Genomic DNA, 115,343 nt, shown 5'->3' on the forward strand with positions numbered 1-115,343 from the left:
GGTACGGTATTTCAACGTGAGCAGTAATGCTACTACCAACAACTTACTCAGCGGCACTATGCAGCTCAGTTACGGCTCTGATGATCAAGTAGATAATGCAGAAAAATTACGCATCGTCAAATCTTCGTTGGATAATCAGAGCTGGGAGAATATTGGTGGAACGGGTAGTACGACACCTTCTGGCAGCATCACTTCAACAATTCCATTCACTAGCCTTGGTACTTTTGCACTGGCTAGCACAGAACTGAGTTCTGCCTCAGGCAATAATCCATTGCCCGTTGAGCTTATCTCGTTTTCAGCCGAACGTCGTGCGCAAGGCGTGCTGGTGCAGTGGGTTACTGCTAGCGAAAAGAACAATGCTGGCTTTGAAGTAGAACGTAGCTCTGAAGGCCGCTTCTTTAAGACCATGTCCAGAGTTAAAGGAGAAGGGCATAGCACACAAAAGCAAGCGTACAATATCCTAGATACTACACCCTTTACCAGCCCCACAGCTTATTACCGCTTACGCCAGCTGGATTTCGATGGTACAGCTACTTATTCGAACGTTGTAGTCGTGAAAGCAGAGAGTAAGGAGGAGCTATTTCCTAATCCTGCTCACGATCAACTCACTTTTCGTTTGCCATATACTGGCGCGGCCAAGTACCGTGTTCTAGCTTCTAGTGGCCAGACCTTGCAAAAAGGGCAATCAGCCAATGGTTCAACAACGCTTGACATATCAGGGCTGCCCGCTGGATTCTATTATCTGGAAATAGAAGCTGCGAATGGACGGATGGTACGTAAGTTTATCAAGCAGGCAGATTGACTATGAGTTCAGAATCTATAATCACAAAAAAGCCCCCCAGACAAATTCTGGGGGGCTTTTTTATAAGTAGATAAATCTATACAGAGAAGCTCTCGCCGCAGCCGCAGGTGCGGGAAGCGTTGGGGTTATCAAAGTAGAAACCTTTACCGTTGAGACCGTCAGAAAAGTCGAGTTCTGTGCCGGCCAGATAAAGAAAGCTCTTCATATCGACGACTACACGTACACCTTTGTCCTCAAACTCTTGGTCCATAGGCTTGACTTCGTTATCAAAATCAAGCTTGTAGGAAAGACCCGAACACCCCCCACCTGCCACGGAGGCGCGCAGACGATAGGATTCGTCGAGCTGCGCGTCGCGCATCAAATGGGTTACTTTTTCCTTTGCTTTATCAGATACGGTAATCATGGGAATTGCCAGTTACGAGTTGTAAGTTGTCAATTAGAAAGAGCCCACCTTTAGCGAAAAGTAGGCTCTTTCTAGTAACAGTCGCAACAGATTAATGGTGCGATTTAGCTTCTTCCAGAGCTGGTAAGCCGTTCTTTACGCGGTAATCGTTGATGGCCGATTTGATGGCATCCTCAGCCAATACCGAGCAGTGAATCTTCACGGGAGGAAGAGCAAGCTCTTCAACGATTTCCATGTTATCGATGCTCAATGCTTCGTCGACCGTTTTGCCTTTCAGCCACTCAGTAGCTAATGACGAAGAGGCAATGGCTGAGCCGCAACCGAAGGTCTTGAATTTGGCGTCGGTGATGGTATTGGTGGCTTCGTCCACTTCGATCTGCAGGCGCATTACGTCGCCGCACTCAGGAGCGCCTACTAGGCCGGTACCTACGTTCTTCTTGCTTTTGTCCAGCGTGCCCACGTTGCGGGGGTTGCTGTAATGATCGATTACTTTATCGGAGTAAGCCATTATAATAGAAATGAGAGGTTAGAAGTGAGAGGTGAGACTAAAAACAACAACAGACAAAAGAGTCTCACTTCTCATGTCTCAGTACTCAGGTCTAAATCAATGTTCAGCCCACTCAATTTTGCTGAGGTCAACGCCTTCTTTGAACATCTCCCACAGCGGCGACATCTCGCGAAGCTTCGTTACGGCCTCTTTCACATGATTGATAGCGTAGTTGATCTGCTCGTCGGTGGTGAAGCGGCTCAACCCAAAACGAAGGGAAGAATGGGCTAAGTCGTCGCTCAAGCCTAACGCCTTCAATACGTAAGAAGGCTCCAAAGAGGCTGAAGTACAGGCTGAACCGGATGAAACGGCCAAATCTTTCACGCCCATCATCAGGCCTTCACCTTCTACATAGGTGAAAGAAATATTCGTTACGTGTGGCAAGCGGTGCTCGCGGGAGCCGTTCACGTAGCTTTCTTCCAGTTCTAGTAGAGAGCTTTCAAGCCGGTCGCGCATTTTGCTCAGGCGCTCGGTATCGGTAGCCATTTCGAGGCGGGCCAACTCGCAGGCTTTGCCTAAACCCACGATGCCAGGAACGTTGAGAGTACCCGAACGCATACCGCGCTCATGCCCGCCACCGTCCATCTGGGCAGTTACTTTTACCCGAGGGTTCTTACGACGCACATACAAAGCACCTACGCCTTTCGGACCGTACATCTTGTGGGCAGTGAATGCCATGATGTCGATGCCATCGGCCTGAACGTCGACCGGGATTTTGCCCACTGCCTGGGTGCCGTCGGTCATGAAGAGCGCACCATGCTTGTGGGCAATCGCGGCGATTTCACGAATTGGCTGAATAGTGCCGGTTTCGTTGTTGCCGTACATGATGGTCACCAGAATAGTCTGGGGAGTCATGGCGGCTTCCAGGTCGGTCAGGCTAATGAGGCCTTCGCGGTTTACCGGGAGATACGTCACTTTGCCCCCCAGCTTCTCAATATGCTTGCAGGTATCGAGCACGGCTTTGTGCTCAGTGGTAGCGGTGATGATGTGATTGCCCTTTTGGGAATACATCTCAAACACACCTTTAATACCTAAGTTGTCTGATTCGGTAGCGCCCGAGGTGAAAATAATCTCCTTGGGGTCGCAGCTAATGAGTTGGCCAATCTGCTCACGGGCGTAGTCCACGGCCTCTTCCGCTGCCCAACCGAAGGGGTGGTTACGGGAGGCCGCATTACCGAATACCTCCGTGAGGTAAGGCATCATGGCTTCCAGCACACGCGGGTCGAGGGGCGTGGTGGCGTTGTTATCGAGGTAAATAGGTAGCTTGAGCATGGCTCGAATTTCAGTAAGTCAGCGGAAAACCAATGAAAGTCCAAAGGTAACTCAGTGGAGAATCATTCGCATCTAGAACAGCAAAACAAACAAACTGGTTTTACTTTGCGCCCACAAAAGTAGAGATATTCTAAGTAAGCCTCTTCACCCGTATCGTTTGCCCGCTATGTTTACAAATCTGGAACACCTCGGCCTAGCCGTACACGACCTGGAGGCCGCAACGGCTTTGTATAGTGCATTGCTAAACCAAGAACCCTACAAGCAGGAACATGTGGCCAGCGAAGGTGTAGATACGGTTTTTTTTCGGGTGGGTGGCTCTAAGATTGAGTTGCTGGCCGGCACTACGCCTGATAGCGCCATCACCCGCTACCTGACCAAAAAAGGGGAGGGCATTCACCATGTGGCGTTTGAAGTAGCCGACATTCGGGCGACGATGGCGCGGCTGAAGGAGCAGGGCTTCACGCTCCTGAATGAGGAGCCCAAGCGTGGGGCTGACAATAAGCTGGTGTGTTTCGTGCATCCGAAAAGCGCGGCTGGCGTATTGGTAGAGCTGTGCCAGGAGATTGTTCAGTAGGAAGCAAATAAAACAGGCGGTCATGCTGAGCAGCGCGAAGCATCTCGCGTGCTGATACCGGAGTACTAAGCAAACGAAGCGAGCGAGATGCTTCGCGCTGCTCAGCATAACGTTCTTAATTACCTTATTTCACCTTTATCTACTAGCTCCGTGGCTAATTTTCAGCAAGAAGTAGAAGCGGCCGTTGAGGCGTTGTTGTTTCAGCAAATCATACTGTATCCTACCGATACAGTATGGGGCGTAGGTTGCGATGCTGAAGTGCCCCGCGCCGTGGAGCGACTCTACAAGCTAAAGGAGCGCCCCGAAGGCAAGCCCAGCATCGTGCTGGTCGCCGATCTGGATATGCTGCGCCGCTACGTTGCCGAAGTACCTGATGGGTTGGAGCAAGCGTTGGTGGAGCAAACCCGCCCCACTACCTATATTCTGTCAGCTAACCACCGGCTGGCCCCGCAGCTCTTAGCTCCTGATGGAACTGTGGGTTTGCGCATTCCGCAGGATGAGTTTTGCCATAAACTGGTACGCCGCCTCGGCCATGGCGTGGTTTCTACCTCAGCTAACCGCGCCGGGGAGCCTACGCCGGCTACGTATGTCGCCGTTGACCCTAAGCTTGTGCGCGCCGTTGATCATGTGGTAGGCTGGCGGCAGGAGGACGTAGCCAGCGTCGCGCCCTCGCGGGTGGTGCGTTTTGGGGCCGATGGGCAGCTGGAAGTGGTGCGTGAGTAAAAGCTCAGGCCACGAATTTGCCCCCCAGCCAAAGTGGGAGTGCTACCTTTGCGGGATAAAATGCCCCCCAGTGTTCTTATGAAGTCTCCCCAGCTACCTGATCTGCCTATTTTCCGGGTTATTGCCGATGCCGCCGGCGAGCTGAATTTCCCGGCCTACGTGATTGGCGGCTACGTGCGCGATTTGGCCCTGAATCGGCTCAGCAAGGATATCGATGTAGTATGTGTGGGCGACGGAATTCAATTAGCGCAGGCCGTCGGCAGAAAGCTGCCCGGCCGGCCCCGCGTGACGGTGTTCAAGAACTTCGGCACCGCCATGCTGCCGACGCCAGAGGTAGAAATCGAATTTGTGGGTGCCCGGAAGGAGAGCTACCGCAGCGAATCGCGCAAACCGGAAGTGGCAGCGGGCACGTTGGAAGAGGATTTGGCGCGACGTGACTTCACCATCAACGCCTTGGGCTTAAGCCTGAACCCGGATGATTTTGGAACACTGGTAGACCGCTACGACGGTATAGGCGACCTCCAGCGCAAAACCATTCGCACGCCCCTCGACCCGGATATTACGTTTTCTGACGACCCATTACGCATGATGCGCGCCGTGCGCTTCGCTACGCAGCTCGACTTTGATATTGAGCCGGATACTTACGATGCTATTGCCCGCAATAAGGAGCGCATTAAGATTGTGTCGCAGGAGCGCATTACGGACGAGCTGAACAAGATCATATTAGCCCCCCAGCCCAGCTACGGCTTTAAGCTGATGTTTCAAACGGGCTTGTTACAGCTGATTTTTCCAAAAATGGCTTTGCTACAGGGCGTAGAGAAAGTAGGCCAGCACGCGCACAAAGATAATTTTTACCATACCCTACAAGTGCTCGATAATGTAGTAGTAGCCGGCGGCGACCTGTGGCTGCGCTGGGCCGCTATTCTGCACGACATTGCCAAGCCCGCTACCAAGCGCTTCGATCCCAAAATAGGCTGGACCTTTCATGGCCACGAAGACCGCGGTGCACGCTGGGTACCCCAGATTTTTACGGAGTTGAAGCTGCCGCAGGGAGAGGAAATGCGCCAGGTGCAAAAGCTGGTGAAGCTGCATCTGCGGCCTATTGCATTGGTCAAGGAAACCGTGACTGACTCGGCCGTGCGCCGTCTGTTATTCGAGGCCGGCGACGACATCGACCGCCTCATGCTGCTTTGCCGGGCCGATATTACGAGCAAAGACCACCAGCGCAAGGAACGCTACCTGCGCAACTTTGGCCTGGTGGAGCAGAAGCTGAAAGAGGTAGAAGAAAAGGACCACTTGCGCAACTTCAGGCCGGTTATTACGGGTGAGGTCATCATGGAGACTTTCAATCTGAAGCCCTCCCGCGAGGTTGGCGAGCTGAAAGAAGCCGTGCTGGAGGCTATTCTGGATGGGAAGGTGCGGAATGAGTTGGAGGAGGCGTATGCGCTTTTGCTGGAGTTGGGCAAGGAGAAGGGGCTGGCTCCGGTGCAGCCCTCAGCTCACCGATAGTAGCCTAAACTACCGCCAGGCGTATGCCCTCAGCATAAGGGGTAGCCGCGAAGAACTGCTTGTCAAACTTCGAACTATCGAAGAAATAGGGCCGGTCGTATTGGTATAACATCTCCACTGATTCGCGCACTGGCTCTACAAACAATCCCACGGCACGCATCAGCCATTTCGGTAAGCCGCTGATCTTAGGGGCAACGCCGTAGTGGACTGCGGCTAACGAAGCAAATTGCCGAGTGGTAATGGCGGGCGCAGCGGTAGGTAAATGCCAGGTTTGGCCGTAGGCACTGGGGGTGATGCCGAGTACAGCTGTGGCGCGGCCCGCATCTGGGGTGAAGATGTAGGAATGGGGCTCGTCAACGCTGCCGGGCCATTGTGCAGCTTTACCCTTTTTGAAATTGTCGAAAATAAGCGCGTTCGGAAGAGAGTTATTTATACCGGGGCCGTAAAAATCGGGGGCTCGGGCAATGAGCGACTCTACCCGCCCAGACTTTATTGCCTCCAGCAACTGGCGAGCAATGCGGGCACGAACCTCACCTTTCTTGCTTACGGGGTTGAAGGGTGTTTCTTCGGTCATTTTGCCCCCCACCAGCCCGTACATATACACGTTGTCGAAGAACACCAATTTACTTCCGTGATGCTCGCAGGCATTAAGCACGTTGGTCATGATGCGGGGCCAGTCGCGCTGCCAGGTTTTGGTATTATAACGCAGGCCCGCTACCAGATATGCTACCGACGAGCCAGCTACAGCCTGCTTGGTTTGGGTAGCATCAGTAAGGTCGGCGGGATGCAGCTCATCAGCCGCATTAACTTTCTGTGGCCGACGACTAACCAGACGCAGCGGCTCGTCTGTGAGCGTAGGTAAATGGTGCGCCACTTCTCGGGTAATAGTGCCACCAGCGCCTAAGATGGTTTGCATAACAGAAGCCGTTAACAATGAGGAGAAGCCGGACGGACAGTGCTATCAGCTCAGCTTAGTGCGCTGATGCTAAGGCAATAATGTATATATAGATACTCTATAAAACAAATGTGAGGAAGCCTCTACCCCCAGTTGCAGCTCGGTTAGGTAGAAAGACTTCCTCAGGGTCCACCTTTCACTCACTTTAGACCCTATAATTTGTTCACCGCAACTATAGATGTGGAGTATGAGCATAAGGTTGCCCAATCATCACGTTTTTGTTTAGTAAGAGCTGCACTCTGCATATCTAAGTAATAAGTCAACCCTCAAAAAAGCGCTGGGGGGCTTTTTTACTCGTTAATCCGGGTGATACGCGAGGCACCTACGTCGCTCACTTTCACGCTGCCGGGGTTGCCACTGTACTCTATCACGCTGGCACCTACGGCATCAGCACGAAGAGATTCCTCAACCCGAAGGCGAGCCTTGCTCATACCAGCCAGATCGACATCGGCGGCGCGGGCGGTAAAGCGGGCTGCCGCAAGCTCGCAGGCTCCGGCTCCGTCCACTTCCAGCCTATCGGCGCGTCCTTGCAACGTTGTCCGACAGGCACCAGCTAAGTCCAAATTCAAGCTTCGATAATCGCCGTTTAACCGCAGGTGACTGGCACCGGCCTGATCCACTTCCAGGGTCGATTGATTCGTAAAGCCTGATACATCGGCGCGCACGGCCCCGGCCAAATCCAGTTTGTCCAGGGCAGGCATCTCAATGGTAATCAGAACCTTGTCTCGGTCCTGATTACGGCCCCAATTACCGCTAAAGAGGGAGCGGTTGCGGGAACGTACCATCAACTCATCGCCGTCGCGGTCTATTTTCAGGTCGCGTAACTCCCGCGCTGGACCAGCGGCCGTCACCCGAAAGGTGTCGCCCGACCGGATAACTGTCCGGTATGATCCCAGCACGGTCACTTCGCGGAACCCCTCTACATTGTAACTCTCACGGCCTGAGCCATAATCATCGGCGTTGGTAGAGAAGCTGGGGGCGCCGCCGTAGTCCAGCGACACGTTCACGTCGCCATCTTCTTCGTCCTCATCAATGTCGATGTTGACTTCACCATCCTCATCTTCGTTCTCATCCGTGGTGTTGTGCAAATCGTCTGGCGTGCAGTCTACGCACTCTAGCCGGTTGCCTGTCAGGCGGTAGAGGTGTTGCTCCACGTTTTTGGGCATATCATTGTCGACGAAGTTGTCGCTGCCGAGCCAGTGCGCGGCCCCCTGACTTAAACGAACGGTCCGGTTGCGGGGCAATTTGAGCGTCACGTTCACTTCTTGGTCGCGGTAGCGGGCGCTTGGGCGGAAGGTGAAGTGGTCATCGAAGCGCAGGGTGGTGTCGTTCACCTGGCGTACGGTGTATGCCACGCTAGTAGCGGCCGTCTGGCGAGCTTGCTCCTCGGTTGCGCCCTCGGCCCGGTACGTTTTGTCGACCGAAACGACCTGATTGCTATCTACGGCCGCTATCCGCGCGTTCACCCATTGATCATGGCTCTGGTCGGTGCCCCGAATATCCAAGTAGATGCTGGAGGCTCGCAGCGTTGGGAAGGACTGGTTCTGGGTTACATCGGCCTCTTCCTGGAAATCATGGCTGATGCGGGTGGCACCTATTGAGGTACCCACTACACCTAGCAGCCACAAGCCAAGCAACGTCAAGCCCACCGTGCGGGTAAGGATGGAGCGGCGGAGCAATAAACTCAAGCCAGCCAGCAGCAGCGCCAGGAAAGGAATGGCAGCGGTCAGGTAGAAGGCGAACATTGCCCAGATAGGAACGCCGTTGAGGAAGATGTGAGCCGGAATATCACCAGTCATGAAGCTATTCGTTGCTGGAATCATGCCCAGGCCGATACCCAGTGCTATAGTGAGGCCCAGCAGCATGGAGAAGCCAATAATAACGAGCAGGACACCAGCAAACACCCGAATCAGGGAGCCGAGGAAGTTAACCAGCGGGCGCAGATTGCGGGCCAGCTCTTCCAAAAATGTTCCTACCTGGCGGCCGCTCCCTGTCATGCCGCCAGCTTCAAAAGCGTTGTTGCGCAGGCTATTGTCGATGCCGGAGAGGGTTACCGCGTCGCCGCGCATCCGCATCTTTTCCGATACGGTGCGAGCTTCGGGTAGCACTACCCACAGCAACAAGTAGAGCAACAGGCCAAAGCCGGTAAATAGGCTCAGCACAAACAGGATGCGGATTAGGGTGACATCGGCCTTGAAGTAAGCAGCCAGGCCAGACGATATGCCGCCGATTTTTCCGGTGTCCGTGTCGCGGAAGAGCTTCCGCTCGCCGGTAGCCTCACCGATACCTACTGGGTCGGGCAGGTCGTTGCGCTTAGGCAGCACGGCCCACAGAATAACGTAGGCCAAAATGGTAAAGGCCGGCAGCGCACCCACAAAGTCGCCGATGACAATGGAGAACAGGGAGGCGAGAGCTATCAGCCGAACCCACACGGCATTGATGCCGAAGTAGTGGGCCAGGCCAGCGCACACGCCCGCAATCTTCTTGTTGGCCACATCGCGGAAAAGACGACGGGGTTCGGCGGCAGTAGCGGACGCTGCGCCGGCGCCAGCGCCAGTGGTATTGTAGGCATACTCGGGGCGAGCGTAGGTGCCGGCTGCCGTGCCGCTATTTACGGCGGAGGCGAGCAGCTCCTCGTCGTCCTCGGCATCGTCGGCGGCTTGGAAATCGCGTACCCGGCCCATTTTAGCGGTCATAGCCTCCACATCTTCCAGCGAAATAATCTGCTTGGTAGGGGAGAGGCGAGCCACGAATAGCTCGGCAATGCGGCTCTCAATGTCGGCCACGATTTCCTCGTGTCCGCGGTAGCCGCTGAAGTGGGCTTTTACCTCGGCCAGGTAGCGGCTGAGTACGTCGTAGCCATCTTCCTCGATGTGAAAGATGATGCCCTGGAGGTTGATACTGATGTTCTTTTTCATCTCAGTGCTGCAAGTCAGGAAAACGTCGAAAGAAAGGTGGAGGCGGCGCTACTGCTGCGCCGGAGCAGTGCCGTTCACATGCGGCTTTTGGCGAATGATGCGGATAGAGTCGGCTACCTCTTCCCAGGTCAGGCGCAGCTGGTGCAAAAACTCCGTGCCCACTGCCGTGAGCGTGTAGTATTTGCGCGGCGGCCCGCTCGTGGATTCCTTCCAGGTATAGTCGAGCAGACCGGCATTTTTGAGGCGCGTCAGGAGCGGGTACAGCGTGCCTTCCACGACGATCATGCGAGCGGAAGTTAGCTCTTCCAGCATATCGGAGGCGTAGACCTCGCCGCGGGCGATAATTTCCAGAATGCAGAATTCCAGGATGCCCTTCCGCATCTGCACTTGGGTGTTCTCTACTTTCATGGGCTTGAGGCAGATATCGGTGAAGAATGAGTTAAAGATAACAAAAGGTACTATGTAACGCAAGGTACTTGTTAAAATAATTTTCGCGCCTCAATCTTATGGAGCGTTTTACAGATATAGAAAGGGGATTAAAGAAAATTAAAAAGCCTAATAGAGCGACTGGGGGGCTTTTTTAGGTCTCAATAATTTCTTGTCGGTACTTCTAATAAAAGATAAGTCGCTCCTAGCATCGAGCAAGAATTAGGATACCTGATCAATTCAACTGGCAGCGCTGGTCCCACTGTGGCAGCCAGTGCTTCGAAGCGGAGGAATGAAAATTTGCCCCCCGACATTTCTGGTTCCCCCAAAAGCCCCCCGGCTACTGCCCGGCCCGATTTATGCGGTCTCTAAAGGCACTATCGGTCCCGTTAATTCAGCAGACGCGCTAGAAATAAGTAACTTGCGCTGCTGCTGCACTTATCCGTTTCCCCCTACTTTATTCTATGCTGCACTTCTCCAAAGTGGTTCCTGTGTTGGTTGGCTTGGGGCTGAGCTTAGGCACTGCACCCGCCGCGTGGGCCCAGTCAAACGATGCCACGCCCAAGTACAGCAATGAGTTTCTAAATATCGGGGTGGGCGGTCGGGCCCTGGGCATGGGCAACACCCAGGTCAGTATCGTGCAGGATGCTACCGCTGGCTACTGGAACCCAGCCGGTTTGCTCGACCTGAAAACCAAATACGACGGTGTGCTCATGCACTCCGAGCTGTTTTCAGGCATCGTAAAAAATGACTACGCGGCCTTCGCTATGCCGCTCGATGAGAACAGCGCCATCGGCGCCAGCCTGATCCGCCTAGGCGTGGATGACATTGCTGATACCCGTGATTTGGTAAACGAGTATGGCTATATCCAGTACGACCGGATCCGCTATTTCTCTGTTGCCGATTATGCTTTGTTGCTGTCGTATGCCCGGCGCATCGGCGCTATTGAAGGCTTAAAATTGGGCGTTAACGCCAAGATTATCTACCGCAACGTCGGTAAATTCGCCAACGCCTACGGGTTTGGGGTGGATGCGGGCTTACAATACGAGCGGCGTGGTTGGCGCTTGGGCCTAATGGCCCGCGATATCACGACCACCTTTAATGTTTGGTCTATCAACGCTGATGAGTTTAAACGCTCGGCCAGCACCGCCGAAGCCATTCCCACGAACAGCTCGGAGGTAACCCTGCCTCGCTTGGTATTAGGTGTAGGCCGCAGCATCAAGCTGCCGGGCCAGTTTACGGCCCTCGTAGCCACCGATCTGGAAATGACCACCGACGGGCAGCGCAACACGCCTATTTCTACGGGCTTAATAAGTATCGATCCGCACGCTGGTTTGGAAATCGGCTACAACAACATCGTGTTTCTGCGCGGTGGAGTCAGCAATTTTCAGAAGATACAGACCTTTAGTGGCAAGGAGGAGTGGAAAGCCCAGCCGAGCCTTGGCGTGGGTGTGGCTACTAGCGGTCTGCGTTTGGATCTGGCGCTGTCGCGGCTGGCTGTGGAGAAGCTGGGGCAGCGCTCCCAAACCAACTCCATTATCGTCTCGCTGGGCTACGGTTTTAAATAAGAAAGTGAATGAGTACGTGGCTATGGGTTAATCATTCGGCCATTAGATTATTCAGCCATACAATTAGCATGAAACAAAATTACACGCTACGCTACCTGCTGGGGGGCTTTTTGGGACTACTACTGCTTTTAAGCAGCCTCCAAGCCGTCGCACAGTCGGGGCCTTACGGTAACGAGTGGATAGTGCCGGGCCAGTCTTACTATAAAATCCGGATAACACAGGATGGGATTCACCGCCTCGACAACCAATACCTAACCAGAGCCGGCCTCAGCAACGGCACCGATCCGCACCGCCTCCAGCTCTGGCGGCGGGGCCAGGAAGTAGCCATCTATGTTGGCGGCAACCAAACCAGCCTCGACCCCAGTACATTCATCGAGTTCTACGGCCAGCGCAACGATGGTCGCCTGGACCGCGGCATGTATAAGAAGGCCGCTGATCAGCCGCAGCCCCTATACAGCCTCTTCACAGATACGGCGTCTTACTTTCTGACGGTAGCCCCCACGACCAATGGGCGCCGCATGACGGAGCCAACCGTAGCCACTACTGCCAGCGGCCAGCCGTATCACTTGCTGCACCGGCAGCGTATTTTCTTTGAAAACTATGCTGATATAACGGAAGGCCCCCTCGCTTATATGCCGTGGGCTAGCGCGGGAGAAGGCTTTTTGTCGGGGCCGTTTGGGCGCAACGCCGCCAACCCTGTTGATTTTGAAGTAGATTCTCTGCAAAGCCTAGCCAGCAATGGTGGTATGCCGCGCGTAATAGTCGGGCTGGCGGGTACTAGCTTATCTGAACATATCACGCAGGTATCGGTGGTGCAGCCGAATGGCACAGTACGGCTGCTGGGTACCGTAGCCAACTACGACAGCTTCGATAGAGTGAAGGCGCAGTTTCCGCTTTTGCGTTCGGACCTCAGCTCGGAGGGGAAGGTGAAATTACGGTTTGAAAACACGGGCCCGAATGACAGTCGTTTCCCGCGCGACCGGTCGCGGCTCGCCTATATTACTGTTCTGGCCCCCCGCGAGAATCGCGTATTCAGCGAGAGACGCAGTACCTCTTTTAGTAATGATTCCACTTTACTGGGTCCGGCTACGTACGTCCTCGACAATGTGCCCGCTACCCTGCGTGGCTACGATGTGACGGATGCCGCTGCCGTTCAGCGAATAGAGGGGAATAGCGCCGGCGGTACCCAGCGTAGCTATGTATTTCCGGCGGCTACGGGCCGCACGCGCCACCTGTTGTTAGTCGATGCCGCCCGCCCCAGGGTGCCGCTGCCGGCCCGCCTGGTTCGGTTTCGCACGCTTGTGCCCGCCGCTTACAGTTTCCTGATCGTTAGCCATCGTTCTTTGATGCGGCCCGCCGGCAACGTCGCCAATCCCGTGCGGGCCTACGCCAGCTACCGCGCCTCCGCGGCCGGCGGCCGCCACGATACTCTTGTGGTCACGACGCAGCAGCTTTACGACCAGTTTCACTACGGCGAGAAATCACCCTTGGCTATTCGTCAGTTTGCCCAATGGATGCTGACCAGCAACCGCGAGAAGTATTTGTTGCTTTTGGGTAAAGGTTTGGCCACGGCAGAAGGTGTACGCACCGCGGCCGGCGCGTTTTATCATCGTCAGGTATCGGATAGCGAGTCGCCGGTACCGGATTTAATACCAACCAGTACCCGTGCCGGATCAGATATATTTTTTACGGCTGACTGGCAGCGTAACCAGTATGTTTCTCGCATTCCCACCGGACGGATATCGGCTCAAACGCCGCAACAAGCCCTCAACTACCTGAATAAGCTGCGCGAACACGAGGCTCTGGGCCCCGAGCCCTGGCGCAAGAACCTGCTGCACATGGCCGGGGGAGGCAATGAAAGCGAATTTGCCCAGTTTCAGAGCTATGTCAACGGCTATAAGGAGCGGGCCGAGAAACCTTGCTTTGGTGGCACCGTCGTAAAAACCTACACGCGCGACACGCCGGGTGATTACCAACGCTTCCCGATAACCATCAATATCGCGCCCGAACTGAATGCTGGTTTAAGCTTGATAACGTACTTCGGCCACGGTTCGCCCTTGGTATTCGACTTAAACCTGGGTGATATCAATGACCCGAGCAACAACTATAACAATCGGGGCAAATACCCGGTCTTTATAGTAAATGGGTGCGCTGGAGGCTTTGCCTATGGCTCGTTTATATCAATTGGCGAATCCTGGACTCTGGCCGCTGATAAGGGTGCTGTCGGATTTCTGGCTGACTCCGACTTTGGCTACGATGGCCAGTTGGACGCTTTCAGTGACCGGATGTATCAGCTGCTCTTCAATGACCCGAATTGGTACGGTAAGCCGATTGCCGTGATTCAGGCGGAAGCATCCCGGCGCTTACAAGCAGTATTTGGTAATAACCCGAATGGTGTTTCGCTGCTGATGAACACTACTTGGCAGGGCGACCCCGCGCTAAAGCTTTATGCTCCCGACAAGCCCGACTTCGCCACAGCTGATTCGCGTTTGCAAATTGCCCCCCAGGCACCCGAAACCACCGTTCAGGCCTCCTCCTCCCGGTTCCAGTTGCGGGTGGGTGTCAGTAATGCCGGTAGCCTGTGCTCCGGCAGCACCAGCCTGGGTATTTCCATAACACGTCGCTATCCGGTTACTGCCGCAAGGCCCGCCGAGGTCCTGCGTTTCGACGTTCCGCAGCCCCGCCGCGATACTACTTACGTTTTCAATTTGCCGAACACGGGCAATGTGTTTGGGGAAAATGAGTTTACGGTCGTGTTGGATGAAGGCAATAAGATAGCCGAGCTAAGCGAGACCAATAATCAAGCTACCATTAAGTTCAACTTCCTGCAAGGCGGCGTTACGGCCCTCAGCCCCCCCGAGTTTGCAATTGTATCCAGCCCAGCCGTGCGGCTCATCGGGCAAAATAATGACCCCAAGGGCCAACTGCGCTTCTATGAAATGGAGCTGGACACGGTACCGACGTTTAACAGCCCATTAGTGCGCCGCACCGCCGTGCAGGCCGCTGTTGCTCCGGAGTGGAAGCCAACTTTGCCCCCCACGGCCGGCCGCGACAGTGTAGTATGGTACTGGCGGTTGCGGTTTCAGAATGGGCAGCCTGGCGAAAACCAGGAATGGGCGACCAGCTCTTTCCGCCTGATAAATGGTAGCCCCGGCGGCTGGTCGCAGAGCCATCATGGGCAGTTTCGCCGCGACAGGCGTACCAGCGTGGATGTGGCTGCCTCTTCGGGCAAGTGGGACTTTAGCGACCAAAGCATTGGCGTGAAGCTTTCTACCCGTGGAGGCAGCACCGGGGCCGCGCCTACCTTTCTGACTTCTTATGGTATAGCGCCCGAGGGCACCAGCCCGTACGTTATCAACTGTGCGCCCTCAACTCCCAATATGTTGGCGGCGGTGTTTGATGGACTGACCCTTAAATCTGTGCGCAACGTGCCGGGCGCATACGATTCCTGCGGTCTGAACCCCAATATGTATTATCACTTTGCCCGCGAAGGCACAGCTGATAACCTGAACACCCCCGCCCGCCAGGCGCAGCTTCTGGCTTTGCTGACCAACTTGAAACCCGGTCAGTACGTGGCGCTGGTATCGATGAACCGGGTTAACTTTTCTTCCTTCTCACCCGAGTTAAAGACTGCCCTGAAGACGCTTGGCTCGCAGCTTATTGACCAGCTGCAAGATGGTGACCCATTCGTGTTCCTGGGACAGAAGGGCCCCGGCGCTCGTCCGGCTCAGGAACGGACGTTCGACGCGGCCAGCACCGTGGCTCGCGCCGAGCAGGTCATAACGCTGGACGGTTTCCTGCGCACCCGAGCCGCCCGAGGTACCATTACCTCTACGCTTATCGGCCCGGCCAAACAGTGGGGCACGCTCTTCCATACCGTGCGCACGGAGCCTTCTGATAGCTACACGCTGCGGCTGGTGGGTATTGATAAGGACGGTAATCAGAGGCAGTTGAACGCCGATGTGAAGAACCGGCAGCTAGCCTTGGCTGGGGTATCGGCGCAGGACTATCCTTATCTGCAGCTGGTTCTACAACTGCGCGACACACTCAATCGGACGGCGCCGCAGCTCAAGCAATGGCTGGTAACCTACGAGGGCTTGCCGGAAGGAATTGTGCGTCGCGACTTAGCGGAAGCGAAAGACGCCAAAGTGTACGACGCCGCTACGCTAGCCCAGCAGGCCATGAGCCGTGGCGAATTGGCTTTCCCTGTCTACTTTCAAAACGTGTCGTCCATAAATTTTGGTCAGCCCCTTATCGCTGAAATTACCGTGCGCGATGCCAGTAATAATGTGCGTACGGCCAAGATTCAATCGCTCCGCCCACTCAAAGCCGACTCGACGGCTACGTTCAATATCCGCCTTGATGTACGCGGTTTGTTGGGGGCCATTACGGGGCAGGTAAACGTAAATCCGCGCCTGCTGCCGGAGCAGTTCTACTTTAATAATGAGCTGATCCTGCCGCCTTTCACCATAGAAGACCGTAATACGCCCCCCGTGCTTGATGTGGCCTTCGATGGGCAGCATATTCTGGATGGAGATATCGTGTCGCCGATGCCCGTTATCATGGTGCAGCTCAATGATGAGGATAAGCTCAACGCCATTCGCGACCCCGGCAACTTTGATTTGTTCCTAACCAAACCCGGCGAATCAATCCCAATTAAAGTGCCCATGACGGGCTCAGATGTGCTCTTCACGACCGAAGTGGAGAAGGGCATCGCACGTGTGGAGTATCAGCCCGGTAAGCAGACGCCCTTGCCGAATGGCATTTATAAGCTGGAAGTGCAGGGCCGCGACGCGACCAACCTGGCTGCCAGTATGCAGCGCTACTCCATTCGTTTTGAGGTGATTAAAGAGTCTACTATCACCAATTTCTACCCGTATCCTAACCCCATCACCAGCAAAGCCAAGTTTGTGTTCACGCTCACGGGTGCTGAGCTACCCCGCGACCTGAAGATTCAGGTGATGACGCTGACGGGCAAGGTAGTCCGTGAAATAATGATGGCTGAACTGGGCCCGCTGCACATCGGCAACAACATCACCGACTACGCCTGGGACGGCACCGACGAGTTTGGCGACCAGCTGGCCAATGGCACCTACCTCTACCGCGTGGTGCTGGATAACCCCGGCCAGTTTGAGCGCCGCCGCACCGCCGGCGACCAAGCCTTCAAAAAGGATTGGGGTAAGCTGGTGCTTCTGCGTTAGCCTTACATATTCAAGCACGAAAAAGCCCCCCGGAACCACTCCGGGGGGCTTTTTTAGTGCTATGCACCTTTGTGATTAACGTCGGCGCAGGGTTACAAAGCTGAAGGGGTAAGCGTGTTTCTCATCGGGCTCGTGGCGTACCCGGGTTTCCTCGCGCCATTCCGTATGGTTGAGGTCGGGGAAGGTAGCGTCGCCCTCAAAGTCGTGGTGGATTTCGGTCAGATAAATGGTGTCAGCCGCTGACAGCGACTGACGGTAGATTTCGGCACCTCCAATAATGAAGATGTTTTCGTCGTGGGTTTGCGCCAGCTCTAATGCTTCGGGTACAGAGTAGGTCGTTTCCGTGCCATCAGCCTTCCACTCAGGTTGGCGCGTGACTACGATGTTCTGGCGTCCTGGTAATGGTCTTCCGATTGCCTCAAACGTGCGCCGGCCCATAATAATTGGGTGGCCAAGGGTCAGGTTTTTGAAATGCTTCAAGTCCTTCGGCAAATGCCAGATAAGCTGATTATCTCGACCAATAATACCGTTTTGAGCTACTGCTACTACTAAAGCAATCATATAATTCTTTCGATTAACGAGGAGTAATTCTTGTCTGACAGTTGGTTCTGTCATCTTATTAAAATGATTTAAAAGCCCGTCATGCTTCGCTCCGCTCTGCATGACGTTTTATTAGCATATCCCGCTAAAGTTGAGGTACCAGGACGTAAAAATCACTTCGTCAGGGCCGACTGATTAAAGCCGCGCAAAAATTCCAGAATAGGCATCCGCTTTTTGCCTTCCAGCTGTACATCCAGCAGATCCAGGAGGCCATTGGTAGTTTGTACGCGCAAATAGGTGCGACCGTCGGAAAACCAGGTGCCCGGATACATGGTGCTCGGCCCGGTGGAGTCCTCATCGTCCAGGGCCTGGGCGCGGAATACCTTGAGGGTGCGGCCGTCGGGGAGGGTAGTGAAGGCGGTAGGAATGGGGGAGAGGCCGCGCACCAGATTTACCAGCTGGGGGGCATTTTGCTTGAAATCAAGGCGACCGGTTTCCTTCTGAATCTTGGGCGCGGCGCGTAGCTCACTGCTTTCCACTTGGGGCAGGCTGGGCGCGGTGCCGGCCGCAATGGCTTGCACCGTGTGCAGAGCCAGGGCCGCACCGGCCATTTTCAGCTTTTCATACAGGGTGCCAAAGTCATCCTCATCCGCAATCGGCACGACATCCTGAAAAACAAGGTCGCCGGTATCAATCTCGTGGCGCAGAAAAAAAGACGTAACGCCCGTTTGCGTTTCTCCCTGAATCAGAGCCCAATTGATAGGCGCTGCCCCCCGATACTGCGGTAGCAGAGAGGCGTGAATGTTAATGGAGCCCATGGGAGGCATACTCCACACCGCCTGCGGCAACATCCGAAAAGCTACGACCACCTGTATATCAGCCTCAAGGTCCTTCAGCGCGGCCTGAAACTCCGGGTCTTTCAGATTTGTGGGTTGCAGCACAGGCAGGTTGTGTGCCTGCGCGGCTTGCTTCACTGCCGACTCGGCTAGCTGGCGCCCACGCCCGGCGGGCTTGTCGGGAGCCGTAATGACCGCTGCCACCACGCACCCAGGCCAGGAAAGCAAAGCTTCCAGCGTAGGTACGGCGAATTCGGGCGTACCCATGAAGACGATGCGCAGGGGTTGGAGCATAGTACTATCTCGCGGTGTATAGCAGTGGTAAAATTCAGGAATCCGCAGTGGTCAGGCAGCTTTTAAATGATAACATGCCGCACTAACACCGCGGAAAGTTACGCTTCAGGATACAGCAAATACTTCTTGCGCATGGCCTTATACTGACCCAACTCTGGCTCCCAGGTCTTGCGAATTTCGGCTTCCGACTTACCTGCTATAATTTGCTGGCGCAGGGCTGCCGTGCCAACAAGACGTTCGAATCCTTTATTAAAAAAGTTTGCCTTATCAGTGCTTTGCTGGTAGAAGTCGAGCAGGTATTTCAGCGTGAAACCGATGTCGCCGTTGGTTTGACGCAGGTCGAGGCCGTAGCAAAGCTTGCCTTTTTGGGGTGGCGCGGTAGAGGCAGGATTGGGAGTGGGCGTGAAGCTGAACGGGCGCGTAGCAGGTTGGGTTGGCGCGCCAACTACTTCGAAAGGCATGGCCGTACCGCGGCCCACGCTCACGTCGGTGCCCTCAAACAAACACAGCGTCGCGTACAGGTCTACCGAGTGGGCGGTGGGTAGGTTGGGCGAAGGACGCACGGGCAATTGGTAGCGCGTAGCGTGGGTGTAGCCCTCCACCGGTATTACGGTCAGTTGGGCTTTTTTGCCTCCTGCTAGCCAGCCTTCGCCATTTATCATTTGGGCCAGTTCACCCATTGTCAGCCCATGAACCACTGGAATGGGGTTCAGCCCGACGAATGTTTTAAACTGCGGCTCCAGCACGGGGCCATCGACGTAGTGACCGTTGGGGTTGGGGCGGTCCAGCACTATCACCGTTTTGCCCTGCTCGGCGGCGGCTTCCATCACGTAGTGCAGCGTGCTGCTAAACGTATAGAACCGAGCGCCAACGTCCTGAATATCAAATACCAATACGTCCAGATCCTTCAGCATTTCGGGTGTGGGCTTGCGGGTAGCACCGTAGAGGGAGCGCACGGGCAGACCGCTACGGGCATCGCGCCCATCCTTAATAGTCGCTCCATCGGCCTCTTCGCCCCGAAAGCCATGCTCTGGCGCAAAAATAGTCTTGACCTGAATGCCTTGCCGAAGCAAGGTGTCCACCAGATGAGAGCGGCCTACCAGCGAAGTCTGATTTACGACTAGCCCCACACGCTTACCCTTAAGTAAAGGTAGATAGCGGTTACCCAGCTCAGCGCCCATGCGCGGCTCCTCCACAATTTGCTGCGGCGCCGACTGCACTGCTACTGGCGCAACTGCCGTACTGGCTTCGGTGGTCGCGCTGGGGGGCAAAGTTGGCGTAGTTTGGGCTGTGGAGCAGTTGGCCATCAATACACTCAAACTTAGCAGACCGGGGAGGAAGGAGGAATACATGCGGAAATGGGGCTAGAAAACTGGATGGGTTAGAGTAGCTTTACGGCAGTGAATATATCGCGCTACATCTCCAGTAAGATTGACGGAGCCGACTCCGGGTCGTTTACCTCGTCGGTGACAAAAATAGCCATTATCAGCATTGCCCTCGGGCTGGCTGTTATGATTGTGTCATTTTCCATCCTTGAGGGCTTCCGCAACGAGATACAAAGCAAGATTTTTTCCTTCGGCGCGCACCTGCAAATCAGCAAGTACGACACCAACAACTCCCTGAATGCCGAGCCTATCAGCGGGCCGCGCCTTATTAAGACCCTACGCCGCTCGCCGCAGGTAGATGTTATTCAGCCCTTTGCCCGCAAAACGGCTATCATCAAAACCAAGGATGAGGTGCTGGGCATCGTGCTCAAAGGTATCGATGAGAAGACGAGCCGCTCGCCCATGCGCCAGAATCTGGTGGCCGGTCAATTCCTGACCTTTCCCGATTCCAGCGCCAGCAACGATGTGTTGCTTTCCCGCAAAGTGGCCGATAAGCTGCGCCTGAAAGTAGGCGACGAGGCGCTGTTTTATTTCATCCAAAACCCACCCCGCGTGCGCAAATTCCAGGTGCGCGGCATTTATCAAACCGGCCTCGACGAGTTTGACGAAGTGTACATCATCGGTGATATTCGGCAGATTCGGGAGCTGAACGCCTGGCCCGACTCATTGGTGGGCGGCCTGGAGGTGACGTTGCGCGACTTTCAGCGCCTCGACCCCGTGTCAGACAATTTGTACGAAACCCTGCCCTATGACCTGAAGCTGGATAAGATAACCGACCAGTATGCCCAGCTTTTTGATTGGCTAAAGCTGCTAAACAAGAATGTCGTCATCTTTCTGATCCTCATCATCTTCGTGGCTACATTTAATATGGTAGCCACCATATTTATCATGATTCTGGAGCGCACCAATATGATTGGCGTGCTCAAGGCCATCGGCGCCACCGACAACCAGATTCGGAGCATGTTCTTCTTTCGGGGCCTGAGTCTGACCCTGCGGGGCATGCTCATCGGCAACCTGATTGGGCTGGGATTCTGCGCTTTGCAATACTACACGCACCTCATTCCGCTCGACCCCGAGAACTACTATATGGACCGCGTACCGATTCACTGGGACCTCACCATTATCATCGTCCTGAATGTGGCTACTTTCCTGACTTCGCTCCTGGCCGTACTTATTCCGACGTATTTGATTTCGCGCATTATGCCCGTAGCCGCTATCAAATTCGACTAAACCAAATAAGAATAATATATAAAAAGCCCCCCAACAAACTGCTGGGGGGCTTTTTTATTAGAGAAATGCTTGGTCCTAATTCCTGAATTAATCGAGGTGTTGGCTTTGCAGAATCAGGTTAGGATTAGGACACAAAGCGGCCCACTTCTCGCGCTCCGCCGGAAGCGCTACGCCCGGAAAATCGCCTTTCAGCCCTTGCATATCAGCTATTACCTGAAAATGGAGGTGGGGCGGCCAGTCGCCATTCTCGGGGTGCGGACCAACTTCGGCAAAAGTGACGCCGGGCTCTACCAGCATTCCCGGCCGCAGCAACGCCACTTCGCGCCGGCCTAAGTGCCCGTAGAGGGTATAAAAAGTGGTGCCTTCCAACTCATGCTCCAGAATGACGGTTGGGCCATAGTCGCCGAAATTATCATTGTCGGCCAGGCTGTGCACGGTGGCGGGCAAGGGCGACCAAACGGGCGTGCCGGCCCGCACCCACACATCGACGCCCAGGTGCAAAGAGCGCGCTGGTACGGCCGGGTCGCCAAACAAACCAGGGCTGCGGCGGTAGATAATACGATTCTCCAAATAGCCACCAACCCCAATCAGTGCTTCCTGAGCTGCCAGCAGCTCAGCTACCAATACTTCGAAAGCATCGGTATCGCGCAAGTCAGCTGCCACTACCCGCGGATTGTGAGCCGTGAAGTCCAGCCGACATACCTCCGGGCTGTTCAGGTCGATGGGCAGCACCGGACCGAATTGTGCCTGATGCTGTTGTAAGAGTTGAGAAAGTTCAGTCATATAGATTTCGCCAGAAAACGATCATTCAGCAGGCGTTCGGAAATAAAGAAAGCTTATAACCGCGCTGGCCTTACCACGTAAAGTCGGGCGCAAGCTAAGGTCTGAGCAGCATTAATCCCGTACTTTTGCCCCCTAGGTTTCCAAGTCCCTAAGTCCCAGTCCTCCATTCAGAATGAGCAGTCCTTACCTCACCCTCCACGTTGTTGAGCTCACCCACGAAACGCCCGACGCCGTTACCATTCACCTTGAGCTACCCACCCGCCAGCCTATTGCCTGCCAGCCCGGCCAGTTTCTAACCCTGATTCTGCCTTGCGGTCCGGGGGGCAAAAAAGAGCGTCGCGCCTACTCCCTGAGCAGCACGCCGCACGAAGCCCCGCGCCTGTCCGTCACGGTGAAGCGGGTACCCGGTGGTTTGGTAAGCAATTATCTGCTTGATACTGTGCGTGTAGGCCAGCAAATAGAAGCTATGGCGCCGCTCGGCAACTTTACTATAAAGCCCAGCCCCAAATCGGCCCGCTCCCTAGTGCTGGTTGGCGCTGGCAGCGGTATTACGCCCCTCATGAGCATTCTGAAAGCCGTGTTGCGCGAGGAGCCTCAGAGTCATATTCTGCTCGTGTATGGCAACCGCAACGAGGAATCAGTAATATTCCGGCAACAGCTGGCCACCTTGGAGCAGGAGTCGGGGGGGCGTTTGCAGGTCGAGCATGTGTACAGCCAGCCCACCAATCCGGAAGCCACGCAGCATAAGGGTCGTCTGAACCGTACGATGCTATTACGCATTCTGGAGCAGCGCCACCAGTTCCCGGCCGAGCAAGCCGAATACTACCTCTGCGGCCCCGATGGCCTAATGCAGGAAGCCCGTTCCGCTCTTGAATTGCTGGGTGTTCCTGCGCCCCGTATCCACCGCGAAAGCTTCGTGGCTGCTGCCGACACTACCGAAGCTGCCGCTGCTCAGCCTAACGGTCACGGCGACGTATCATCGGCCGACGATGACGGTAAAATCGTGACCCGCACGGTCACGATTAACTACGAAGGCAGCGAATACGAGTTGGTGGTGGAGCCCAACCAAACGATCCTCGAAGCCGCCCTCGATCAGGACATCGACCTGCCCTATTCCTGCCAGGCAGGCTTGTGCACGGCTTGCCGCGGCAAGTGCCTGTCGGGTAAAGTCCATTTGGATGAGCGTGAAGGCTTGTCTGATTCTGAGATGAAGCAAGGCTACGTACTTACCTGCGTCGGCCACCCGCTCACGGCTGATGTTGTTATTGAGATAGGATAAAGAGACGGCGGCATAAATTTTTCGTAAACGTCTCTCATTGAGATTCATTAGTACTAAGTCGATAAGGAATTTGCCTCAACTATCGATAAATTAAATCGCTGGCTTATCTTGTACTACCTATGCTACACGCCGCCCCCGACATTCAACTCGCCTCGGCCACGGATACCCAGCGCCCAGCGCGTCGCTACCTGCCCGAAGATTTCATCGTAACGGATTGGTCCGCACTTGAATCCTACTTTGTTGAGCTTCGCGACCGAGGGATAAATACCCCCCAGGAGTTGGAAGAGTGGCTGCTCGATCGGAGTGAGCTGGAAAGCGCGTTGAGCGAAAATCTGGCGTGGCGCTACATCCGTATGACCTGCGATACGCAGGATGGGGAGCGGGCCGAAGCTTTTCAATATTTCGTGAGCGAGATAGAGCCCAACGCAGCGCCCTACGACCATGCGCTGAACGAAAAGCTCATGCAGTCGGAATACGTTGGGAACCTGAGTCCGCAGCGCTACCGCGTCTTTATTCGCTCCGTGCGGCAGGCCCTGGAAATTTATCGGGCCGAGAATATTCCCCTCAAAACCGACATCAGCACCAAGCAGCAGCAGTACGCCGCCACCGTGGGGGCCATGACCGTCACGATAAACGGGGAGGAAATGACGCTGCCGCGGGCCGCCGACTTTCTGAAAAACCCTGACCGTGCCGTGCGCGAACAGGCTTACGTAGCCGTTCAAGAGCGCCGCTTACAGGATAACGAATCGCTTGATAAGCTGTTCACGCAGCTAGTGCGGCTACGCCACCAGATGGCGCTGAACGCGGGCTTTAAAAACTTCCGCGACTACATGTTTGCCGCCTTGGGCCGCTTCGACTACACGCCCCAGGACTGCTTCAACTTCCACCGTGCTATCCGCGAAACGGTGGTGCCGCTCATCGACGACCTCGACCTGGAGCGCCGTCAGGATCTGAATCTGCCGGAGCTACGGCCCTGGGACCTGGATGTAGACGTGAGCGGCAAAGCGCCCTTGCGCCCTTTCGATACTGGTGCGGAGCTGCTCGAGAAAACCATTACCGTTTTCCAGCATCTTGATCCTTATCTGGGGGAATGCCTGCGCACGATGCGCCATATGGGCCACCTCGATTTGGAGTCGCGCAAGGGTAAAGCGCCCGGCGGCTACAACTACCCACTGGATGAGACGGGCGTACCCTTTATCTTCATGAACGCCACGTCGTCTTTGCGCGACGTGGTGACCATGCTGCATGAGGGCGGCCACGCCGTGCATTCCTTCCTGACCCGCGCCCTGCCCCTGTCGGCCGATAAGCACCCGCCGAGCGAGGTGGCCGAGCTGGCCTCCATGAGCATGGAGCTGATGAGCATGGACCACTGGGACGAGTTCTTTCCTGATGCCGATGAGCTGCGCCGGGCCAAGAAAACGCATTTGGAAAGCGTGCTCGAAACCTTTCCCTGGGTAGCTACCATCGACAAGTTTCAGCACTGGATTTATGAAAATCCTGAGCACACCACCGAGCAGCGCCATGCCCGCTGGGTTCAAACATTCGATGAGTTCAACCAGCGCACGGTAAGTTGGAAGGGTCTGGAGAAGTACAAGCCGTACTTGTGGCAGAAGCAGTTGCATCTCTACGAGGTGCCGTTCTACTACATCGAGTACGCCATGGCCCAGCTCGGGGCCATTGCCGTGTGGCGCAACTACCGTGAAAACCCTCAGCAGGGTCTGGAAGCCTACAAGCGTGCTCTGGCGCTTGGCTATACGGCTCCCATTGGTGAAATCTACGCCGCGGCTGGCATCCGCTTCGACTTCAGCACCGAGTATCTGCGCTCCCTGGCCGACTTCGTGCGTGAGGAGATGGCACAGCTGTAAGAGCAGCTGCATAACGGTATTATCATAAAAAAGCCCCCAGATTATTTCTGGGGGGCTTTTTGCTTTTGTTCTTGCTCTTTATTGCTGCAGTTCAAATAGCGGCAACGGCTGTAGCTGCTTGTATTTAGCTCCCGCTTTAGAGATTTCGGGTTCGTGCACTTTGAGATAGTTATTGAACTGCTTCGCGGCCTGATCATAGCGGACGCGATAGCCAACTACTTGGTTATCGGCGGCTTGAATGCTTTCGGTGAGCGACTGAACGGTTTCGTTGGCCGGGCCGCTGGCGGGCAAAGCTACTGCGTACACGGCCCGTAAAACCGAATCCTGCGCGGCATCATACGCATCGATACGCTCGGAAGCGGTCATTGTTCGTTGAGTATACCGAAGGGTTTTGAGGCGGTCGTTGGCGCGGGTGAGCTGCCGCACCTGAGTGGTATTCGCATTAGGTTGCTTTTGCAATTCGCGCAGCACCTGCTTCGTGTCACGCATTTTAGCGTCGTCGCTGGCTATCATCTGGTTCCAGCGCACCTCTATCGTGTCTCTGAATACATCAAGCTGCGCTTTGGCGGCGGCCGGCGACACCGGGTCTACGACGGCAGTTTTGTTGGCTCGATCGGTTTTGCAGGCGGTGAAGGTGGCCACAAAGAGAAGGAAGGCCAGCGGAAATAGCTTTTTCATAGGGGCAATAACGCCGAAGTTCGGCGAAGAAACATATTCTAGATATTAAACGGGCTTAAATTGCTCGAATAGCTGTCGGCAGTTGTTGCAATAGTGCATGGAGCGGCACAAAGTGGCCCCAAAAGGCGTCCGCAGCTCTGTATCGTGACTATTGCAATGTGGGCATTGGGCGTATTCCAGAATATCAAGATCCAGAATCCCCTGGTACGCGGGCGGCGGCGCGAGGCCAAAGTTCTTCAACGCCTCGCGACCTTTCTCCGAAACCATATTTGTGTCCCAAGGTTCCTCAAAGCTCATTTCTGTTGTCACATCGGCTATGCCGTGCGCTTGCAGGGTTTGCACCACGTCGCGCTGCATGTAGTCCATGGCCGGGCAGCCCGAAAACGTGGGCGTCATCTTCACCGTCACGCGGCCGGTTTCGCTGATCACCACGTCGCGGATAACGCCCAGGTCTACCAGCGAAAGCACGGGTATCTCGGGGTCTTTTACCGCTTCGAGCCAGGTAAGAATGGTGGCTTTGTCCATGATACAGAAGGATGGAGTGATGGGATGAGTGGCGCGGAGTGCCACTCCGCGCTACCGTACCGCTACCATTCCGCCGTCGGGTCGACGCGGAATACTTCGGCCATCTCGTCGAGCAAGGGTTGCAGGTGCTCGGTGTGTTCGCCCGTCCGGCCGCCGTACACGGGCGTAAGGGTGGCCGCATCAGGTAATTCCAGCGCCGTCTGGCGCAGTATTTTGGTGATGTTCTCCTGCCAGCGAGTCTTTATTTCGTCTTCGCCCACGAAGATGCCGGCGGCGATAATCTCGTCCTCAGCCGCCGTTTTTTCAAACAGGCCCAGGGCGTAGGGCAAGGTGTAATTCAACGAGTTTTGCAGACGCTCAATGGCTTCCTCCGTCGAGCTGCCGAGCTGCTTGATCCAAGTATTGGCGTGCAGAATGTGGTACTTCAGTTCACCTTTCAGCTTGCGCGCCACCTGCGCCAGGGGCTCATAGTGGCTGTGGCTGAGCGCCTCAAACCGCAGTATCTCGGCGTGGTCGAACAGGAAGTGCCGAATTAGGCTGAAATCGTATTCACCGATGGGCAGCTCCACTAGCTGGGTGCAATGGAACTGGGGGGCATTTCGGGTGAAAGCTACCGTATCGGGCTCTGCTTCACCCAGCTGGTGGAGAAGCGTATAGAGCTGGAGGCTGTGGCCCAATTTATCCTGGGCCATGGAGGAGAAGGCAATATCCTCTTCCAGAATAGGCCCCAAGCCGTTCCATTCAGAGTTGCGGTGGCCCAGGATAAGCTGGTCGTCAGCCAGGCGGTAGAGCAGGTCTTTCAGCGCTTCGGTATTCATGCCTGGGGGGTATTTTCTGAATTTTCTGCTTTAAATCGCTCGATTTTGTCCTGCACCTTGTAGGCTAGCGCCTCGCGGTATTTCTTCTCGGGTGTAGTCGACCAGATGTCGCGGTCGTCTTCGTCGGAGCGCAGGATATCGGCCGAGCGAATCACCCACACATTCACCACTGGTCTTTGCTCGCCAAACACCGCTTTAGCCTGCTGTAAAGCCATTGCGGGCGAGCTGGCGCGCACTTTGCCAACGTGTGCATGCGCTTTACCGCGCTTCTTCAGGTGAAAAATATCGTAGTCTTCTTCACCAGCCGCGTACGCCGCTTGCTCCTCCGCTGATTCGGAAAGTGGCGCTTCCGTGGGCTCAATTTGCCCCCCAGGCAATGTGTCGTATATCGAGCCGGCGTCGTCGCCGTAGGCTGTGACTTGCACGGCGCTGGTCGGCGTTACCCACAGACCGGTGCAGGCAAAACGGCGGCTATATTGCTCTTTACCAAACAGAAAGGCCACATCTAAAGAAGGTGCATGTACTGGCCCCACGTAGGCGTAGGCGGTGCCTTCCTTTTTCTGGTGAAACACTTCGTACGTCTCAAACTGATCTAATTCGGGCTTATCCGGTGGGGGCGGGGGCGAATCGGGCAGCGCGAGGCGGGCAATGCGCGGGTCAAGGGAGGAGAGGGACATTGGGAGAAATGTGTGTCGATCTAATAGAACGTCATGCTTCGCTACCGCTCTGCATGACGTTCTTGTTTATTTCAACTTGCTTAAGCCAGCGGCTTCACGTATTTCGCCTTGGGCGAAAGCAAGGCACGGCGCACCCAGGCACCATTCTCTTCCGCGGCGCGGCGCACGGCCAGGCGCTCGGCATTGCAGGGCCCGTCGCCGTTGATGACGCGCTTGAAATCTTCCCAGTCGGGCTCGGTGAATTCCCACACGCCGTCCTCATTTTTGCGCAGCTTAGCGTCGGGCACAGTCAGGCCCAGCTCCCAGATTTTGGGCACGTACATATCCAGAAATTGCTGGCGGCAATGATCGTTGGAGGCCATTTTTACTTTCCAGCGCATCAGAATCTCGGTGTGCACGCTCATCTTATCCGAAGGGCCGAAGAAGGTCATAATTGGGGGCCACCAACGGTTCAGCGCCTCCTGAATCATGCGGCGCTGGGTGGGTGTGCCGGTAGCCAGGTGCACCACGGCATCATGGCCATATTTCAAGTGGAAGCTTTCCTCAGCGCAAATCCGCTCCAGGGCGCGGCAATACGGACCGTAGCTGCCCTTAGCATTAGCCATCTGATTGACGATAGCCCCGGCATCAATCAGCCAAGAAATAACGTTGGAGTCGGCCCAGGTGAGGGCGGGGTAATTGAAGACGTTGGAGTATTTGCTCTTGCCGTTAATCAGGTCCGAGAGCATCTGCTCGCGGGTTTTGCCCAGCGTTTCAGCCGCCGAATACAGCAGCTGCGCATGGCCTACTTCGTCCTGCACTTTGGCCATTTGGGCCATTTTGCGGCGGAAGCCGGGCGCCCGCGTAATCCAGGTGCCTTCGGGCAAGGAGCCGATGATTTCGGAGTGCGCGTGCTGCTCAATCATGCGAATGAGTTGCTTGCGGTACAAAGCCGGCATCCAGTCGCGGGGCTCGATTTTTTCGCCGCGGGCAATGCGCGCCTCAAACTCGGCCAGCAGAATCGGGTCTTCGTTTTCGAGGCCGGTAGCGGCACTGGCCGGAATATCGTGGGTGCTTGCGGAGCCGTACATATTTTTAGAAGTGAGAGGTGAGATATAAGAAATGAGAGCTTAGAGGGGAGAAGTAAGACAGGAGACAGGAGCTGTAGGAACAGATTCCAAACGCTCACTTCTAAACCCTCAACCCGGACAACAGCTGCTCGGCCAGGCGGTGGGCAATGTCACTGGGGGGCATTTTTCCTTCCGGCTTATACCAAGTAGGCAGCCAGTTTAAGCTGGCCAATAACGTGAGCGTGGCAAACGCCGCGTCGGGAGTACGCAGGTCGTTTTGCTCCACACCGCGCTGAATCAAAAGCCGAAAGCCGACTTCGTACCGCTCGCGCAAGGCCAGGAATTCGGTGCGGGCTGGCTCGCTCAGGTGGCGCCACTCGTGCAAAAACACAGCAGAAGCGGCCACATCCTGGGTTAGTACCCACACATGACTTTCAATAGCGTACCGCAGCTGTGTAGCCGCCGATTCGTCGGCAGCCTGGGTAGCGGCGGCAAAACCGGCAAAAAAATCATCGGCCAAACGGAAGCAGATACGGTGCAGCAGCTCCTGCTTCGACTTGATATGGGAATACAGGCTGCCCGCCTCCAGGCCCAACGCCTCCGCCAGCTCCCGCATGCTGGTAGCCGCGAAGCCCCGCGTCCGAAACAGGGCCGTAGCCGTCTGGTCGATCTGGGCTTTACGCGAGAGGGGTGGGGCAGTAGCTTCCATAGTTTGCTCAACAAAGCTAAGGTTCCTAACGTTCGTTAGCAAGCCTGGGTTGCGTTTAAAACCAAGAAGGATTGCCCGAACAACCTCCGCGCTCCTCTGCGGGAACCCGACGCCAGAACACCAGCCCAAAACCCCGCGTACCTTTGCGTCTATGAGCGACATCACTCCTTTAGATAAAGTCGGCGAGTTCGGCCTGATCCGCCGCATCCAAGAAACCATCACCCTGCGCCAGCCCAGCACCACGCTCGGCATCGGCGACGACGCCGCCATCCTGACGCCTGCAGCCCAACACGATATCGTGGTGAGTACCGACCTGCTGGTGGAAGGCGTCCACTTCGACCTTACTTTTTGCCCCCTGAAGCACGTGGGCTACAAAGCCGTGGCCGTCAACGTGTCGGATATTGCCGCCATGAACGCCCTGCCCACGCAAATCGTGGTGGGGCTGGCCATCGGTAGTCGCTACTCCGTGGAGGCAATTGAGGAACTGTACGAAGGGATGCGCATGGCCTGCGAAGCCTACAACGTGGACCTAGTGGGCGGCGACACCTCCGCCAGCCGCGGCGGCCTTACCATCAGCATCACGGCTCTGGGCCAGGTAGAAACCGGCCGCGCTGTGCGCCGTAGCGGAGCCCAGCCCAACGACCTGATCTGCGTAACTGGCGACCTTGGGGGGGCTTTTTTGGGCCTGCAAGTACTCGAACGCGAAAAAGCCGCCTTCCTCGCTGACCCCGACATGCAGCCCGAACTAGCCAACTACACCTACGTGCTCCAGCGCCAGCTACGCCCCGAAGCCCGCATGGACGTTATCCATGAGCTGCGCGACCTAGGCCTGACTCCGACCAGCATGATTGATATTTCCGACGGTCTGGCCTCCGAAATCCTGCACATCTGCACGGCTTCCGGTACGGGAGCCCGCATTTTCTCCGAGAATCTGCCCGCCGCTAATCCTATGCTGGAAGTCGCCAACGAGTTTAACCTCGACCCAATTATGTGCATGCTCAACGGCGGTGAGGACTACGAGCTGCTCTTCACCCTGCCCTTAGCGGACCACACCAAAATCAAAAACCACCCCGATATCACCATCCTCGGTCACATCACCGAGAAAAGCGACGGCGTAAACCTCATCACCAAAGCCGGCCAGCCCGTGCCCATTACCGCGCAAGGGTTCCAGCATTTCTAGATCACAGATTGCCGCTGATTTTGCGCGGATTACACTGATTCAGACGCGAGTAACAGAGTAATTGTAAACTAACACAAACACAAGAAGGACCAGTACTACTGGTCCTTCTTGTGTTTGTAAGCTGACGTCTGAATCAGTGTAATCCGCGCAAAATCAGCGGCAATCTGTGATCTAGTCCTCAGGATACGGCACGTACACGAAGTTCGTGAACTCGTCGTCCAGTACAAATAAGCAACAATACTCTTCCGGGTCTTTATAGGTCTGCTCAAAGGCTTCAATGCCTTCCGGGCTGATGACGCGTTGCTGCACGAATACATCCAGATACGAAGCGAAGACGTGCCACTCCAGGTTTAGCTCGTCGGCATTCACCAAAAGGCCCCCCAGCGGCACTTCCTGGCGGGCAAACACGAAGATGGGATACTTCGAAATCTCCCGCTTCCGAATTTGATAAGAAGCTTCTTTCAGTGTATCCGATACGGTAGCGAAATCCTTGGTGATGGTGCCAAGGTATTTGCCGTTCAGTTCGGGGTCGTTTGAATAATCCATGTAAGATGGCTGTCGTTGTTAACATTGTCATCCTGACGAAGGAAGGACCTTATCGCCGATGCACTTTAATACCGTCAAGACTGCAAAAAAAGCCACTCAGGGTTCTCTGAAGCAATCAGCGCTTCCTTTTTTGCCCGCGTCCAGCCTTTCAATTCATTTTCGCGGGCAATGGCTGTTTTACTGTCCATGTGCTCTTCAAAATACACCAGATTATAGCAGAAGTAACGACCAGCAAAAGTCTGGTTAGTGCCACGATTATCGTAATGCTGCGCCATGCGCTGGGGAAGGCTGTTCGTAATACCGATGTATAAAACCGTTTTGGCTGGGTTTGTCGTGATGTACACGTAGTACGGCATAGCTGAATAAACAGAAATGGTATTGCAACGACTTGTTCTGTTGTGATAAGGTCCTTCGCAAGCTCAGGAGGACAGACGATTATCAGATGAACCTACCTAAGCTCCAGCGCCACCACGTTCTCCACATGATGCGTGTGTGGAAACATATCCACCGGCTGCACGCGCGTCACGCGGTACGCAGAATCTAGCAGCTCCAAATCCCGGGCTTGAGTAGCCGGGTTGCAGCTGACGTACACGATGCGGGGGGCGCGCATTTCGAGCAGGCGCTGCACGACGTCGGGGTGCATGCCGGCGCGGGGCGGGTCGGTGATGATGACGTCGGGGCGGCCGTGCTGGGCGGTGAAGTCGGCGGTGAGCACGTCCTTCATGTCGCCGGCAAAAAAAGCCGTATTCGTGATATTATTGATTTCCGAGTTTACGTAGGCGTCCTGCACAGCCTGCTCCACGTATTCCACCCCAATTACCTGGCGAGCCTGGCGGGCCACAAAGTTGGCGATGGTGCCAGCGCCCGTATATAGGTCGTACACCAGCTCATTGCCGGTCAGCTGGGCGAAATCGCGGGCTATTTTGTAGAGATTATAGGCGCCCTCCGAGTTCGTTTGGTAGAAAGACTTGGGCCCCACACGGAAGCGCAGCCCCTCCATTTCCTCGTGAATGTGGGGCTCACCCTTGTAGCACACCACCTCCAGATCGTGGAAAGTCTCGTTGCCCTTATTGTTGAGCACGTAGTTGAGGGAGGTGATTTGGGGAAACTTCGCGTGCAGATAATCCAGCAGGGGCACCAGGGCATCGTGGTCGTAGTAGCACTGCAGAATCACCATCAAATCGCCGGTATTGGCGGTGCGGATGATAAGGTTGCGCAGGAAGCCCTCCTGCGTCACCAGGTTATTGAAGGGCAATTCGTGCTCGTGGGCGTAGTTGCGCACGGCCAGCCGAATTTCGTTCGAGGGCTCGGGCTGCAGCCAGCAGTGCTGCACGTCGATGATCTTGTCGAAGCGGGCCGGAGTATGGAAGCCCAGCACCCGGCGCTCAATCTCCGCGCCCGACTGAATTTGCTCGTTGGTAAGCCAGCCGTTGTGGCTGAAGGTATATTCGAGCTTGTTGCGGTAATACGTGCGGGCCGGTGAATGCTGAATCGGGGCCACGGGGGGTATTTCTACCTTGCCAATGCGCTGCAACGTGTCCTCCACCTGCTGCTGCTTGTAGTGCAGTTGGGTATCATAGCCCAAGTGCTGCCACTTGCAGCCCCCGCAGGTGCCGAAGTGCTGGCAGAAAGGCTTCACGCGCAGGTCGGAGTACTTATGGAAACGCGTGGGCACGGCCTCCAGGAAGCTTTTCTTGGCTTTGGTAATGCGCAGATCCACCACATCGCCGGGCGCTACGCCGGTCACGAAAATGACCAGGTTATCATGGCGCACGAGGCATTTGCCCTCGGCTACCATGGTCGTAATTTCAATTTCGCGGAGTCCCTCCGTCTTGAGTTTTTTAGCTGTCGTAGTCACAAGTGCAAAGGTAGGGGAAAGGTGAAATGGTGAGTGGTGAAGTTGTGAATGATCATAAGCCTCATTTTCCATTCACCATTTCACCACTCACTATTTCACAATTCTACAACTTCACCTTTCGCCTAACTTTGCCCCCCAGTGGGCCGCAGAGTTGTGGGTCTGTTTCTGCTTGTACAACTGCATATGAAAGATAAAGTAGTGCTCATCACCGGCGGTACCTCGGGCATCGGCCGGGCCTGCGCCGTGGCATTCGGGCAAGCCGGCGCCCGCGTCGTCGTCACGGGCCGCGACGAAGCCAAGCTCGCCGAAACCGGCCAGCAGCTTACCCAACTCGGCATTCAGCACCGCACCGTGCGCGCCGATGTCGGCGACGAAGCCGACTCAGCTCGCGTCATCGAGGAAACGGTAGGCGCTTTCGGCCGGCTGGATGTGCTGGTTAATAATGCCGGTATTTCCATGCGGGCCTTGTTTCAGGACGCTGATCTGGAAGTGATTAAGTGCCTAATGCAGACCAACTTCTTCGGGACCGTTTTCACCACTAAGTTCGCCTTGCCGCATATTATAGCTGCCAAAGGCTCTATCGTGGGCATTTCCAGCATCGCCGGCTACCGCGGCTTGCCGGGACGCACGGGCTATTCGGCCTCCAAATTCGCTATGCAAGGCTTCCTGGAGGCCCTGCGCACCGAATTGCTGCCCCAGGGCGTGCATGTGCTGGTAGCCTGCCCCGGCTTTACCTCCTCCAACATCCGTCAAACCGCCCTGGCCGCCGATGGCTCAGCCCAGGGCGAATCGCCCCGCGACGAGGGCCAGATGATGAGCAGCGAGGAAGTGGCCCGCCACCTGCTACGCGCCGTGCGGCAGCGCCGCCGCGACCTGGTGCTCACCGCCCAGGGCAAGCTGACAGTTTTCCTGAATAAATGGCTACCCGCTCTCACCGATAAGCTTGTGCTCAATCACTTCCGTAAAGAAGAAGGCTCACCGGTGAAATAAAAGGTTAGACGCTAGTTGGTTTGACAAAACGTAAAAGGCAAAGCTTGTTTCACTAGGAGCAGGCTTTGCTTTTTAGTCACAGGTAATAATTCCTTGCTTAAAATCAATCTTTGACACCTTAGGGTCTTATCTACTATAAATGATTTCTATGCAGTCGCCTATTACTGGTGATAACCCTTCCTCTGCCTTTTGATTTCCTTCGATTTTCTGCCCATCAACGACGAATTGATAGGTAATGAAGGATACGAGTGACACTCTTATTCCTTTAGAATTACGCAGATAAGTAACTTTTGCTTTAGCATAACTTGCATCCTTCAAGGCTTTTTGCTTGTAAAGCCAGCTATTCACACCCCCAGACTATTACTACAGTATAGAAAAGAGTCGTGCTAATTCTATGACCTTAGGGCTTACGCAGTTGAAATAAAAAATATTGAAAATCAAGCAGTTAGTGTAGTCACAAAAGCGACGGGGGCAACCTGAAAAAAGCCCCCCAGGGGCAGTAGAGGCGATTTCGCACAGGCAACTGCGTAAGTCCTAAACCTCTATTCCTACTATTCGAAATAAGGGTTTCTTGCTGGTGAAATCGGCTTTGGGGAGCTTTTTTCTCATCGCACAAGCATCAAATCGTGGTGCCGAATGTAGGCTGACTGTCCGCGCCACTGCACCTCGTACCAAATGTCACGCTGGCCTACTACCACCAATCGGTCGCCGGCGGCGGCGGTGGTGAGCCAGGTAGCCCCGGGGCTGGGCGCTGCCATCAGTGCCGCGGCAGACCTGGATACGATGCCCACCTTCTCCGGCCCGAATATGTTTAGGTACACAACCGTCAGCCCTACATAGGCGGCGTAGACCGCCCACCAGCCAGCGCCTGTCTGGCGGTGCCGCACCAAAAGCAGGGTGCCGCCTATGACCGCACCCACCAATAATACCTGTAGGACGCGGTAATAGTAGCGTCGAACGGTGATGAACAGTTGTTGTTGCCAGGTGTTCGTATAACCAGTAAGGCGATAATTCTGAGCCAGCTCCGTCATTTTAAGCCAGGTCGCCGCCCGAGGCTGACGCGCCTGGGCAAGGCTTAGATAGTAAAGCGCAGCTGGATAATGCTCCAAGCCTTCCTGGATATAAGCCATGCGCAGCAGCAGGCGTGTCGAGACCAATTGTTCCTGCCGCAATACCTGTCGATATAATGGATATGCTCGCTCGTAAGCCTTGGTTTCAAACAGAGAATCTGCTTTAGCAAGAGCTGAGCTATTCTTTTGGCCCAGAACAGGTTGGCTGAAAAATGCCAAAAAAGAAAAAAAGATACAGCTTTTTTAGCAAAACGTTTGGTGGTTAAGGAGCGCCCCTCTACTTTTGTACCCGCAATCAAGGAAGGCGTTTCCTGGTTGCAAATAAACGATTCTGTAGCTCAGCTGGTAGAGCAATACACTTTTAATGTATGGGTCCTGGGTTCGAATCCCAGCGGGATCACAAAAGCCTCAACGAAAGTTGAGGCTTTTTCTTTGTTTAGCTGAGTCGTTACGATTCGAAAAGCTGTATTCTCAGTTTAAAGCTATAAAGGGCGTATGAAAGCGGGTTGGGCATTGTCCTGTTGGCTCTTTCGAAGCGTGATAATTCCCTAACCTGCTCTGAGAAAAGGTTAATTGGGTTAATAGAGGACAACCTACGGTGCGCATACTTCGTGCTAACACCGAAAAACTGGCTTCCAGGCATGGGTAAAAAAATCTCCCCGTTGTACGTCTGGCCTTAGCCGAGGCGTTTTATTACTTTTTCCAGCAAGGCTTTGGTTTTCCGAATGCCTTCCTCCTCGCCTAATACCTCGCCTTCGTATTCAATACCGACGTAGCCCTTGAAGCCTGAGTCGCGGATGATTTTGAACATTTTGTCATAATCCGTTTCGATGCAGTTGCCCTTTGCGTCAAAGGCAAGCGTTTTGGCGCTTACCCCCTTGGCTACCGGCATCCATTCTTTTACAGCTTTGTACTTATCGTATTCTTCCACGCACTTCCCACGGTATAGCTCGGCCGTGTCGCGCCGAACGCAAAAGTTGCCGAAGTCGGGCAGGATGCCCACGTTGCTCCGTCCGACTTTTTTGATGGTGCCCAGCAGCCATTGGCCGTTGGAGGAATAGCTGCCGTGGTTTTCCACGATGATATTGAGACGGGCCTGCTGCGCGTATTCGCCCAATCGGCTTAGCCCCTCGGCGGCAGCCTGCTGCACCTCCTGCGCCGGGCCTTTGCCAAACGCGTTTACCCGGATACTCGCGCAGCCCAGGTAGTGAGCGGCATCTATCCACTTATAGTGATTCTCAATAGTTTTTGTTCTTTCCGCCTGATCAGGCGCACCCAAGTCACCTTCGCCGTCAATCATGATCAGGTGATTCTTAACGCCATGGTCGCGGCACCGCTGTAGCAGTTCCTTCAGGTATGTCTGGTCCTGGGCTTTATCTTTGAAAAACTGGTTCACGTACTCCACGGTGCTAATACCAAATTTCTGTCTGGCAGCGACCGGAAAATCCAGATTGCTCATCTGCTTGCTAAAGAGCGTTTTGTGCAGCGACCACTCGGCCAGGGAGATTTCCAGCGCTGGTTTAGGAGCCAGCTTCTCAGCCACTAACTGCGGCGCGAAGCTGATGGCGGCTGTAAAGGCGGCGGTGCTTTTTAGAAACTGACGACGGGTGGTGGTCATAAAAAGGACAGAGTAAAGAATAATTGATTAAAAATCTGCTACCGCCATCTGGCGGGTATCATCGTGGCTGCCTCCCGCACTATAAATTGTCAGTTAGGAAATCAAGGGCAGAATCCAGTCGAGCAGGAGCACGCCCAGCAGCCCCACCACCGACACGATGGTTTCCATGGCCGACCAGGAGCGCAAGGTATCGCGCACTGACAAGTTAAAGTATTCTTTGAATAACCAGAAGCCGCTGTCGTTGACGTGCGAGAATAGCAGGCTGCCCGCCCCGATGGCCAATACCATTAGGTTTGGATTTACGGATGTTTGAGCCATAGTAGGCAAAATGACCCCGGCCGCCGTGAGGCCCGCTACCGTGGCTGAGCCCAGGCAAACCCGAATAAGGCCCGCGATCAGCCAGCCCAGTACCAACGGTGGCAGCCCGGTGCCTTGCATGCCCACCCCAATAGCGGAGCCGGCTCCGCTGGCCAGCATCACTTCTTTCAGGGCTCCGGCTCCGCCGATGATGAGCAGCAACAGGGCCACGTCCTGAACAGCCGCACCGTAAGTTTCCATTACCATTCGCATACTTTTACCCTGGCGCAGGCCCAGGCTGACCGTAGCTACGCCCACCGACAGCAGCATGACTATGCCTGGGTCGGCTAAAAGCGCCAGGGTTGGGGCTAGTGCACCATCTGTGGGCAAAGCGCCCTGTAAACTAAGCACGGGTGCCAGTATCAGTACCGGCAGCAGGGAGGAGAGAAAGCTGTTCCACCGACCCGGCAGCTCGGCGCCTGGTCGTGGCTCGCGCACAAAACCCGTCAGGGGCCGCGATACCAGGCCCCGCAACGTGCGGCTGTACAAAGGGCCGGCAATAATAACGGCTGGCACCGCTACCAGCAGACCATACCCGAACGTTGTACTTACCTTGGCCTGAAAAAGCACTACCAACGCCGTAGGAGCCGGGTGCGGGGGGAGAAAGCCGTGCAGAACGGAGAGCGCGGCGAGCATAGGCAGACCCACAAATACGGCCGGCAGCCGGTACTGATAGACTACGGAGAAGATCAGTGGTATCACCAGCAGAAAGCCTACGTTATAAAACAGAGGAATACCGATGATAAAGCCCGTAGTCATCATCGTCCACTGGATATTTTTGGGCCCAAACATGCCGACTAGGACAGCGGCAATCTGCTGGGCCGCGCCACTTTCCGCTACCAGCTTGCCGAGCATGGCACCCAGCACCACCACCAAGGCCACCGAGCCCAGCGTATCGCCTAGGCCCTTCTGCACGGCGGCCAGTACCTGTCCGGGGGGGAGCCCCAGAGCCAGGCCTGCTGGAATAGTAACCAGCAGAAAGGCCAGAAACGCATTCACCTTACCCCAGGTAGTAAGGGCAATAAGCGCAAGCACTGCCAGCAGAATGATAAGCAAGGTCATGGAGCGATCAGCAAGGAGAAGGCTAATGTAGAACTAACGCGGCTGTGGCTATGCAATTACTCGGAAAGCGCCTGGGGGGCTTTTTTTGCTTCTTTAGCCGTTGTTGCCACTTTATTAAATAATTGGTTTCAAGATGCTTATTGTCAAGCTAATAAGTCCTGAAATGTATTTGTGAAGAGCAGGAAGAGGAAAATGCTCCTCAAAATTCGCTGAATCTGCGCTGGCCGCCGTGCGACGCAGCCCCATCAGGGAAGCGCCTCTGCTCTGGTACGGCGGGCCTACTTTCTGCTTGCTTCCCCGGTAGAGGCGGCCGGTGCAAAGCGCAGCCCGCCCAGCTGACTTACCGGCGATTCTATGAGCAGGCGCAGCGTATGCGACCCAGCTGGCAACACGGGTGTAGGCAGCGTGATGGTGGTCCAGGCAGTACCGGCCGGGACGGTAACCGTGCCTACTGGCTGAGTGTCTAGCTCCAGCCGGAGGCGGCCGGGCGTAGTGCCCGGTTGCAGACGCAACTCGGCGGTATAGGGTCCGCCTGCGGCTACTTTTACGGTATATGTCAGCCACTCGCCCGGTTCCAACTGGCTCACGGCAAAGCCGTTGGCCGCGTCGGGACTGGGGCTGATATCCACGCCGTCGTTGCGGTAGGCCTGGCCTTGGTTGGGGGGCGTATGGTCGCGGTAGTCGGTGCGGGCCGAGAAGCTGTCGTGGTAGGCCACGCCGTCGCGGCCCAGGTCGTAATCGGTGGCGGGAATGGTGCCGGGAATAGTGTGGGGGGCAAAAGGTGCGCGCGTGCCGGCCGTCTGGGTGAGAGCCGCCAGTACATCCCGGTTTATCTGGCAATTGGCAAACTGCACGTTGCGCAGCAGCGCCGTCCGTCCCTGGGGCGTGAGCAGACTACCGTAGGGCGCCACGCGCAGCAAGCCCGCCCCGGAGTCCACGCGCTTGATATTCCAGTGGCACCAACCAATGTTCTGAGCATTCAGGCCCTGCACGGCGGCGGCAAACCACTCATTGGAGTTCTCGCCGGTTTCGCCCACCCACACCGGCACCTGCCACCGGTCGCGGAAAGCCACCAGGTTACGGATTAGGTTAACTTGATTCGGGTTTGGGTCAGTTGCCTCGGGTGCGTTGGTGCACCAGTAACGGTGGGCGTTATAAACAAGGTTGGTACGGTCGCGGACGCCCAGCTTGTCGGGGGTGAGGTTGGTGTAATCGTTGCCGTAGCCGTTGCCTTCCAGCAGGATTAAATGCTGGTCGTTCTGGGCGCGCACGACCGTAATCAAGCGGGCGTAGAGGGCGCGCAGCTCCTGATTATCAGCCGATAACCCATTGGCCGCATTCAGATTATGGGGCTCGTTGATGAGGTCGTACATGGCAATGCGCGAGTCCTGCTTATAGCGGGCTGCCAGCTTCTCCCACAGGCGCACGGTCACATCCTGATAAATGAGCCGACCCTTTTTGTCGCGCCGCTTCCACAGGTCCAGGGGGCGGAAATTATCGTTGATGTTGCGGTCGGTGCCCTGGCCGCCGGGGGCCGCGTGCAAGTCCAGAATGACATACATCTTATTAGCCGCGCACCAATTCACGACGTCATCAATGAAGCGAAACCCCTCCAGGTTTTCATCGGTGAACAGCTGATTCTGGTCGTGCCAGGTGCCGAGCTGCTCCACGTAGGCCGATAATTGCGCCTCACTGCGCGGGTTGCGGAGTACGGCCGTGCGGGCACGGCGTTGGGCCGGCGTCAGAAACAAATCGTAGTGAAAAGGCAGCCGGACGGCGTTAAACCCCTGCTTGCCCAGAAAATCAATGTCGGCCTTAGTAATGAAGTTCTTACGGTATTGCCGGTAAAACTCTTCTACTTCCGCCTCGGGCATGGTACGGAGCAGACCCTGCTGAATACGCCACTGACTATTGAGCGTATCGGTGCCCAGCATATAGCTTTCCTGGAGCAGCCAGCCGCCCACGTTGTAGCCCCGCAGCACTACCTCACGGCCGGACGCGTCTACCAGGCGCGGGCCGGCCGCGTGCAGAGGGCTGAGTGTTTGGCCCAGGCAAAAAAGCCCCCCACTCATTAAGTAACAGATGAGCAGGCCCAGGTAACGGCCGGAAATGAGAAGCAGGCGGGAAGTTTGGGGTAAGTGAGTAGTCATGATGCGGGACTTAAATCGCTTCCCCACTTCGGCCATACAGCCGCCTGCCGCGGGCGATGATCAAAACGTTTTAGGAAGGAAGCAGAGAGGAAAAAGAGGCGCTTTCGTGAGCGGCCACTTCAAGATCGGTCCGATAAGGTATAAGGCTTTTGCGAAAGAAAAGCCCTCCCATTTCAACCAAAAAAGCCTCCCAGTCGCTTGCCTGACGCTTAAGGCACACGCTTACCCAACTCGTCAAATGCTTGTCTGGAGCGCCTGGGTGAGCTTGCGGGCCGGCGCGTCCTGTTGGCTTTGGCGCTTAAAAAACAATGCCGTCCCGGAAAAATATGCCCTTGTCCTGGTCTGGGTTCGTGGGTGTACCTCGGTTTTGAGGAAGTTTATGGGCCTGGCCGCCGTTAGTCCTGGCGCGCGTTTGCAAAGCAGCGCTACATAAGGCTGGCATAATTGGCAAAAAGCCCCCCATAAGAGGAGCTGCTGCATTTTACTTAAATTTCTACAGGCTATGTATGTGAGGCTCGCGAACGAAGAGAAAAAACTCGCATGGCCTCAGCTTACCTCGCCCCGCAGTACTTCCAGCGGCGGGCGAGTGAGCACATCACGGCTGTTGAGCAGGCCAATTATGGCCGTAAGAGCTGTTGTCAGAATGGCCAGCAGAAGCAGCGGGCCGATTTGGGGCACGAAGGCCACTTCAAATACGAACGCGCCCAGGGCCCAGGCGGCCATGACCGCTAACCCCAGCCCCGCTACTGCCGCCAGGAGTCCCAGCAGTGCGTATTCGACCAGGGTAATACGCAAAATTTGCCCCCTGCTCGCGCCCAGGGTGCGCAGGAGCACGCTTTCCCGCACCCGCTGGTAGCGGCTCACCACCACCGAGCTGACCAGTACGAGCAGGCCGGTGGCCATACTGAACAGGGCCATAAAGCGGATGACAAAGGAGATTTTGGTGAGAATCTCGTCCAACGTTTGCAGAATCAGCCCCAGATCAATGGCCGACACGTTGGGGAAATTCGTGACCAGCTCGCGTTGCACGGCGGCCAGCGTGGCATTGTCGGGTACGCGGGTGAGCAGGACGTGGAACTGCGGGGCCGGCTCCAGCACACCGTTGGGAAAAACGACCAGGAAGTTGGTTTGCACCCGGCTCCAGTCGACGGTGCGGGTGCCGCCCACGATGGTGACCAGCGGCGCACCCTGCACGTTGAAGGTTAGCGTATCGCCAATTTTAATCTTTAAACGTTCTGTAAAGCCGTCATCGAAGGACACGCGCGGGATGCCATCGGAGCCCAGGAAGGGCGGGCGGCCGGCTTCCAGCGTTTCGGAGCTGATAAGCGAGTCGCGGTAAGTCACGCGGTACTCCCGGCCCAGCGCGCCTTTGGAAACGCCGCTGGCCGTGTCCTTTTTCAGCTCCGCCGCCGAGCGCCCATTGATGGCCGATAAGCGCATGGTCACGACGGGCACTTCCTGCAATACGGGCAGGCCGTTGCGTTTCACGAGTTGCGTGACGCCTTCCCGCTGGGCTGACTGGATATCAAACAACACTAGATTCGGCTGCCCGCCCGTGGACGATATTTCCACCTGGCTCAGAAGCAGACCCTGCAATAAATACAGCGTGGCCAGCAGAAACACGCCCAGGCCAATGGAAACCGTTAGCAGTAAGGTCTGATTATTAGGCCGGTACAGATTGGCTAGGCCCTGCCGCCACACGTAGCTCCAGGAGCTGGGAAAGTAGCGCCGCACCAGCCGCCGCAAGCCTTCGCCCACGCCGGCCAGCACCCCAAACGTGAGCAATAAGCCCCCCGCGAAGCCTAAGGCCAGCTTCCAGTCGCGGGTTTGGAGGTAGGCGAAGCCGGTGATGAACAGGAGTATCAGCCCGTACACCACACCCCGCAGCGGATCGGGGCCGGCGGTGTCTTCTTCCAGCGAGGCCCGCAACGTGCGCAGGGGCGACACCCGCCGAATGCTCAATAGGGGCAATAAGGCAAACAATACGGCCACGAACACGCCCGTAACGATGCCCTCGGCCACCGCCGACCACGAAATGGCCACGCTCACCGTGACGGGCAGAAAGCCTTCTACCACCTTCGGCAGCAATAGCTGTATGCCCGTACCCAGCGCCGCGCCCAAAATGGCCCCCAGCAGCCCCATAAGTGCCGTTTGCAGCAAATAAATCAGGACGGCCTGCCAGCCGCTAGCCCCCAGGCAGCGCAGCACGGCCACGGCAGCCACCTTCTCGCGCACGTACAAGCTCACGGCGCTGGCCACGCCCACGCAGCCCAGCAGCAACGCCACGAAAGCCACCAGATTCAGAAAGCGGGTGACGTTGGTAAAGGAGCGGCCCGTCTGCCGCTTGCGCTCGGCCACGGTGTCGCTGTCGATGTTGGCCTGGTCGAGGCGGGCAGTCAGGGGCTGGATAAGCTGGTCGACGTTGGTGCCCGGCGCGAACTGATAGTAGGTACGGTACTGCACCCGACTGCCGCGCTGCAACAGGCCGGTTTGCTCCACCAATTCGCGGGGAATAAACACCGTGGGCGCTACGGAGGCGCTAAATCCGGATTGGCCCGGCGTCTTGCGTACCCTTCCCACGATGCGAAACGTCAGCTCGCCTACCTTAATCGAGTCGCCGGGGCGGGCGGCAAACTGGGCCAGCAGGGCATCATCGACCAACGCCACGCGCTGACCGGCGGGGCCGGCTTCGCGAAACGCGGCCACGGCGCTGCCGGGCTCCGTAAGCCATTCGCCGTAGTAAGGAAAGCCCCCTGTGAGGGCCCGCACCTGCGCCAGACGCACGCCCTGGCCCTTGGGGAACTGCACCAAAGAAGCAAACGCTACCTCCTGGCTGCGACGCTCGCCGAGCCGGCGCAGCGTGGTTTGCAGGGTAGAATCAAACGGCTGACTGGCCGAAAGTACCAGATCGGCTCCCACCAGCTCGCGGGCCTGCTCGTCGATGCTGCGAGCCAGGTTATCGCCGAAGCCATTAATGCCCACCAGCGCCGCGATGCCCAGCACGATGGCCGAAGTGAAGAGCAGCAGGCGGGAGCGACTGCGGCGGCTGTCGCGCCACGCCATGCGCCAGATAAAGAGGAAGTTGGACATTGGAGTCTTGGGGGCTTGGGGCTTAGTTAATCGTCTGTCATCCTTGATCTGGCGTCCGCTTGCGAAGGACCTTATCACATTCAAAACGATGCGTCTAATAACGACTTGTGCTGATGTGATAAGGTCCTTCGCAAGCGGACGCCAGATCAGGATGACAGGCGGGCTATTTCCGCGCTTTCCTGGTTTACCGTGTCTGACACCACGCTGCCGCCCTTGATACGCACGATGCGCTGCGTTCTGGCCGCCAATTCTAGATCATGAGTGACCAAAACTAGCGTGGTGCCAGCTTCGCGGTTCAGCTCAAACAATAGCTCCACCACCGTGGCGCTGGTGTCGGCGTCGAGGTTGCCGGTGGGCTCATCGGCGAACAGGATTTTGGGCCGGTTAGCGAAGGCGCGGGCCAAAGACACGCGCTGCTGCTCGCCGCCGGAAAGCTGGGTAGGGTAGTGGTGGCCGCGCCCGCCCAGCCCCACGCGCTCCAGCAGCTCCTGAGCCGTGCGGGTGCCGCCGCGCACGCCCCGCAGCTCCAAAGGCACCAGCACATTTTCGAGGGCCGTGAGCGAGGGCAGGAGTTGAAAATTCTGGAAAATAAAGCCCACATGCTCGTTGCGCACGGCGGCGCGCTGGTCTTCGCTGAGGTCGTCGAGCTGGATGCCATTGAGCCAGACGCTGCCCGCGCTGGCGCGGTCGAGGCCGGCGCAGAGACCGAGCAACGTGGTCTTACCACTGCCTGAGGGGCCTACAATAGCAAACGTGTCCTGGGCTTGTAATTCAAAGCTGACAGCTTCCAGCACCGTGAGGTCGCGGCCGCCGCTGGCGTATGACTTGGTGAGGTTTTCTACTTTAAGCACGAAGGATGGGCGTATGTGTTGTTAAAAAGAACGATAACGGAGGGAGTGGCTGCACTTTAAACGACGTTTTAATCTTTGTAATACTTTTTATCGTTACGCTTATATCTCAAAAATGCCCCCTACGCATGAAAACCCTATTATCCGTATTTAGTTGCTGCCTGCTGCTCACGCTAACCAACTGCGGCTCCGATTCGCAAACCACTACATCCGTTGCTACCCCACCGGCTGCTGATAAAAAGCCCGCTACGGCGCGCTCCCGCACCATTCTGTTCTTCGGCAACAGCCTGACGGCCGGGCTCGGCGTAGAGCCGGAAGAAGCATTTCCGGCGCTGGTAGGCCAAAAGATTGACTCCGCCGGCCTGGGCTACACCGTGATAAATGCCGGCCTGAGCGGCGAGACAACCGCCGGCGGCCGCAGCCGCGTGGGTTGGGTACTACGCCAGCCCGTAGAGGTGTTCGTGCTGGAACTGGGCGGCAATGACGGCCTGCGCGGCCTGCCACTCACCGACACCCGCCGCAACCTGCAAGCTATCATCGACACCGTGCGCCGCATCAGCCCCCAAACCCAAATCGTGCTGGCCGGCATGCAGATCCCGCCCAACTTAGGCGCTGATTATGCCACCCAGTTTAAGCAAACCTATATCGAGTTGGCCCGCGAAAACAAGCTCGTGCTCATTCCTTTCCTGCTCGAAGGCGTGGGCGGAGTAGTCAAGCTCAATCAGCCCGACGGCATTCATCCCACGCCCGCTGGCCACCGGCTTATTGCCCGCACCGTGTGGGATATTTTGCTGCCACTGCTAAAGCAACCAGTGGCAGCGGCGCGGCCCTCGTGACCTCACCCCCGGCCCCTCTCCTCAGGGAGAGGGGTGCGTTCTGGAAAAATGGTTGTCGTAGTCGTCGGCTGGCTCCCCTCTCCCCGAGGAGAGGGGCCGGGGGTGAGGTCACGCGCCAGGTTCTGACACTCGCTTCCCCGCCAGCTTCTCAGCTCGAAACAAATCATCGCTGGCCTGCAGAATCTTCGCTTTCAGCTTCGGATTATAGTCTGGATGCTGGGTTAGAAAAGCGCGAACGGTGCGGGCCGCGGTCGGCGTCTGGTAGCTGCCGAAAGAGGCTTGCAGCCAGGAATACGGGAAGAAAATATCCCCCGTCTGCTGAATCTCAGCTAACAGATTCAGGCTTTCCGGCAAATATTTCTCCGAAGTTTCAGCGCGCAATGGATGGTGCAAATACCCGAGCGCCGCGACCACCCAGGCCTCTTTGCTGCGGTTCTTTTCGTCCTTGAGCGAAGCAAAAAATGCGTCTCTGGTTTTCACATCCGCCGACAGCGCGGACAGCAAAAATCCCATGCGTTTTTTGCGGTCTTCGTTCTTGATTCTTGCTAGCTGCTTCCGCAAAATTTCACCGTCGGAAGCGTGGTTACGCACGGCTAGCGCCAGCGCCAGGGAAGTGTAGTCATCTTCCGTTAATTTAACGCCATCCGGGGCCTTTTCCGCAGCCCATACATCATACAATCTGGCCTGCGCGGCGGGGGTCAAGGCCACCGACTGGTACGCTTTAAATAGCTGCTTTTTAGCGTTGCTGGTGGGGTTTTGCTGCATCGCCTGCCAGATCTCATTTTCCAGGGCAGCAGCAAGCTCCGGGCGTTTTGCGGGGGACAAAAATTTCCAGAAAATATCGCTTAGTTGATTGGTCAACAGCTTCAGATTCAGCTCCTCTTCTTCCTCGCTGAGGCCCCGCCGATTTAGCGCCAATAGCTCCAATGGCGTCACCACGCGTCCATCGAGCATATTCTCGTACAAATTCACGTATGCCGCTGCCCGCGCCACCGGATTTTGCAGGGCAAACACGTTGGCGGGCATTTTCTTATCCACCGGAAACAGGCCGTAGCCCAGACCCGTCGAATTAAAGAGAATATACGTGGGCACCGGCTCACCTTTCAACGTATTGAGCGTTACTTGGCGCTGGTTCATGTTTATCGTAACCTCTTTGTTACCAGTGGGATATACTAAAAGTATCTCGAATAGCTGCGGCCAGATCCGGTCCGACTTGTCTTCCGCTTTCTGGGTCAGGGTCAGCTTCGTTATTTTGCCCCCCAGCGTCTGCAAATCGTACGCAAATACGGGCCGGCCAGGCTCATTTACCCACACCTGATTCCAGGCCTGCAAATCGGCCGGCGTACGTGCGTCGAGCAGGCTGATCAGGTCAGGCCAGGTGGCGTTGCCGAAGGCGTATTTGCGGAGATATTCCTGCAAGCCTTGCTGAAATTTTTCAGGTCCCATCAGCCGCTCCAATTGCCGCATCATAATGGGCGCTTTGTGGTAAATAATATTGCCATACAGTGAACCGGCGTCCTGCAGATTCTCCAACGGCTGCCGAATCGGATTCGCACCTTCCGTGCGGTCGATGCCGTAGGCGGCGGGGAAATGATCCAGCACGAATTTGAGGTCGTAATTGGAGTTCTTGACGGCAATCTGGGTGATTTTATCGGCCATGAAATTGGCAAATACCTCCTTCATCCACACGTCATTAAACCACTGCATCGTCACCAGATCACCGAACCACATGTGGGCGGTTTCGTGGGCAATGAGGCTGGAGCGCGCAAGCTTCTGATCCTGCGTGGCGCCTTCATCCAAGAACAGCGTAGCCGCCTTATAATCGATGGCGCCCACATGCTCCATGCCGCCGTACTGAAAGTCGGGCAGGGCCACGAAATCAAACTTCTGGAATGGGTAGGGAATGCCCGTATAGCTCTGCATAAACGCCAGCGCGTCGCTGTGAATCTGGAATATCGGGTCCAGACTCAGCTTCAACTTGCTCTGGTCGGTTTCGCGGTGCAGAAAGTGCATGACGCGGCCCTTTTCCTGGCGTGAAATTCGCTGAAATTCACCGGCCGCGAACGAGAACAAATACGTGCTGATTGTATCGGAGGGCGCGAACCGATACGTCTTGTTGGTGGCGGTAACTACCGAGTCCTGCAGGGGCCCGTTGGCCAGGGCCTGCCACGCTTTTGGCAGGGTCAGGGTGAGTTGAAACGTCGCTTTCAGGCTAGGCTGCTCGAAGACCGGGAACACCGTGCGGGCGCGGTCGGGCACCAGCAGCGTGTACAGAAAATCGTCGCTCCGATTCAGCGATAAATTACCGGCCACAAACTCAATATCGATCCGGTTTTTGCCCACCTGCAAACTTGCCGTTGGGATAATAATATGCTCATCGCGGTGGTCAATAGCAACGGGCTTCTGGTTGACCACGAGGCGCTTGAGATGGTCGGTATTTTCTTTGAAATCGAGTTGTAGGGGGCTTTTATTTTCCTTTAGCAGAAAGGAGATAGATTCGGTAGCCGGAATCGGCTGTTCTTTGGCGGCCGGAATGGTGAAGTGCAGTGCATACGCCAGCTCCGACACTACCTGGCTGCGGTAGGTGGCCAGCTCTTGCGAAACGCCTTTTTCTACGGCTATGTCGTTTGTTTCCGTTGCTTGGCTGCAACAAGCCAGCACGGCCACGGCGAAGCAGAATAAACCAAACTGTACGAACTCACTGAACCTGTTTTTCATAAAGGGAAAGCAGCGGGAGAAAGCCACAAGATTAACCTAAATCAGCGGATGCATGACCAAAATAAGTGGTTGATCCTCCATTGGCTAGGCTTTCGCAGGCAGATAAGACAAAAAGCCCTATTGAAGTGACAACGCGTGCCACCCCAATAGGGCCTTTCTTAGCTTGCCTGCGACTAGCTCTGCTTTTCTACCAGTCGCTTCAGCTTGTCATACGTTTGCTGCGACTGTGTGTGCTGACGCTCTACTTCCTGGCGCAACGCGCCAGTCAGCGTACGGTCGCTGAGCGCTTCTTTGTAGGCTTTCAGCGCCCACATCTCCCCATGAATGTTGGTGGCCAGAATCGTTTTTTCGCTGTGGCCGGTCACGGCAGCTGTCGCTTCCATGAAGCGACGGTAGATCTTGCCTTTAATTGTAGTGCCCTCTTCCCGCTCGCCGCCCTGCTGACGCAGGTGGTCGTTAAGCTCGCCCGCGAAGCGCTGGCTCTGACTTACCAGCTGCTTGTAGTAGCTGGTAAGCTCCGTGTCCTGGCTTTCGTCTACGGCCTTTTTGTAGCCTTCAATCCGGTCATTGACGAAGAGCAGCAGCTCTTGCAAGGTGTCGGCTTTTTTGTCGGTGCTCTTGCCTTTGGTGAGCAGATAGCCTACGCCCAGCGCAATGGCCGCGCCGCCAACTACCTTTTGGGTAGTGCTGAGCTTATTGTAGCCGGTGGTGGCTTTCGTGCCTATTTTTTTAACCGACTCGGGTAGCTGGCCGAGCAAATCGGGTACGCTACCTTCGTTGAGCCAGTTCTTGGCTTGGTCGAGCAGCTGGCCGGAGCCTTCCGACTGCTTTGACTTGCTATTTTGCGGAGATGATTGCTGTGGTTGGTTCATGACGTAATAAGTGATATTAATAGCAAGGCTTACGTTGGTCTGGGGTAAGTGGTTAAGTCCAGCTTACCAAATCAGCGAGCCGCCTGCACGCCGACCCGGTATTTTTTAGCAATTTCCACCGGCGATTTCTTTAGTCGGTATCTCAGAAAGACGCCTGCCAGGCGGTGAAACCTGCTAAGTGGCGCGCTATGCGAAACCTGGAAGCGGATAGGCAAAGCACTGGTCGTAGCAAAAAAATCTATCGGAAAAAAGAACCGAACTAACGTAAGCAGCACATGCAAAACCAGTCCGGGGGGCAAATTCAACGGCCGCAACCCCATATGTACCCCTTGGGCGATTCGGGTATCGTGCTGCACTTCAGCGACGTGTTTGATGCGCCCACTCAGCAAGCCATCCGGGCCTGCTGCGCCTGCCTGGACCAGCTCAACGTGCCCGGCCTGCTGGAATACGTGCCCGCCTACACCACGCTCACCATCTACTACAACCCGTGGCTGATTAGTCAGGAAGGCCGCTGCGATCCTTACGAACGCATGACGGAAATCATGGAGCAAATGCTGGCGCAAGCTCAGACGCCCGCCGCCGAATCAGCCCCCACCGTAGTCGAAATTCCCGTCTGCTATGGGGGGCAATTCGGGCCTGATCTGGAAGAGGTAGCCCGCAATGCCGGTCTGTCGGCGGCCGACGTTATCCGGCTGCACGGCCACGGGGAGTATGTGGTGGCCATGGTAGGGTTCGCGCCCGGCTTTCCCTACTTAGCGGGTCTGAATGAGCAGCTTGCGGCCCCCCGCAAAGCCCAGCCCCGGCCCCGGGTGCCCGCCGGCTCGGTGGGGATTGCAGGCCGGCAAACGGGCATTTACTCCATTTCCTCGCCCGGCGGCTGGCAGCTGATCGGCCGCACGCCCCGACGGATTTTCCGACCCGAGCATACTATTCCAAGCTTGCTGCGGGCGGGTGATCAGGTGCGCTTTGTGTCTGTGTCGGCCGCCGAATTCGAGCAGCAAAACGAGCATGAGTCTTAGTATTCTCAGCCCCGGCCTCCTGACTACGGTGCAGGATTTGGGCAGAATCGGCTACCAGAAGGAGGGCATCATCGTCAGCGGGGCCATGGATGCGCTGGCCCTGCGGGTGGCTAACCTGCTGGTAGGCAACGAGGAGAAAACCGCTGGTCTGGAACTAACGCTGCTAGGCCCTAAAATCCGGTTTGAAGCCGACCACCTTATCGCCCTGACCGGGGCCGGCCTGGCACCCACCATCAACGGGCAGCCGGTCAGAATGAGCCGGCCCATCTTCGTGCGGGCCGGTGGAGTGCTGCAATTTGCCCCCCAGGGTACTGGTTGCCGCGTGTATATGGCCGTGGCCGGGGGCATCGGGGTGCCGGAAGTGCTGGGTTCGTCTTCTACTTATCTGCGGGCTGGGATGGGAGGCTGGCAGGGCAGGGCCCTGCTAACCGGCGATGTGCTGCCCTGTCCGGGGCCAACGGAAATCACCAGGGAATTCTGGCAGACAATAGCCTCGGCTTCTTCTGCCAAAGCCTGGGCGCAAGCCACCTGGACTCCCAGCCCCGAGCTGTATCCGGCCCTACAAACCAGCCCCATTATCCGAGCGGTGCGAGGGCCGGAATACGACCTGTTCTCCGCTCCCAGCCAGGATGCGTTCTGGCGCCAGGAGTTTACCGTCACGCTGGCTTCTGACCGCATGGGCTACCGACTGCGCGGTGCCGGCGCGGCGCTGGCCCTGGCTCAGCCCCAGGAAATGCTTTCCTGCGCCGTACCCTTCGGCACGGTGCAGGTGCCCGCCGACGGCAACCCCATTATCTTGCTGGCCGACCACCAGACCACCGGCGGCTACCCACGCATCGCCCAGGCAATCACGGCCGATTTTTCGCCGCTGGCCCAGGTGCCGCCGGGGGGCAAAATTCGCTTTCAGGAAGTGTCGCTGGCGGAGGCGCAGCGTTTATTCTGTCAGCAGGAGCTGCATATCAGGCAGCTTCGGCAGGTGCTGAGACTTAAAAACGTGTAACAGAAATAACCAAAAAGGCGGTTATGCTGGATCTGGCGTCCGCTTGTCGAAGCATCTCTACTGAGTAGTAGCTCCAACGAAGCGGTAGAGATGCTTCGACAAGCGGACGCCAGATCCAGCATGACGTTCTATGTTAAACAAACACCCACATGAACCAACCGCTTACCGTCGATTTAAACTGTGATATGGGCGAAAGCTTCGGCGCTTATCGCCTGGGCCACGACGCGGCCATCTTGCCCTACGTGACTTCGGCCAATATTGCCTGCGGCTTCCACGCCGGCGACCCGGCCGTGATGCGTCAGACCGTGCGCTTGGCGCTTCAGCACCAGGTGGCCATCGGAGCCCACCCCGGCCTGCCCGATCTGGTGGGCTTTGGGCGGCGCGAGATGGCGGTTTCTCCCCAGGAAGCGTACGACCTGGTGGTGTACCAGATGGGAGCGCTGGGGGGCTTTTTGACGGCTGAAGGCGGCAAGCTGCACCACGTAAAGCCCCACGGCGCGTTGTACAATATGGCCGCCGTGAACGCGCCCCTGGCCGAAGCCATTGCCGAAGCCGCGTACCGCGTAAACCCCGAGCTGGTGCTCTACGGGCTGGCGGGCAGCGAGCTGACCAAAGCCGGCACCAGAATCGGCCTGCGGGTCGCCCACGAAGTATTCGCCGACCGCACCTACCAGCCCGACGGCACCCTGACCTCGCGCCGCCTGCCCGACGCCCTGCTCACCACCGCCGAGGAGGCCGCCCGGCAGGTCGTACGCATGGTAAAAGAAGGCACGGTTCGCGCCCAGCAGGGCTCCGACGTAGCTATCCGGGCCGATACCATCTGCCTTCACGGCGACGGTGCCCACGCCCTGGAGTTTGCCCGCCACATCCACCAAACGCTCCAAAGCCAGGGAATCAGCCTGCAAGCCACCTTCTCTAAAGCCGCCCAATGAAGCAGCCCAACCACCGGAGCGTGCTGCTGGGGGCCGCGTTTCTGATGGCTACCTCGGCCGTCGGGCCGGGATTTCTCACCCAGACCACCGTCTTCACCCAGACCCTGGGGGCCAGCTTTGGCTTCGTCATTCTGGCTTCTATCCTTATTGATCTGGGCGTGCAGCTCACCATCTGGCGCGTCATTGCCGTGTCCGAAATGCGGGCCCAGGATATTGCCAATACCGTGCTGCCGGGCTTGGGCACGTTTATCTCCATCCTGATCGTGCTGGGCGGCCTGGCCTTCAATATTGGCAACGTGGGCGGGGCCGGGCTGGGTCTGCAAGTGCTGTTCGGGATTCCCGTGGAGGTGGGGGCCGCGCTGGCCGCTGCCCTCACCATCGCCATTTTTCTGGTGAAGGAAGCCGGTAAAGCCATGGATCATTTTGCCCAGATCATGGGTCTGCTCATGCTCCTGATAATTGTGTACGTGGCCTTTACGTCCGCGCCGCCGGTGGGCGAAGCGTTAGTTAGAACGGTGGCTCCGACCAAGATAGACGTCATGGCCATCGTGACGCTGGTGGGCGGCACAGTGGGCGGCTACATCACCTTTGCCGGCGGCCACCGCCTCCTGGACGCGGGTATAAAAGGGCGCGCGGCCCTGCCCCAGGTCATGTCCAGCGCCGTATCGGGCATCACGGTCGCCTCTATCGTTCGGATTATGCTGTTTCTGGCGGCGCTGGGCGTGGTCAGTCAGGGGCTGCCGCTTGCCGCGGAGAATCCGCCGGCTTCGGTGTTCCGGCTGGCGGCCGGCGAGTTTGGCTACAAGCTGTTTGGCGTGGTGATGTTCGCGGCGGCCGTCACCTCCATTATCGGCTCGGCCTACACGTCAGTTTCCTTTATCAAATCCTGGCATCCCGGCATCAGGCGCCACGAAAACCGGGTCGTTATCGGCTTCATCCTCGTCTCTACCCTCATCTTCGTCACCATCGGCAAACCCGTCAGCCTGCTCATACTGGCGGGCGCACTGAATGGGTTTATTCTGCCCGTCACCCTGAGCACCATGCTGGTGGCGGCCTACCGCCAAAAAGTAGTAGGCGACTACCGCCATCCGCTCTGGCTGGCGGTGGTGGGCGTAGTGGTGGTGGTGGTAATGGCCTGGCTGAGCGGGCAGGTGTTCGTGCAGCAGATAGGCGGTTTGTTTAGCTGATGGGGTCAGCCTCTACGCGCTAGCCGGCGCTGGAAAGCCTCCAGAAATTGCCCTACGTGGTAGCCGTCGGCCAGGCCGTGGTGTACGTGTACCGACACGGGCAGCAGCCGGGTGGCACCATCGAGGTACACCTGCCCAAACGAAATCTTGGGGCAGCTGTCGGTGTGGCGGAAGCTGCGGGCGTGCGACAACGCCGTAAAGCGCACCCACGGAATAGCCGAACAATGGATCACGTCGGGGCGGGCGGTGGTATCGGAGAGGCACAGGCCGGTGCTTTGCTGTACCGCTTCTACTTCGCGGTTGGCGGCGGCCACAAAATCGGGTAGCGAGTCGTGTAGCTCGATGAAGGAAAAGCCGAACGTATGGTCGGGGCGGCCGATGGTGGCCGAGGCGTGGACGCGGTCGTAGCAAACCACCTGGTCGCCCTCGATGCGGTAGCGGAATTCCTCCACTTCCTGCGCCGCCTGCAACGACTGGTACAGGTAATACAAAAAGAAGGAAACGCCCAGCCGCCTGGCTTCGGTATAGGCCTGGGTGCAGTCTACCGGAGCGGTCAGCCCAAAAAACGGCTCATCGAAGGTTGAGAAAAATGCGAAATGCTCCCGGCGGGGCCAGTGGGCAAGGTCAAGCAGCTGTTTCATGAGCCGCAAGTTCGGTAACTTGGTCCAGGTTTAAATCAAGCATCACGCTGTCATGACTGCCCCGCCCGGATTGATACCGTGCACCAGCCTTGGTCACGAAAGCCTACCTTGCTACTTCTTCTTTAACGCTCATCCATGCTTCCTGCACCGTGGTACAGTTTGATCGGCGTGCGCGCGACCGAGGTTAAAACGGTATGGCTATTCTTTCTGCATAACTTTTTGCTGGGCATCGGTACCATCCTGGTGTACGTGTCGGCTAACGTTATCCTGCTCGAAAACAACCCCGAGCGCAATCTGCCGCTGGCCTACGGCCTGGCTGCGCTGGCCATGATGGGAGCGGGTAAGGCCTACACCTATTTCGAGCATCGGTTGCCCTTGCAGCGTCTCGCCGTGCGGGTGCTGCTGGCCGTGGTGGCGTTTACGGGCGTAATCAGCGTGCTGGTGGCCGTGGGCAGCTCCGTGGCGGCGGCCGTGGCTATTATGGCGGGGTATCGGGTTATTTATCTGCTTACTAATCTGGAATTTTGGGGCGTGTCGGCGGTGGTGTTCGACGTGCGCCAGAGCAAGCGCCTGTTTGGCCTGATCGGCTCCGGTGATATGCCGGCTAAGGCCCTGGGGGCCATTTTGGCGCTGCTCGTGCACGCCCACACCGATTTGCTGTTTCTGCTGTTGCTGGCTTTTGGTGCGTATGTGGGGGCCTTGTACACCTTGCGCGCTACGCTCAGTTCGCACGCGGTAGAAGCGCGGCCCACCCCTCGACCCCAGCGTCTGACCGGCTTGGCCCCAGGCTTGCAGCGCTGGTTCGGCGAGAGCCAGCTGGTTCTGTCTACCTGCCTGAGCATCACGGCTATATCGGCCGTTACGGCGGGCGTGGAGTATTCTTTTTTCGTTAACGTCAAGCACAAGTTTCACGACCAGGCCACGGTGATGCGCTACGTCAGCAGCGTACTGATAATCACGTATCTGCTGGCCATGATCTTTAAAATGCTGCTCTCGCAGAAAGCCCTGGAGAGGGTCGGGATTCGCCGGATGCTGGTGGCCCTGCCCGCAGCTTTGCTGGTCGGATTGCTGGTATTTGGGGCTTTGTGGCAGGGTGGAGCCAATGATTCGGTGCTGTTGCTCTACTTCTGTGGCTTGTATCTGGGCCTGGAAGTGCTGCGCCGCGCCGTATTCGACCCGGTTTTTCTGGTGCTGTTCCAGCCTCTTTCGCCCCCCGAGCGCCTGCGGGCGCACACGCGGGCCAAGGGCTTCTATGAGCCGTTGGGAATGGCGCTGGGGGGCATTTTGTTATTTATGCTGCACGACCAACCTGCTCTGAGCGCGTGGGCTCCCTTTGTCTGGATGGGTTTGTTTGCTGCCGGAGCCTTGTTCTTCGTGCACCGCACCTACGGCCACTACATGGCTGAGCTGCAACACGCCTTGGGGCGTCGCTTTGGCAATTCTGCTGCTACCGAAACCCTGCCCGATGAGCTGCTGTCAGAGGACCAGCTGTCGGTGGGCCTCGCCGAAATTCCAGAGCTGATCGAGGCGCTCCAGGACAAAACCCAACGACGAGCGGCCACGAGGCGGCTCCGGCAACTCGGTCCGGCGGCCCTGCCGGAGCTGCTCGAAACGTTGAGCGTGCCCGATACCAGCGACGTGCTGGTCCGGCGCGTCGCCCAGCTCTGCGCCCGGCTGCCGGCTAGTCGGGAGGCGCTGGTGGCACTGACCCGGCAACCCAACCTGCATCGCCGCGAAACAGCCCTCCGGGCTTTGCGCAATTTTGCCCCCCAGTCAGTCGAGACGCCACTATTTCAGGCCCTGGTGCAGGAAGAAATGCGCTTAGCCCAACAACTGCTGCACGGCCTGGCTGCCGTCACCCACGACGAGCTGCGCCGCTGCCTTCAGTATGAGCTTACCAAAGTGCAGCAGCGCATTTTTGGTTTGCTGCTGCTGCTCTACTCACCCCAGCTTATTGCCGATGCCCAGCGCGGTATCGCGCACGCGGCCCGCGAGCGGCAAGCCAACGCCCTCGAAATACTGGACAATATCATTCCGCGCGCGCTCTACCAGGGCCTCCAGGCTCTGCTCGATGTGGGGCCGATAGCGGAAAAGGTGCGCGTATTCGATCAGGTGTTGGGGCCGGGAAGTCATTCGGCGCGCGTAGTGCCTTTTATTATTGAGAAAGGAGAAGCAGCTTTCTCCGACTGGACCATCAGCGTGGCGCTGCGGCACTGGCACGCCGAGCCCCGCACACTTACCAGCGTGTTGCCGTATATTCATAGTACCAGCTTGCTTGTTCAGGAAAGTGCCTTCTTTGTGCTGAGAAAGCTATCGGAGCGCCAACACGAACTGTATAAACAGCTTACGGACGCTGAGCCTGCTTTACCTGCCTTGCTTATGAGCCACACCCACGCTATCACCGCTACCATCTCGGCCCGCGACCGGGTGCATATACTTCAGCAAACGGCCTTGTTTGCTGAAACGCCCGAGAACGTGCTGAGCAGCATCGTGCCCATTATGCGGGAGGTAAGCTTCCTCGATGGGCAGCAGATTTTTGCCAAAGGCGACCTGGGTACTTCGCTCTTTATCGTGTACGGGGGCGAAGTTGGGATTTTCAATGGCTCCCAGCACCTCACCACTTTCCGCAAAGGCGACTTCTTCGGCGAGCTGGCCCTGCTCGATGCCGAGCCCCGCTCCGCCTCCGCCGTCGCCCAGGGCGCAGTAGTCGCTTTCCGCCTCGATCAGGAAGATTTCTACGATGTAATGGAGGAGCGGAGCGAAGTGCTGCGCAACATTCTGCGGGTACTCTGCCAGCGCCTGCGCCGGCAGAATGAGAAGATGCAAACCCAGCCTCCACTCAGCAATCCAGCCTGATGCTGGGAGTAAATTTGCCCCCCGGCGGAGGATAACTCCCAAACAATTGGTTTGCCGCAGCGCGGCGATAGGTTTGTAGCAGACCCAACGTCATTTAGCCAAAAGCCGCATAGGGGCGACAGAAACGTCAAGCGTTTCTGTCGCCCCTATGCGGCTTTGATATTTCCTCGGCCTACTTTCTACAAACCTGCCGCCGCTATGCGGCTACCTCGTGGCTTAAATCAGACGCGAACCTACTATTCCATTTTAAACGCAGCCTCATGCACGTCCCGGGAATTAGTGCCAACAAACACTTGAAAGTCGCCGGGCTCGGACACGAACCTCAGCTCGTTGTTGTAGAACTTCAAGTCGTCAGGGGTGAGGCGGAAGGTGAGGGTTTTGCTTTCGCCTTTTTTCAACGCCACCTTCTGGAAGCCTTTCAACTCTTTTACGGGCCGGGAAATGGAGCCAACCATGTCGCGGATGTAGAGTTGGGCAGTTTCCTCGCCGTCGACGTTGCCGGTGTTGCGCACCGTTACGCGCACTTCCAGTGACTCATTCTGCTTGATTGTTGTTTTGCTCAACTCTGGCTTGCCGTAGCTGAACGTGGTGTAGCTCAGGCCGTAGCCGAAGGGATACAGCGGCTCGTTGCTCACGTCCAGGTAGCGCGACTTGTATTTGTCGAGCTTGTCGGTGCCGTTGAAGGGGCGGCCGGTGCTTTTGTGGTTGTAGTAGAGGGGCACCTGGCCCACCACCTGCGGAAACGTTGCTGTGATTTTGCCCGATGGGTTATAGTCGCCAAATAGCACATCGGCAATGGCGTTACCGCCCTGTGTACCCGAAAACCAGGTTTCCAGGATGGCATCGGCGTTTTGGTTTTCCCAGCTCAGCGCCATCGGGCGGCCGTTCATGAGTACCAGCACCAACGGCTTGCCAGTCTTTTTCAGGGCTTTCAGCAATTCCAATTGCTGGCCGGGCAAGGTAATGTCGGCGCGGCTGGCCGCTTCGCCCGTCATGCCCTGCGACTCGCCTACGGCGGCTACTATTACATCAGCATTTTGCGCGGCTTGCACCGCTTCCTGAATCATAGCTTCTGGGGTGCGTTTGTCGATGTTCAACTCGCCGCCGTGGGCGTTCAGGCGCTCAATCATCTGCTGATCATCGGTGATATTCGCGCCCTGGGCGTACACGATTTTTACGCCGTTGCCCGCCACGTTTTTGATGCCCTGCTCCAATGAAACGGCCTGCTTCCAGTCGCCGGCCCCGCTCCAGCTGCCGATCATGTCGCGCTGCCGGTTGGCCAGCGGACCTATAAGTGCAATCGTACCGGTCTTTTTGAGGGGCAAGGTGTTCTTGTCATTCTTGAGTAGCACCAGGCTCTTACGGCTGATGCTACGAGCGTCAGCGATGAACTCTTTCTTCATCATGGTCGCCTTAGCGCGCTTTTCCGTCACGCCGCGGTAGGGGTCCTGGAATAAGCCAAGCTTGTATTTGGCCTCCAATACCCGACGGCAGGCGAGGTCAATCTGCTCCTGCTTCACGGTGCCGGCTTTCAGGTTCAGGGCCAGATTTTTCAGGAAAATCTCACCCACCATATCCTGATCGGTGCCCGCGTTCAGCGCCAGGGCTGATACCTGCGCGTCGTTGCCCATGCCGTGGGCGGTCATCTCGTTGATGGCGGTGTAGTCGGTGGCTACGAAGCCGTTGAAGCCCCACTGCGTGCGCAGCAGGTCGGTCATCAGCCACTTGTTGCCCGTGGCGGGTATGCCGTTGATATCATTGAAAGACGTCATGACGGAGCCCACGCCGGCTTCTATAGCAGCTTTGTAGGGGGGCAGGTACTCGTTATACATGCGTACCAGGCTCATGTCGGTGGTATTGTAGTCGCGGCCGGCTTCGGCGGCGCCGTAGAGGGCAAAGTGCTTGAGGCAGGCCATCACGTTAGCGGGCTTACTCATGTCGTTGTCGGGGCCCTGGTAGCCGCGCACCATGGCGCGGGCAATCTGCGCGCCCAGGTAGGGGTCTTCGCCGGCACCTTCGGCAATGCGGCCCCAGCGCGGGTCGCGGGCAATATCGACCATGGGCGAGTACACCCAGTTGATGCCGTCGGCGGCGGCTTCCTCGGCCGCGATGCGGGCGCCGCGCTCCATGGCGGGCATATCCCAGCTGGCGGCCATACCCAGCGGAATCGGCAAGATGGTGCGGTGCCCATGAATGACGTCGTAGCCCAGAATCAGCGGAATCTTCAGGCGCGATTCTTTCACGGCCAGCTCCTGGAGCTTGCGCGCGGCCACGGGCGTGTAAGTGTTGAGCACCGCGCCCACATTGCCCTTGCGGATGTTGGCGTCCACGTCCTTGCTTACCACCGGACCCGTCACATCGAAGCCCACCGACACCAGATTCAGCTGCCCGATTTTCTCCTCCAGGGTCATCTTCTGCATCAGGTCTGCCACAAACTGATTCATCTTCTGGGTATTGACGCTGGAAGGCGGAGCAACAGCGGTCTGGGCTTGCAGCGCCGGGCTCAGCAGAAGCCCCAGGGACAGAAGCAGGGCGGTGCGGAATGTTTTTTTCATGGGGGAAAATGAGGAATAGAGGTCGATGCTTTAAGCAAGAACGGTGTAGAGACACATACTTGTGTCTCATCATTGAACGGGCGGAGCTGTGCTCTTTAAAAATAACAACGCTAACAACGACGAGACACAAATATGTGTCTCTACAGCGCTTTCACCACGGGAACTCTTGGGGAAATGCCGTTTTCGTTGAGGGCTTCGATGGTGAAATAATAGGGCTGGTCCTTGTCCATGCCTTTGAAGTAAAATTCGTTCTGGCCGTGGACCATAAGGCAGCTGTAAAGCTTGTCGGGGCGGCTGCCGACGTGGATGTTGTAAGCGTAGGCGCCGTCCACGGACGTCCACTTCAGCCAGGCGCTGCGCTTGTCCTTTTCCGTTCGCAGCACCACGAAGCCCCGCACCGGATTAGGTGCAGACCCACTGCCCTGCCCAAACACCCGCAAGCCGCTGATGGCGAATTTGCCGGTGGGCATATGCACGTTTTCGAGCTTGAGGTAGCGCGTTCGCACCGGCGCGCTTAGTTCGATATAGTCGTGGGGCACGTCGGTCTGGTTGCGGCTCTTGTCTACCAGCAGCTTCCACCTGCGGCCGTTTTCGGAATGCCAGAGCTTGTACTGGTGATAAATGCCCCGCTGCTTGCCCAGAAAGCTGGAGTCGGCGTCCTGGTCGGCGTAGTTGAGCTGGATGGCATAGACGGTGCTCAGGCCGCCCAGGTCGGTCTGCACATACTCGCCCCGGTTGCCGGTGGCCGCGCTCCAATAGGTTTTGATGCTCTCATCGACGGCGTAGTTGGGCAAATAGCCCCCCAGCGTGCTCGACACCCGCACCGGCTTCTGGTAGTTGAGCAGCATCCAGCCCGCGAAGCGACTTTTGAGGTGGTCTTCGGGGCCGGTGGGTAGGAAATGCGGGTAGTCGCCGAAGGTGGTATTGGTATAGAGCACGCCGTCCTGGTCGAAGCCCGCCGGCCAGAGCCCCAGCCGCCGCTCGAAGTTGTTTTTGACCGCCACGACCATCGTAGAGAGGTGCCACCAGTTGCCGAACGTATCCTGAAACGTGTTGCCGTGACCGGCCCCGCGGGCAAAGCCGCCGGGCTTGTAGGCAAACGGATTGTGGGCCTGGAGCGTGAAGGGCCCCAAGGGCTGGTCGCTGACCTGCACGCCGTCGGCGTAGCCGCTGAATTCGGTGCCGGGCGCGCCGTACTGGAGGTAGTATTTGCCGTTGTGCTTGTTCATCCAGGCGCCTTCCATAAACGGGTCGAGGAAGGTGTTGTCGAGGTATTCGCCGAAGCGCTGCCAGCCAAACCGCTCGTCATTCAGCCCAAACATCTCCTTGGGTTGCCCAATAGGCTGGAAGGTTTTGCGACTGATCTGCTGGCCGTAGAGCGGGAACTCATTCGAGCTGCCCCAGTACAGATACAGCTTGCCATCATCATCCAGAAAAAAAGCGGGGTCCCAGGCCCCGATCTGGAAGGGCTCCACGGCTTCTTTCCACTCATTGGCCTGGGGGTTGGTGCTCATCCAGATCGGGAAGTTCTTCTCGTGTGTCGAGCCGAATACCAGCAGCGTATCACCCAGCACGAACACGGCCGGGGCGCACAGATCGTCATACACCTTATGCTGGGGCTTGAGGAAGGAGCGCGCCACGAACTTCCAGCCGTACAGGTCTTTGCTGTGCCAGTAGCCCCACTGGTTGGTCGAGAACAGGTAATAATCGCCCTTGAAGAGCGTGATAACCGGGTCGGCGGTGGCGCGGTGCCGGCCAGCCTCCGAGAAGTTGGGGATGGGCGTGTAGCCGTAGTCCAGGTTCAGCGGGTTGCAGTACGTCCGCTGGCCGGGGCTGGCGGTGGGCTGAGCTTGCGTAAAGAAGCTCAGCAACACGGCAAAGCACAAGAGCAAGGTTCTGAGCATAAAAAAACGTCTGTCATGCAGCGCAGCGCGAAGCATCTCGCGTGTTTGGTTGCAATGGTAATCCAGCGGAGCGAGCGAGATGCTTCGCGCTGCGCTGCATGACCTTCTTTGGTGTTATTTCTTGATCTGTGGACTTTCAAACCCTAGTTTGGTGAGGCCGCGCTGCACGTCGGGGCTACTCATAAAGAGCTTCCAGAGCAGGCCGGTGCGGTGGTTTTCAATCATGACCACGATAGGGCCCTGGTCGATGGCGAGGTGCGACTTGGCGTACCAGTTGTGGTGCTCGCTAAAGCCATCCACGAAGCCATACTCACTCCAGATGTTGTCGCCCAGGTCGTGGTAGAAGTGCTTCAGCGCCGCCATAGATTCTGCCGGCGCGTAGGGCATGGCCGACAGGGCGGCGGTGGGCGAAATCACGCCCAGATCCTCGGTGGGCGAGTGGGCCGCGTAGCCTTTGTAGCTGTCGGAAGCAGTGAGGCCCCAGCTGTTCGGGCCGTAGCCCTTGTACTTCTTCGGGTTATCGACGCAGTAAGCATAATTGATGCGGGTGTGGGCCTGGTTCTGCTGCATATAGTCGGCGTACTGATCTTTCAACCCCCGTGGATCAAGGCCCAGGAAAGAGTAGTGCGAGAAAAACAGCGGCCCGCCGTAATCAAAGCCCAGGGGCAGCTTCGTCTTATAGAACTCCTTGCCATTCTTGAAGTAGTCGCCGGTGGCCCAGCCCTGGTCGTACACCTTTTTGTCGATGGCAAACTTGGGTGAGGAAGCGGCCAGCACGTAAGTGATCAGGCACTCATTCCAGCCGTGAATCTGGTGGTTCATGCTCCAGCCGTTGTTGGGGCTCCAGTGCCAGTAGAGCACATTTTGCCCCCCTTGAGTGTGCCAGCTCCATTCTACGCCTTCCCACAGCCACAGAATGCGGTTACGCAGTTCCTGCTCGGTTTTGGTTTCCTGGGTGAAGTACTGGCGGGCGCAAATCAGACCCTCAAACAGAAAGGATGTCTCCACCAGATCGGCCCCGTCATCCTTCTGACTAAAGCGAATCACCTTGCCCGTGGCCCCGTTCAGCCAGTGCGGAAACACCCCGTGAAACGAATCCGACTTCTCCAGAAACTTCACGATTTTGAGGATGCGCGCCGCCGCCTCTTCCCGCGTTATCCATTTCCGGTCGGCCGCCACGATGATGGCCATGACGCCGAAGCCCGTGCCGCCGGTGGTCACTACCTCGCTGCCGTACTCGTAGGCCACGTTGCTGCGCTCGCGCGCCATACCCGACACGGGGTGCCCAAAGTCCCAGAAATACCGAAACGTCTGGCGCTGCACCTGGTCCAGCAGTTGCTCATCAGTGAGGTTGCGGGGGCGTTGGCGCGGGTCAAACTTGGTGGTCTGGGGGGCTTTTTTGGGGGCAGGCTTTTGCTGGGCGGTTAAAAAGCCAGGCAGCAGACACAAGAGTAGGAGGAGTTTTGCTTTCATAGAGAGTCTTTGAATAGAGCACCTTTTGCCCCCCAACGGGACCTCACCCCCTAGCCCCCTCTCCAAAGGGAGAGGGGGAACTAGCTCTAAAAAGTTAGAGACTAGTAAAGAGAGCTAGAAAACTAAAAGCTAGTTCCCCCTCTCCCTTTGGAGAGGGGGCTAGGGGGTGAGGCTTCGTTGAGCAATCCTAATACCCCGGATTCTGCGTCAATTGCCCCCCGCTCAGGTCAATCTGGGGCTGGGGGATGGGGAACAGCTCATGCTTGCCTTTCACAAACGTTTTGCCCTGAGCCGCGAAAATGGGGACGATGCGGCCGGGCTGCACGCTCTCCTGGCGCACCAGGTCGAAGAAACGGTCGTGTTCGAGGGCCAGCTCCACGCGGTGCTCCTGCCAGATCTGCAGAAGCGTGGGGGCCGGAATGGCGGCCAGGCCCGCCCGACGCCGCACCAGATTCAGGCTGGTAGCGGCGGCGGCAGTGTTACCAATCTGCCGGGCAGCCTCGGCGTTGATGAGCAGGATTTCGGCGTAACGCAGCACCCGGATATTCTTGGGCAGGAAGTCGTTGTTGCCGCAGCTGGCCTCGCGGGTGCGGCTGTGGTAAGCCTTATAGCTGTAGCGAAAGTTTTCAACCGAATCTTTGCTCGGAATGCGGAAGCCGTCCCACAGCACGGTGCCGGTGGAGCGCTGCCCTGCGGGAGCAGTTGGCTGGATGAAAATGATGGTGCCCGCCCGCCGTACGTCGTTCGGCTCGTAGGCATTGACTAGTGACGTGGTGGGGTTATTAAAGCCGAAACCCAAATCGGCCCACCCACCCCGGCCCCCCGAGCGTGGCCCCTGCGACACGGTGTACAGCTCCACGGCCGAGTTGTTGCAGGCAGCATTAACGCCAGCCTGCACTTCAAAAATAGATTCGGAGCCATTGGCACCAGCCGTACGCCAAATTTCCGCGTAGTTATTCTGCAACGCGTACGCTCCTGACCGGCCCTGAATAATCTCGTTAGTTAAATCGTAGGCCTGCTGGTAGTTTTTGCGATATAGATACACTTTGGCCAGCATGCCCTGCGCAGCCGCTTTGGTGGCGCGACCCGTCTGCGTGGCACCTTTCAGCGGTAGGTTATCAGCGGCAAATTGTAAGTCGCTGATGATGAAGTCATAGATAGCATCGGCGCTGGCTCGCTGCTGAAATTCCGGACTGTTAATTTCCGACGTCTGGGGCACCCGATCAAGCAGGGGAACACCTCCGAAAAGACGCACCAAGTTGAAGTAGAAGTAGGCGCGCAGAAAGCGAACCTCGCTGATCAGGCGGTTCTTATCGGCCTCCGGGGCCGGACTCAGCGGAATTTTATCCAGGGCCTGATTGGCGCGCCCCACGGCCTGAAAGTAGCCGTTCCAGGAGTTGTTGACGGTGCCGTTAGTCGCGGTGAGCGTAAAGTTGTCTACCGTGAGAGCATCGGTGTAGTCGTTCGGCGTGCTGCCTTTGTCCGAGTCGTCGGAGGCAATATCTGTCAGGATAACGTACTGTAAGCCATGTACATCGGGGCCAAAGCCCCCCAGATACATCACGTTGTACACGCCGTCGACCAACTTTTGAGCGGCCGCCGGGTCATTGCGGATGGCGTCTTCGCTAAGCTGGCCCTGCGGAGCCACATCGAGGAAATCTTTGCAGCCGCTGGCTACCACCATGGTCAGGGCCAGGGCAGCCGTACCGATGCGGCGTGGGAGGGAAGTAGGAAGTTGGAAGGACATCGGCGTAGCTTATTTGAAGTTGACGTTTAGCCCCAGCGTGATGGTGCGGCTAATGGGGTAAGAGCTCGTAGAGGCAGTGAAGCTGTCAATACCTGAGTCCAGAGGACCGCCCGCCAGCTCCGGGGAAAAGCCGCTGTAGTCGGTCACCGTAAACACGTTCTGGGCTGAGGCGAACACCCGCAGTGAAGTCATGCGAAAGCGCTCCAGGACCGGCGCGGGCACCGTGTAGCCTACTACCAGGTTGGTGAGGCGTATAAACGACCCCGACTCCAGGAAGTAGGTCGAATTGGGCATGCCGCTCATCAGCGCCCGTGGGTCGGAGCTGGATGGGTTAGCGGCCGTCCAGCGGTCGTTGGCAAAGCTGGCTTCCACGTTGTCGGTGGCCGAGTTGCGGGCCTGTTTCTTGGCGTTGTACACCTTGTTGTTCAGGTTACCCGAAAACACGAAAGACAGGTCCACATTCCGGAAATTTAGCCCCCCATTGATGCCGTAGTAAACAGGCGGCTGGTAGGAGCCGAAATAGGAGCGGTCGAGTAGGTCAATCACATTGTCACCGTTGCGGTCGGCGTATCGCAGGTCACCGACCTGGGGCGTGCCGAAGGTAGAGCGCGGCCCGCTGGCAATTTCATCAGCCGATTGGTACACGCCAATGGCATCGAGCAGAAAGAAGCTGCCGGCGGCCACGCCATTGTCGGAGCGCGTCACGAGGTTGGCACCCGCAAACAGGGCCTGCCCGCCGTTCAGGTTGGCGATGCGGTTTTTGTTGAAGGTAGCATTCACCCCAATGTTATAGCTCCAGTCGGGGCTGTCGCCGATGCTCGTGCGCCAGTTCAGGCCCGCTTCGATACCCTTGTTGGTGATGTCGGCGGCGTTGGTGATAAACTGGTTGTTCGGGTCGCCGAGGATGCCGGGAATGTTGATCGGAATCAGGGCGTCGGAGGTGGTCTTGTCGTAGTAGGTTACTTCGCCGGTCAGGCGGTTGTCGAGCAAGCCAAACTCCACCGCGAAGTCATACTCGGTGGTGGTTTCCCAGCGCACATCCTGGTCTTTGATATCTGTGATGGTGGCGCCTAATATTGGCTGACCATTAAAGACATACGGAATATTCGAGTTAGCCGTCACAATGTAGGTGTCGGCCGGAATCTGGTCGTTGCCAAGCTGGCCGTAGCTGGCGCGCAGCTTCAGGAAGTTCAGCACCGTGTTGCCTTTCAAAAAGGACTCATCCGAAATGACCCAGCCCAAGCCCACTGAAGGAAAAAAGCCGTTGCGCTGGTCGCGGTTAAACCGCGATGTCGCGTCGTGGCGCAGGTTGGTGGTGAAGAGGTAGCGGTCCAGAAAGGCGTAGTTGATACGGCCCAGATACGATATGCGGCGGTCCTTGGAAGCTGCCGATCCGTTCACCGACGTATTTGGGTCACCGGCATTGATGTACCACTGGTTGGGGTCGACGGGCACGTCGCGACGGCCAGCCGTAAACGCATTATCGAGTCCTTCCTCAATCACGTTACCGACCAGTACGGTCAGGTTGTGCTTGTCATTGAAGCGCTGCTGAAACGTGGCCGTATTTTCCCACAGGTAGCGGTAGTTATTATTCTGGTTTACGTTCAGGTTGCTGCGGTCCAGGCGCTGGTTGCCGCCGGCCGTCAGAAACGTCACCTCATCGTTGCGGTACTGGTAGTCATACACGCGGCGGTTGTTGTAGTTCAGGTCCACGTTAATGGCCGAACGCAGCGTAAGCCAGGTCACAGGCTTTACATCGACGCCCACGTTGCCCTGCAAGCGATTTTCCAACGACTTGTTATCGTTTTTCTCGATGTCTAATACCGGGTTGCCCACGTTGCCGAAGGCAGACGTGTTGCCGTAGCGGTCGCCCACTTTGGCCGGAATAATCGGCGCCGCGCGGTAGGCGTTGCCGTAGGCCGAGCCGATGTTCACGTCGCGGGTGTTGGCATGGCTAAAGGACGCCTGAGAGCTGATCGTGACCTTGTCGGAGAGGTCAAAGGCGGTATTGGAACGGACCGTGAGGCGCTGGAATTTATTATTGATAACAATACCGTCATCCTGCAACAGGTTGCCGGAGAAGTAGTACCGCACGTTCTCGCTCGCTCCCGAGACGGCCAGGTTATGGTTCTGGAAAGTGCTACGGCGCAAAATCTCGTCGTACCAGGTGGTGGTGCCCGAGAAATCGGGAATTTTGGTGTCGGGGGAGGTGTCGCCGAGGTAATTTACGTACTGCTCGGCGCTGGCCATATCCACAAGGCGGGCCGCCTGCTTGAAGCCGCCGGTGGCGCTGTAGCTCAGCACGGGCTTGCCTTCTTTGCCCTGCTTGGTAGTGATAATAATAACGCCATTTGCCCCCCGGACGCCATAAATGGCCGCCGCTGAGGCATCTTTCAGCACGTCGATGGTGGCAATGTCGGCGTTGCTCAGGTTACGGATATCGGTGGTCTGCACGCCGTCCACGACGTAGAGCGGATTAGCACCGGCCAGCAGCGTACCCGTTCCCCGAATACGCACGACCGGCTGGGAGTTTGGTGCACCGTTGTTGGTGATTTGCACCCCCGCAATCTTACCCTGCAAAGCCTGCGTAGCGGTTTGCACGGGCTGATTGACGATTTCGCTGCCTTCTACCCGCGCTATGGCCCCGGTCAGGTCGCGCTTGGCTTGGGTACCGTAGCCCGTTACAACCACCTCACCCAAAGCCTGTGTATTGGGAGCCAGATTAATGTCGATGGTGGTGCGGCTGCCGATAACTACCTCCTGCGGGTTGTAGCCCACGAAGGAGAAAACCAGCGTGCTGTTATCCGGGGCGGTGATGGTGTAGCGACCTTCCGGGTCGGTGCTGGTGCCGTTGGTGGTGCCTTTTACGACCACGTTCACGCCGGGCAGGCCCCCGCCTGTTTCATCAATCACGCGGCCGGTTACGGTCACATCGGCTGGCGTTTGTGCCAAGGAAACAATAGTCGCGGCCTCTGCGGAAGCGTAGGCCGGGGCGCTACTGGCGCACAAAACAGCCCCCAGTCCCGCCAGGGCCGTGAGCTGCTTAACCCACCTGGGAAGCCCAGGAAAATGTAGAGGAGGGAGCATATAAGTGAAGGGTTTTGGGGTGGGAGATGGAAATCAGGGGAATACCTCAGATGCTAGGTTTTACTTAGAAAAGGTGACCGATGCATCAATCGTCAGCTGTAACTGCAACTAGGTCAGGAAGAACCCGCAAACGTTTGCGGGTCTCTGCCAAAACGTGATTTCACTGTTTAATACTTGGCACTGAAAACGACGAATTAATTCTTCTGCATTCCGCATTAGGCGGCAGTGGTGTTGACCTTGCCTCCTTCGCACGGAGGTTATTCAAACGATAGGCGGTGAATCAAGAAAACACGCAACCATTTGCTCATCACTTAGGAGAGTCGCAGTAGGCTGGGTGGGGGGCTTTTCGAATAGCCTGAACTCTGCATCTTCCCTTACCCAGCAGATCGGTACTTGGTATCGGCTGTTTGTTTTATTTAGAGCGAGAGAAGCAAACAAACCCAGCCGTAAAAGCAGTACTGCTGTACACTCAGTAAGGTTGTGTTTAAGAGGCATTATATGAGCGCGGAAAAGGCACGAAAAAAGGTTGGCGAGTTCATCGCCAACCTAAGTGCTTACCGTGCCTCACGCCGCGCAGGCTGAGAATCAGGGCTTAGGGCGAAAAAAGCCCCCCGGCGTGGTTCTCAGCTACCTTTCCAGCTTAAAGTCTTTGTCTAAAGCAGGCCGCTCTTTTTGGTTGGCTACGGCCCAGCCGGTGAGGTAAATCCAGCGCGTAACAGCAGTCAGTTTTTGGATATTGATGCGCTCCGGCTCGTCTTCGGGCGTGTGGTAGTCCTTATGCAGCAGCGTCGTGTAGCAGATGGCCGGGATATTGAGGCGGGCGTAGGAAAGATGGTCGGAACGGAAATACCAGCCTTCCGGGTGGCTAGGCTTGTCCCAGAGCGTATCAAGCTTGAATTGCGCGGTGGCCTGGTTGGCGGCCAAAGCGGTATTTACCAGGCTCAGCGAGTTGCGGTGGGGCGGCTGCGAGCCCAGCAGCGCAGCGCTATCGGGGGCGTTGCGGCCCAGCATTTCGGCATTGAGCACCGCCACGATGGACTCGCGGGGCACGGTAGGATTGGCCGCATAGTAGCGCGAACCCAGCAACCCACGCTCCTCGGCCCCGTGAAACACGAACAAGGCTGTGCGCTTGGCCGGCTTCTGTTTGAAAGCGCGCATGGTAGCGAGCAAGGCCGCACAACCCGTAGCGTTGTCGTCGGCACCGTTCCAGATGGAGTCGCCGGCCACGATTTTGCGCACGCCGTCGTGGTCCTGATGGGTGCTGAACAGCACGTTTTCCTTCTTTAGCTGCGCATCGGTGCCAGGCACGGTCGCCACAATGTTTACCGATGGATAAGCAAAGGTTTCCACCTTCAGGGTGGCCGTCAGCTGCTGGCCGGGCTGGCGCACCCAGGCCAAAGCCTCGGCCGGCAGCCAGATGGTGGGGGCCTGCTCCACGACGCGGGTAGTAGCCTCCCCCGGCAAGCTGTAGCGGCCACGCTCATAGCTAGTGGTCCAGCGTTCGTACAGGTCCTGGGCCCGCGCATCCGACACGAAAACAACGGCCACGGCTCCCGCCTTCACCAGTTCCACCGACTTATCGCGCATGGTCTGCCCTACAAACCGACGGTAGCTCAGGTCAGCCGACGGCGCACCCGAAAACAGGATGGCTACGGCTTTGCCTTTTACATCGACATTAGCCATTTCGGCGCCAGTGCCGGTGCCCACAAATACCAAGGGGGCATTTATGGTCGCCACGCCGGGGGCCAGAATCATGGCATCCTTGCCGTGGGTGAGCTGGTGGGTGCCGATGCTCAGGCGGCTGTCTTTGGTGAGGCGGGTGCGCTGAATATGGAAGAACTGGAAGTAAGTGCCATCGTCGCCGGCCGGTTGGAGGCCAATGGCGCGGGCCTGCTCGGCTATCCAGACGGACGCTTTCAGCTCATCCAGCGTACCGCCCTCGCGGCCCCGGAAATGGTCGCCGCCAATGGCGAACAAGTCGCGTTTTATGTCCTCCTCCTTAATGGCCGAGCGCTTATCGCCGGCAAATGGGCCGCGCTGGGCGAGGGCTGGGCCGTTGCTAAGCAGCAATAAGCCTACTGGCAGGAGAAGGCGGGAGAGTAAAAGGTGTTTCATAGAAATTTGAGTAAGACGCTAATAGCGCGGAACGGATTTCCGCGCTACGCCACGACCTCGTAGGTCATGATGGGTTTCGACTTGTTCTTCAGGCTGACCTCACCCACCTGCCGGCACTGAAACGACTCTTTGATCTTGTTATACGTATTCTCGGTCACGATAATCTGGCCGGGATGGGCAGTACCTTGCAGCCGTTGGCTTACGTTTACGGTGTCGCCGATTACGGTGTAGTCCAGGCGTTTAAGCGAGGCGGAACCGATGTTGCCGGATACCATTTCGCCGGTGTTGATGCCAATGGATACCCGTGGCTGGTAAGCCGAGCCATCGGGGAGGGTGCCAGGACTGGCAGCCAGCAGGCTGCGCACCGACAGAGCCGCGTCGATGGCGCGGTCGAGGTGATACTCGCCCCGGAAAACGGCCATTACGGCGTCGCCCATAAACTTGTCGATGTAGCCGCTGTGCGAGATAATCTCGCGCACCATCTGGTCGAAGTAAGTATTGAGCATGTTCACCACGTCGCCGGGGGGCAAAACTTCCGACAGGGAAGTGAAACCGCAGATATCGATGAAAACGACCGTGGCGTCTATCGTCTCGCTGGCCAGCAGCTTGTTCTCGAAGCCGGGGCGGGCCATAAAGTTGAGCACCGTCTCGTCCACGTACATTTTCAGGATGTTGTTTTCCTGAATAGCTTGCAGGGTTTCGCGCAGCTGCTTTACCTGTACGATGGTTTTTTCGATAGTAAGCTCTAAATCGTTGAAATCAACGGGCTTGCACACGAAGTCGAAAGCGCCGCGGTTCATGGCCGTGCGGATGTTCTGCATATCGCCATAGGCCGACACCATCACTGTTTTGATAGCAGTGTGCGCATCGTGGAGCTTGGTAAGCAGGGTCAGCCCATCCATTACGGGCATATTGATATCGGAAAGAATAATGTCCGTATCAGGGTTTTCGGCCACGCGGGTGAGGGCTTCCTGCCCGTTGCTGGCAAACAGAAACTCGTAGTGATTCTCCCGGATTTTACGCCGGAATTTCTGCTTGATCAGCAGCTCTAAATCGGCTTCGTCGTCTACAACTAGAATCTTTGTTTTCATGCCTTGTCCATGGAAATCAACTTTTCCTTCAAGGCTGAGAAATCAACTGGTTTGGTTAGGAAGTCATTGGCTCCCAGTTGCATGGCCTGTTTGTGGCTTTCCTGATCGGCATAGGCCGTAATCATCATCACCGTGGGCGGGGGCGGGGCGGGGTGCTCCTGCTTGATGCGCCGGAGCAGCTCCAGGCCACTCATGCCGGGCATGTTGATGTCGGATAAGATCAGGACAACCTCCGAGAAGTGGTCATGCAGGTACTCAAGGGCCGCCTCGCCCGAGTAGGCAAAGGTGAAGGAGAACACGCCGCTGCGGATTTCCCGCCGAAAACGCTGCTCAAATAGTTGGCGCACGTCTGGCTCATCATCAACTACTAATATTTTCATCATGGCGAAGGTAGTACTACTGGAAGATGATTTTGTCCTTAAAGTGGCAAATAAATACTCGGTCAAAATGAGGGACTATGTTTTTAGAAAGCAGCCGCTCTGCCAGCCATCCTCACATACGGCCGCGAAGGCCAGGAAAGGCGGCATGTAACAACTGCAACCATAGGCGTATGTTGCAGCAGGGAAGCGGCGCGGCGTACAACATATGGTCCGCTTTGCTATACGGTTTGAATATAGCTTAGATAAGGCTGTGAGGCAGAAAGGTAGTTGATTGCCGGGGCCCGATTCCGGGCCTTGGCCGGGGTGAGGAGGACCAGAGGGCGCGTTCGGCGAGGCAGTGAAAGACGGGGCCGCGGGGTTATTGGCTGCGGCTGATTCCATTTGGCTTTCTTTGCGGAGCTGGGGGGCTTTTTTGAACTTAGGGGCCATAATTAGGCAACTCCGTCGGAGCTATCCGCCGTATGCTACTGTTATAACACCATGACCGAAACCGACCCCTTTCGCCGCCCCGATCTGCTGCGCCTGCCCTACGACGACTACCGCGCCCTGCCGGCCATTGCCAACTCCGACCTCTCGCGCCTGCGCGACGCGCTGAACGGGCGCTACCAGAAGCCGGCGTCTATGGCCGGCGCCCTGGGCCTGGGCACGGCCTTTCACACGGCCCTGCTGGAGCCGGCTTTGTACGAGCCCGGCCTGCCCGGCATCAACGATACCCTGATCTGGTGGATGGTGGAAGGCGTGCAGCTCAACCCCGAGATAAAGCAGCTGCTGGCCACCGGCGTGCCCGAGCCGAGCTGCATCTTCACCGAGCCCACCATTGGTACCGTCTGCAAGCTGCGCGCCGACCTGGTGGTGCCCGAAACCGACCGCGGCTACACCATCATCGACTTCAAGACCACCAACGCCCGTGACTACGACCACTTTCTATGGCAGTGCTCGGGCTACGACTACGACCGCCAGGCCGCCTTCTACCTCGACGCCCTCCGCGCCGACCGGTTTCTGCTGGTAGGCGTGCAGAAAGTGGAGCCCTTCAAACTCTTTACGGTAGAAGTATCGCGGACTATGCTGGGGGAAGGCCGGGCCAAATACCTGCGCTTACTGCACCTGCTGAAGCCCCAGGCCGGCGTGCCCGCTTACTTGTCAGAAGCCGTGCGCGATATTACCGAAGGGCTGAATGGAGAGTAAGCTGGCTGTAACGTAGCGTCCCGTACCTGGAATTGCTCCCGGAGCCTGAATGCGCTAGCCGGTTTGGGCCGTGATGTTCTGCACCTCAAACCCTGCCGCCCCCAGCGCGTCCCGGATGTCTTCCGGGGTCGGGGCATTGGGGTGCGTTACGGCCACTTCCGCTTCGCCGGGCTCGATGCGGTCCACCAGCAGCTTTAACTCCGTAAGCTGCTGGCGCACCCGGCCGATGCTGTCGGTATCGTTCATGGCATCAATCTGAATGACGTAGCGGACCAGCTGGTTCGGGTTGACGTTGGGGGTAGGGGTGTCCATACGATTATCTGGAGAGGAGATGAAGTAGATAGCTTACTGAATCTGCCAGCCGCGTGTTATGTTGAGCTTAGGCTGAGACTGCTGTTCAGGCATCATACGTAATCGCGGCGACTTCCACCACTTCCTCCTTCGGGCCCAGGCGCAGCGCGACGCGTTGCTCCAGCGTTGCCCCCTGCACGGCCCTGGCGATGGGTGCCACAAAGGCGATTTTGCCTTCCGCGATGGAAGCTTCATCTACCCCAACCAGCGTGAATTTTCGCTCCATGCCAGCCTTGTCGCCGCTTACCGTGCGCAGCGTGACCGTGGCGCCGAAGCGTACCTCATGGGTGGGCTGCTGGCGCGGGTCCACGACTTTGGCGCTGGCAATGCGGGCGGTGAGGTCGCTCAGGCGCCCGTTGAATAAGCTAAGCTGGCGGGTGCGGTCAGCGTCATTGTCACGGTTGGCTTCGGCTTGGGCGCGTTCCGCTTCCAGGGCCGTCAGCTCGGCACGCAGCAGCTCCAGGCCGCGGGGCGTCACGTAGTTGGGCGTGCCAGGGGGCAAGGCCGCGCGGGGCGGAATAATGGGTGGCTGCTGGGCGTCGTCTTCTTTGGTAAATGCTCGGCTCATGCTGCTTACTAACGCAGCACAAAAAAGGGAGTTTCGAACCGGGTTCTGGGGGGCTAATAAGGGGCAAAAGTACCACATCGTAGCGTATGCATAGTATATGGTTGGAGCCCTTACCCTTTTATGCCGCAGGAATTATAATTCTACAAACTCCGCCAATCGCTTTTGTCTTTTCAGAGAGGAATCAACGACCTTACACTTCAAAAATCCCTGATACAGAGCTTTCCCGCTACCTTCACTGCTCAGAATCTTTCTCTTCATTCCACCCGAAGCATGCCTACCTTCTTTCGCACCGCCGCCCTAACGGCCCTGCTGGCCACGACCGCGCCTGCCCTCCGGGCCCAAACCGTCAAGGAGCTGACCTACACCGTCACGATGGACCCGGCGGCCAACAGCAATGAGTTTCAGGTGAAGCTACAATTGCCCAGGCTCAAGAAAAGCCAGGACATCTACCAGTTCGCGGCCACCGCGCCGGGCACCTACCAGGTGATGGACATGGGCCGCTTCGTGCGCCGCTTTGAGGCCTTCGATGCCAAAGGTAAACCGCTGGGAGCCAAACAGCTATCTACCAATCAGTGGCAGCTGGCTAACCCGAAGAAAACCCGCGAAATCCGCTACACCATCGCCGAAACCTGGGATACGCCGGTGCAGGAGCACCCAATTTATCTTATGTGCGGCTCGTCATTGGAAGCCGACCACGCCTTGCTCAACGGCCAGACCATTCTGGGCTACCCCGAGGACATGCAGAATGCCCCCCTGCGCCTTAAGTTGAACTATCCCAAGGACTGGAAAGCCGGCACCGTACTCGTACCCGACGCCCAGGGCTACTACCGCCTGGACGACTACGACTACGCTGTTGATTCACCGATTTTAGTAGGCCGGCTCACCGAAGCCAGCACCGAGCTCGGCGATGCCGACGTGGCCCTATACTGCTACTCCGCGACCGACAAAGTGCAGGCCGAACCGCTGCTGGGCTACATGCAGAAAATGCTAAATGCCGCTCAGGCCTTTCTGGGGGGCAATTTGCCGGTGAAGCGCTACGCGTTTCTGTATCATTTTGCTGATAAATCGGCCGGGGCCTGGGAGCATTCTTATAGCTCAGAATACGTGCTGCGCGAAACGCCGCTTACGGCGGAGTCCGCCCGGAACGTAGTCGACATCGCGGCCCATGAGTTCTTCCACATCGTGACGCCGCTGAACATTCACTCCGAAATCATCGAGCAGTTCAACTTCGTGAACCCCACGGGCTCCGAGCATTTGTGGCTGTACGAGGGCGTCACGGAGTGGGCCTCCCATACCATGCAGCTGCGCGGCGGCCTCGTCTCGCTCGATGATTACCTCGAAACCCTGCACGATAAAGTCGTTTATGACCGCACCCGCGCCGATAGTACGTACAGCCTCAGCAAGCTGGGCCTGAACTCCTTCGGCGACGAAGGCCAGCGGCAGTACGGCAACATCTACCAGCGCGGGGCCCTCACCGCCACTCTGCTGGATTTGCGCCTGCTGGAGCTGAGCGGCGGCAAGCGCGGCCTGCGCGAAGTGTTGCTGGAGCTGGCCAAAAAATACGGTCCCGACAAGCCCATCAGCGAGAAAAACTTCTTCCAGGATTTCACCCGGCTCACCTACCCCGAAATCGGTGATTTCTTTGCCCGCTATATCCAGCAAGCCGAGCCTCTCCCGTTGCAGGAGTACTTCGCCAAAGTTGGCATCCGCTATAACCGCAGCCTGCGCACCGGCCGCCAGATAGCCACCCTCGGCCAGGCCTCCTACCAGGTACGCGGCGACGAGGTGTATTTCACCGCGCTAAGCGCCCCGCTGCAAGCGGCCGGCGTCCGGCAGGACGACCAGCTCGCGGGCATCGACGGGACCTTCGTGGATCGGCGCAACTTTGCTTCCGTCATTGGCCAGGTAAAATCGCGCCCTGCCGGCTCCGAGCTGTCGCTCACTATTCGCCGGGACGGGAAAGAGCAGCCGGTGCGCGTGCGTCTTGGGGCTACGGAGGAAGTAAAAAGCTATGACTTCGCGCCCGACCCCAACGCCACGCCGGCCCAGCTGGCTCTGCGCGAGGCGTGGATGAAGAACTTATAGGGGCTTCTTGCCTCACCCCCGGCCGTTCAACGGAGGCCTCCGTTGAACGGCCGGGGGTGAGGCAAGAAGCCCCCCAGAGCTACATTCCAACCAGCAACAATGCTCCAGAATCAAAGCTCGACCGGAACCAACGCGGCTGAGAAGCGTTGGTCAAAAAGCGCGTCCTGCCACGCGGATTCTTGCCAACTGACTTCTCCTGAGTATGTCTATATCCACCCAACCGCTAGATCAAGCCCCCTTTCACAACTCCTTCGTGGAAGAGCTGCGCGGCGAAATTGCCCCCGATAAGCGTCCGCGCCAGGTGCCTGGCTACCATTACTCCCGCATCGAGCCCACGCCCGTCCGCGACCCGCACCTGCTGGCCTGGTCCGAGGAGCTGGGGGGCTTTTTGGGCCTGACCCGGCCCGAGGAGCGTGGCCCCGCCGTGGATGCTCTGGCCGGCAACCTCGTTACCGATAGCATGAAACCGTTCGCGGCCCGCTACGGCGGGCACCAGTTTGGCCACTGGGCTGGGCAGCTCGGCGACGGGCGGGCCATTTCCCTAGGCGAGCTAAGGGCTGTTGATGGCTCTGCCTGGGAAATCCAGCTCAAAGGAGCCGGTCCCACGCCCTACTCGCGCCGCGCCGATGGCCGCGCGGTGCTGCGCTCCTCGCTGCGGGAGTTTTTGTGCTCTGAGGCCATGCATTCCCTCGGTGTGCCCACCACCCGGGCCCTGAGCCTGGTAGCTACCGGCGACACGGTGGTGCGGGATATGTTCTACAACGGCAACCCGCAGGAAGAGCCGGGAGCCGTCGTGGCGCGGGTAGCGCCCACGTTCATTCGCTTCGGCAACTTTCAGATGATGGCCGTGGCCGGCGAGCTGGATAATCTGCGCGCCCTCGCCGATTACGTAATCCAGCACCACTACCCCGAGCTGGGCGCGCCGTCGCCGGCGGTGTACATGGGCTGGTTTGAGGAAGTCTGCCGGCGCACGGCCGTTATGATAGCGCACTGGCAGTCCGTGGGCTTCGTGCATGGGGTGATGAACACGGATAATATGTCCATTTTGGGCCTCACCATCGACTATGGCCCCTACGGCTGGCTGGAGCCCTACGACCCCGACTGGACGCCCAACACCACCGACTTTGCCTCCCGGCGCTATGCCTTCGCGCAGCAGCCCCAGGTGGCGCTCTGGAACCTGTATCAACTGGCGCGGGCCATCGTGCCGCTGGTAGCCGAGCCGGAAGCCCTCCGCCAAAGCCTCGATCAATACACTGCCACGCTGGCCGAAACCCGGCACGCGATGATGCTGCGCAAGCTCGGTCTCTCCGAGCTGTTTCCGGTCGAAGATCGGGCGTTACTAGAAGCCCTGCCCGAGGCCCTGGCCGGGGCGCAGGTAGATATGACGCTGTTCTTCCGCCGCCTCTCGCACACCGTTCCGGCCTTGTTAGCGAACCCGGAGAAGCAGGCTGCTTTGTTTGGCGAGGTGCTCGCGGCCGCTTCCTATAACGTGTCGCCGGAGGGGGAGCAAGCGCTGCTACAGTGGCTCCAGCAATACGCCCAACGCCTTCAGCAGGAGCCAGCTAGCCCTGAAGTTATTCGCGAAAACATGCTCAGCGCCAACCCTAAATACGTGCTGCGCAACTACCTCGCTCAGCAGGCTATCGAAGCCGCCGAAGCCGGCGACGTATCGGTTCTCAACCGCCTGATGGAAGTGCTGAAAACTCCCTTCGCCGAGCAGCCTGAGCACGACGAGCTGGCTGCCAAACGCCCCGAGTGGGCACGGGAAAAGCCCGGCAGCGCGACGTTGTCGTGCAGCTCGTAGGGCTGGCTGGCAGTAGATGAAGTCGCGGACATCATGCTTCATCTGGCGTCCGAAAGCAAAGCATCTTCGACGCTTCATTGAATTTGCTAACCAGCAGAGATGCTTCGACAAGCGGACGCTAGATGAAGCATGACCACCTTTTATATGACAACACCAGCACGCGAGATGCTTCGCGTTGCATGACGTTCTTTGTCTACTTCCCCCTCACATAAAACGGAATATTTGCCGTCGCTACATTATCGTGCCCATCATAGGCGTACACGAATAACCGATACGCGCCTTCCTTGGTGGGCGCGGTAAGCGTAGTTTGGGCCTTGGCGCCAGCCGGAACCAGACCCGGAATAGCCACTGGCCGGCTTTCCCGGTCGCCGCCATTTTTCAGGTCGGTGCTTTCCGGGAGCAGCTCGTAACGGTAGATCAGCGGGTCCTGGTTGGGGTCGGTGACGGTGGCCGCGACGGGGTAGCGCTGGCCGGGTTGCAGGTACACATTGCCGGTGGCCGGCTTGCCATCCAGCAAAAAACTCTCCAAGTGCGGAGCCCGATTCTGGGGCCACTTGCCGCTCCACAGATACTGCATCACATCCACCACCTCTGACTCCTTACCGTCCTCGGTGAAAATGCCGTACCAGGTAGGCGTGCGCTCCTGCTTCTGGCCCCACAAAAATACGTAGGTGCCCAGGCACTGGGTTTTGTCCTTGGCAATGGAGGCCTCGTAGCGGCTCTGGTACACGGCAGCTTTCTGGCTGCTGGTTTCTTCCACCGACGCTTTCCAGGGCGTGACGGGGCTTTCCCAGTGGCCGGTGGGGCCCCACTCGGCTACCACGTAGGGGCCGGTCCAGCCGGTGGCGCGCACCTTCTCGGGGATGGCGGCCAGCCCGGCGTAGGTGTTGATGCTGAGGATATCCACGGCCGGGCACCTGGCCTTGATGTAGTCGGCTTCCTTCTGATTGAGGCCGGCCAGCACGGTGCTGGTGGGGTGATTGGGGTCAACCTCGTGAATCATCTGGGCAATCTGCTGCACGGCATCCCATACTTTCGGATTAGTGTACTCCAGGTTCAGTTCGTTGCCGATACCCCAGAACAGCACGGCCGGGTCGTCTTTGTACTTCACCACCTCAGCGCGCAGCTTCTGCAGCTGCTCGGCCACGGCCTGAGGGTTGTTGTAGTCGAAGCCATGCCGCTCGGGGGTCACGTACAGGCCCAGCATCACGGTGAGGCCGTGTTGGTTGGCGTCGGCCAGCACCTTGTCGGCATCGTTGGTGGCCCAGGTCCGGATGGAGTTGCCGCCGCAAGCCTTGATGCGCTCCGGAAATTGCCCCCCGCCGGCTCCCTTAATGAAGTACGGCTGCCCTCCACGCAGCAGTTCGTAGCGCCCGTTGGCTTGTCTGACTTCGACCTTAGTAGGGTCGGTTTGGGCGCAGGCCGTAGTGGCGAGGGTGAGGAGGGATAGGCAGAGGGAAAGGTTCATCGGGTTGTGGGGGGCTTTTTTGGGTGGTTTGAGACTACCGCGAGTTTAGCGTAGCGTAACTCGTGCTGGTTTTGTTGTGAGGCTGCGCCTCACCCGGCAGAACGACTTGCGTTTGCTTGGCAACTCGCCGCCGTCGCTCGGCTGCGCCGAGTGACCATTACGCCTGAGCAGCTGCGCTACGAATTGGTTTGCGCCGGGTGCAGCTTACTTACCTACCGAAGCAGCCGCGCGTAGCAGAGCTGCTGGAGCGTAGTCGTCACTCGGCACAGCCGAGCGACTGCAAGGGGAACCCCCCTGCGGCTCATCGTCAGTCTCAAGCAGAAGCACGTGACGGCTTCCACGGTGCTGAAGCGCCTCAATTCCTACTCCCAGCACCCCCCCCTTTACCTGGCCCTGCGCGAGTTGGGTCGGGCCGTGCGCACCTAGTTTTTATTGCGGTACATGGACGACCAAGACTTACGTAAGCGCATTGACGACCAACTCGATAAACTTGAAAGTACGCCCCACTTCGCCCGAGCGGTATTTTACGGCCAAAACGGGCAGTTGCGCTACGCCGGCAAGGAAGAGCAGCAACTCGCCGATGACTGCAAACGCCTCGTGCAAAATGCGCATCAAGCATTTGGGCCGTGATTGTGTGCTAGAACTGCTTGTACCTGAATCAGCAGCTGTTTCAAGCCCCGCCCACCGAGCGGCAGGCCTGGCCGATGCCATCACCCTGATGTCGCCCGTGAGCTGGCAGCACATCAACAAGGGGAGTTCGATTTCTCTGATGAGGCGCTCACGGATGCGCTACGCTTCGACCTGGGCGCGTTGCTCACCGTTGAATGGGAAGCCGCTGATAGCTAATAAACTACCGCTTGAAATGCGCCTTTTGGCCCAAACTTTCAACCAAGCCCTAATTATATTACTGCCCGGCCCACCCTCCCCCTTGTTTTACAACGTATATAATTGAAAATCAACTGTTTTACATTCACCTTCATCAAAATTCCCGCCCTCATGAAAACTACAAAACTCCTGTTCCTGCCCTTAGCTGGCTTGTTCTTGGCTAGCTGTTCCAAAGACGACATTCTGGAAACCTTCAAACAACCGAATACCTCCAAACTATTCACCGTCACTGTCGAGAACATTTCTCCTGTCCAACTGATACCCACGATGCGGGCCAATGGGACGGTACCGCTCTCGCCGGGCGTGTTCACCGTGACGGCAGGCAGCAACCCGATGTTTACCGTTGGCAGCCCGGCCGACCAGGGTACCGAACGCATTGCCGAAGACGGCACTCCGGCCGTTAAGTTCGCGGCGGTCAAAACAAACCCGGCTGTAACCGCCTCAGGCATATTTGAAAAGGACAAAGGCGGGGGGCCTATTCTCAAAGGTGAAATCAGCACCTTCTCCTTCCGGGCTAAACCCGGCGACAAGCTCCAACTAGAAACGATGTTCGTGCAGTCCAACGACTGGTTCATCAGCTTAGGAGCCGATGGGCTGCCCCTCTTCAACGGCAGCACCCCCAACACCGGCAACAAGAGCAGCGCCCTGGTAATCTACGACGCGGGCACCGAGGCCGACACCGCCCCCGGCACTGGCCCTGACCAGAAGCCCGTTCAGCCAGCCGACAACACCGGCCCGGCCGACGCCGTTACCACGATTCAGAACGCGGTTTCGCGCCACTCAGTCGCCCCCTCCAACTTCACCATTACGCCCGTTACCTCGGTGATGAAAATTACCGTCTCGGTGCAGTAACCCCTGCCGCAGCTAATTGTAGTCCTAAAAACTCTTTTGCTTTGCCAAACGCCGTCCGGTAAGTCTCCCATTCCGGCCGGCAGCGGAGCAAGGCGAGGGCGGCCAACCCCTACTCGATGCTTTCGACCGAAAGCCCCAACTCCTGAGTTGGGGCTTTTTTATAAGGGCTACTACCTGTTGATAATCAATGAGTAACTAATTGGGTCTTGAAATTGGCTAGCCCCATACAAATAGCTACTGCGTCCTCGAGCTTCTGTTTTTGTTTTAATCGATTCTCGATTCGCAAACTAAAGAATGCTTTTGCTTTCGCAATGCCATGTTCGACCCGGACGCGCCCACTCGCTAAGGCGGCATCACTAGGGCGTTGCTCTTGGGTGAGAGGCTTCGTTTTGCGGGCCTTTGTTGGCCTGAAAAGAAAGAAAGGTGTTACGTATTTTTCGAGTCCACAAAAGCCGGAATCAACATGAACCCGAAAAGCAGAGAAGTCAAATTCAGCGAAAATATCTTTAAAAAAGGTGAAATCATGTACGTGACCATCATACATCGGACTCAGGAATAAAATACGTCGAAGCTGGTCACAAATCAGGAGCCATTTTACGGTGTGTTGTTTTTTTACCACTATACTGGCTGCGTTGAAGATCTTGATTATCAGGTCTTTCAATGGGTATTTCGGTCAAGTAAATAAATGAATCCTGCACCCCGGCGAAGGTTTGCTCAAAACTACCTTGTCCCGTAAAAAGTCGCTTTGCCAAGGCATTTTGTTGCTGAAGCGCCGCTTTTAAGCACGGTTTAAGTAATTCCTCCGCAGTCGCTCGGCTGCGCCGAGTGACCATTACGCCTGAGCAGCTGCGCCGCGAATCCGTTCGCGCGAGTTGCTAATATGGCCCGATACCAAGCAGACACACGCGGCACAGATGCTGGAGCGCACCTGTCACTCGACTCAGCCGGGCAATTGCGGGGCTTGTCTGCGCTATGGTATTGTTGATTCATCAACTAGTGCCTCACCAGTTTCTTCATCTGACTTGAACAGTACGATGAAGAATCAGCCTGAAATGGCAGGGGCGGTAAACGAAATTGCTTTGCCGGTCCAGTTGGCAGTATTTCCCGAAGCATCCATCAAAGTAAATACTACGGAAAAGTTTTTGCCCTTCTCCAGCGCAAACGCTCCAGAGCACATGCCATGTCCGATGGAGATGAAATCTTTGATGACAGGGCGTAAGTAGTAAGAGACTATTTCACCGGTAGCCAGGTTCCTGACGCTGGCTTTAACTATGTAGGCAGACTGATCTTGTACGACACCATAAAAATCAACATTGACAGCTGGTCCGCATCCCATTGGCACATAACACTTTGTCTTTTCTTTGGGTAATAATTTCCAGGTGGGAGCAATTTTATCACTGCCAGCAACAACGGTTTAAACTACCGTTTCCTGCCGATATGTTTTAGCGAGATTTAGCCCTTTATTTCGAGCATCCTCAATAACCAATTCGTATTGTTTTCCTGTGTCGAGCGCACGTTGAGGTTTAAGTAATGCTTGGGTCAAAGAAACTTGCCCTACTAATAGCTGCTGTACGATAAGCGGTATTTGCTGAGCGCCCGATCGGAGATATACTTTGTAGGTAAACCCTAAGCCAGTAATGATTTCTTGGCTATCGGCATACCCATCTATCAAGAAGATGGAGTTTTGCTTTATCGTCTTCGTGATGGGCCAAAATTCAAACCCGCTGGTATAGCATTTGGCCTGCGCTATTGACGCTACTGATAAGGCTACAAGAAGTATAAGAGTGAGCTTCATTGTCGGAGTGGTATAGCCTAATTGATTGTGCTACTATGAATTAGCTTGCTGTATAAGCGCATAACGTTGATGCATACATAGCTTGTATATCCACGTTACAGCTGGTGTGGCGCTGGGGGGCTTTTTTTTGAAATAAGCTTAGCAGCGAGGCCTTTGTACGTACTCAATGGCCGTGGTCGTAGCTGACGACGCGCGTTACTTTCCACTGGCCGTCTTTTAGTCGCCATACCATCATGTTCTTGAAAGTGCCGCAGTCGTCTTTGCCGTTCTCGACGTGGCAGAAGCGGTGCAGGTGAGCATCTACCGCGCCGTAGCCCGGAATGGGGTACACCTCCAGGCTGCCCGGCACCAACTGCCGATTCAGGCCGGTGGTTTTATTCTGCTCAAACAAGCTCCGGAAGCCTTTCATCGTTTTGCGGAAATCGGCCAGGCCGCCTTTGTCGTGGTAAAATTCGAGGTCTTCGGCGAAAAAGGTTTGCAATTGCTCTGTGTCGTGGCGGTTGAAGGCCGCGAACATGGCGCTGTCGAGTCGGGCTATGGTGGTGTAGAGCTCTTTGGAAGGAGGCAATTGTACTGTCGCGGGCGTTTGCGCAGCCGCTGGCGGTGGTGCCGCAGATTTGCTCATAGAACAGGCCCCAACCGCCAGCAGCACCATTGAGCTGAGCATTGCTGCTACGTTGGTCGGGCGCAGATTTGTAGTGACTAAGTTACGAGAGTGAGATAAGCAGAAACGAAAATCCATAAGTAACGGGGGGCTTTTTTACGCCTCTATATTTTGAGAAACAGCTGCTAAACAGGGTTGCTTATTCGTGGTATACATGCTTCGATTTCAGTTAATCTTTAAGGGCGGGCCTACTACTTTCATCTCGTTGGCAGCGAATATCCTGGCAATCTCCTGAGGCGTGGGGTCCGCTTTTAAAGCCGCCAGTGTCACAAAAAACTCCTCCAGTTTTCCAGCGGGTTGCAAGGTCACCATCATGCGGCCGGTTTTGCTGACCTGGGTCCAGGCATGGGGCACTTGGCGGGGCAGGAAGATGCTTTCCCCCGTTTTAAGGGAGTATCTCTCTTCTCCGACCTGGAAGTAATATTCCCCGTCCAGCACGTAAAATACTTCATCCTGTTTGAAATGCACATGCAGAGGCGTGCCCCGGCCGGGGGATAGGCTGGTCTGTTCAAAAATAGCTAAGCCGCCGTTGGTGTCTTTGCCCGAGACTTTAAGGTCCAGGATATTAGCGTTGACGCCCAGCAGCTTCATGTGGCCGTGGAGGCGACCTTCCCCGGCGCGTACCTTGAAGCCTTTCCCGGTGGGGTCGGCGGGGGCCTGCATTTGCCCCCCAGCCACGAAAGGCAGGCCGGCAAGCGATGTCTGAAGAAAGCGTCGGCGCTCCATAGCTGGCGAGGTTAACGGCGTTGCGGTTTAGTATGCTTACAAATTGCCTCCAGGGCAACCAATTTCGGCGAAGCAGTGATTTGGCTATACTACCCTGGTTGCCAGTTGAATATAGTGAATTTCTGATTTGGTGGGCTGATCCCTTTTTGTCTTCTTATATCACCTGCGCACAACTATGCAGCTCTACAATCGGTACTGCTTAGGCAGGAATAGCCTTTTCAGGAACGTGTAGAGTGAAAGATGTACAGCCCCTGAATCCGACGAGGCTTCAGCGGCCGCTTGCTGGAAACTATACTGCTCCATCTTCTGCATTTTAAAGAAGCAATGCCGTCTATCTATTCCTTCGCTCTGAAGCTTGCTGCTCTGTCGCCGCTCGGTCTGTTAGTTGTTCCAGCCAGGAGCCAGTCTGCCGAGCGGATAATAGACCGCAATACGATCGGCTGGTTTACCTACAATGGCGGCCACCAAATAGGCGAAAAGTGGGCCGTGCATACCGAAGTACAGTTGCGCCGGACGCGCTTGGGGTTGGGCCGCCAGCAGCTGCTTTCGCGCCTGGGCTTGGTGTATTCGCTCGCCGAGCAGGTGACGCTATCGGGGGGCTATACCCAGCTGACCACGTATCCCTACGGCGACTACCCCACGGCCAGCCTCGGCGAAGCGACACCCGAGAACCGAGCGTATGAGGACGTGACACTGGCCAACACCTACGGCCGGCTGCAGCTCACGCATCGATTTCGGCTGGAGCAGCGCTGGCTGGGGCAGCTGGCCGAAAGCAATCCGAAGCAGGTTGCCAGCTGGGAATACCAGAACCGCGCCCGCTACCAGGTGGCCGGCGAGATACCGCTGCAAGGCTCCAGCATTGATGACGGCGAGCTGTACGTTACCTTTTTCGACGAGATATTTATCGGCTTCGGGAAGAATGTAGGCCGGAATGTCTTCAACCAAAACCGCATTTTCGGGGGGCTGGGCTATCAAATTCACGACAACTGGAAGCTGGAGCTATACTACCTGAACCAGTGGACCCAACACGCCGAGCCTGCCCCCAATACGCAGCAGTCGGTGTTTGAGAACAATAATGGGTTTCGCCTGAACGTGGTGTATGACCTGGATTTTACGTCGGCTCCAGCATCAGAATAACACCTTGTGCTATAACACCACAACGCTTCCCCCGCGCTTAGGAGTGTACGCCAGCGGAACGCGCGAACTCAGCTGGTTCGCGGTCCAGGGCTTGAATCTTCGCTTTATAAGCCGGCGGTAGCAGCGCACTTTTCACCCACTGACTTAGCGATAAATGCTGCGTGCGACGATACACCGGAACCACCGGCCGCAGCCACGACCTGGCGCCCAATTGAAGCAAGTCGCGCACGGTAGCTGGTACCACCAAGCGTTGCGCGTGTAGCAACAGCCAGTACCGCACCGGCCCTAAGTGCCGACGATACTGCTGATACAGATCTTTGGTGAAGCGGCTGTGCTCCAGATCGGAAGTCAGATGCTGCTGCCGCGCCACCAGCCACTCGGGGTAGGTGGGGGGCAAATCGGGGATGCCCATGCGCTGACCTACGCGAGAAAATACGGTGAATACCTCTTCTTTTTCGGGGCCGCTCATGGGCCTCTCCAGCAACTCGAATGCCCGGATAGAATAGTCGATAAGCAGGAACAGCACGTCGCGGTAGGCCCAGTCGGGAATGGCCGCGCCCCGCTTCGCTTCCACGGCCGCATGAATGGCGGCAATGCTGTCGATGGCTCGTTCGGCGGCGGGCTGGGAGGCAAATACGATTTGCCGGGCGTACTCTACGGTAGAGAATAAGCGCGCCAGCGGGTCGGCGGGCAGGCGGCCGGTGAAGTATAGCCAGTCTACCGCTTTGTTCAGAGCAAACTCGGCCGCCGCGCCGGCAAAAATGAACAGCACGGTATCAGCCTTGCCCCAGATGGTCCGTACCACAGAATGCTTCGGTACAAAATATTCCATAGGACAAGAACTGGAAAAGCGAGCAAAAGGCTCCCGGAGCCTTCAGTTACAACTGCTGCTGTGCTACAAAAGAACCAAAGAAGCAGAACGGTGAGCTGCGGCCAACTCATAGCACCTTTAAAATAAAAGCCGTGCTCACTCATCCGGGTACTGCGGAGGCTCTTCGTCGGAGGCGTGGGGAGAGTTGGAGCTGGGGCCGCAGCCGGCCAGAATGGCGCACTCCAAGGGCTGGCCGTGGTGGAAGCGTAAAAACCCAACCGTGGCGAGCCACATTGCTAGGCAAGGCGCTACCCAATAGAGCCAGAGCCCGTGGTAGGAGCCGGCTGCCAAGGCGGTGCCCAGCGACCGGGCCGGGTTCAGGCTCATCCCCGAATAAGGCGTTTCTACGAGAACATAAATCGCCACCAGCGCGCCCAGTAGCCACCCAACCCACTCTTTCAGCTGGCTCGAATGCAGGGCAATGAGAGCTACCAGCATCATTACAAAACAGATAATGAACTCGGCGACGAAGGCAATCAGCTCGCCTTGGAGAAAGACCGGGTTGGGTTGCGTTACCGTGTATTTTACGGCCGGATGGGCGTAGAGCTTGGGCAGACAAAGCTTCAGCAATTGGGCCGCTCCGATGGCGCCGCCTAGTTGCGCCAGCACGTACCACACCGCATCGGGGAAGCGTATTTTTCCTAATTGCCAGAAGGCCAAAGTGACTGCGGGGTTGATGTGCGCGCCCGAACGTTTGCCCCAGGGGCTGTAAACAATGATGGCCAACACGAGGCCCAGACCCAGGCCCGAAATGCCCCGCCGCAGCACCGGATATTCCGCCAGACTCTGCCGCACGGGCGAAGCCGGATGCTCCATCAGGATAGTCAGCAAACCGGCGCCTCCCACAAAAAAGGCCAGACCCAATGCTTCCGCAACGTAGTGAGGCCAGTGCCGACGAAGCACGAAAAGCAAACGGTGAGCAAACAGCATTGGTGAAGCAGGGCGCAGGATCTGCTACGTACAACGCATCCTGCCTTGATCGGTTGTGACGCGCTGCACGGGCACCTGGGGGCTTTCTTCACCGCTACAGCTTGCCGGACCTATAACCTCGTAAGTCGCAGGTAGTGCTATAAGGGGTAGCCCTAGCTTAGGAGCAGAAATTCCTGCTAAGGAAATGGAAGAGGCCATAGATGGCCTCCTAGCGCGCTTTTACCAACAACGCATTCGGAGAACTACTGTTTTGCGAACGAAGTAGGAAGGGCCTCCAACGAACACCAGAGGCTGTTTTATTAAGCTTTTTGCCGGCAGGTTTTTCGACTGCTTGCTTTAAGTCCCGTTTGCCGGCCGCACGCCCCCCATACCGCCGCTTGGGCACCCGACGAGCGTCAAATATGAACTCTAGCACATAGTCTTAGCGGGAATTTCTGTTCCTGGTCTAGGGCTACCCCTTATTGCCATGGCCCGGCAATACTCAGCCGCAGAGTGAAGCCGCCGAAGTCTATTATAAGGGCATCGTAATCAGGTCGATAGACATTATGTTGGCCTAATGCGATGCGTATTTAAAGTTATTGTAACCACGACCCCAGCCGGCAAGGGCAGATTTGCCCCCCAGCAGGTTTACAGCTCCCGAATCCAGATGTTGCGGAAGCTGAGGGGCTCACTTGGGTCGCCGTGAGATTGGAGCTTGATGGGGGCCGGTCCGTGCTTTTGGTAGCTGGGCTTGCCGATATACACCGTAGGCCCAGCCAGGGTGACATTATTCTGCACCACCACGCCGTTGAAGAGTACCGTCACGCAGGCAGGAGACTGCACAGAGCCATCGGCCTTGAAGGTGGGTGCCGTCCAGAGCACATCGTACGACTGCCACTCGCCGGGCTTGCGGGTGGGATTGGCCAGCGGAATCAGCTGCTTATAAATGCTGCCGGCCATGCCGTTGACGTAGGTTTTATTCTGGTACGAGTCCAGAATCTGTAACTCGTAGCCCAGGTCGCCTTTGCCCAGCGAAGCCAGAAACAGGCCGCTGTTGCCGCGCACTTGCCCTGTGCCCGCAATAGTAGCCGGCACGCGCCACTCCAGGTGCAACTGGTAGTTGGTGAAGGTGCGCTTGGTTTCGATGTTGCCGGCCTTCTTATCAACGGTAAAAATGCCCCCCGCGACTTTCCACTTGGCGGGCGCGTTGCGGTCATCTGCCGATACCCACTGCGTTAAATCCTTGCCATCGAACAGCACGAGCGCATCGGAGGGCGGGGGGGTAAATTGGGGGCTGGTGGCTACCACTTTGGGCACAGGCTCCCACACCTCCGTGTCTTCTGGTTTTCCCTTCTGCTGTGCCTGAGCCATCAAAGAAGTGCTGAATAGTAGAACGGAAGCAAGCAGGGTGGAGCGCATAGAATGCTTGGTAAAGTAATGGAAAACAAGATGGTTAGACGTCACAGAGCTGCACGGCCTGCCGGAGCGAGGCGAGCTTGTCAGTTTTTTGCGGGATAAATTCCTGGGCTACGTAACCTTTGAAGCCGGTGGCTAGAATGGCGCGCATGATGGCCGGGTAGTTCAGCTCCTGGGTGTCGTCAAGCTCGTGGCGGCCCGGAACGCCGGCCGTATGGTAGTGGGCAATGTAGGGGTGATTCTCGGTGAGCGTACGGATAACGTCGCCCTCGTTGATCTGCATGTGGTAGATGTCGTAGAGCAGCTTGAAGTGCTCGGAGCCCAAGCGCTTGGCCAGCTCTACGCCCCATTTGGTGCGGTCGCACTGGTAGTCTTTGTGGTCGATTTTGCTGTTGAGCAACTCCATTACCAGCACTACTTTGTGCTGCGTGGCGAGCTTAACCAGGGGCTGTAGTCCCTGCACGCAGTTGTTCCAGCCCGCTTCATCGGTTATGCCCCGGCGGCTGCCGCTAAAGCAGATCAGGTTGGTGTAGCCCGCCTTGGCCACCAGCGGAATCATGTCGGCGTACTGCTTCTGCAGGCGCGCGTGAAACTGCGGGTCGTTGAAGCCATCGGTCAGGTTGATTTCGGCCCCGTTGCACATAGGAGAGTCCAACCCGTATTTTTTCAGCGTGGGCCAATCTTTGGGGCCTACCAGGTCAATGCCCCGAATGCCCATTTCCTTGGCCGCCGCGCAAAGATTTTCCAGGGGCATGTCCTGGAAGCACCACCGGCACACGGACTGTTTCAGGTTGTTTTTCAACGGTGTATTCTGACTGGGGGGCTTTTTATCAGTCGCGCAAGCCGCTGTGCTCCCCAGCACACCCATGGCCGCCGTGCTGGTCAGGAGCCCTTTCAAAGCAGTTCTTCGGTTCCAGATGGTCATTAGTCAAACTAATTAGCTTGGGCCAGCGAAGGGGCCGCATCGTAGGGGGCAGGTGCCACGGCCTGGGTCTGGGGGCGGTCTTTGAACAAGAGCAGGAACAACAGCACTACTACCCCGGCAATACCAGCCGGAATCAGCCAGATCATGCGCCAGTCGTGGACGCCCTCCGAGAGTTGGTAGTTGTCAAAAATGCGCCCCGAAAGCAAGGTGCCGATCAGCATGCCTACGCCGTACGTTGCCAGCGTAATGAAGCCCTGGGCGGAACTTTTGAACCGCTCCCCGGCCAGGTTGTCGGTATAAATCTGGCCCGTTACGAAGAAGAAGTCGTAGCAGATGCCGTGCAGCACAATGCCCGCAATCAGCATCCAGTAGTTGCTTTGGCCGTCGCCGTAGGCGAAGAATACGTAGCGCACCACCCAGGCCAGCATCCCGATAGCCAACATCTTTTTCACGCCCAGACGGGTAAAGAAAAACGGAATCAGGAGCATGAACAGCAGCTCGGAAACTTGCCCCAGACTTTGTACGCCGGCCGCTGCTTTCATCCCGACTTCATTCAGAAACGGGTTGGTGAAGCCGTAGTAAAAGGCCAGCGGAATACAGATGGCGATGGAAGCCAGAAAGAAAATGAGGTAGGAACGGTTCTTCAGCAGCCCAATGGCATCGAGGCCCAGCATATCGCCCAAGGAGCTGGACTGGCCGCGTTTTACGGGCGGGGTAGCCGGCAGCGTAAAGCTGAATACACCCAGCAAAGCCGAGGCACCCGCGGCCATCAGGAAAGTAGCCCGCAGGCTGCCGCTTTGCTCCCAGTTCAGCCAGCCGATAGTGAGGCCGGCCACAATCCAGCCCAGCGTGCCCAGCACTCGAATAGTGGCAAACTCCTTCTGCGGATTCTGCATCTGCCGGAACGCAATGGAGTTCACCAAGGCCAGCGTGGGCATGTACAGCACCATGTAGGTCAGGATGTTGGGATAAAAAGAGCCGAAGTCTGTGGATGACGACGCGCGCCAAAGCAGCAGCGCCCCGGCCAGATGCAGCACGCCCAGAATCTTCTGCGCCGAGAAAAATCGGTCGGCAATCAGCCCGATGATGAAAGGGGCTACAATGGCTCCAATGGACTGCGTCAGAAACGCCACTCCCACCTGCGTACCCGTCGCGCTCAGGTTGCGCAGCAGGTAGGTGCCTAACGTCACGAACCAAGCGCCCCAGATGAAAAACTCCAGGAACATCATGATGGACAGCTTAATCCGGATGGAGGAAGTCATAGCTGGGAAGGTAAGTGATGTCGTGAAAGATGGAAATTATTTCTAGTTCAAGTGCCCAGTTTGATTTAGGCCGTCATGCCGAGCATGTGGCGCATGAAGCCAGGGACGAAGCATCTCGCGTGCGGTCGTTGCCAAGCTAATTGTCATGCTGACGAGAGGAAGCCTCTCTACTGGTTAGTAATCTCAATGTCAGCGCAACGAAGCGGGAGAGATGCTTCCTCTCGTCAGCATGACGTTCTTTTTATTATAGATTAGCACCACAACGACTACGAGCGAGATGCTTCGTCCCTGGCTTCATGCGCCACATGCTCGGCATGACCGCCTTTTTAGTTGATTTACCTCAGGGTAAGAATGTAGCGAGCCATTTCCTCGGCATCGGCTACCGATATGGCAGGGTGGGGCGTCATGGCAATATCGCCCCAGTTGCCTTTGCCGCCGGTGATAATTTTGCCCCCCAGCATCTTGATGTTGGCTTCCGTGGCCGGATATTTCTGGGCTACGGCCTGGTAAGCCGGACCAAGGAGCTTCTCGTTTACGCGGTGGCAGGTAGTACAGTCGCTGCTTTCCATGAGCTTGGCGCCCTTGGCCAGCGCCCCGCCGGTTGGTGCCGTACCAATTTTGGTGACGTTGGTATCAACCTGGGGCTGGCGGGCCACCGCACTCAGGTTGGCACCCGTGGCGCTGTCGTTATTCAGGATTACTTCGGGTTCCGCCAGGGTATATTTCTCCTGGGGGGCTTTATTGGACTCGGAGCTACAAGCAGCTAAAAAAGCGAAAGAACTGAGGAGCAGAAGGGCTTTTTTCATAGTGTTAAAGGGGGAGGTTAAAGGCCTAATAGACTTTTGTTGTGGGCTTTATCAGTGCCCGCGGCCGCAAAATCGTCAAAGGCTTTGTCGGTGACGTGGATGATATGGTCGCGGATGAAGGTAGCACCTTCGCGGGCACCGTCTTCGGGGTGCTTCAGGGCGCATTCCCACTCCAGCACGGCCCAGCCGGGAAAGTCGTACTGGGCCATCTTGCTGAAAATAGCTTTGAAATCTACCTGCCCGTCGCCGAGGGAGCGGAAGCGGCCGGCGCGGTTTGCCCAGCTTTGGTAGCCCCCGTACACGCCCTGCCGACCAGTAGGATTAAACTCAGCATCCTTGACGTGAAAGGCCCGAATCCGCTCGTGATAGATGTCGATATACTCCAGATAGTCAAGGCACTGGATCACGAAATGGGAGGGGTCGTAGAGCAGACAGGCCCGCGGATGGTGCTGTACTTTGTCGAGGAACAGCTCGTAGCTGATGCCGTCGTGCAGGTCCTCGCCGGGATGTGTTTCGTAGCACACATCTACCCCGCACTCGTCGAAGGTTTGCAAAATAGGCAGCCAGCGGCGCGCCAGCTCGTCGAAGCCAGTGTCTACCAGTCCGGCCGGGCGTTGGGGCCAGGGATATACCATCGGCCAGAGCAGCGCGCCGCTAAAGGTGGCGTGAGCCGTCAGCCCCAAGTTCTGCGACGCTTTGGCCGCGTACTTAAGCTGCTGCACGGCCCATTCTTGCCGGGCCTTGGGGTTTCCGCGAAGTGCTGCGGGCGCAAAGCCATCAAACAGCGAGTCGTACACCGGATTCACGGCGACCAGCTGACCCTGCAAGTGCGTGGATAGCTCCGTGATTTCCAGACCGGCGGCCTGCACCGTACCTTTTACCTCGTCGGCGTAGGTCTGGCTTTCGGCCGCTTTTTGCAGATCAATAAAGCGATTGTCCAGGGTTGGTAGCTGTACGCCTTTGTAGCCCAGGCCGCCGGCCCACTCGCAGATGGAAGCCAGACTGTTGAATGGCGGCTGATCCGAGATGAATTGCGCCAGGAAAATCGCGGGTCCTTTGATGGTTTTCATGCGCGGCTAGACAGTAAACTCAGTCCACTTCTGATCGGAGCGGCCCGAGGCAATGACGTTTTCGATAAAAGCCATACCGCGCACGCCTTCTTCGATGCTGGGATAATCGAGGGCTTCGGCAGAGGCAGATTTGCCCCCCAGCTCCGCTTGCAGGCTCAGGGCGAAGTTGCGGTAGAGGTTGGCGAAGGCTTCGAGGTAGCCCTCCGGGTGTCCGGCCGGGGTGCGGGTATTGTGGCGAGCGTAGGAGCTGACGTAGCCCGTGCCCGCCCGCCGGATTTCGGTAGGCCGATCCAGCCATTTCACTTGTAGCGTGTTGGCATCTACTTGCTGCCATTCCAGGCCGCCTTTGTCGCCGTACACGCGCAGACGCACGTTGTTTTCCTCGCCCGCTGCTACCTGCGTAGCCACCAGCACACCGCTGGCGCCACCCGCCAGGCGGAGCAGCACGGCACCATCATCATCGAGCTTGCGGCCCGGTACTACGGTATTTATGTCGGCGCAAAGCTGGGTTACGGACAAGCCCGTAACGTACTCCAGCAGGTTGAAGGCGTGGGTGCCAATGTCGCCCATGGCGCCGGCGACGCCGCTGCGGGCGGGGTCGGTGCGCCAGGCGGCTTGCTTGTTGTCGGAGGAGCCTTCCTCGAAATTGCTCAGCCAGCCCTGCGGGTACTCCACGTACGCCTTGCGGATGGTGCCCAACTCGCCGGAGGCTACCAGCTGCCGCGCTTCCTTTACCATGGGGTAGCCGGTGTAGGTATGCGTGAGGCAGAAGTGACCGTTGCTGGCCGCTGCTACGGCCTGCAGTTCCTTGGCTTCGGCCAAAGAAAAGGTCATGGGCTTGTCCAGAATGACGTGAAAGCCATTTTCCAGGGCCAGCTTGGCGGGGGCAAAATGCAGATGGTTGGGCGTCACGATGGATAAGACCTGCACGCGCTCTGTTTCGGGCAGCGCCTTTTCCCGCGCTATCAATTCTTCATACGAGCCATACACCCGGTCGGCAGCCAGGCCGAGAAGCTGGCCGCTGGCTTTGGAGGTTTCGGGGTTGCTGCTGAAAGCGCCAGCTACCAGCTCGTAGAGGCCGTCCAGCGCGGCGGCGTGACGGTGGACGGCGCCAATAAAAGCCCCCTGGCCGCCGCCAATCATCCCGAGTCGTAGTTTCATGCCGTCCAAGGTCGCGCTTTTAGTTTACGTGGTAGCCCAAGCCTTATCGCCCTTTTTGTAGGGCATGCAGCCATCGTACTTGCCCGGTACGGGAGCGTAGCGTAGGGCTTTGGTGCTGCCCACTTCGGAGGTAAAGTAGCCCAGCAAGGTCAGCTCTTTGAACATGCGGAAGTAGTGGTTGGGATCTTCCAGCGTTTTGGTCTTGGCGTAGTTTTTCTGCTCCGCATCGAGGGCCGTGAGCAGGGCCGTACGCTGGGCCGCGTCCGATGCCAGAAAGCCTTTGCCGTTCTTCGTTTTAGAAGCTTCTTCCAGCTGCGTCAGCCCCTTCAAAAATATCTGCTGATCGGCCGGTTTGTAGCAGTCTCGCACCATTACGGCCATAAAACCGCCCACATCGGCAGCTTTGGCACCTGGGGATGAGGTAGTTGGCAGAATAGTATCGCCCACTTCATTCAGGTAAGCTACTTGCTCCTGATTGAGAACGGGCTTTAGCTCTTTGGCTGCTGGGGGGCTTTTTTTCGTCGTCCTAGCTTCCTTTTCCTCACTCGGGGAGGAGCAGCCGGTGAGAAAATAATCGGCGCCGATGATAGTGCCGCCCATGATGAGGGCTACCCGGCCTAATGCGTCTCTTCTATTCATAATGCTGCAGATTAAGACTTAGATATTCTGCTTTTTCAACTCACCTACCGCATGATCTACTGCCCTGGCAGTCAGGGCCATGTAGGTGAGCGAGGGGTTCTGGCAGGCCGCTGAGGTCATGCACGCCCCATCCGTGACGTACACGTTGGGCGCGTCCCACACCTGGTTGTGCTGGTTTAGCACGGAGGTTTTGGGGTCGCGGCCCATGCGGGCGGTGCCCATCTCGTGAATGCCGCCGCCCAGGTTGTAGCCGTTGTTGTAGGTTTTTACGTTTTTCAGGCCTGCTTTTTCCAGCATTTCCTGGGCATCCTGCATCATATCGATGCGCATCTTCAGCTCGTTGTCGCGCATGGTGGCGTCGATGGCCAGCACCGGCAGGCCCCACTTGTCCTTCTTGGTTGGGTCGAGGAAAGTGCGGTTGTCGTGGTAGGGGAGGGTTTCGCCGAAGCCGTTGATGCCCATCGTCCAGTCTCCGGGCTCAGTGAGGGCATCTTTGAAGTCGCCGCCGATGCTCATTTCGGCAATTTCCCGGCTCCAGCCTTCCCGGCCGGCCCCGCCCTGGTAACCAAAGCCGCGGATGTAGTCGCGCTTGTCGCCAAACAGGTTGCGGTAGCGCGGGATGTAAATGCCATTGGCCCGGCGGCCGTACACGTACTTATCCTCGTAGCCCTCGGCCTCACCGTGGGCGCCCGCCCGGAAGTGGTGATCCATCAGGTTGTGGCCCAACTCGCCGCTGCTGCTGCCCAGGCCCTCGGGCCACACGTCGGTGGCCGAGTTCATCAGCACCCAGGCCGAGTTTAGGGCGGAGGCGTTCAGGAAGATGATTTTAGCGAAGTACTCGTAGGTCTGGTTGGTTTCCGCGTCGAGCACTTCCACGCCTTTGGCCCGCTTGGTATCCTTGTCGTAAAGGATTTTGGTGACGATGGAGAACGGCCGCAGCGTAAGGTTGCCGGTAGCCACGGCCGCCGGCAAACTCGCCGACTGCGTGCTGAAATAAGCCCCAAACGGACAGCCCAGCCAGCACTTGTTGCGGTACTGACAGGCCACGCGGTTGTTGTGGTTCTGGGTGATGTTGGCCGTGCGGCCAATGACCATGTGGCGGTCCTTGAAGTTCTTTTTAATGCGGGCCGCTACGTCCTTCTCCACGCAGTTCATCTCCATCGGGGGCATAAAGTCGCCGTCGGGCAGCTGGGGCAGGCCGTCGCGGTTGCCGCTGATGCCGGCGAATTTCTCCACCCGGCTGTACCACGGCGCCAGATCTTTATAGCGAATGGGCCAGTCCACGGCGATGCCGTCTTTGGCATTGGCCTCAAAGTCGTAGTCGCTCAGGCGGTACGACTGCCGGCCCCACATCAGCGAGCGCCCGCCCACCTGGTAGCCCCGAAACCAGTCGAAGGGCTTCACCTCCACGTAGGGGCTTTCCTTTTCCTTCACCCAGAAATCCAGGTTCTGCTCGTTGAGCGTGTAGTCGCGACTCAGCACTGGGTAGTCCTCGATCATCTGCTGCGTTTTACCCCCCCGATGCGGAAACTCCCAGGGTGCCTTGTTGGCGTTCACGTAGTCTTTAATATGTTCCACGTTACGGCCGCGCTCCAGCATGATTGTCTTCATGCCTTTCTCTGTCAGCTCTTTGGCAGCCATGCCGCCTGAAATACCGGACCCGATGACGATGGCATCGAAGGTGTTCTTTTCCATAAGGGGTGGGATAAATTAGGGCAGAGGAAGCGTAGGGCGAAGCCAGGGAAGGCTTACACCAAAGTACGCTTAATGTGCGTAATGCTTTTCTGAATGCTGTCGAAGGGCGAGCCAGGCGTTTGGTCCTGCTCCACAAAGTAGTACTTCATGCCCGACTTTCCAGCCTGGGCAAAGATTTTCTTGAAATCGATGACGCCGCTGCCCACCTCCGTAAAGTTTTGCTTGGACGTTTTGTCCATATCCTTCACATGCCAGAGCGGGAACCGGCCAGGGTACTGCTGAAACAAGGCAATCGGGTCTTTCCCAGCTTTGGTAGCCCAGTACAGGTCCAGCTCCATCTTCACCAGCTCTTTGTCGGTGGAGCTAAGCAGCAGATCATAGGGCAGCTGGCCGCTCTGGGGGGCAAATTCGAAGTCGTGGTTGTGGTAGCAAAGCTGAATACCAGCTTTCTTACTCCGCTCACCCGCTTTGTTAAGCTGGTCAGCTATATACTTATAGTGGTCGAGGCCGCCGCGCTCGGCTTCCGAGAGGTAGGCGCACACCATGTACTTCACGCCAGCCTGGGCCGCGTCGTCCACGGCTTTGTCCCAGCCGTGCAGTATGGTGCCCTGTACCGGCTGTCCCTTTTCTTGCTCTTCACCCAAGCGGTAATGGCTACTGGGCATGATCAGGCCATTCTGCTTGAGCACGCCGGCAAAAGCCGCGGGCGTCATGCCGTAAAACTTCTGACTGCCCGTATAGGTGGCGCCCTCCACCGAGGTGTAGCCCATCTTTGCCACCCGGGCCAACGTACCTGCCGGGTCCTTTTGCATGGCGTCGCGCACCGTATATAGCTGTAAGCCAATATGTCGCGACTTGTGCGCGGCCAGCAAAGCCGGCGAAACGAGCGCGCCAGCAGACAGAAGCGCGGCGGACTTCACGAAGGAGCGGCGAGAGGTCATGGAGAGAATTTGGTGGGAAGGAGTTAATTCGTGCGGTCCTGTTTGGGCAATAGGCAGGGAATAGTCGAGGATTGACGCCGTAGCGTAGGCAATGACTCGTTCCGCTGCTTATTCAGGACTGACTAGCGCCTGGCAGGCGCTGGCCGCAGGGAGTATGGTTTGCCAATTTATCCTTCCTTTTCCCGGTATTACAAGCTTTTACCGAGGTCGGAAATATCGTTAACAGATGATAGTAACTAAATTAAAACGCTTAGTGCACAAGCACCAAAGGGCGGAAAACTGGAACTGAGGGGTAGTTTCCTGCCTGCACGCTGCCAAAACCAATCGTATAAAAAACAAGCAGCTCCTTAGCCAAGATATAAAAGTTTTTCCAGATCGAGTTGTCTACTTAGCATGCTGGACTCCGCGCAGAGGCTACCAGCTGCTTGGTATTGTGGTAGGAAAGGGTACCTGACTTCGCCGGTTTCTCCCTCGTAGCGCCCAGTAGTTTTCAGGCCTACGCCGCACTTCCTCTAACGACTTTGGCCCCACAACGGCGCGTTGGTCTGCGCTATCGTGGGGCCGAGGCTTGTGCTCTAACCGAACTGGCTCCTGATTCAAGTGCTAATGCACTGGCTCTGCCATCTGCTCAGCGGATACTTCCACCTGCTCGGTAATATGCCGGCGACCGGTAAGCAAAAGGAATAAAGCTACCACCGAGGTAACGGCCATGATAGACACCATGGGTACCGTCGTGCCGTTGCTGAAAACACTGACCGCCATGGAGGCCAAAGCGCCCATCGCCATCCGAGTTGCACCCATCAGAGCGGAGGCGCTACCAGCATTTCGGGAGAAAGGAGCCAGGGAGAGCGCAGCCGTATTGGGGCTGCTAAAGCCGAGGCAGCACAAGAAGATAAACAGCAGCGCGATAGTGCCATTGAGCCCAATCCAGCCACCGCTTATAAGCACTAGAAAAACAAGGCCGGTCAGAACCTGGCAAATGAGGGCTGTATGCACCAGTTGCTCATTCTGATAATACCGCAGCAGGTAGCTATTCACCTGACTGGCACCAATGAGGCCCACGGACAGGAAGGCGAAAATCCAGCCGTATACCTTGCCATCTACCCCAAAAATCCCCATAAATACCAGCGGCGAGCCCGCCACGTAAGCGAAGAGTCCGCAAAACGACATAGCGCCGGTAAACGTGTAGGTATAGAACTGCGGCTCCCGCAGCACCGCCCAGAAGTTGGTTAGGATAGGCCTGGGCTTCAACGACATAGTTGTATCGGGCTTATAGGTTTCGGGCAGCCAGAGAAAGGTGGCAACCAAAAGCAGCAAGCCCATGGCCGCCAGCACAATAAATACGCCGTGCCACCCAAAAGCCGCCGTCACATAGCTCCCGGCGGTGGGCGCAATCATGGGCGAAAGGCCAATGACCAACATAATCAGGGCAAAGACCTTCGCACTGTCTTTCACCGGAAACAGGTCACGAATCATCGCCACGGAGGCCACGCCCGCAGCACAGCTGCCGATGGCTTGCACCAGGCGCAACACGATAAGCCCATTGATGGTATGAACGGTCGCGCAGCCGATGGAGGCCAGCACGTACACGGCCAGCCCAACATACAGCGGTTTTTTGCGGCCAAATCGGTCAAGCAGCGGACCGTATAAAAGCTGGCCCGCCGAGATGCCCACGAAGAAGCTGGATAAGGATAAGGTCACGCGGGCCGCGGTCGTGTTCAGGTCCTGGGCAATGGCCGGAAAGCCCGGCAGGTACATATCGATGGAAAAAGGCCCGAGCGCCGACAGGCTTCCCAGAATCAGAATCAGAAAAAAATACTGCTGCTTGGACATAGAGGGTACTGGGGGGCTTTTTTGCCCGATTTATTCTATGATGCAATGCCCATTTCTGCCTAGATCGCCTCCGTGCCGCGGCGGCAAAAAAGCCCCCCAGGCGACAGTGGGGGTACAAAAGAAGGGAGCAATAGACTGGAAGTTTTCCAACTAATAAGCTGTCCGAACAGCTGTCCGGGCCGAATAATGCCCAAAAGGAACCACTTTGCGGCAGGAGCAGCCGGCGCGGCGCCAGCCGCGAAAAATTCCCTACCCGGTAGCTTAAGAATCTGTTTGCGTTAATTTTTGAGGCAGCCAACCGCGGTAGAGACGCAATCGTTGGAGTCTCCTCGCGTGGGAATCGTTCAACGACGAGACGCAACATGTTGCGTTTCTACCTCGTTTCCGTCCACTCGACAGCCAACGCAAACCACTTCTTAGATGTCGGAGTAGGCGGTGGGCCGCAAAAACACCTTATCGTTTTTAGAAACGTTGTTCTGATACTCAGGCAGACTGGAAAGCTTTTTCCACTCGGGGTCCGCGCCGAAGGATTTCCAGTGCTCGTCGCGGGCGGCCTGGTTTTCAAAGGTGGTCAGATACATAAGGTTGGGCATGTGGCTGCCGGCCACCACCCTGGCGTAAAATACCGCGTTGAAGCCCAGGCGCTCAAACAGCGGTATCTCGCCGCCCTGCGTGAACATCTGCACTTTGTTGCGGTGCTGCATTTCAGTGGCGCTTTCGTAGCTGCGCAGCTCGTATACACGCTCCGCCCGTGGCCCCTGCAATCGGGGCTCGCGCAGCCGCAGCTTCTCAGTGAAAGACTCCAGCTGAATAACTTCCAGGCGAGTGTAAGGCGGGTCGGTGTGAGCCGCCGCCCAATAGGCGGGGCTGCTTTTCGCAAAGTCTACGTCCTGCTCCAGGCGCTCGGTCACGCGCCCCAGCTGCGCGAGGGACGGGTAGGGAATGAGCACGACCACCCGCCGATCGGTGGCCGTATCGTTGCCGATGGGCTTGAAAACCCCCATCTTCCTGACGCCCAGCTTGCGCAGCTCCGGCAGGAACGCATCCCGCAGAAAAGCCTCTACCCGCTCTTCCTGCTGCTGGGTTTTTATGTGGTAAATTTTGAGTTGGTACACTTCCCGCTCGGCGGCGGGCCGGTAAGCCGACCCGGCCAGCAGCAAGACCATAGCCAGCAGGAGCAGGCCGCCTCTGCTTACTCGTTGTACTGGTGACAACTTGTTCATACGCGGAAAGTATAAGGGTAGAAATGAGCCGGAGCTTCCTTAAACATAGCAAAAATACGTTAGCCTGAACCTAGGTGTTGCCTCGTTGATGGCCCCCAGAAAAGCAATACGTTAGAAACAAACCATTACGTAGGGCTTCATGCTGCGTTGGATAGACGTGCTCAAATTTGCCACCTACAGTAACCCGGAGCCGCCCAGAAGAGTGGAGCAGTCGGAGGCCGCGTGGCAGGCGCAGCTGACGCCCGCGCAGTTTCAGGTGGCGCGGCAGAAAGGGACGGAGCCGCCGTATCGCAACGCCTACTGCCGCTCCTACGAGCCGGGCACGTATGCCTGCGTCGGCTGTGGCAGTTTGTTATTCCACTCTACTGAGAAGTACCACGCCATATCCGGTTGGCCCAGCTTCACGCAGCCCATTGCCAAAAACGCCATCAAATATGCCTTCGACGACAGCCACAACATGCAGCGCCTGGAGGCACTCTGCAACGTCTGCGACGGCCACCTCGGCCACGTATTCCCGGATGGTCCTGCACCGGGCGGCCTGCGCTACTGCATCAATTCGGAGAGCCTGAGCAGAGAAGTCAGCCAGAAAGCCGCTGCTGGTGGATAGTGCATGACCCCCTAGGATCAGCGAAATACTTCGGCGGGTTGAGCCGAATTTGCGTATTCCAGCCCACTCGCTGCCTTATCTGCGAGTATCCAACCCATGGCTAACGCTTCTTTCCCGCCCGAATCCCCTGCTTTTACCGGCTTCGTGCGCGTGCGCGGGGCGCGGGAGCACAACCTCAAAAACGTCGATCTGGAGATACCGCGCGACGCTCTGGTGGTCTTTACGGGCGTGTCGGGCTCGGGCAAATCGAGCCTGGCCTTCGGGACGCTGTATGCCGAGGCGCAGCGGCGCTACCTGGAGTCGGTGTCGCCGTACGCGCGGCGGCTGTTTCACCAGATGGCGGTGCCCGAAGTGGATGCTATTGAGGGCCTGCCGCCGGCTGTGGCCTTGCAGCAGCAGCGCGGCACGCCCACCACGCGCTCGTCGGTGGGCTCGGTCACCACGCTCTCCAACCTGGTGCGGATGCTCTACTCGCGGGCCGGCGACTACCCGGCCGGGCAGGGAATTATTTACGCCGAAGCCTTTTCGCCCAACACTTCCGAAGGGGCCTGCCCTACCTGCCACGGCCTGGGGCGCGTGTACGAAGTGACGGAAGAGTCGATGGTGCCCGACCCCTCGCTCACCATCCGGGAGCGGGCCATCGCGGCCTGGCCCCAGGCCTGGGGGGGGCAAAATCAGCGCGATATTCTGGTCACGCTCGGCTACGACGTCGACCGACCCTGGCGCGAGCTGCCCCAAAAGGACCGCGACTGGATACTGTTCACCGAGGAGCAGCCGGTAGTGCCGGTGTACCCCGGCTACTCGCCCGAAGAAACCCGGCGGGCCCTGCGGCGCAAGGAGACACCCAACTACATGGGCACGTTTACGGGCGTGAAGCGCCATGTGCTGCACACCTTCGCCACCACCCACAGCCCGCTCATGAAGAAGCGGGCCCTGCAGTATATGCTCAGCACCGAGTGCCCCACCTGCCACGGCAAGCGCCTGCGGCCCGAGTCGTTGTCGGTGACCTTCGCGGGCCTGGATATTGCCGACTTCTCTCATTTGCCCCTCAAGCGCGTGGCCGACCGGCTGCGGCCCTTCGCCGAAGGCACGGCTGCGGGTCGCAAAAAGCACGACGCGGCCCACCCCGAGCAGGTCATCGTGGCCCAGCGCATTGCCGCCGACCTGTGCGCGCGGCTGGCCGTGCTGCTCGATCTGGGGCTGGGCTATCTATCGTTGGAAAGAAGCACGCCGACCCTCTCGCCGGGCGAATTGCAGCGGCTGCGGCTGGCTACTCAGCTGTATTCCAACCTGTTCGGGGTGGTGTACGTGCTGGATGAGCCCTCGGCGGGCCTGCACCCCTCCGATACGGAGGCCCTGCTGGCCGCCCTGGCTAGCCTGAAGCGCAGTGGCAACTCCCTGTTCGTGGTCGAGCACAACCTGGACGTGATCCGGCAGGCCGATTGGCTGGTAGACGTGGGGCCGGCCGCCGGCGAGCAGGGCGGCGAAGTGCTGTACAGCGGCCCGCCCGCCGGGCTGGCGGCCATACAAAGCTCGCAGACGCGCCGCTACTTGTTTGATCTGGAAAAAATGCCCCCCAGCCCACCCCGCCCGCCCGGCGGCTGGCTGCGGCTGGCCGGCGTCACGCGCAACAACCTGAATGGGCTGGATGTGGCCTTTCCACTGGGCGTACTCACCACTGTGACGGGCGTGTCGGGCTCGGGCAAGTCGAGCCTGGTGAGTCAGGTGCTGGTGGAGCTGGTAGGGCAGCAACTAGGAATGAGCAATGAGCAATTGGCAAGGGGCGAGGAGGAAGGCGAAGGCGACGAGCTGGCGCGCGCCGCACCTACTACGACCGGGGGGCAAATTGTGAGCGGGATGGAACATATCAAGCGCCTGGTGCGCGTCGATCAGAAACCGATTGGCCGCACGCCGCGCTCCAACATGGCCACCTATACCGGCCTGTTCGACCACGTACGCAAGCTATTTGCCGCCACGCCCGCCGCCCGCAAGCGCCGCTACGATGCCGGCCGCTTTTCCTTCAACGTGGCCAAAGGCCGCTGCTCAACCTGCCAGGGCGAAGGCTTCGTGATGGTGGAGCTGCTGTTTCTGCCCAGCGTGTACGCGCCCTGCCCCGTTTGCCGCGGCGCGCGCTACAACGCCAAAACCTTAGAGGTAACTTATCAGGATAAGAACATAGCAGAGGTATTGGGCATGACAGTAGACGCGGCCTGGGAGTTCTTCGCTGCCGAGCCGCCGGTACACCGTGCCCTCACTGTGCTGCGCGAAGTTGGCCTGGGCTACCTGCGCTTGGGCCAACCCGCCACCGAGCTGTCGGGCGGCGAGGCCCAGCGCATTAAGCTGGCCACGGAGCTGCAACGCACCCAGCGCGGCAACTCGCTCTACGTCCTCGACGAGCCCACCACCGGCCTGCACCCGGCCGACGTAGAAAAGCTTATGGCCCAGCTCGAGGGCCTGGTAGCAGCCGGCAACACGGTCATCGTGGTAGAGCACGAGATGCGCGTGGTAGCCGGCTCCGACTGGGTGATTGACATGGGCCCCGGCGCGGGCGACGAGGGCGGTCAGGTGGTAGCCGCCGGTCCGCCAGCCAAACTGGCTGGGGCCAAAGACAGCCGCACCTCGCCCTACCTGGCGCGTTTTCTGGGAGGCGAAGGACAGTGAGCTGACCGTCCTTGGCTTTGGTTTAAGTGTAAACAGAACGTCATGCAGAGGCGGAGCCGAAGCATCTCGCGTGTTTAGTTTGATTGGTAATCCCGCATCAGCACGCGAGATGCTTCGGCTCCGCCTCTGCATGACGTTCTATCAGGACCTACTATTTGTTGTTCCGAAGAAAATCCCCGCATTATGCGTCCTTTGCGGGCCTTCCTTTTTTCTATTTCGCGTGCCTATGCCGGCCAGTGCCCTTTCCCTGCGAACCGTTGAGGTAACGCGCTACGTGACGCCGCTGCGCGAGGGCGGCTCTTTGCCGGCCCTGACCGAAGCCGACGACGGGTTTTTGTACGTGCTCAAATTTCGGGGCGCGGGGCAGGGCATCAAGGCGCTTATTGCCGAGCTGCTCGTGGGCGAGCTGGCGCGGGTGCTGGGCCTGCGCGTGCCGGAGCTGGTATTCTGCCAGCTCGACGAAGCCTTCGGCCGCACCGAGCCCGACGAGGAAATTCAGGATTTGCTGCGCGCCAGCACGGGCCTCAACCTGGGTCTGCACTACCTGTCCGGGGCCAGCACCTTCGATGCCCTGGTCACCCCTGTCGAGCCTTATCTGGCTTCGCAGATCGTGTGGCTGGACTCGCTGACGCTGAACGTGGACCGCACGGCCCGCAACACCAATATGCTCATGTGGCACAAGGAGCTCTGGCTGATCGACCACGGCGCGGCCCTGTATGTGCATCACGCCGGGCCGGGCTGGGCGCAGCCGGAGCGCCAGCGGACCTTTGCCCAGATAAAAGACCATGTGCTGCTGCCCCAGGCCACTGAGCTGGAAGCCGTCAATACAGAAAGCAAGGCTTTGCTTTCTGCCGCTATTATTCGGGAGATTGTGGAGTTGGTGCCCGAGGAATGGCTGATCGGTGCCTTCTCCGCCGATACCACGGCCCAGGCGCAGCGGGCGGCCTACGTCGAGTTCCTGGAAGCCCGCCTCGCCGCATCAGATACCTTTGTTCAGGAAGCCGAAAATGCCCGACAAGCACTTGTTTGAGTACGCCGTGCTGCGGGTAGTGCCGCGGGTGGAGCGCGAGGAATTCCTCAATGTGGGCGTCATCGTGTACTGCCGGGCGCAGGGCTTTCTGCAAACGCGGTTTGAGCTGCCCGAAGCCCGCCTGCGCGCCCTGGCCGGCGACGAGTTTGATATGGAGGAGCTGACCGCCCGCCTGCACGCCTTTGGGCAGATCTGCCGGGGCCGCCCCGAAGGCGGCACCATCGGCCGCCTGTCCCTGGCCGAGCGGTTTCGCTGGCTCACGGCCACGCGCAGCACCGTGGTGCAAACCTCGGCGGTGCATCCCGGCCTGTGCCAGGACGCCGCCGCCACGCTGACGCGGCTGTGTGCGCAACTGGTGCAATAAAGCCCCCCAGTGGAAGCAAGCAGCGGGTGGCTTTGACCTGAAGAACGGCCTTCGCCGCATTCTGAGCGTATACGACAGCCAGGACTTTCACCCGACCGCATGGACTATATTCGCTTAGGGGCCACGGGCCTTCAGGTTTCTAAAATTTGCCTGGGCATGATGACCTATGGCACCCCCACCGACCGCTGGCCCTGGGCCCTCAACGAGGAGCAGAGCCGGCCTTTCATTCAAAAAGCGTTGGAGCTGGGTATCAACTTCTTCGATACGGCCGACGCGTATTCCAACGGCGTGAGCGAGGAGGTCGTCGGCCGGGCCCTGCGCGACTTTGCTTCCCGCGACGACGTAGTCATTGCCACCAAAGTGTTCTATCCGATGGGGCCGGGGCCGAACGATAAAGGTTTGTCGCGCAAGCACATACTGAGCGCCATCGATGCCAGCCTCAAGCGCCTCGGCACTGACTACGTCGACCTGTACCAGATTCACCGTTGGGACTATAATACGCCCATCGAGGAAACGCTGGAAGCCCTGCACGACGTGGTAAAAGCGGGCAAGGCGCGCTACATTGGGGCCTCCTCCATGTACGCCTGGCAGTTTGCTCAGGCCCTGTATCTGGCCGACAAGCACAACTGGACGCGCTTCGTGAGTATGCAGCCCCACTACAACTTGGTGTACCGCGAGGAGGAGCGCGAGATGCTGCCGCTGTGCCAGGATCAGAGCATCGGCGTGATTCCGTGGTCGCCGCTGGCGCGGGGGCTGCTCACGGGCAAGCGCGGCAAGGAGCGCAACGAAACCGAGCGCGCCCGCACCGATACGTTCGGCAAGGCACTGTACTCCCGCGACGATGACTTTGCCGTGGCGGCCCGCGTGACGGAAGTAGCCGAGGCCCGTGGTCTGCCCAATGCGCAGGTGGCGCTGGCCTGGATGCTCTCGAAGCCCGTCATCACGGCCCCCATTATCGGGGCCAGCAAGCCCGGCCACCTGGAGGATGCGGTAGCGGCCGTGGATGTCCAGCTCTCGGAGGAGGAAATCGCGCGCCTGGAGGAGCCGTATCAGCCGCATCCGGTGCTTGGCTTTTCGTGAAAATCGGCTAAACCTACTGAAAAAAGCCCCCCATCCAATTTGAAATGACTGGGGGTCTTTTTTTGCGCTCTACGAGTGCTGCAACAGCTAACCAAGGATAAAAACGCTGGCTGGAGCGTTCCCGCCCTACCTTTGCCCCATGCACACGCTTGACCAACTGCGCGCCGGAAAGCTGGCCGGCACCACCCGCCTCGATTTATCCGAAGGCCTTACCGAGTTTCCAACGGAGATATTTGAGCTGACTGATACGCTCGAAATCCTGAACCTGTCGGGCAATAAGCTCTCAAATTTGCCCGCCGACCTGGGGCGGCTGCACCAGCTGCGCATCCTGTTCTGCTCGGATAACCAGTTTACCAGCGTGCCGGAGGTGCTGGGGCAATGCCCGCGGCTGAGCATGGTGGGCTTCAAGGCCAACCAGATTCGTACGCTGCCAGCTGCGGCCCTTACCCCGGCCCTGCGCTGGCTTATCCTCACGGATAACCAGCTCCGCGAGCTGCCGACTGAGCTGGGCACCTGCAAGTTTCTGCAAAAGCTCATGCTGGCCGGCAATCAGCTCACCGCGTTGCCCGAAAGCATGGCCGCTTGTACTCGTTTGGAGCTGGTGCGCATCGCGGCGAATCGGTTTACGGAATTGCCCCCGTGGCTATTGTCTTTATCCCGCCTCTCGTGGCTGGCGTATGCGGGGAACCCATTCAGCGAGGCAGCCGAACAACTGGCCGTGGCTCACCACCCCATCGCGACCATCGATTGGGATACGCTAACTCTGGAGCACCAGCTAGGCGAGGGCGCGTCGGGGGTTATTTATCAGGCGCGGTGGCACCAGCCGGTTAGCTCGCCAGTCGGGGTGGCCGTGAAGCTTTTTAAAGGGGCCGTGACCAGCGACGGCCTGCCTCACAGCGAAATGGCGGCCTGCATCAGCGCCGGCGCCCATCCCAATCTAGTGGCGGTGGAAGGCAAAGTCGGCGGGCACCCTGCTGACACTGAAGGTCTGGTACTGGAGCTGATTGAACCGGCATTTCGCAACCTCGCCAGCCCGCCCAGTCTGGTTTCCTGCACCCGCGACGTTTACGATTCAGGTACTAGGTTCGGCGTGGAGGCCGCGTTGCAGATTGCCCACGGCATTGCTGCCGCGGCCGAACACCTGCACGAGCGCGGCATCATGCACGGCGACCTGTACGCCCATAATATCCTGACTACGGAAGCCGGCGCCAGCCTGCTCAGTGACTTTGGCGCCGCCTGCTTTTTCGACCCCGAAGCACTGGAAACAGCCCACGCTTTGCAGCGCTTGGAAGTGCGCGCCTTCGGTTGTTTGCTGGAAGAATTATTGAACCACTGTCGGGGCTCAATAGATGCGCTGGCCGATTTGCAGCAGCGGTGCGTGCAGCCTAATGTTTCGGCCAGGCCGCTATTCGCCGAAATCCGGCACACATTGGCGGAACTGCGACGTTTAGCTCTGGGCAGCGCCAAGTGACCTCACCCCGCTCTACGGCTGTGCCCCGTAAAACACGAATATCCAACTGCCTAAGCAGCTGGATATTCGTGTTTAAGGTTTAATGAGAGCAGGAAGACTATACTAACAATCTAGCCTTTCTTCTTGCCGGGGGCCTTTTTATCAGTCGTTTTGCTGGCTTTAGCATCTTTCACGGGAAAGCCGCGCTCGCGCATGAGGGCTTCCGTTTTGGGGTCGCGGCCGCGAAACGAGCGGTAGGCTTCGGCGGGGTCCACGGTGTTGCCCACGGAGAAAATCTGCTGGGTCAGGCGCTTGCCCACGGCTTTGTCGTAGGGGCCGCCGGCCTCGGTGAAAGCGCCGTAGGCATCAGCCGCGATTACTACTGACCACAGGTAGCTGTAGTAGCCGGCCGAGTAGCCATCGGAGGAGAAGACGTGCGAAAACTGCGGCGTGCGGTGGCGCATCACAATTTCGCTCGGCATGCCTAGCTGAGCCAGCGTTTCGCGCTCAAACTTGTCGGGATCAATCTTCTGGTCGCCGGCCAGGTGCAGCTTCATGTCAATAAGGGCGCTGGCCAGAAACTCGGTAGTTTCAAAGCCCTGATTAAACGTGGCAGCCTTTTCAATGCGGTCCACCAAAGCTTGCGGAATGGGCTTGCCCGTCTGGTAGTGCACGGCGAAGCGCTGGAGCACCTGGGGCGTGGAAAGCCAGTTTTCGAGTACCTGCGACGGGAACTCCACGTAGTCGCGCACCACGCTGGTGCCCGAGAGGGTAGGGTAGGTAACGTTGGAAGAAAGCCCGTGCAGGGCGTGGCCGAACTCGTGAAACAGCGTAGTGGCGTCAGTCCAGGAAATGAGGGTGGGCACGCTGTCCTTGCCCTTCACGAAGTTGGAGTTGTTGGACACGATAGTCGTGACGGGCTTGCCGTCTATGCGCTCCTGCTTGCGGTAGGCGTTCATCCAAGCACCAGAGCGTTTGCCAGTCCGGGCATAAGGGTCAAAATACCAGAGGCCTACGGGCTTACCGGAGGTCTTGTCTTTCACTTCCCACACCTTCACATCGGGATGGTACACGGGCACATTGGTGACGGGGCTGAAGGTGAAGTTGAACAGCTCACCGGCCACCCAGAACATGCCTTCGCGCATCTTATCGAGCTGTAAGTACTGCTTTACCTCATTCTGATCGAGGTCGTAGCGTTCTTTGCGCACTTTCTCGGCGTAGTAGCGGTAGTCCCAGGGCTCAATTTTGAAGGTCGCACCTTCCTTTTTGGCCAGGGCCTGCATATCGGCCACTTCCTCCTTTACGCGCGCCACGGCCGGGGTCCACACTTCTTCCATCAGCGCCATCGCCTTTTCGGGCGTTTTGGCCATCGTATTATCGAGGCGCAGGTGGGCGTGGGTAGCGTAGCCCAGCAGCTTGGCCCGCTCGGCGCGCAGCTGCAGAATCTGGGTAATCAGGGCGTTGTTGTCGTGGGCACCGCCGTTGTCGCCCCGGTTCACGAACATGCGCCACGCCTTTTCGCGCAGCTTGCGCTGGTCGGAATAAGTCAGAAATGGGTCAATGGAAGAGCGGGTGTTCGTAATCACGCCAGCGGCCGAGAGCTTACGGGCTGTGGCCGCATTGGCCGCGTCTTCACGCAGGGAAGTGGGCAGGCCGCCGAGGTCGGCGGGCGCTTTGAGCACCAGTACCGAATCGGTTTCATCGGCCAGCACATTCTGACTGAAGCGCGTGAACAGGCCCGCCAATTCTTGGTTGATAGCCGACAAACGCATTTTCGCCTTAGCATCAAGCTTAGCGCCGGCCCGTACGAAGTTGTTGTAATACACAAACGCCAGGCGCTGCTGTTCAGGCGTCAGCTTCTTCTTGTCGGGCGAGTTATACACCGCCTCAATGCGGCGAAACAGCGGCTCGTTCTGCGTGATCTGGTCGGAGAAAGCGGCCATTTTGGGGGCCATTTCCCGCTCCACCAGCTGCACCTCCGGGCTGCTCATCGTCCCGGTCCAGACGCCGTACACGGTCCGCACCTGGTCGAGGGTTTTGCCCGCCCGCTCCAGGGCGGCAATGGTATTCTCGAAAGTGGAGGCCTGGGAGTTGCTGGCAATGGCCTGAATTTCCTTTAGGTTTTCAGCCATCGCGGCTTCGAGGGCCGGCTTGAACTGGGCCACTTCTATTTTGTCGAAGGCCGGAACACCGCCGTAAGAACCAGCCCAGGGGGCTAACACAGCGTTGTTTTCGGGGCGGGTGGCCGTGGCGGAGAAGGTGGGGGCCGTCGTCTGGGCGAAGCTGGAAGTTGGATTCACAGTGGTAGCAAAACTGAAGGTGAAAAGCGTGTTTGCCAGTAAAAGCCTACCAGGAGAAAAAAGCGGTTTGGGCATGAGTGGGAAGGTGGTTGATAAGTCAGGTTGAGCCTGAAAGGTAAGAAGGAATGCTTCGGTTCCTTTTAGCGTGACCCCACCCCCGTCCCACCTCGCTTGATGCGCGACATCCTCCGGAAGAGGGGGGGACGGGGGTGGGGTCACGCTGTAGCCAATGAGCAGCTTCCGTTTTTAGCACGCAAGAAATATTTTCCCTCTCCCCTGTAACCTCGCTTAAATCGCGCAGTTACCAGCGCCGAATACGGTCGTTACTCTTCCCGCCAACAGCGTTTGAAAAAATATTTTCATCCGGTTGTAACGATTAGACTTAATCCCGGTAACCGCCTCACTCAACACCCTGATTCTCGTTTTTCAGTGTCCCGCCAGCTTGTTATTTACACAGCAAAATTCTGCTAGAAACAGAGTGTTTTAGTAGCTGATTCCGGCCGCGCCAACCAGCCCCCAACCTTTCTATTTCAATCCCTTTTCGCGCCGCTTTTTTGCTGCTGCCAGTCATAGTTGTGCCCAGATTTTTCGGCATCGACCAACCCGCAATTCTCCTTTCGTTCGTCCGCTTTCTACTCCAAAATTAACCGCGCTATGTCTTTCCGTTTTACACTGCGTTCTTGTCTTCTGCTGGTTGAATTTGTGGCTGGGGGGCATTTTGCGGTAGCCCAGCAAGCGCCGGCCGCCGCGACCAAATCAGCCACGGCCGCCCCCAAGCGTCAGCTCCAGGCTCTGCGCGTTACGGAGCCGATTAAGCTCGATGGCGAGCTAAATGAGGCCATCTGGCAGCAGGCACCTGTCGCTACCGATTTCATTCAGCAGCGCCCCAACCCCGGCGTACCGGAGAAGCAGAAAACCGAAGTACGCGTGCTCTACGACGACGCCAACCTCTATATCGGGGCCGTGATGCACGACGTGAGCCCCGATTCTATTCTGCGCGAAATGACTCAGCGCGACCAGTTTGGCAACACTGATCTGTTCTCGATTTTTCTGGATACCTATCACGACAAACTTAATGGCTACAACTTCACGGTGACTACCTCCGGCGTGCAGCTGGATGCCCGCTACTCGCCCGCCAGCGGTGAAGACTGGAACTGGAATGCCGTGTGGGATGCCCAAACCAGCCAGCGCGGCACCGACTGGATAGCCGAAATGCGCATTCCCTACTCCGCCATTCGATTCAGCAAAGCGCCCGAGCAGCTCTGGGGGCTGAATTTTGCCCGCCAGCGCAAGCGCGACAATGCGCAGTTTTTTTGGAATGAAGTGAAGCCCGAAGTAGACGGTTTTGTAAACCAATGGGGCGAGCTGCGCGGCATCCAGAACGTAGAGCCGCCGCTGCGCCTGTCGCTGACGCCCTACGTGTCGAGCTACGTGAACCACAACCCGCTCAACGCGGAGGGTACGCGCCGCACCACCACCAGCTTTAACGGCGGGGCCGACGTGAAGTGGGGCATCAACGAGAGCTTCACCCTGGATGCCACGTTGGTGCCGGATTTTGGCCAGGTGCAGAGCGACAATCAGGTGCTCAACCTGTCGCCCTTTGAGGTGCAGTTCAATGAGAACCGGCAGTTTTTCACCGAAGGCACGGAGCTGTTTAACAAAGGCAATTTGTTCTACTCGCGCCGGGTGGGAGCCACGCCCATTGGTTTCTACGAGGTGACGGCGGGCGAAAACGAAAAGATTGTGCGCAACCCGGCCGAGACGCGCCTGCTGAATGCCACCAAAGTATCGGGCCGCACCAGCAAGGGCCTCGGGATTGGGTTATTCAATGCCTTGAGCAACGACGTGTACGCTACCGTGCGCAACACCGAAACCGGGGAGGAGCGACAGGTGCAAACCCAGCCGTTCAGCAACTACAATATTGCCGTGCTCGATCAAAGCCTGAAAAACAACTCCTTCGTGAGTCTGATCAACACTAACGTCACGCGTTGGGGCCAGACCTACGATGCCAACGTCACTGGGGGGCTTTTTCGGGTGGCCGATAAGAAGAATGCCTACGCCGTGGATGGCAGCTTGGTATACTCGCGGCGGCGCGGCACGACCTTCGGCTCCGATAAGGAAGTGGGTGACCAGGACGGCTACAAATACCGGGTGGGCGTGGGCAAAATCAGTGGCAACTTCACCTGGGGCCTCAACCACGGCATCGAATCGGATACCTATAACCCGAACGACCTGGGTATACTGTTTGGCAACAACAAAATCACGCAGTCCTTGGACTTGGGCTACTGGAAGTATAAGCCGTTTTGGAAAGTGAATAACTTCTATCTGTTTGGGCAGGCAAGCCACACCTTGCTGTATAAGCCCACGCGCTACCAAAGCACTAGCTTTTACCTGGGGGCCAACACCACCTTCACCAAGAACTTTCTGCAAGTGGGCTTCGACTTCAGCGTGGACCCGCGCACCCATGACTACTTCGAGCCCCGCGTGTTTCCGCTGGGCGACTACTACGTGCGCGTACCCGGCCGCACCAGCCTGATAGCCTTCTTCAATTCAGACACCCGCAAGAAGTTTGCGCTGGGCATGAACGCGGGCAATACAACCTACGCCCTCGACGATCGGTTCGCGCGCGAACGGCGTCTGCGCTACCGGTTCGGGGCCTACCCGCGCTACCGCGTGAATGACCACCTCACCTTCCGCTACAGCCTCGACTGGAGCCTCGATGTCAACCAGATTGGCTACGTAAACGGGGGCCTCAGCCGCGATGAGCCAATGGATGAGGCTTTTATGGGACAAGTCATCCTCGGTCGCCGCGACGTGGCTACGGTTTCCAACGTAGTATCCGTGGCCTACACGTTCACCAACCGCATGTCGTTTACGCTGCGCACGCGCCACTACACCAGCAACGTACGCTACGCCGACTTCGCGGCTCTCTCGCCCGGCGGCGCGGAGCAGCTCGTGGACTACCGCCGCAACCGCGACAACACCTACAACGCCTTCAACATTGATGCCGTGTACGCGTGGTGGTTCGCGCCCGGCTCCCAGATTAGTGTGGTCTGGAAAAATGCGGGTACGTCGTTTCTGCAGGCCAACGAAGCCACCCCGCTCTACTTCGACAACCTGAGCAATACCATCAACACACCCCACAATAACTCTATATCCGTCAAGATTCTATACTACCTCGACTACCTGGCATTTAGAAAAAACAAGTAGCTGCTTGACCTAATCAAAAAAGCCCCCCAGCGCCACTATTAGCTGTAGCTAGTGGCTGGGGGGCTTTTTACGTATAGCTACTTAGGTGGATTCGCATTACTCGTTGCCGATAACTGCCGTACAAGCAACTGCTCCCGACTCTAACTCTCGCTTCCTGATGCCGTCCTTTTTAGAAGAATTTCTGCGCAATCCTGCTATGGTAGGCTCCATGGTGCCCAGTTCCCGCGAGCTAACCGAAAAAGTAATGGCCCCCATTGACTTTGCCAGTGCCCGCTGTATCGTGGAGTACGGCCCCGGCACGGGCGTTTTTACCGATATTCTACTTCAGCGCCGCCGAGCCGAAACAGCCATTGTCCTGGTAGAAGTAAACCGGCGTTTCAGTCAGTTGCTGAAGGAGCGCTACTCGGGCCAGCCCAATGTGCACATCATCCACGGCTCAGCCGACCAAACCGGCGAGTATTTGATGAAATTGGGCTTGGATAAAGTGGATTGCGTGGTTTGCGGCTTGCCATTTTCTTTGCTGCCGCGCCGCTTAGGTTGGCGCATTTTGGAGCACACCCAGCAATTATTAATACCGGATGGCAAGCTCATACTATTTCAGTATTCTCTGCAGAATAAACGCCTGTTCATGCGCTTCTTTCGCCTGCTCGACGACACGTATGTGCTGCTCAACTTACCGCCCGCTTACGTGCTAACCTATGCCCCGCAAAGCAGCGAAATTACCGACAGTAAATTACCGGCCTAATCATCCGTTGCGTGGTACTACGACTTTGAGGCGTAGTACCACTATCGTTGAAGGGCCCCGGCATACGTAGTCATCCGCAACAACAGATGTACTACGACTTTGGAGTCGTAGTACCACCCCTCACGCTTTCCGCTTGTATGATGTTAACTGTATCAGGAATTACACTGCAGGAAAAAGAGAAATTTATTCTAAATGACATCAGCTTCACTCAGCAAAAAGGGCAGAAAATTGCCCTGGCTGGTGAAACCGGCGCGGGCAAAAGTACTTTGCTCCAAACCATAGCCGGTCTGGTGCAGCCCGATGCCGGTGAAGTGTGGTTTGCGGGCCGAAAAGCCAAAGGCCCGGCCGAACAATTGATGCCGGGAAATCCGGGTATTTCGTATCTGTCGCAGCAGTTTGAGCTGCCTAAGTTTCTGCGGGTAGAGCAAGTACTCCAATACGCTAATCAGCTGTCAGTGGCGGAGGCTCAAACACTGTTTGAAGTGTGTCGGATTGACCATTTGGGCGAGCGTCGCACCGACCAGTTATCAGGTGGCGAAAGGCAGCGGATCGCGCTTGCCAAGCTGCTGCTTTCTTCACCCAAATTACTCTTGCTAGATGAGCCGTTTTCCAATCTGGATATGGTGCATAAAAATATCCTGAAATCAGTTATTCAGGATATCGGCGAGCAGCTGCAAATTACCTGCATTCTCATCTCCCACGACCCGCTGGATACGCTTTCGTGGGCCGATGAAATAGTGGTGATGTGTGGGGGACAGATAGTGCAAAAAGGCACCCCAGCGCAGATTTATAACCAGCCCGTGAATGAATATGTGGCGGGCCTGTTTGGGACATATAACCTGATAACGAGTGCCGCGCAAATTAAGGCTTTTTCGGCGGCGGCCGGGGCAAAAGTAAAGCGTAAAATGCTGCTGATTCGGCCTGAGAATTTTAGCTTAGATTCAGCCACTAAAAATAGTATTGCCGGTGAGGTGAAAAACGTGCGTTTCTTCGGCTCCTATTCCGAAGTAGAAGTGCAGCTGGCCGGTGGTAGTGTTACAGTACGCACCAGAGTAGGAAGTGCTGCACCCGGCGACACTGTTACTGTTTCGCTGGCCGCTGGTGGGGTCTGGTATGTGTGACGTAAACGGCAGTGTAATTCGTTGACGCCAGAACGGGGTAGAGACGCATAGTTGCGTCTCTACCCCGTTCTGGCGTCAACAGGTTAGCATGGTGCGGTCTGAGGGCCTTCCGTGTGGGCGCTTAGTATGTTTCCGGGTGGAAGGTAAGCACCGGTGCTTTGGCTTGTACTGCTACACTTTCGGCCGTGCTGCCGCCGTGCAGGAAATGCCAGAGGCCCGTGCGACCGTGGGAGAGCATTACCACAAGGTCGGCGTGCGACTGCTCGGCGTAGCGCGGCACTCCGACGCTCACCTGGGGAGCATTTACCACGTCGGGCTCGTAGTTGAGCAGGTGGTGGCGGTCGGCGAAGGCGTAAATGCGGTCGATGGCGCTGGAGTAGTCTTCAGCGCGGGTCACGACGTCGAGCAGGTGGAGGGTGGCCTCGGGGAAGGCGGCGCACACCTGCCGCAGGCTCCGTACGGCGCGGTCGGCTTCGTGGGAGAAGTCGGAGGCAAAAACAATGGAGCGCACCTCGAAATGGGGGGCCGGCAGCTTCACCGTAAGCACGGGGCAGGGCGACAGGCGCACCAGCCGCTCGGCGTGCGAATCCAGGTCAAATAAATGCAGAAAGGCCGGCGCATGAATGTGGGCTCCCATCACCACCAGGTCGATGTTCTGCTCGCGAATAACTTCCAGAATGGCCTCATCCACGTCGCCGGTCACCACGCGGTCGTGCACCGTTACATCGGGCGCGGTACGGATCATTTCCGCTATCAGTTGGCGCATGCGCTGCTTGGTGCGCTGGAGCAGCTGCACCATAAACACGCCATGGCGCGATGCCCCGCTCGATACGCCGCCGGTGGTTACCATACTGGTACCGCCTGCCGCTTCCACTACGTGCAGCAGCGTGATCTGCCCGTGCGTGCGGTGGGCCAACTGCACAGCTACCTCGAAGGCATTGTGGGCTTCAGGAGAAAAATCGGTAGGTACAAGGATGTTTTGCATGGCAGTAAATGGTGAATGATGGGCCATATCGGGGCTGCGCGCCTTCGTAAGGCTGGTGTAATAATTTACATATTATATTTTAATAAAGCAATATGACAACTTAGCTACTGGTAGTATTTTCTTGCTTTTGCCAGCCAGTTAGCTAGCTGATAGTGGAATACAAACAGGCTAATTGCCTTCAGGGTAACTGAGCCTTGCTGACCGCCACAGCCCAGTAGCCGCAGCGGCGACAGAAACCGGCCAATTCAGTGAAAGCCGGAGGTCAGGCCGTGCGGTGCGGGTGCAGCCGCGCTGGGGGGCTTTTTTGTTGGTCCCAGCTCCCAGTCAGCAGCAAAAGAAGCCCCAACTGCGGTGGCGGCTGGGGCTTTTTGGAATAGTGCTATTAATAAGTAGTGGACAAGACAACACCCCTCACGCCCACAACTTTAGCCAATCATACGTTCCCAACACTGTTACTGGCCAGTTCACGCCTACAGGTAAGTAGTAAGTGCAAGCTACTATGCGGCTGCGGAGTCAGCTGAAAAAGCTGTTAGTCCCGCGGGGGTGAGCGGGGTTAATACTAAGAGGACTGGCAAAGAGCATGACGATTACGAGGATCAGTTGGTCCGATTACCAACTCTTGTCCCAGTTGGTCGGGGTAATCCTAACAACCTCAATGCCAGCCACCGCAGGCACGGCAATAGTTAGTGTCGGGTATAACCTAACCAGTCCGGAGTGGCTGATTTATTTGCTAGCTGCCGTGGCGTGCTGATTGTATTCAGTGATGATAGA

The 115,343-nt window shown here is 57.4% G+C and carries 93 protein-coding genes, 1 tRNA gene and 1 pseudogene (1 of these 95 running past the window's edge); 34 read left to right on the forward strand and 61 right to left on the reverse strand.

All coding sequences use genetic code 11. The features are described from left to right. On the forward strand, positions 1-802 hold an 802-nt coding region (locus B9A24_RS14625; protein WP_234997311.1), incomplete at its 5' end, for a T9SS type A sorting domain-containing protein. A 76-nt stretch (positions 803-878) separates the two neighbouring features. On the opposite strand, the gene B9A24_RS14630 is transcribed toward B9A24_RS14625, so the two are convergent. From B9A24_RS14630 to B9A24_RS14640, 3 genes are all read right to left on the reverse strand, one after another. Continuing rightward, complete coding sequence (locus B9A24_RS14630; protein WP_084446770.1) at positions 879-1,205, reverse strand: HesB/IscA family protein; 327 nt, start codon at positions 1,203-1,205, stop codon at positions 879-881. A gap of 91 nt (positions 1,206-1,296) precedes the next feature. Beyond that, on the reverse strand, positions 1,297-1,713 hold the full coding sequence (iscU, locus tag B9A24_RS14635) for a Fe-S cluster assembly scaffold IscU (protein ID WP_084446771.1): 417 nt from the start codon (positions 1,711-1,713) through the stop codon (positions 1,297-1,299). Positions 1,714-1,809: 96 nt separating this feature from the next. Next, complete coding sequence (locus B9A24_RS14640) at positions 1,810-3,024, reverse strand: IscS subfamily cysteine desulfurase (protein ID WP_084446772.1); 1,215 nt, start codon at positions 3,022-3,024, stop codon at positions 1,810-1,812. Between the two features lie 166 nt (positions 3,025-3,190). Here B9A24_RS14640 and mce point away from each other — a divergent pair, with 166 nt between their 5' ends. The 3 genes from mce to B9A24_RS14655 all read left to right on the forward strand — a co-directional run bounded on the left by mce (position 3,191) and on the right by B9A24_RS14655 (position 5,830). Then, a complete protein-coding gene (gene mce, locus B9A24_RS14645; RefSeq protein WP_084446773.1) occupies positions 3,191-3,598 on the forward strand; it encodes a methylmalonyl-CoA epimerase in 408 nt (135 codons plus the stop codon). 150 nt (positions 3,599-3,748) lie between these two features. Next, entirely contained in the window at positions 3,749-4,321 is a 573-nt protein-coding gene (locus B9A24_RS14650; RefSeq protein WP_234997313.1) for an L-threonylcarbamoyladenylate synthase, read from the forward strand. A gap of 78 nt (positions 4,322-4,399) precedes the next feature. Then, entirely contained in the window at positions 4,400-5,830 is a 1,431-nt protein-coding gene (locus tag B9A24_RS14655) for a CCA tRNA nucleotidyltransferase (protein ID WP_084446775.1), read from the forward strand. A 4-nt stretch (positions 5,831-5,834) separates the two neighbouring features. Here B9A24_RS14655 and B9A24_RS14660 read toward each other — a convergent pair whose 3' ends face one another. The 3 genes from B9A24_RS14660 to B9A24_RS14670 form a co-directional block, all read right to left on the reverse strand. Continuing rightward, a complete protein-coding gene (locus B9A24_RS14660; RefSeq protein ID WP_084446776.1) occupies positions 5,835-6,746 on the reverse strand; it encodes an NAD-dependent epimerase/dehydratase family protein in 912 nt (303 codons plus the stop codon). Positions 6,747-7,075: 329 nt separating this feature from the next. Next, positions 7,076-9,703 (reverse strand): PspC domain-containing protein, encoded by a 2,628-nt coding sequence (locus B9A24_RS14665; protein ID WP_084446777.1) that lies wholly within the window; start codon positions 9,701-9,703, stop codon positions 7,076-7,078. A 48-nt stretch (positions 9,704-9,751) separates the two neighbouring features. Beyond that, positions 9,752-10,111 carry a PadR family transcriptional regulator gene (locus B9A24_RS14670; RefSeq protein ID WP_084446778.1) on the reverse strand — a complete coding sequence of 120 codons (360 nt, stop codon included), beginning with the start codon at positions 10,109-10,111 and terminating at the stop codon, positions 9,752-9,754. A 482-nt stretch (positions 10,112-10,593) separates the two neighbouring features. On the opposite strand from B9A24_RS14670, the gene B9A24_RS14675 reads away from it, so the two are divergent. Together B9A24_RS14675 and porU2 are read left to right on the forward strand one after the other, a co-directional pair. After that, positions 10,594-11,697: a putative type IX sorting system protein PorV2 gene (locus tag B9A24_RS14675; protein WP_084446779.1), complete on the forward strand. Its 1,104-nt coding sequence runs from the start codon at positions 10,594-10,596 to the stop codon at positions 11,695-11,697. Between the two features lie 68 nt (positions 11,698-11,765). Further along, complete coding sequence (gene porU2 / locus B9A24_RS14680) at positions 11,766-16,898, forward strand: putative type IX secretion system sortase PorU2 (RefSeq protein WP_159452062.1); 5,133 nt, start codon at positions 11,766-11,768, stop codon at positions 16,896-16,898. 75 nt (positions 16,899-16,973) lie between these two features. On the opposite strand, the gene B9A24_RS14685 is transcribed toward porU2, so the two are convergent. From B9A24_RS14685 to B9A24_RS14695, 3 genes are all read right to left on the reverse strand, one after another. Further along, the gene (locus B9A24_RS14685) at positions 16,974-17,459 is read right to left on the reverse strand and encodes a dihydrofolate reductase (RefSeq protein ID WP_084446781.1); all 486 of its coding nucleotides are present in this window, start codon (positions 17,457-17,459) and stop codon (positions 16,974-16,976) included. 152 nt (positions 17,460-17,611) lie between these two features. Next, on the reverse strand, positions 17,612-18,568 hold the full coding sequence (fmt, locus tag B9A24_RS14690; protein ID WP_084446782.1) for a methionyl-tRNA formyltransferase: 957 nt from the start codon (positions 18,566-18,568) through the stop codon (positions 17,612-17,614). Positions 18,569-18,666: 98 nt separating this feature from the next. After that, positions 18,667-19,920, reverse strand: coding sequence for an exo-beta-N-acetylmuramidase NamZ family protein (locus B9A24_RS14695; RefSeq protein WP_084446783.1), 1,254 nt, complete (start codon positions 19,918-19,920; stop codon positions 18,667-18,669). Positions 19,921-19,968: 48 nt separating this feature from the next. Here B9A24_RS14695 and B9A24_RS14700 point away from each other — a divergent pair, with 48 nt between their 5' ends. Continuing rightward, positions 19,969-21,183: an ABC transporter permease gene (locus B9A24_RS14700; protein ID WP_084446784.1), complete on the forward strand. Its 1,215-nt coding sequence runs from the start codon at positions 19,969-19,971 to the stop codon at positions 21,181-21,183. 87 nt (positions 21,184-21,270) lie between these two features. On the opposite strand, the gene B9A24_RS14705 is transcribed toward B9A24_RS14700, so the two are convergent. After that, on the reverse strand, positions 21,271-21,966 hold the full coding sequence (locus B9A24_RS14705; RefSeq protein WP_084446785.1) for a peptidoglycan DD-metalloendopeptidase family protein: 696 nt from the start codon (positions 21,964-21,966) through the stop codon (positions 21,271-21,273). Positions 21,967-22,138: 172 nt separating this feature from the next. Here B9A24_RS14705 and B9A24_RS14710 point away from each other — a divergent pair, with 172 nt between their 5' ends. Continuing rightward, the gene (locus B9A24_RS14710; protein WP_084446786.1) at positions 22,139-23,245 is read left to right on the forward strand and encodes a ferredoxin--NADP reductase; all 1,107 of its coding nucleotides are present in this window, start codon (positions 22,139-22,141) and stop codon (positions 23,243-23,245) included. 119 nt (positions 23,246-23,364) lie between these two features. Then, entirely contained in the window at positions 23,365-25,110 is a 1,746-nt protein-coding gene (locus tag B9A24_RS14715) for a M3 family oligoendopeptidase (RefSeq protein WP_084446787.1), read from the forward strand. Positions 25,111-25,188: 78 nt separating this feature from the next. Here the strand turns inward: B9A24_RS14715 and B9A24_RS14720 are convergent, their stop codons facing one another. The 6 genes from B9A24_RS14720 to B9A24_RS14745 all read right to left on the reverse strand — a co-directional run bounded on the left by B9A24_RS14720 (position 25,189) and on the right by B9A24_RS14745 (position 29,566). After that, on the reverse strand, positions 25,189-25,788 hold the full coding sequence (locus B9A24_RS14720; protein WP_084446788.1) for a hypothetical protein: 600 nt from the start codon (positions 25,786-25,788) through the stop codon (positions 25,189-25,191). Positions 25,789-25,833: 45 nt separating this feature from the next. Next, positions 25,834-26,313 (reverse strand): 1,2-phenylacetyl-CoA epoxidase subunit PaaD, encoded by a 480-nt coding sequence (paaD, locus tag B9A24_RS14725; protein ID WP_084446789.1) that lies wholly within the window; start codon positions 26,311-26,313, stop codon positions 25,834-25,836. A gap of 62 nt (positions 26,314-26,375) precedes the next feature. Then, positions 26,376-27,131 carry a 1,2-phenylacetyl-CoA epoxidase subunit PaaC gene (paaC, locus tag B9A24_RS14730; RefSeq protein WP_084446790.1) on the reverse strand — a complete coding sequence of 252 codons (756 nt, stop codon included), beginning with the start codon at positions 27,129-27,131 and terminating at the stop codon, positions 26,376-26,378. Continuing rightward, a complete protein-coding gene (locus B9A24_RS14735; protein WP_084446791.1) occupies positions 27,128-27,808 on the reverse strand; it encodes a phenylacetic acid degradation b in 681 nt (226 codons plus the stop codon). The genes paaC and B9A24_RS14735 overlap by 4 nt, the downstream gene beginning before the upstream one ends. Before the next feature lie 80 nt (positions 27,809-27,888). Then, a complete protein-coding gene (gene paaA, locus B9A24_RS14740; protein ID WP_084446792.1) occupies positions 27,889-28,878 on the reverse strand; it encodes a 1,2-phenylacetyl-CoA epoxidase subunit PaaA in 990 nt (329 codons plus the stop codon). Between the two features lie 100 nt (positions 28,879-28,978). After that, on the reverse strand, positions 28,979-29,566 hold the full coding sequence (locus tag B9A24_RS14745) for a TetR/AcrR family transcriptional regulator (RefSeq protein ID WP_084446793.1): 588 nt from the start codon (positions 29,564-29,566) through the stop codon (positions 28,979-28,981). A gap of 151 nt (positions 29,567-29,717) precedes the next feature. Here B9A24_RS14745 and thiL point away from each other — a divergent pair, with 151 nt between their 5' ends. Beyond that, positions 29,718-30,746 carry a thiamine-phosphate kinase gene (gene thiL / locus B9A24_RS14750; protein ID WP_084446794.1) on the forward strand — a complete coding sequence of 343 codons (1,029 nt, stop codon included), beginning with the start codon at positions 29,718-29,720 and terminating at the stop codon, positions 30,744-30,746. A gap of 171 nt (positions 30,747-30,917) precedes the next feature. On the opposite strand, the gene B9A24_RS14755 is transcribed toward thiL, so the two are convergent. From B9A24_RS14755 to rlmD, 3 genes are all read right to left on the reverse strand, one after another. Then, positions 30,918-31,292, reverse strand: a complete 375-nt coding sequence (locus B9A24_RS14755; protein ID WP_084446795.1) for a hypothetical protein — start codon at positions 31,290-31,292, stop codon at positions 30,918-30,920. Between the two features lie 74 nt (positions 31,293-31,366). Further along, complete coding sequence (locus B9A24_RS14760) at positions 31,367-31,648, reverse strand: GIY-YIG nuclease family protein (protein ID WP_084446796.1); 282 nt, start codon at positions 31,646-31,648, stop codon at positions 31,367-31,369. Positions 31,649-31,740: 92 nt separating this feature from the next. Continuing rightward, positions 31,741-33,150, reverse strand: a complete 1,410-nt coding sequence (gene rlmD / locus B9A24_RS14765; RefSeq protein WP_394334638.1) for a 23S rRNA (uracil(1939)-C(5))-methyltransferase RlmD — start codon at positions 33,148-33,150, stop codon at positions 31,741-31,743. 183 nt (positions 33,151-33,333) lie between these two features. Between rlmD and B9A24_RS14770 the strand changes: the two genes are divergently transcribed. Beyond that, the gene (locus B9A24_RS14770) at positions 33,334-34,140 is read left to right on the forward strand and encodes an SDR family oxidoreductase (RefSeq protein WP_200813929.1); all 807 of its coding nucleotides are present in this window, start codon (positions 33,334-33,336) and stop codon (positions 34,138-34,140) included. A 126-nt stretch (positions 34,141-34,266) separates the two neighbouring features. On the opposite strand, the gene B9A24_RS14775 is transcribed toward B9A24_RS14770, so the two are convergent. Then, positions 34,267-34,488 carry a hypothetical protein gene (locus tag B9A24_RS14775; RefSeq protein ID WP_084446798.1) on the reverse strand — a complete coding sequence of 74 codons (222 nt, stop codon included), beginning with the start codon at positions 34,486-34,488 and terminating at the stop codon, positions 34,267-34,269. A gap of 257 nt (positions 34,489-34,745) precedes the next feature. Continuing rightward, positions 34,746-35,312: a hypothetical protein gene (locus B9A24_RS14780; protein ID WP_234997315.1), complete on the reverse strand. Its 567-nt coding sequence runs from the start codon at positions 35,310-35,312 to the stop codon at positions 34,746-34,748. 225 nt (positions 35,313-35,537) lie between these two features. Here B9A24_RS14780 and B9A24_RS14785 point away from each other — a divergent pair. Next, positions 35,538-35,610, forward strand: a tRNA-Lys gene (locus B9A24_RS14785). 276 nt (positions 35,611-35,886) lie between these two features. Here the strand turns inward: B9A24_RS14785 and B9A24_RS14790 are convergent. The 5 genes from B9A24_RS14790 to B9A24_RS14815 all read right to left on the reverse strand — a co-directional run bounded on the left by B9A24_RS14790 (position 35,887) and on the right by B9A24_RS14815 (position 44,338). Then, on the reverse strand, positions 35,887-36,828 hold the full coding sequence (locus tag B9A24_RS14790; protein ID WP_084446800.1) for a sugar phosphate isomerase/epimerase family protein: 942 nt from the start codon (positions 36,826-36,828) through the stop codon (positions 35,887-35,889). A gap of 93 nt (positions 36,829-36,921) precedes the next feature. Then, positions 36,922-38,247 carry a gluconate:H+ symporter gene (locus tag B9A24_RS14795; protein ID WP_084446801.1) on the reverse strand — a complete coding sequence of 442 codons (1,326 nt, stop codon included), beginning with the start codon at positions 38,245-38,247 and terminating at the stop codon, positions 36,922-36,924. A gap of 278 nt (positions 38,248-38,525) precedes the next feature. After that, positions 38,526-40,397 (reverse strand): cellulase family glycosylhydrolase, encoded by a 1,872-nt coding sequence (locus B9A24_RS14800; RefSeq protein WP_159452063.1) that lies wholly within the window; start codon positions 40,395-40,397, stop codon positions 38,526-38,528. 546 nt (positions 40,398-40,943) lie between these two features. Beyond that, a complete protein-coding gene (locus B9A24_RS14810) occupies positions 40,944-43,487 on the reverse strand; it encodes an ABC transporter permease (RefSeq protein WP_234997317.1) in 2,544 nt (847 codons plus the stop codon). Between the two features lie 146 nt (positions 43,488-43,633). Continuing rightward, positions 43,634-44,338: an ABC transporter ATP-binding protein gene (locus B9A24_RS14815; protein ID WP_084446804.1), complete on the reverse strand. Its 705-nt coding sequence runs from the start codon at positions 44,336-44,338 to the stop codon at positions 43,634-43,636. A 125-nt stretch (positions 44,339-44,463) separates the two neighbouring features. On the opposite strand from B9A24_RS14815, the gene B9A24_RS14820 reads away from it, so the two are divergent. After that, entirely contained in the window at positions 44,464-45,171 is a 708-nt protein-coding gene (locus B9A24_RS14820; protein WP_084446805.1) for an arylesterase, read from the forward strand. Positions 45,172-45,279: 108 nt separating this feature from the next. On the opposite strand, the gene B9A24_RS14825 is transcribed toward B9A24_RS14820, so the two are convergent. Beyond that, complete coding sequence (locus B9A24_RS14825; RefSeq protein WP_084446806.1) at positions 45,280-47,889, reverse strand: M1 family metallopeptidase; 2,610 nt, start codon at positions 47,887-47,889, stop codon at positions 45,280-45,282. Between the two features lie 173 nt (positions 47,890-48,062). After that, positions 48,063-48,761: a PA2169 family four-helix-bundle protein gene (locus B9A24_RS14830; protein ID WP_084446807.1), complete on the reverse strand. Its 699-nt coding sequence runs from the start codon at positions 48,759-48,761 to the stop codon at positions 48,063-48,065. 275 nt (positions 48,762-49,036) lie between these two features. Here B9A24_RS14830 and pxpB point away from each other — a divergent pair, with 275 nt between their 5' ends. From pxpB to B9A24_RS14850, 4 genes are all read left to right on the forward strand, one after another. After that, positions 49,037-49,780, forward strand: coding sequence for a 5-oxoprolinase subunit PxpB (gene pxpB / locus B9A24_RS14835; protein ID WP_084446808.1), 744 nt, complete (start codon positions 49,037-49,039; stop codon positions 49,778-49,780). After that, positions 49,770-50,780, forward strand: coding sequence for a 5-oxoprolinase subunit C family protein (locus tag B9A24_RS14840; protein WP_084446809.1), 1,011 nt, complete (start codon positions 49,770-49,772; stop codon positions 50,778-50,780). Before pxpB ends, B9A24_RS14840 begins: the two co-directional genes overlap by 11 nt. Before the next feature lie 149 nt (positions 50,781-50,929). Further along, positions 50,930-51,712, forward strand: coding sequence for a LamB/YcsF family protein (locus B9A24_RS14845; RefSeq protein WP_084446810.1), 783 nt, complete (start codon positions 50,930-50,932; stop codon positions 51,710-51,712). Next, complete coding sequence (locus B9A24_RS14850; protein WP_084446811.1) at positions 51,709-52,899, forward strand: NRAMP family divalent metal transporter; 1,191 nt, start codon at positions 51,709-51,711, stop codon at positions 52,897-52,899. The genes B9A24_RS14845 and B9A24_RS14850 overlap by 4 nt, the downstream gene beginning before the upstream one ends. 5 nt (positions 52,900-52,904) lie before the next feature. On the opposite strand, the gene B9A24_RS14855 is transcribed toward B9A24_RS14850, so the two are convergent. Then, on the reverse strand, positions 52,905-53,540 hold the full coding sequence (locus tag B9A24_RS14855) for a chloramphenicol acetyltransferase (RefSeq protein WP_084446812.1): 636 nt from the start codon (positions 53,538-53,540) through the stop codon (positions 52,905-52,907). A gap of 135 nt (positions 53,541-53,675) precedes the next feature. Between B9A24_RS14855 and B9A24_RS14860 the strand changes: the two genes are divergently transcribed. Further along, positions 53,676-56,396 carry a cyclic nucleotide-binding domain-containing protein gene (locus B9A24_RS14860; RefSeq protein WP_084446813.1) on the forward strand — a complete coding sequence of 907 codons (2,721 nt, stop codon included), beginning with the start codon at positions 53,676-53,678 and terminating at the stop codon, positions 56,394-56,396. A 236-nt stretch (positions 56,397-56,632) separates the two neighbouring features. Here B9A24_RS14860 and bglX read toward each other — a convergent pair whose 3' ends face one another. From bglX to B9A24_RS14900, 8 genes are all read right to left on the reverse strand, one after another. Beyond that, entirely contained in the window at positions 56,633-58,951 is a 2,319-nt protein-coding gene (gene bglX, locus B9A24_RS14865) for a beta-glucosidase BglX (RefSeq protein ID WP_084446814.1), read from the reverse strand. Between the two features lie 140 nt (positions 58,952-59,091). Beyond that, positions 59,092-60,855, reverse strand: a complete 1,764-nt coding sequence (locus tag B9A24_RS14870; RefSeq protein WP_084446815.1) for a family 43 glycosylhydrolase — start codon at positions 60,853-60,855, stop codon at positions 59,092-59,094. Positions 60,856-60,969: 114 nt separating this feature from the next. Further along, positions 60,970-62,328 (reverse strand): glucoamylase family protein, encoded by a 1,359-nt coding sequence (locus tag B9A24_RS14875; protein WP_084446816.1) that lies wholly within the window; start codon positions 62,326-62,328, stop codon positions 60,970-60,972. Between the two features lie 187 nt (positions 62,329-62,515). Next, on the reverse strand, positions 62,516-64,075 hold the full coding sequence (locus B9A24_RS14880; protein WP_200813930.1) for a RagB/SusD family nutrient uptake outer membrane protein: 1,560 nt from the start codon (positions 64,073-64,075) through the stop codon (positions 62,516-62,518). A 9-nt stretch (positions 64,076-64,084) separates the two neighbouring features. After that, positions 64,085-67,162 carry a SusC/RagA family TonB-linked outer membrane protein gene (locus B9A24_RS14885; RefSeq protein ID WP_084446817.1) on the reverse strand — a complete coding sequence of 1,026 codons (3,078 nt, stop codon included), beginning with the start codon at positions 67,160-67,162 and terminating at the stop codon, positions 64,085-64,087. A gap of 627 nt (positions 67,163-67,789) precedes the next feature. Next, positions 67,790-69,277, reverse strand: a complete 1,488-nt coding sequence (locus tag B9A24_RS14890) for a M28 family peptidase (protein WP_084446818.1) — start codon at positions 69,275-69,277, stop codon at positions 67,790-67,792. A 44-nt stretch (positions 69,278-69,321) separates the two neighbouring features. Then, positions 69,322-70,368, reverse strand: coding sequence for an adenylate/guanylate cyclase domain-containing protein (locus B9A24_RS14895; protein WP_084446819.1), 1,047 nt, complete (start codon positions 70,366-70,368; stop codon positions 69,322-69,324). Beyond that, positions 70,365-70,748 (reverse strand): response regulator, encoded by a 384-nt coding sequence (locus tag B9A24_RS14900; RefSeq protein ID WP_200813934.1) that lies wholly within the window; start codon positions 70,746-70,748, stop codon positions 70,365-70,367. Before B9A24_RS14900 ends, B9A24_RS14895 begins: the two co-directional genes overlap by 4 nt. A gap of 480 nt (positions 70,749-71,228) precedes the next feature. Between B9A24_RS14900 and B9A24_RS14905 the strand changes: the two genes are divergently transcribed. Further along, positions 71,229-71,933 (forward strand): PD-(D/E)XK nuclease-like domain-containing protein, encoded by a 705-nt coding sequence (locus tag B9A24_RS14905; protein ID WP_084446821.1) that lies wholly within the window; start codon positions 71,229-71,231, stop codon positions 71,931-71,933. Positions 71,934-71,987: 54 nt separating this feature from the next. Here the strand turns inward: B9A24_RS14905 and B9A24_RS14910 are convergent, their stop codons facing one another. After that, positions 71,988-72,245, reverse strand: coding sequence for a hypothetical protein (locus tag B9A24_RS14910; protein ID WP_084446822.1), 258 nt, complete (start codon positions 72,243-72,245; stop codon positions 71,988-71,990). A gap of 85 nt (positions 72,246-72,330) precedes the next feature. Then, complete coding sequence (locus B9A24_RS14915) at positions 72,331-72,852, reverse strand: GreA/GreB family elongation factor (RefSeq protein WP_084446823.1); 522 nt, start codon at positions 72,850-72,852, stop codon at positions 72,331-72,333. A 270-nt stretch (positions 72,853-73,122) separates the two neighbouring features. Between B9A24_RS14915 and B9A24_RS14920 the strand changes: the two genes are divergently transcribed. Both B9A24_RS14920 and B9A24_RS14925 read left to right on the forward strand, forming a co-directional pair. After that, on the forward strand, positions 73,123-74,937 hold the full coding sequence (locus B9A24_RS14920; protein ID WP_084446824.1) for a M61 family metallopeptidase: 1,815 nt from the start codon (positions 73,123-73,125) through the stop codon (positions 74,935-74,937). 202 nt (positions 74,938-75,139) lie between these two features. Further along, on the forward strand, positions 75,140-76,741 hold the full coding sequence (locus B9A24_RS14925) for a protein adenylyltransferase SelO (protein WP_084446825.1): 1,602 nt from the start codon (positions 75,140-75,142) through the stop codon (positions 76,739-76,741). 193 nt (positions 76,742-76,934) lie between these two features. Here the strand turns inward: B9A24_RS14925 and B9A24_RS14930 are convergent, their stop codons facing one another. Beyond that, positions 76,935-78,209: a glycoside hydrolase family 2 TIM barrel-domain containing protein gene (locus B9A24_RS14930; protein WP_143434959.1), complete on the reverse strand. Its 1,275-nt coding sequence runs from the start codon at positions 78,207-78,209 to the stop codon at positions 76,935-76,937. A gap of 303 nt (positions 78,210-78,512) precedes the next feature. Here B9A24_RS14930 and B9A24_RS14940 point away from each other — a divergent pair. Both B9A24_RS14940 and B9A24_RS14945 read left to right on the forward strand, forming a co-directional pair. After that, positions 78,513-78,839, forward strand: a pseudogene (locus B9A24_RS14940) (Tn3 family transposase). A 366-nt stretch (positions 78,840-79,205) separates the two neighbouring features. Beyond that, positions 79,206-79,946 carry a spondin domain-containing protein gene (locus B9A24_RS14945; protein WP_143434960.1) on the forward strand — a complete coding sequence of 247 codons (741 nt, stop codon included), beginning with the start codon at positions 79,206-79,208 and terminating at the stop codon, positions 79,944-79,946. Positions 79,947-80,130: 184 nt separating this feature from the next. On the opposite strand, the gene B9A24_RS14950 is transcribed toward B9A24_RS14945, so the two are convergent. Beyond that, positions 80,131-80,565: a transposase family protein gene (locus tag B9A24_RS14950; protein ID WP_234997329.1), complete on the reverse strand. Its 435-nt coding sequence runs from the start codon at positions 80,563-80,565 to the stop codon at positions 80,131-80,133. After that, the gene (locus B9A24_RS22355) at positions 80,522-80,779 is read right to left on the reverse strand and encodes a hypothetical protein (protein WP_200813935.1); all 258 of its coding nucleotides are present in this window, start codon (positions 80,777-80,779) and stop codon (positions 80,522-80,524) included. The genes B9A24_RS14950 and B9A24_RS22355 overlap by 44 nt, the downstream gene beginning before the upstream one ends. Positions 80,780-80,860: 81 nt before the next feature. On the opposite strand from B9A24_RS22355, the gene B9A24_RS21705 reads away from it, so the two are divergent. Then, entirely contained in the window at positions 80,861-81,169 is a 309-nt protein-coding gene (locus B9A24_RS21705) for a hypothetical protein (RefSeq protein ID WP_143434961.1), read from the forward strand. 191 nt (positions 81,170-81,360) lie between these two features. Here the strand turns inward: B9A24_RS21705 and B9A24_RS14955 are convergent, their stop codons facing one another. The 3 genes from B9A24_RS14955 to B9A24_RS14965 all read right to left on the reverse strand — a co-directional run bounded on the left by B9A24_RS14955 (position 81,361) and on the right by B9A24_RS14965 (position 83,131). After that, positions 81,361-81,741, reverse strand: coding sequence for a hypothetical protein (locus B9A24_RS14955; RefSeq protein WP_084446830.1), 381 nt, complete (start codon positions 81,739-81,741; stop codon positions 81,361-81,363). Positions 81,742-81,904: 163 nt separating this feature from the next. After that, positions 81,905-82,366, reverse strand: coding sequence for a nuclear transport factor 2 family protein (locus tag B9A24_RS14960; protein WP_234997320.1), 462 nt, complete (start codon positions 82,364-82,366; stop codon positions 81,905-81,907). 204 nt (positions 82,367-82,570) lie between these two features. After that, positions 82,571-83,131, reverse strand: coding sequence for a cupin domain-containing protein (locus B9A24_RS14965; protein WP_084446832.1), 561 nt, complete (start codon positions 83,129-83,131; stop codon positions 82,571-82,573). A gap of 324 nt (positions 83,132-83,455) precedes the next feature. On the opposite strand from B9A24_RS14965, the gene B9A24_RS14970 reads away from it, so the two are divergent. Then, complete coding sequence (locus B9A24_RS14970; protein WP_084446833.1) at positions 83,456-84,268, forward strand: DUF2490 domain-containing protein; 813 nt, start codon at positions 83,456-83,458, stop codon at positions 84,266-84,268. A 37-nt stretch (positions 84,269-84,305) separates the two neighbouring features. Here the strand turns inward: B9A24_RS14970 and B9A24_RS14975 are convergent, their stop codons facing one another. From B9A24_RS14975 to B9A24_RS15035, 13 genes are all read right to left on the reverse strand, one after another. Then, positions 84,306-85,100 carry an oxygenase MpaB family protein gene (locus B9A24_RS14975; RefSeq protein ID WP_084446834.1) on the reverse strand — a complete coding sequence of 265 codons (795 nt, stop codon included), beginning with the start codon at positions 85,098-85,100 and terminating at the stop codon, positions 84,306-84,308. A 135-nt stretch (positions 85,101-85,235) separates the two neighbouring features. Next, positions 85,236-86,069, reverse strand: a complete 834-nt coding sequence (locus tag B9A24_RS14980; RefSeq protein ID WP_084446835.1) for an MIP/aquaporin family protein — start codon at positions 86,067-86,069, stop codon at positions 85,236-85,238. A 627-nt stretch (positions 86,070-86,696) separates the two neighbouring features. Next, the gene (locus tag B9A24_RS14985; RefSeq protein WP_084446836.1) at positions 86,697-87,467 is read right to left on the reverse strand and encodes a 3-keto-disaccharide hydrolase; all 771 of its coding nucleotides are present in this window, start codon (positions 87,465-87,467) and stop codon (positions 86,697-86,699) included. Positions 87,468-87,501: 34 nt separating this feature from the next. After that, a complete protein-coding gene (locus B9A24_RS14990; protein ID WP_084446837.1) occupies positions 87,502-88,389 on the reverse strand; it encodes a hydroxypyruvate isomerase family protein in 888 nt (295 codons plus the stop codon). Positions 88,390-88,397: 8 nt separating this feature from the next. Beyond that, positions 88,398-89,651 (reverse strand): nucleoside permease, encoded by a 1,254-nt coding sequence (locus tag B9A24_RS14995; protein WP_084446838.1) that lies wholly within the window; start codon positions 89,649-89,651, stop codon positions 88,398-88,400. A gap of 335 nt (positions 89,652-89,986) precedes the next feature. Then, positions 89,987-90,457 carry a c-type cytochrome gene (locus tag B9A24_RS15000; RefSeq protein ID WP_200813931.1) on the reverse strand — a complete coding sequence of 157 codons (471 nt, stop codon included), beginning with the start codon at positions 90,455-90,457 and terminating at the stop codon, positions 89,987-89,989. Between the two features lie 17 nt (positions 90,458-90,474). After that, on the reverse strand, positions 90,475-91,527 hold the full coding sequence (locus B9A24_RS15005; RefSeq protein WP_084446839.1) for a sugar phosphate isomerase/epimerase family protein: 1,053 nt from the start codon (positions 91,525-91,527) through the stop codon (positions 90,475-90,477). 6 nt (positions 91,528-91,533) lie between these two features. Then, complete coding sequence (locus B9A24_RS15010; RefSeq protein ID WP_200813932.1) at positions 91,534-92,688, reverse strand: Gfo/Idh/MocA family protein; 1,155 nt, start codon at positions 92,686-92,688, stop codon at positions 91,534-91,536. Between the two features lie 24 nt (positions 92,689-92,712). Then, positions 92,713-93,327 carry a gluconate 2-dehydrogenase subunit 3 family protein gene (locus B9A24_RS15015; protein WP_084446841.1) on the reverse strand — a complete coding sequence of 205 codons (615 nt, stop codon included), beginning with the start codon at positions 93,325-93,327 and terminating at the stop codon, positions 92,713-92,715. An 18-nt stretch (positions 93,328-93,345) separates the two neighbouring features. Then, on the reverse strand, positions 93,346-95,022 hold the full coding sequence (locus tag B9A24_RS15020) for a GMC oxidoreductase (RefSeq protein WP_084446842.1): 1,677 nt from the start codon (positions 95,020-95,022) through the stop codon (positions 93,346-93,348). Between the two features lie 53 nt (positions 95,023-95,075). Further along, positions 95,076-95,963 carry a sugar phosphate isomerase/epimerase family protein gene (locus B9A24_RS15025; protein ID WP_084446843.1) on the reverse strand — a complete coding sequence of 296 codons (888 nt, stop codon included), beginning with the start codon at positions 95,961-95,963 and terminating at the stop codon, positions 95,076-95,078. Positions 95,964-96,566: 603 nt separating this feature from the next. After that, a complete protein-coding gene (locus B9A24_RS15030) occupies positions 96,567-97,796 on the reverse strand; it encodes a multidrug effflux MFS transporter (protein ID WP_084446844.1) in 1,230 nt (409 codons plus the stop codon). Between the two features lie 416 nt (positions 97,797-98,212). Continuing rightward, positions 98,213-99,019 carry an NIPSNAP family protein gene (locus tag B9A24_RS15035; RefSeq protein WP_084446845.1) on the reverse strand — a complete coding sequence of 269 codons (807 nt, stop codon included), beginning with the start codon at positions 99,017-99,019 and terminating at the stop codon, positions 98,213-98,215. Between the two features lie 139 nt (positions 99,020-99,158). Here B9A24_RS15035 and msrB point away from each other — a divergent pair, with 139 nt between their 5' ends. The 6 genes from msrB (at position 99,159) to B9A24_RS15065 (ending at position 106,232) form a co-directional block, all read left to right on the forward strand. Further along, entirely contained in the window at positions 99,159-99,626 is a 468-nt protein-coding gene (gene msrB / locus B9A24_RS15040; protein ID WP_084446846.1) for a peptide-methionine (R)-S-oxide reductase MsrB, read from the forward strand. A gap of 96 nt (positions 99,627-99,722) precedes the next feature. Beyond that, entirely contained in the window at positions 99,723-102,287 is a 2,565-nt protein-coding gene (locus tag B9A24_RS15045; RefSeq protein WP_084446847.1) for an excinuclease ABC subunit UvrA, read from the forward strand. 226 nt (positions 102,288-102,513) lie between these two features. Beyond that, positions 102,514-103,317: a HipA family kinase gene (locus B9A24_RS15050; protein ID WP_084446848.1), complete on the forward strand. Its 804-nt coding sequence runs from the start codon at positions 102,514-102,516 to the stop codon at positions 103,315-103,317. Beyond that, on the forward strand, positions 103,295-103,681 hold the full coding sequence (locus B9A24_RS15055) for a DUF3037 domain-containing protein (protein WP_084446849.1): 387 nt from the start codon (positions 103,295-103,297) through the stop codon (positions 103,679-103,681). The genes B9A24_RS15050 and B9A24_RS15055 overlap by 23 nt, the downstream gene beginning before the upstream one ends. Positions 103,682-103,780: 99 nt before the next feature. Next, entirely contained in the window at positions 103,781-104,761 is a 981-nt protein-coding gene (locus B9A24_RS15060) for an aldo/keto reductase (RefSeq protein WP_084446850.1), read from the forward strand. Positions 104,762-104,900: 139 nt separating this feature from the next. Next, positions 104,901-106,232: a leucine-rich repeat-containing protein kinase family protein gene (locus tag B9A24_RS15065; protein ID WP_084446851.1), complete on the forward strand. Its 1,332-nt coding sequence runs from the start codon at positions 104,901-104,903 to the stop codon at positions 106,230-106,232. Between the two features lie 110 nt (positions 106,233-106,342). Here B9A24_RS15065 and B9A24_RS15070 read toward each other — a convergent pair whose 3' ends face one another. Further along, entirely contained in the window at positions 106,343-108,511 is a 2,169-nt protein-coding gene (locus B9A24_RS15070; protein ID WP_234997322.1) for a M3 family metallopeptidase, read from the reverse strand. A 654-nt stretch (positions 108,512-109,165) separates the two neighbouring features. Between B9A24_RS15070 and B9A24_RS15075 the strand changes: the two genes are divergently transcribed. The 3 genes from B9A24_RS15075 to B9A24_RS15085 all read left to right on the forward strand — a co-directional run bounded on the left by B9A24_RS15075 (position 109,166) and on the right by B9A24_RS15085 (position 113,587). Continuing rightward, the gene (locus B9A24_RS15075) at positions 109,166-111,721 is read left to right on the forward strand and encodes a DUF5916 domain-containing protein (protein WP_084446853.1); all 2,556 of its coding nucleotides are present in this window, start codon (positions 109,166-109,168) and stop codon (positions 111,719-111,721) included. Between the two features lie 157 nt (positions 111,722-111,878). After that, the gene (locus tag B9A24_RS15080) at positions 111,879-112,466 is read left to right on the forward strand and encodes a class I SAM-dependent methyltransferase (protein ID WP_084446854.1); all 588 of its coding nucleotides are present in this window, start codon (positions 111,879-111,881) and stop codon (positions 112,464-112,466) included. 137 nt (positions 112,467-112,603) lie between these two features. Beyond that, positions 112,604-113,587: an ABC transporter ATP-binding protein gene (locus tag B9A24_RS15085; protein ID WP_084446855.1), complete on the forward strand. Its 984-nt coding sequence runs from the start codon at positions 112,604-112,606 to the stop codon at positions 113,585-113,587. Positions 113,588-113,708: 121 nt separating this feature from the next. Here B9A24_RS15085 and B9A24_RS15090 read toward each other — a convergent pair whose 3' ends face one another. Both B9A24_RS15090 and B9A24_RS15095 read right to left on the reverse strand, forming a co-directional pair. After that, positions 113,709-114,572, reverse strand: coding sequence for a universal stress protein (locus B9A24_RS15090; protein ID WP_159452065.1), 864 nt, complete (start codon positions 114,570-114,572; stop codon positions 113,709-113,711). A gap of 723 nt (positions 114,573-115,295) precedes the next feature. Next, a protein-coding gene (locus B9A24_RS15095) for a hypothetical protein (protein WP_084446857.1) crosses the window boundary here: on the reverse strand, positions 115,296-115,343 show its 3' portion. Its footprint extends 624 nt past the window's final position; only the last 48 of its 672 coding nucleotides appear in the window; its start codon lies off the right edge, out of view; it ends in the stop codon at positions 115,296-115,298.

This window comes from Hymenobacter roseosalivarius DSM 11622 (assembly GCF_900176135.1).
Classification (GTDB): domain Bacteria; phylum Bacteroidota; class Bacteroidia; order Cytophagales; family Hymenobacteraceae; genus Hymenobacter; species Hymenobacter roseosalivarius.

Bases quoted from the DNA above. Each gene is read 5' to 3' on its own strand.
- B9A24_RS14630 (WP_084446770.1), bottom strand. From the start codon at position 1,205: ATGATTACCGTATCTGATAAAGCAAAGGAAAAAGTAACCCATTTGATG.
- iscU (WP_084446771.1), bottom strand. From the start codon at position 1,713: ATGGCTTACTCCGATAAAGTAATCGATCATTACAGCAACCCCCGCAAC.
- B9A24_RS14640 (WP_084446772.1), bottom strand. From the start codon at position 3,024: ATGCTCAAGCTACCTATTTACCTCGATAACAACGCCACCACGCCCCTC.
- mce (WP_084446773.1), top strand. From the start codon at position 3,191: ATGTTTACAAATCTGGAACACCTCGGCCTAGCCGTACACGACCTGGAG.
- B9A24_RS14655 (WP_084446775.1), top strand. From the start codon at position 4,400: ATGAAGTCTCCCCAGCTACCTGATCTGCCTATTTTCCGGGTTATTGCC.
- B9A24_RS14660 (WP_084446776.1), bottom strand. From the start codon at position 6,746: ATGCAAACCATCTTAGGCGCTGGTGGCACTATTACCCGAGAAGTGGCG.
- B9A24_RS14665 (WP_084446777.1), bottom strand. From the start codon at position 9,703: ATGAAAAAGAACATCAGTATCAACCTCCAGGGCATCATCTTTCACATC.
- B9A24_RS14670 (WP_084446778.1), bottom strand. From the start codon at position 10,111: ATGAAAGTAGAGAACACCCAAGTGCAGATGCGGAAGGGCATCCTGGAA.
- B9A24_RS14675 (WP_084446779.1), top strand. From the start codon at position 10,594: ATGCTGCACTTCTCCAAAGTGGTTCCTGTGTTGGTTGGCTTGGGGCTG.
- porU2 (WP_159452062.1), top strand. From the start codon at position 11,766: ATGAAACAAAATTACACGCTACGCTACCTGCTGGGGGGCTTTTTGGGA.
- B9A24_RS14685 (WP_084446781.1), bottom strand. From the start codon at position 17,459: ATGATTGCTTTAGTAGTAGCAGTAGCTCAAAACGGTATTATTGGTCGA.
- fmt (WP_084446782.1), bottom strand. From the start codon at position 18,568: ATGCTCCAACCCCTGCGCATCGTCTTCATGGGTACGCCCGAATTCGCC.
- B9A24_RS14695 (WP_084446783.1), bottom strand. From the start codon at position 19,920: ATGTATTCCTCCTTCCTCCCCGGTCTGCTAAGTTTGAGTGTATTGATG.
- B9A24_RS14705 (WP_084446785.1), bottom strand. From the start codon at position 21,966: ATGACTGAACTTTCTCAACTCTTACAACAGCATCAGGCACAATTCGGT.
- B9A24_RS14710 (WP_084446786.1), top strand. From the start codon at position 22,139: ATGAGCAGTCCTTACCTCACCCTCCACGTTGTTGAGCTCACCCACGAA.
- B9A24_RS14715 (WP_084446787.1), top strand. From the start codon at position 23,365: ATGCTACACGCCGCCCCCGACATTCAACTCGCCTCGGCCACGGATACC.
- B9A24_RS14720 (WP_084446788.1), bottom strand. From the start codon at position 25,788: ATGAAAAAGCTATTTCCGCTGGCCTTCCTTCTCTTTGTGGCCACCTTC.
- paaD (WP_084446789.1), bottom strand. From the start codon at position 26,313: ATGGACAAAGCCACCATTCTTACCTGGCTCGAAGCGGTAAAAGACCCC.
- paaC (WP_084446790.1), bottom strand. From the start codon at position 27,131: ATGAATACCGAAGCGCTGAAAGACCTGCTCTACCGCCTGGCTGACGAC.
- B9A24_RS14735 (WP_084446791.1), bottom strand. From the start codon at position 27,808: ATGTCCCTCTCCTCCCTTGACCCGCGCATTGCCCGCCTCGCGCTGCCC.
- paaA (WP_084446792.1), bottom strand. From the start codon at position 28,878: ATGTACGGCTCCGCAAGCACCCACGATATTCCGGCCAGTGCCGCTACC.
- B9A24_RS14745 (WP_084446793.1), bottom strand. From the start codon at position 29,566: ATGGAAGCTACTGCCCCACCCCTCTCGCGTAAAGCCCAGATCGACCAG.
- thiL (WP_084446794.1), top strand. From the start codon at position 29,718: ATGAGCGACATCACTCCTTTAGATAAAGTCGGCGAGTTCGGCCTGATC.
- B9A24_RS14755 (WP_084446795.1), bottom strand. From the start codon at position 31,292: ATGGATTATTCAAACGACCCCGAACTGAACGGCAAATACCTTGGCACC.
- B9A24_RS14760 (WP_084446796.1), bottom strand. From the start codon at position 31,648: ATGCCGTACTACGTGTACATCACGACAAACCCAGCCAAAACGGTTTTA.
- B9A24_RS14770 (WP_200813929.1), top strand. From the start codon at position 33,334: ATGAAAGATAAAGTAGTGCTCATCACCGGCGGTACCTCGGGCATCGGC.
- B9A24_RS14790 (WP_084446800.1), bottom strand. From the start codon at position 36,828: ATGACCACCACCCGTCGTCAGTTTCTAAAAAGCACCGCCGCCTTTACA.
- B9A24_RS14795 (WP_084446801.1), bottom strand. From the start codon at position 38,247: ATGACCTTGCTTATCATTCTGCTGGCAGTGCTTGCGCTTATTGCCCTT.
- B9A24_RS14800 (WP_159452063.1), bottom strand. From the start codon at position 40,397: ATGACTACTCACTTACCCCAAACTTCCCGCCTGCTTCTCATTTCCGGC.
- B9A24_RS14810 (WP_234997317.1), bottom strand. From the start codon at position 43,487: ATGTCCAACTTCCTCTTTATCTGGCGCATGGCGTGGCGCGACAGCCGC.
- B9A24_RS14820 (WP_084446805.1), top strand. From the start codon at position 44,464: ATGAAAACCCTATTATCCGTATTTAGTTGCTGCCTGCTGCTCACGCTA.
- B9A24_RS14825 (WP_084446806.1), bottom strand. From the start codon at position 47,889: ATGAAAAACAGGTTCAGTGAGTTCGTACAGTTTGGTTTATTCTGCTTC.
- B9A24_RS14830 (WP_084446807.1), bottom strand. From the start codon at position 48,761: ATGAACCAACCACAGCAATCATCTCCGCAAAATAGCAAGTCAAAGCAG.
- pxpB (WP_084446808.1), top strand. From the start codon at position 49,037: ATGCAAAACCAGTCCGGGGGGCAAATTCAACGGCCGCAACCCCATATG.
- B9A24_RS14840 (WP_084446809.1), top strand. From the start codon at position 49,770: ATGAGTCTTAGTATTCTCAGCCCCGGCCTCCTGACTACGGTGCAGGAT.
- B9A24_RS14845 (WP_084446810.1), top strand. From the start codon at position 50,930: ATGAACCAACCGCTTACCGTCGATTTAAACTGTGATATGGGCGAAAGC.
- B9A24_RS14850 (WP_084446811.1), top strand. From the start codon at position 51,709: ATGAAGCAGCCCAACCACCGGAGCGTGCTGCTGGGGGCCGCGTTTCTG.
- B9A24_RS14855 (WP_084446812.1), bottom strand. From the start codon at position 53,540: ATGAAACAGCTGCTTGACCTTGCCCACTGGCCCCGCCGGGAGCATTTC.
- B9A24_RS14860 (WP_084446813.1), top strand. From the start codon at position 53,676: ATGCTTCCTGCACCGTGGTACAGTTTGATCGGCGTGCGCGCGACCGAG.
- bglX (WP_084446814.1), bottom strand. From the start codon at position 58,951: ATGAAAAAAACATTCCGCACCGCCCTGCTTCTGTCCCTGGGGCTTCTG.
- B9A24_RS14870 (WP_084446815.1), bottom strand. From the start codon at position 60,855: ATGCTCAGAACCTTGCTCTTGTGCTTTGCCGTGTTGCTGAGCTTCTTT.
- B9A24_RS14875 (WP_084446816.1), bottom strand. From the start codon at position 62,328: ATGAAAGCAAAACTCCTCCTACTCTTGTGTCTGCTGCCTGGCTTTTTA.
- B9A24_RS14880 (WP_200813930.1), bottom strand. From the start codon at position 64,075: ATGTCCTTCCAACTTCCTACTTCCCTCCCACGCCGCATCGGTACGGCT.
- B9A24_RS14885 (WP_084446817.1), bottom strand. From the start codon at position 67,162: ATGCTCCCTCCTCTACATTTTCCTGGGCTTCCCAGGTGGGTTAAGCAG.
- B9A24_RS14890 (WP_084446818.1), bottom strand. From the start codon at position 69,277: ATGAAACACCTTTTACTCTCCCGCCTTCTCCTGCCAGTAGGCTTATTG.
- B9A24_RS14895 (WP_084446819.1), bottom strand. From the start codon at position 70,368: ATGAAAACAAAGATTCTAGTTGTAGACGACGAAGCCGATTTAGAGCTG.
- B9A24_RS14900 (WP_200813934.1), bottom strand. From the start codon at position 70,748: ATGAAAATATTAGTAGTTGATGATGAGCCAGACGTGCGCCAACTATTT.
- B9A24_RS14905 (WP_084446821.1), top strand. From the start codon at position 71,229: ATGACCGAAACCGACCCCTTTCGCCGCCCCGATCTGCTGCGCCTGCCC.
- B9A24_RS14910 (WP_084446822.1), bottom strand. From the start codon at position 72,245: ATGGACACCCCTACCCCCAACGTCAACCCGAACCAGCTGGTCCGCTAC.
- B9A24_RS14915 (WP_084446823.1), bottom strand. From the start codon at position 72,852: ATGAGCCGAGCATTTACCAAAGAAGACGACGCCCAGCAGCCACCCATT.
- B9A24_RS14920 (WP_084446824.1), top strand. From the start codon at position 73,123: ATGCCTACCTTCTTTCGCACCGCCGCCCTAACGGCCCTGCTGGCCACG.
- B9A24_RS14925 (WP_084446825.1), top strand. From the start codon at position 75,140: ATGTCTATATCCACCCAACCGCTAGATCAAGCCCCCTTTCACAACTCC.
- B9A24_RS14930 (WP_143434959.1), bottom strand. From the start codon at position 78,209: ATGAACCTTTCCCTCTGCCTATCCCTCCTCACCCTCGCCACTACGGCC.
- B9A24_RS14945 (WP_143434960.1), top strand. From the start codon at position 79,206: ATGAAAACTACAAAACTCCTGTTCCTGCCCTTAGCTGGCTTGTTCTTG.
- B9A24_RS22355 (WP_200813935.1), bottom strand. From the start codon at position 80,779: ATGGTCACTCGGCGCAGCCGAGCGACTGCGGAGGAATTACTTAAACCG.
- B9A24_RS21705 (WP_143434961.1), top strand. From the start codon at position 80,861: ATGCTGGAGCGCACCTGTCACTCGACTCAGCCGGGCAATTGCGGGGCT.
- B9A24_RS14955 (WP_084446830.1), bottom strand. From the start codon at position 81,741: ATGAAGCTCACTCTTATACTTCTTGTAGCCTTATCAGTAGCGTCAATA.
- B9A24_RS14960 (WP_234997320.1), bottom strand. From the start codon at position 82,366: ATGAGCAAATCTGCGGCACCACCGCCAGCGGCTGCGCAAACGCCCGCG.
- B9A24_RS14965 (WP_084446832.1), bottom strand. From the start codon at position 83,131: ATGGAGCGCCGACGCTTTCTTCAGACATCGCTTGCCGGCCTGCCTTTC.
- B9A24_RS14970 (WP_084446833.1), top strand. From the start codon at position 83,456: ATGCCGTCTATCTATTCCTTCGCTCTGAAGCTTGCTGCTCTGTCGCCG.
- B9A24_RS14975 (WP_084446834.1), bottom strand. From the start codon at position 85,100: ATGGAATATTTTGTACCGAAGCATTCTGTGGTACGGACCATCTGGGGC.
- B9A24_RS14980 (WP_084446835.1), bottom strand. From the start codon at position 86,069: ATGCTGTTTGCTCACCGTTTGCTTTTCGTGCTTCGTCGGCACTGGCCT.
- B9A24_RS14985 (WP_084446836.1), bottom strand. From the start codon at position 87,467: ATGCGCTCCACCCTGCTTGCTTCCGTTCTACTATTCAGCACTTCTTTG.
- B9A24_RS14990 (WP_084446837.1), bottom strand. From the start codon at position 88,389: ATGACCATCTGGAACCGAAGAACTGCTTTGAAAGGGCTCCTGACCAGC.
- B9A24_RS14995 (WP_084446838.1), bottom strand. From the start codon at position 89,651: ATGACTTCCTCCATCCGGATTAAGCTGTCCATCATGATGTTCCTGGAG.
- B9A24_RS15000 (WP_200813931.1), bottom strand. From the start codon at position 90,457: ATGAAAAAAGCCCTTCTGCTCCTCAGTTCTTTCGCTTTTTTAGCTGCT.
- B9A24_RS15005 (WP_084446839.1), bottom strand. From the start codon at position 91,527: ATGAAAACCATCAAAGGACCCGCGATTTTCCTGGCGCAATTCATCTCG.
- B9A24_RS15010 (WP_200813932.1), bottom strand. From the start codon at position 92,688: ATGAAACTACGACTCGGGATGATTGGCGGCGGCCAGGGGGCTTTTATT.
- B9A24_RS15015 (WP_084446841.1), bottom strand. From the start codon at position 93,327: ATGAATAGAAGAGACGCATTAGGCCGGGTAGCCCTCATCATGGGCGGC.
- B9A24_RS15020 (WP_084446842.1), bottom strand. From the start codon at position 95,022: ATGGAAAAGAACACCTTCGATGCCATCGTCATCGGGTCCGGTATTTCA.
- B9A24_RS15025 (WP_084446843.1), bottom strand. From the start codon at position 95,963: ATGACCTCTCGCCGCTCCTTCGTGAAGTCCGCCGCGCTTCTGTCTGCT.
- B9A24_RS15030 (WP_084446844.1), bottom strand. From the start codon at position 97,796: ATGTCCAAGCAGCAGTATTTTTTTCTGATTCTGATTCTGGGAAGCCTG.
- B9A24_RS15035 (WP_084446845.1), bottom strand. From the start codon at position 99,019: ATGAACAAGTTGTCACCAGTACAACGAGTAAGCAGAGGCGGCCTGCTC.
- msrB (WP_084446846.1), top strand. From the start codon at position 99,159: ATGCTGCGTTGGATAGACGTGCTCAAATTTGCCACCTACAGTAACCCG.
- B9A24_RS15045 (WP_084446847.1), top strand. From the start codon at position 99,723: ATGGCTAACGCTTCTTTCCCGCCCGAATCCCCTGCTTTTACCGGCTTC.
- B9A24_RS15050 (WP_084446848.1), top strand. From the start codon at position 102,514: ATGCCGGCCAGTGCCCTTTCCCTGCGAACCGTTGAGGTAACGCGCTAC.
- B9A24_RS15055 (WP_084446849.1), top strand. From the start codon at position 103,295: ATGCCCGACAAGCACTTGTTTGAGTACGCCGTGCTGCGGGTAGTGCCG.
- B9A24_RS15060 (WP_084446850.1), top strand. From the start codon at position 103,781: ATGGACTATATTCGCTTAGGGGCCACGGGCCTTCAGGTTTCTAAAATT.
- B9A24_RS15065 (WP_084446851.1), top strand. From the start codon at position 104,901: ATGCACACGCTTGACCAACTGCGCGCCGGAAAGCTGGCCGGCACCACC.
- B9A24_RS15075 (WP_084446853.1), top strand. From the start codon at position 109,166: ATGTCTTTCCGTTTTACACTGCGTTCTTGTCTTCTGCTGGTTGAATTT.
- B9A24_RS15080 (WP_084446854.1), top strand. From the start codon at position 111,879: ATGCCGTCCTTTTTAGAAGAATTTCTGCGCAATCCTGCTATGGTAGGC.
- B9A24_RS15085 (WP_084446855.1), top strand. From the start codon at position 112,604: ATGATGTTAACTGTATCAGGAATTACACTGCAGGAAAAAGAGAAATTT.
- B9A24_RS15090 (WP_159452065.1), bottom strand. From the start codon at position 114,572: ATGCAAAACATCCTTGTACCTACCGATTTTTCTCCTGAAGCCCACAAT.